The organism is Winogradskyella undariae, from assembly GCF_013285155.1.
GTDB lineage: Bacteria > Bacteroidota > Bacteroidia > Flavobacteriales > Flavobacteriaceae > Winogradskyella > Winogradskyella undariae.
In genome coordinates this window covers 1-115,343 of the sequence record NZ_JABTEL010000006.1, presented here as the reverse complement: position 1 = coordinate 115,343, position 115,343 = coordinate 1, and the positions used below count along the sequence as shown (strand labels likewise).

The 115,343-nt window shown below is 31.4% G+C and carries 92 protein-coding genes and 1 pseudogene (1 of these 93 running past the window's edge); 65 read left to right on the top strand and 28 right to left on the bottom strand.

The window, feature by feature from the left end:
• From HSX10_RS10175 to HSX10_RS10155, 5 genes are all read right to left on the bottom strand, one after another.
• Positions 1 to 492: the 5' portion of a mechanosensitive ion channel family protein gene (locus HSX10_RS10175; RefSeq protein WP_173588111.1), read on the bottom strand. The gene continues 444 nt to the left of window position 1, outside the view; 492 of the gene's 936 nt are visible here — the first part of the coding sequence; the start codon lies at positions 490 to 492; its stop codon lies off the left edge, out of view.
• A 226-nt stretch (positions 493 to 718) separates the two neighbouring features.
• A complete protein-coding gene (locus tag HSX10_RS10170; RefSeq protein ID WP_173588110.1) occupies positions 719 to 1,774 on the bottom strand; it encodes a type I restriction endonuclease in 1,056 nt (351 codons plus the stop codon).
• Positions 1,775 to 1,946: 172 nt separating this feature from the next.
• Entirely contained in the window at positions 1,947 to 3,041 is a 1,095-nt protein-coding gene (locus tag HSX10_RS10165) for a type I phosphomannose isomerase catalytic subunit (RefSeq protein ID WP_173588109.1), read from the bottom strand.
• 28 nt (positions 3,042 to 3,069) lie between these two features.
• Entirely contained in the window at positions 3,070 to 4,320 is a 1,251-nt protein-coding gene (locus HSX10_RS10160) for an NRAMP family divalent metal transporter (protein ID WP_173588108.1), read from the bottom strand.
• Positions 4,321 to 4,551: 231 nt separating this feature from the next.
• Positions 4,552 to 5,562 (bottom strand): 3-oxoacyl-ACP synthase III family protein, encoded by a 1,011-nt coding sequence (locus tag HSX10_RS10155; RefSeq protein WP_173588107.1) that lies wholly within the window; start codon positions 5,560 to 5,562, stop codon positions 4,552 to 4,554.
• A 260-nt stretch (positions 5,563 to 5,822) separates the two neighbouring features.
• On the opposite strand from HSX10_RS10155, the gene htpG reads away from it, so the two are divergent.
• From htpG to HSX10_RS10115, 8 genes are all read left to right on the top strand, one after another.
• Complete coding sequence (gene htpG / locus HSX10_RS10150) at positions 5,823 to 7,733, top strand: molecular chaperone HtpG (RefSeq protein WP_173588106.1); 1,911 nt, start codon at positions 5,823 to 5,825, stop codon at positions 7,731 to 7,733.
• A gap of 125 nt (positions 7,734 to 7,858) precedes the next feature.
• Positions 7,859 to 10,189 (top strand): virginiamycin B lyase family protein, encoded by a 2,331-nt coding sequence (locus tag HSX10_RS10145; protein WP_173588105.1) that lies wholly within the window; start codon positions 7,859 to 7,861, stop codon positions 10,187 to 10,189.
• 237 nt (positions 10,190 to 10,426) lie between these two features.
• Entirely contained in the window at positions 10,427 to 11,104 is a 678-nt protein-coding gene (locus HSX10_RS10140; RefSeq protein ID WP_173588104.1) for a carboxypeptidase-like regulatory domain-containing protein, read from the top strand.
• Positions 11,105 to 11,123: 19 nt separating this feature from the next.
• Positions 11,124 to 11,789, top strand: coding sequence for a transglutaminase domain-containing protein (locus tag HSX10_RS10135; protein WP_173588103.1), 666 nt, complete (start codon positions 11,124 to 11,126; stop codon positions 11,787 to 11,789).
• Complete coding sequence (locus tag HSX10_RS10130; RefSeq protein ID WP_173588102.1) at positions 11,743 to 12,147, top strand: hypothetical protein; 405 nt, start codon at positions 11,743 to 11,745, stop codon at positions 12,145 to 12,147. The genes HSX10_RS10135 and HSX10_RS10130 overlap by 47 nt, the downstream gene beginning before the upstream one ends.
• 178 nt (positions 12,148 to 12,325) lie before the next feature.
• On the top strand, positions 12,326 to 13,003 hold the full coding sequence (locus HSX10_RS10125; protein ID WP_173588101.1) for a DUF4377 domain-containing protein: 678 nt from the start codon (positions 12,326 to 12,328) through the stop codon (positions 13,001 to 13,003).
• A 102-nt stretch (positions 13,004 to 13,105) separates the two neighbouring features.
• Positions 13,106 to 14,062, top strand: coding sequence for a 23S rRNA (adenine(1618)-N(6))-methyltransferase RlmF (gene rlmF / locus HSX10_RS10120; RefSeq protein WP_173588100.1), 957 nt, complete (start codon positions 13,106 to 13,108; stop codon positions 14,060 to 14,062).
• A gap of 234 nt (positions 14,063 to 14,296) precedes the next feature.
• Complete coding sequence (locus HSX10_RS10115; protein WP_173588099.1) at positions 14,297 to 15,532, top strand: DEAD/DEAH box helicase; 1,236 nt, start codon at positions 14,297 to 14,299, stop codon at positions 15,530 to 15,532.
• Positions 15,533 to 15,995: 463 nt separating this feature from the next.
• Here HSX10_RS10115 and HSX10_RS10110 read toward each other — a convergent pair whose 3' ends face one another.
• The 4 genes from HSX10_RS10110 to HSX10_RS10095 are packed head-to-tail and all read right to left on the bottom strand — an operon-like array spanning position 15,996 to position 18,850.
• On the bottom strand, positions 15,996 to 16,634 hold the full coding sequence (locus HSX10_RS10110; RefSeq protein ID WP_173588098.1) for a hypothetical protein: 639 nt from the start codon (positions 16,632 to 16,634) through the stop codon (positions 15,996 to 15,998).
• 12 nt (positions 16,635 to 16,646) lie between these two features.
• Positions 16,647 to 17,816, bottom strand: coding sequence for a hypothetical protein (locus tag HSX10_RS10105; RefSeq protein ID WP_173588097.1), 1,170 nt, complete (start codon positions 17,814 to 17,816; stop codon positions 16,647 to 16,649).
• Positions 17,800 to 18,321, bottom strand: coding sequence for a hypothetical protein (locus HSX10_RS10100; protein WP_173588096.1), 522 nt, complete (start codon positions 18,319 to 18,321; stop codon positions 17,800 to 17,802). Before HSX10_RS10100 ends, HSX10_RS10105 begins: the two co-directional genes overlap by 17 nt.
• Entirely contained in the window at positions 18,305 to 18,850 is a 546-nt protein-coding gene (locus tag HSX10_RS10095) for an RNA polymerase sigma factor (RefSeq protein WP_173588095.1), read from the bottom strand. The genes HSX10_RS10100 and HSX10_RS10095 overlap by 17 nt, the downstream gene beginning before the upstream one ends.
• Positions 18,851 to 18,979: 129 nt before the next feature.
• On the opposite strand from HSX10_RS10095, the gene HSX10_RS10090 reads away from it, so the two are divergent.
• Genes HSX10_RS10090 through HSX10_RS10075 form a run of 4 tightly spaced genes read left to right on the top strand, consistent with a single transcriptional unit; the run spans position 18,980 to position 22,850 of the window.
• The gene (locus HSX10_RS10090) at positions 18,980 to 20,296 is read left to right on the top strand and encodes a hypothetical protein (protein WP_173588094.1); all 1,317 of its coding nucleotides are present in this window, start codon (positions 18,980 to 18,982) and stop codon (positions 20,294 to 20,296) included.
• 44 nt (positions 20,297 to 20,340) lie between these two features.
• Positions 20,341 to 21,318, top strand: a complete 978-nt coding sequence (locus HSX10_RS10085; RefSeq protein WP_173588093.1) for a hypothetical protein — start codon at positions 20,341 to 20,343, stop codon at positions 21,316 to 21,318.
• On the top strand, positions 21,311 to 21,667 hold the full coding sequence (locus HSX10_RS10080; RefSeq protein WP_173588092.1) for a DoxX family protein: 357 nt from the start codon (positions 21,311 to 21,313) through the stop codon (positions 21,665 to 21,667). The genes HSX10_RS10085 and HSX10_RS10080 overlap by 8 nt, the downstream gene beginning before the upstream one ends.
• A gap of 7 nt (positions 21,668 to 21,674) precedes the next feature.
• Positions 21,675 to 22,850, top strand: a complete 1,176-nt coding sequence (locus HSX10_RS10075; RefSeq protein ID WP_173588091.1) for an MFS transporter — start codon at positions 21,675 to 21,677, stop codon at positions 22,848 to 22,850.
• A 1-nt stretch (position 22,851) separates the two neighbouring features.
• On the opposite strand, the gene HSX10_RS10070 is transcribed toward HSX10_RS10075, so the two are convergent.
• From HSX10_RS10070 to hemN, 3 genes are all read right to left on the bottom strand, one after another.
• On the bottom strand, positions 22,852 to 23,529 hold the full coding sequence (locus tag HSX10_RS10070) for a M15 family metallopeptidase (RefSeq protein WP_173588090.1): 678 nt from the start codon (positions 23,527 to 23,529) through the stop codon (positions 22,852 to 22,854).
• A gap of 158 nt (positions 23,530 to 23,687) precedes the next feature.
• The gene (locus HSX10_RS10065) at positions 23,688 to 24,521 is read right to left on the bottom strand and encodes a universal stress protein (protein WP_173588089.1); all 834 of its coding nucleotides are present in this window, start codon (positions 24,519 to 24,521) and stop codon (positions 23,688 to 23,690) included.
• A 12-nt stretch (positions 24,522 to 24,533) separates the two neighbouring features.
• Complete coding sequence (gene hemN, locus HSX10_RS10060) at positions 24,534 to 25,898, bottom strand: oxygen-independent coproporphyrinogen III oxidase (RefSeq protein ID WP_173588088.1); 1,365 nt, start codon at positions 25,896 to 25,898, stop codon at positions 24,534 to 24,536.
• 152 nt (positions 25,899 to 26,050) lie between these two features.
• Between hemN and HSX10_RS10055 the strand changes: the two genes are divergently transcribed.
• The 8 genes from HSX10_RS10055 to HSX10_RS10020 all read left to right on the top strand — a co-directional run bounded on the left by HSX10_RS10055 (position 26,051) and on the right by HSX10_RS10020 (position 34,202).
• The gene (locus HSX10_RS10055) at positions 26,051 to 26,680 is read left to right on the top strand and encodes a YceI family protein (protein WP_173588087.1); all 630 of its coding nucleotides are present in this window, start codon (positions 26,051 to 26,053) and stop codon (positions 26,678 to 26,680) included.
• Positions 26,681 to 26,891: 211 nt separating this feature from the next.
• Positions 26,892 to 27,467, top strand: a complete 576-nt coding sequence (locus tag HSX10_RS10050; RefSeq protein ID WP_173588086.1) for a superoxide dismutase family protein — start codon at positions 26,892 to 26,894, stop codon at positions 27,465 to 27,467.
• Positions 27,468 to 27,570: 103 nt separating this feature from the next.
• Positions 27,571 to 28,098, top strand: coding sequence for an RNA polymerase sigma factor (locus HSX10_RS10045; protein ID WP_173588085.1), 528 nt, complete (start codon positions 27,571 to 27,573; stop codon positions 28,096 to 28,098).
• A gap of 1 nt (position 28,099) precedes the next feature.
• Positions 28,100 to 28,897 carry an anti-sigma factor gene (locus HSX10_RS10040; RefSeq protein ID WP_173588084.1) on the top strand — a complete coding sequence of 266 codons (798 nt, stop codon included), beginning with the start codon at positions 28,100 to 28,102 and terminating at the stop codon, positions 28,895 to 28,897.
• Between the two features lie 333 nt (positions 28,898 to 29,230).
• Positions 29,231 to 29,884, top strand: coding sequence for a DUF4331 family protein (locus tag HSX10_RS10035; RefSeq protein WP_173588083.1), 654 nt, complete (start codon positions 29,231 to 29,233; stop codon positions 29,882 to 29,884).
• 124 nt (positions 29,885 to 30,008) lie between these two features.
• Complete coding sequence (locus HSX10_RS10030; RefSeq protein WP_173588082.1) at positions 30,009 to 30,584, top strand: DUF4331 family protein; 576 nt, start codon at positions 30,009 to 30,011, stop codon at positions 30,582 to 30,584.
• A gap of 99 nt (positions 30,585 to 30,683) precedes the next feature.
• Entirely contained in the window at positions 30,684 to 31,961 is a 1,278-nt protein-coding gene (locus HSX10_RS10025; RefSeq protein WP_173588081.1) for a tetratricopeptide repeat protein, read from the top strand.
• Positions 31,962 to 31,982: 21 nt separating this feature from the next.
• Positions 31,983 to 34,202, top strand: coding sequence for a TonB-dependent receptor (locus HSX10_RS10020; protein WP_173588080.1), 2,220 nt, complete (start codon positions 31,983 to 31,985; stop codon positions 34,200 to 34,202).
• Between the two features lie 279 nt (positions 34,203 to 34,481).
• On the opposite strand, the gene HSX10_RS10015 is transcribed toward HSX10_RS10020, so the two are convergent.
• Together HSX10_RS10015 and HSX10_RS10010 are read right to left on the bottom strand one after the other, a co-directional pair.
• Positions 34,482 to 34,901, bottom strand: a complete 420-nt coding sequence (locus HSX10_RS10015) for a nucleoside-diphosphate kinase (RefSeq protein WP_173588079.1) — start codon at positions 34,899 to 34,901, stop codon at positions 34,482 to 34,484.
• A 55-nt stretch (positions 34,902 to 34,956) separates the two neighbouring features.
• A complete protein-coding gene (locus HSX10_RS10010; protein WP_173588078.1) occupies positions 34,957 to 36,003 on the bottom strand; it encodes an alkaline phosphatase D family protein in 1,047 nt (348 codons plus the stop codon).
• Between the two features lie 84 nt (positions 36,004 to 36,087).
• Between HSX10_RS10010 and HSX10_RS10005 the strand changes: the two genes are divergently transcribed.
• The 3 genes from HSX10_RS10005 to HSX10_RS09995 are packed head-to-tail and all read left to right on the top strand — an operon-like array spanning position 36,088 to position 38,886.
• Complete coding sequence (locus HSX10_RS10005; RefSeq protein WP_173588077.1) at positions 36,088 to 37,107, top strand: DHH family phosphoesterase; 1,020 nt, start codon at positions 36,088 to 36,090, stop codon at positions 37,105 to 37,107.
• 35 nt (positions 37,108 to 37,142) lie between these two features.
• On the top strand, positions 37,143 to 37,676 hold the full coding sequence (gene gldI, locus HSX10_RS10000; RefSeq protein WP_173588076.1) for a gliding motility-associated peptidyl-prolyl isomerase GldI: 534 nt from the start codon (positions 37,143 to 37,145) through the stop codon (positions 37,674 to 37,676).
• Entirely contained in the window at positions 37,669 to 38,886 is a 1,218-nt protein-coding gene (locus tag HSX10_RS09995; RefSeq protein ID WP_173588075.1) for a peptidylprolyl isomerase, read from the top strand. The genes gldI and HSX10_RS09995 overlap by 8 nt, the downstream gene beginning before the upstream one ends.
• 94 nt (positions 38,887 to 38,980) lie before the next feature.
• Here the strand turns inward: HSX10_RS09995 and HSX10_RS09990 are convergent, their stop codons facing one another.
• Positions 38,981 to 40,444 carry an aminoacyl-histidine dipeptidase gene (locus HSX10_RS09990; RefSeq protein WP_173588074.1) on the bottom strand — a complete coding sequence of 488 codons (1,464 nt, stop codon included), beginning with the start codon at positions 40,442 to 40,444 and terminating at the stop codon, positions 38,981 to 38,983.
• 119 nt (positions 40,445 to 40,563) lie between these two features.
• On the opposite strand from HSX10_RS09990, the gene HSX10_RS09985 reads away from it, so the two are divergent.
• The 3 genes from HSX10_RS09985 to HSX10_RS09975 all read left to right on the top strand — a co-directional run bounded on the left by HSX10_RS09985 (position 40,564) and on the right by HSX10_RS09975 (position 46,050).
• Positions 40,564 to 41,631, top strand: coding sequence for a DUF3810 domain-containing protein (locus HSX10_RS09985; RefSeq protein WP_173588073.1), 1,068 nt, complete (start codon positions 40,564 to 40,566; stop codon positions 41,629 to 41,631).
• A gap of 123 nt (positions 41,632 to 41,754) precedes the next feature.
• On the top strand, positions 41,755 to 44,727 hold the full coding sequence (locus tag HSX10_RS09980; RefSeq protein ID WP_254453227.1) for an amidohydrolase family protein: 2,973 nt from the start codon (positions 41,755 to 41,757) through the stop codon (positions 44,725 to 44,727).
• Between the two features lie 12 nt (positions 44,728 to 44,739).
• Positions 44,740 to 46,050: an amidohydrolase family protein gene (locus HSX10_RS09975; RefSeq protein WP_173588072.1), complete on the top strand. Its 1,311-nt coding sequence runs from the start codon at positions 44,740 to 44,742 to the stop codon at positions 46,048 to 46,050.
• A gap of 57 nt (positions 46,051 to 46,107) precedes the next feature.
• Here HSX10_RS09975 and HSX10_RS09970 read toward each other — a convergent pair whose 3' ends face one another.
• The 3 genes from HSX10_RS09970 to HSX10_RS09960 all read right to left on the bottom strand — a co-directional run bounded on the left by HSX10_RS09970 (position 46,108) and on the right by HSX10_RS09960 (position 52,895).
• Positions 46,108 to 46,914, bottom strand: a complete 807-nt coding sequence (locus HSX10_RS09970; RefSeq protein ID WP_173588071.1) for a DUF6503 family protein — start codon at positions 46,912 to 46,914, stop codon at positions 46,108 to 46,110.
• A gap of 107 nt (positions 46,915 to 47,021) precedes the next feature.
• The gene (locus HSX10_RS09965; protein WP_173588070.1) at positions 47,022 to 51,017 is read right to left on the bottom strand and encodes a T9SS type A sorting domain-containing protein; all 3,996 of its coding nucleotides are present in this window, start codon (positions 51,015 to 51,017) and stop codon (positions 47,022 to 47,024) included.
• A gap of 108 nt (positions 51,018 to 51,125) precedes the next feature.
• Positions 51,126 to 52,895: a T9SS type A sorting domain-containing protein gene (locus HSX10_RS09960; RefSeq protein ID WP_173588069.1), complete on the bottom strand. Its 1,770-nt coding sequence runs from the start codon at positions 52,893 to 52,895 to the stop codon at positions 51,126 to 51,128.
• A gap of 47 nt (positions 52,896 to 52,942) precedes the next feature.
• Between HSX10_RS09960 and HSX10_RS09955 the strand changes: the two genes are divergently transcribed.
• The 16 genes from HSX10_RS09955 (at position 52,943) to HSX10_RS09880 (ending at position 71,720) form a co-directional block, all read left to right on the top strand.
• Entirely contained in the window at positions 52,943 to 53,740 is a 798-nt protein-coding gene (locus HSX10_RS09955; RefSeq protein WP_173588068.1) for a TrmH family RNA methyltransferase, read from the top strand.
• A 139-nt stretch (positions 53,741 to 53,879) separates the two neighbouring features.
• Positions 53,880 to 55,112, top strand: a complete 1,233-nt coding sequence (locus HSX10_RS09950; RefSeq protein ID WP_173588067.1) for a M48 family metallopeptidase — start codon at positions 53,880 to 53,882, stop codon at positions 55,110 to 55,112.
• 30 nt (positions 55,113 to 55,142) lie between these two features.
• Positions 55,143 to 55,592, top strand: a complete 450-nt coding sequence (locus HSX10_RS09945; RefSeq protein ID WP_254453226.1) for an SET domain-containing protein-lysine N-methyltransferase — start codon at positions 55,143 to 55,145, stop codon at positions 55,590 to 55,592.
• Positions 55,593 to 55,795: 203 nt separating this feature from the next.
• Positions 55,796 to 56,515, top strand: coding sequence for a 3-ketoacyl-ACP reductase (locus HSX10_RS09940; protein ID WP_173588066.1), 720 nt, complete (start codon positions 55,796 to 55,798; stop codon positions 56,513 to 56,515).
• 133 nt (positions 56,516 to 56,648) lie between these two features.
• The gene (locus HSX10_RS09935; RefSeq protein ID WP_173588065.1) at positions 56,649 to 57,002 is read left to right on the top strand and encodes an SdpI family protein; all 354 of its coding nucleotides are present in this window, start codon (positions 56,649 to 56,651) and stop codon (positions 57,000 to 57,002) included.
• Positions 57,003 to 57,071: 69 nt separating this feature from the next.
• Positions 57,072 to 59,279: a RelA/SpoT family protein gene (locus tag HSX10_RS09930; protein ID WP_173588064.1), complete on the top strand. Its 2,208-nt coding sequence runs from the start codon at positions 57,072 to 57,074 to the stop codon at positions 59,277 to 59,279.
• 104 nt (positions 59,280 to 59,383) lie between these two features.
• Complete coding sequence (locus HSX10_RS09925) at positions 59,384 to 59,836, top strand: Fur family transcriptional regulator (protein ID WP_173588063.1); 453 nt, start codon at positions 59,384 to 59,386, stop codon at positions 59,834 to 59,836.
• 12 nt (positions 59,837 to 59,848) lie between these two features.
• Positions 59,849 to 61,129: an adenylosuccinate synthase gene (locus tag HSX10_RS09920; RefSeq protein WP_173588062.1), complete on the top strand. Its 1,281-nt coding sequence runs from the start codon at positions 59,849 to 59,851 to the stop codon at positions 61,127 to 61,129.
• 196 nt (positions 61,130 to 61,325) lie between these two features.
• Positions 61,326 to 63,086, top strand: coding sequence for an OstA-like protein (locus HSX10_RS09915; RefSeq protein WP_173588061.1), 1,761 nt, complete (start codon positions 61,326 to 61,328; stop codon positions 63,084 to 63,086).
• Positions 63,087 to 63,121: 35 nt separating this feature from the next.
• Entirely contained in the window at positions 63,122 to 64,297 is a 1,176-nt protein-coding gene (locus tag HSX10_RS09910; protein WP_173588060.1) for an aspartate aminotransferase family protein, read from the top strand.
• Positions 64,298 to 64,456: 159 nt separating this feature from the next.
• On the top strand, positions 64,457 to 65,863 hold the full coding sequence (locus tag HSX10_RS09905) for a tetratricopeptide repeat protein (RefSeq protein ID WP_173588059.1): 1,407 nt from the start codon (positions 64,457 to 64,459) through the stop codon (positions 65,861 to 65,863).
• Positions 65,864 to 65,905: 42 nt separating this feature from the next.
• Positions 65,906 to 66,874, top strand: a complete 969-nt coding sequence (locus tag HSX10_RS09900) for a DUF368 domain-containing protein (RefSeq protein WP_173588058.1) — start codon at positions 65,906 to 65,908, stop codon at positions 66,872 to 66,874.
• A complete protein-coding gene (locus HSX10_RS09895) occupies positions 66,874 to 67,896 on the top strand; it encodes a DUF368 domain-containing protein (RefSeq protein ID WP_173588057.1) in 1,023 nt (340 codons plus the stop codon). The genes HSX10_RS09900 and HSX10_RS09895 overlap by 1 nt, the downstream gene beginning before the upstream one ends.
• Complete coding sequence (locus HSX10_RS09890) at positions 67,862 to 68,626, top strand: shikimate dehydrogenase family protein (protein ID WP_173588056.1); 765 nt, start codon at positions 67,862 to 67,864, stop codon at positions 68,624 to 68,626. Before HSX10_RS09895 ends, HSX10_RS09890 begins: the two co-directional genes overlap by 35 nt.
• An 82-nt stretch (positions 68,627 to 68,708) precedes the next feature.
• Positions 68,709 to 70,694, top strand: a complete 1,986-nt coding sequence (locus HSX10_RS09885) for a DUF349 domain-containing protein (protein ID WP_173588055.1) — start codon at positions 68,709 to 68,711, stop codon at positions 70,692 to 70,694.
• Between the two features lie 150 nt (positions 70,695 to 70,844).
• Positions 70,845 to 71,720 (top strand): T9SS type A sorting domain-containing protein, encoded by an 876-nt coding sequence (locus HSX10_RS09880; protein WP_173588054.1) that lies wholly within the window; start codon positions 70,845 to 70,847, stop codon positions 71,718 to 71,720.
• A gap of 359 nt (positions 71,721 to 72,079) precedes the next feature.
• Here HSX10_RS09880 and mazG read toward each other — a convergent pair whose 3' ends face one another.
• The 4 genes from mazG to ruvX all read right to left on the bottom strand — a co-directional run bounded on the left by mazG (position 72,080) and on the right by ruvX (position 74,453).
• Entirely contained in the window at positions 72,080 to 72,853 is a 774-nt protein-coding gene (gene mazG, locus HSX10_RS09875; protein ID WP_173588053.1) for a nucleoside triphosphate pyrophosphohydrolase, read from the bottom strand.
• Positions 72,854 to 72,855: 2 nt separating this feature from the next.
• On the bottom strand, positions 72,856 to 73,284 hold the full coding sequence (locus HSX10_RS09870) for a DUF5606 family protein (RefSeq protein ID WP_173588052.1): 429 nt from the start codon (positions 73,282 to 73,284) through the stop codon (positions 72,856 to 72,858).
• Between the two features lie 10 nt (positions 73,285 to 73,294).
• Positions 73,295 to 73,885 carry a peptide deformylase gene (def, locus tag HSX10_RS09865; RefSeq protein ID WP_173588051.1) on the bottom strand — a complete coding sequence of 197 codons (591 nt, stop codon included), beginning with the start codon at positions 73,883 to 73,885 and terminating at the stop codon, positions 73,295 to 73,297.
• 154 nt (positions 73,886 to 74,039) lie between these two features.
• The gene (ruvX, locus tag HSX10_RS09860; RefSeq protein ID WP_173588050.1) at positions 74,040 to 74,453 is read right to left on the bottom strand and encodes a Holliday junction resolvase RuvX; all 414 of its coding nucleotides are present in this window, start codon (positions 74,451 to 74,453) and stop codon (positions 74,040 to 74,042) included.
• A gap of 227 nt (positions 74,454 to 74,680) precedes the next feature.
• Between ruvX and HSX10_RS09855 the strand changes: the two genes are divergently transcribed.
• Both HSX10_RS09855 and HSX10_RS09850 read left to right on the top strand, forming a co-directional pair.
• Positions 74,681 to 75,496 carry a 2,3,4,5-tetrahydropyridine-2,6-dicarboxylate N-succinyltransferase gene (locus HSX10_RS09855; protein ID WP_173588049.1) on the top strand — a complete coding sequence of 272 codons (816 nt, stop codon included), beginning with the start codon at positions 74,681 to 74,683 and terminating at the stop codon, positions 75,494 to 75,496.
• Between the two features lie 84 nt (positions 75,497 to 75,580).
• Positions 75,581 to 76,648, top strand: coding sequence for a glycosyltransferase family 9 protein (locus tag HSX10_RS09850; protein ID WP_173588048.1), 1,068 nt, complete (start codon positions 75,581 to 75,583; stop codon positions 76,646 to 76,648).
• Here the strand turns inward: HSX10_RS09850 and HSX10_RS09845 are convergent.
• Positions 76,645 to 77,466 (bottom strand): glycosyltransferase family 2 protein, encoded by an 822-nt coding sequence (locus HSX10_RS09845; RefSeq protein ID WP_173588047.1) that lies wholly within the window; start codon positions 77,464 to 77,466, stop codon positions 76,645 to 76,647. The two genes, HSX10_RS09850 and HSX10_RS09845, sit on opposite strands and share 4 nt — an antisense overlap.
• Positions 77,467 to 77,469: 3 nt before the next feature.
• The gene (locus tag HSX10_RS09840) at positions 77,470 to 78,294 is read right to left on the bottom strand and encodes a glycosyltransferase family 2 protein (protein WP_173588046.1); all 825 of its coding nucleotides are present in this window, start codon (positions 78,292 to 78,294) and stop codon (positions 77,470 to 77,472) included.
• Positions 78,295 to 78,334: 40 nt separating this feature from the next.
• On the opposite strand from HSX10_RS09840, the gene HSX10_RS09835 reads away from it, so the two are divergent.
• The gene (locus HSX10_RS09835; protein WP_173588045.1) at positions 78,335 to 79,093 is read left to right on the top strand and encodes a glycosyltransferase family 2 protein; all 759 of its coding nucleotides are present in this window, start codon (positions 78,335 to 78,337) and stop codon (positions 79,091 to 79,093) included.
• On the opposite strand, the gene HSX10_RS09830 is transcribed toward HSX10_RS09835, so the two are convergent.
• Positions 79,090 to 79,893: a lipopolysaccharide kinase InaA family protein gene (locus tag HSX10_RS09830; protein WP_254453225.1), complete on the bottom strand. Its 804-nt coding sequence runs from the start codon at positions 79,891 to 79,893 to the stop codon at positions 79,090 to 79,092. The genes HSX10_RS09835 and HSX10_RS09830 overlap by 4 nt on opposite strands.
• A gap of 104 nt (positions 79,894 to 79,997) precedes the next feature.
• On the opposite strand from HSX10_RS09830, the gene HSX10_RS09825 reads away from it, so the two are divergent.
• From HSX10_RS09825 to HSX10_RS09805, 5 genes are all read left to right on the top strand, one after another.
• Positions 79,998 to 80,849, top strand: a complete 852-nt coding sequence (locus HSX10_RS09825) for a glycosyltransferase (RefSeq protein WP_173588044.1) — start codon at positions 79,998 to 80,000, stop codon at positions 80,847 to 80,849.
• A gap of 55 nt (positions 80,850 to 80,904) precedes the next feature.
• Positions 80,905 to 82,011: a glycosyltransferase family 4 protein gene (locus HSX10_RS09820; protein WP_173588043.1), complete on the top strand. Its 1,107-nt coding sequence runs from the start codon at positions 80,905 to 80,907 to the stop codon at positions 82,009 to 82,011.
• Positions 82,012 to 82,014: 3 nt separating this feature from the next.
• Positions 82,015 to 83,190: a glycosyltransferase family 4 protein gene (locus HSX10_RS09815; RefSeq protein WP_173588042.1), complete on the top strand. Its 1,176-nt coding sequence runs from the start codon at positions 82,015 to 82,017 to the stop codon at positions 83,188 to 83,190.
• Positions 83,191 to 83,485: 295 nt separating this feature from the next.
• Positions 83,486 to 83,644, top strand: coding sequence for a hypothetical protein (locus HSX10_RS09810; protein ID WP_173588041.1), 159 nt, complete (start codon positions 83,486 to 83,488; stop codon positions 83,642 to 83,644).
• A 23-nt stretch (positions 83,645 to 83,667) separates the two neighbouring features.
• Entirely contained in the window at positions 83,668 to 83,901 is a 234-nt protein-coding gene (locus HSX10_RS09805; protein WP_173588212.1) for a glycosyltransferase, read from the top strand.
• Here HSX10_RS09805 and HSX10_RS09800 read toward each other — a convergent pair.
• On the bottom strand, positions 83,885 to 84,775 hold the full coding sequence (locus HSX10_RS09800; protein WP_173588040.1) for an ATP-grasp fold amidoligase family protein: 891 nt from the start codon (positions 84,773 to 84,775) through the stop codon (positions 83,885 to 83,887). The genes HSX10_RS09805 and HSX10_RS09800 overlap by 17 nt on opposite strands.
• Positions 84,776 to 85,128: 353 nt before the next feature.
• On the opposite strand from HSX10_RS09800, the gene HSX10_RS09795 reads away from it, so the two are divergent.
• The 7 genes and pseudogenes from HSX10_RS09795 (at position 85,129) to HSX10_RS09765 (ending at position 91,751) form a co-directional block, all read left to right on the top strand.
• The gene (locus HSX10_RS09795; protein WP_173588039.1) at positions 85,129 to 86,220 is read left to right on the top strand and encodes a glycosyltransferase family 4 protein; all 1,092 of its coding nucleotides are present in this window, start codon (positions 85,129 to 85,131) and stop codon (positions 86,218 to 86,220) included.
• Positions 86,221 to 86,237: 17 nt separating this feature from the next.
• Positions 86,238 to 87,455 carry a UDP-N-acetylglucosamine 4,6-dehydratase gene (locus HSX10_RS09790; protein WP_173588038.1) on the top strand — a complete coding sequence of 406 codons (1,218 nt, stop codon included), beginning with the start codon at positions 86,238 to 86,240 and terminating at the stop codon, positions 87,453 to 87,455.
• A gap of 3 nt (positions 87,456 to 87,458) precedes the next feature.
• On the top strand, positions 87,459 to 88,163 hold the full coding sequence (locus HSX10_RS09785) for a nucleotidyltransferase family protein (protein WP_173588037.1): 705 nt from the start codon (positions 87,459 to 87,461) through the stop codon (positions 88,161 to 88,163).
• 175 nt (positions 88,164 to 88,338) lie between these two features.
• The gene (locus HSX10_RS09780) at positions 88,339 to 89,775 is read left to right on the top strand and encodes a CCA tRNA nucleotidyltransferase (RefSeq protein WP_173588036.1); all 1,437 of its coding nucleotides are present in this window, start codon (positions 88,339 to 88,341) and stop codon (positions 89,773 to 89,775) included.
• 13 nt (positions 89,776 to 89,788) lie between these two features.
• Positions 89,789 to 90,150, top strand: a pseudogene (locus HSX10_RS09775) (four helix bundle protein).
• A gap of 35 nt (positions 90,151 to 90,185) precedes the next feature.
• Positions 90,186 to 91,208: a COX15/CtaA family protein gene (locus HSX10_RS09770; protein WP_173588035.1), complete on the top strand. Its 1,023-nt coding sequence runs from the start codon at positions 90,186 to 90,188 to the stop codon at positions 91,206 to 91,208.
• Between the two features lie 24 nt (positions 91,209 to 91,232).
• The gene (locus HSX10_RS09765; RefSeq protein WP_173588034.1) at positions 91,233 to 91,751 is read left to right on the top strand and encodes an IS1096 element passenger TnpR family protein; all 519 of its coding nucleotides are present in this window, start codon (positions 91,233 to 91,235) and stop codon (positions 91,749 to 91,751) included.
• A gap of 6 nt (positions 91,752 to 91,757) precedes the next feature.
• Here the strand turns inward: HSX10_RS09765 and HSX10_RS09760 are convergent, their stop codons facing one another.
• On the bottom strand, positions 91,758 to 92,819 hold the full coding sequence (locus HSX10_RS09760; protein WP_173588033.1) for a hypothetical protein: 1,062 nt from the start codon (positions 92,817 to 92,819) through the stop codon (positions 91,758 to 91,760).
• A gap of 99 nt (positions 92,820 to 92,918) precedes the next feature.
• Between HSX10_RS09760 and HSX10_RS09755 the strand changes: the two genes are divergently transcribed.
• The 6 genes from HSX10_RS09755 to HSX10_RS09730 all read left to right on the top strand — a co-directional run bounded on the left by HSX10_RS09755 (position 92,919) and on the right by HSX10_RS09730 (position 107,800).
• The gene (locus tag HSX10_RS09755) at positions 92,919 to 93,815 is read left to right on the top strand and encodes an ABC transporter ATP-binding protein (RefSeq protein ID WP_173588032.1); all 897 of its coding nucleotides are present in this window, start codon (positions 92,919 to 92,921) and stop codon (positions 93,813 to 93,815) included.
• 59 nt (positions 93,816 to 93,874) lie between these two features.
• The gene (locus HSX10_RS09750; protein WP_173588031.1) at positions 93,875 to 94,699 is read left to right on the top strand and encodes an ABC transporter permease; all 825 of its coding nucleotides are present in this window, start codon (positions 93,875 to 93,877) and stop codon (positions 94,697 to 94,699) included.
• Positions 94,700 to 94,807: 108 nt separating this feature from the next.
• Complete coding sequence (locus HSX10_RS09745; RefSeq protein ID WP_173588030.1) at positions 94,808 to 98,239, top strand: T9SS type B sorting domain-containing protein; 3,432 nt, start codon at positions 94,808 to 94,810, stop codon at positions 98,237 to 98,239.
• Positions 98,236 to 100,695: a T9SS type B sorting domain-containing protein gene (locus HSX10_RS09740; RefSeq protein ID WP_173588029.1), complete on the top strand. Its 2,460-nt coding sequence runs from the start codon at positions 98,236 to 98,238 to the stop codon at positions 100,693 to 100,695. The genes HSX10_RS09745 and HSX10_RS09740 overlap by 4 nt, the downstream gene beginning before the upstream one ends.
• A 40-nt stretch (positions 100,696 to 100,735) precedes the next feature.
• Positions 100,736 to 102,517 (top strand): T9SS type B sorting domain-containing protein, encoded by a 1,782-nt coding sequence (locus HSX10_RS09735; protein WP_173588028.1) that lies wholly within the window; start codon positions 100,736 to 100,738, stop codon positions 102,515 to 102,517.
• Between the two features lie 438 nt (positions 102,518 to 102,955).
• A complete protein-coding gene (locus HSX10_RS09730; protein ID WP_173588027.1) occupies positions 102,956 to 107,800 on the top strand; it encodes a T9SS type B sorting domain-containing protein in 4,845 nt (1,614 codons plus the stop codon).
• 303 nt (positions 107,801 to 108,103) lie between these two features.
• Here the strand turns inward: HSX10_RS09730 and HSX10_RS09725 are convergent, their stop codons facing one another.
• Positions 108,104 to 110,464: a T9SS type B sorting domain-containing protein gene (locus HSX10_RS09725; RefSeq protein WP_173588026.1), complete on the bottom strand. Its 2,361-nt coding sequence runs from the start codon at positions 110,462 to 110,464 to the stop codon at positions 108,104 to 108,106.
• 262 nt (positions 110,465 to 110,726) lie between these two features.
• Here HSX10_RS09725 and HSX10_RS18730 point away from each other — a divergent pair, with 262 nt between their 5' ends.
• Together HSX10_RS18730 and HSX10_RS09715 are read left to right on the top strand one after the other, a co-directional pair.
• Positions 110,727 to 114,050, top strand: coding sequence for a T9SS type B sorting domain-containing protein (locus HSX10_RS18730; RefSeq protein ID WP_254453224.1), 3,324 nt, complete (start codon positions 110,727 to 110,729; stop codon positions 114,048 to 114,050).
• 34 nt (positions 114,051 to 114,084) lie between these two features.
• The coding region (locus HSX10_RS09715; protein ID WP_173588025.1) for an IPT/TIG domain-containing protein at positions 114,085 to 115,343 on the top strand (1,259 nt) is incomplete at its 3' end.

The following is a 115,343-nucleotide window of genomic DNA, read 5'->3' as shown; positions in this document are numbered from 1 at the left end:
TACAACAACAGCATCATCAATTCTAAAAGGTTGCGTAAATGCGATTTGAATTCCTGCTAATAATGCACCAACAACTTTTTGCGCTGATAAACCAATTATAATTCCGGCTAAACCTGCAGATGCAAAGATTCCGTAACCAATTTTCTTTATACTATCAAAAGAGAGTAAAATAAAACCTACTGCAAATAAGATGATAACGAAAATGATAATTTTCTCTAACAAGCTGATTTGCGTATACATCTTCCTGGCTTCAAGATTATCTTCAGCCGAAATATCGTAATGCTTTAAAAAACTTCTTTTTCCTTTTCTTAAAAATATAATAAGAAGCCATGCAAAACAAAAAATTAAAAAGTTTTGCCTTTGGGAAACCAATAATGAATTATCAAAATTTTCAAGTCCCAAAACAGAACTGCTAAAATTTAATAGGGTTTCAATATAAAAAAAGATTAAAATAAGTATGATACAAGTAATAAGTTTAATGTGTTTTCTCATTTAAAACGCGCTTTAAGGGTTTCTTCCTAAGTTATTTGTTTAGTTGTAGAATCACAAGTAAAATACTGTTAAAACATACTTAAACATTCATAATTATCGTATTTTAAAATTAAAACCTTCTTATTGAAAATGTCATAATTATAGAAAGTCAAATAAACTGATTTTATTGATTTTTTATATAACTCCACACTAAACTCTTCTGAAAACTTATACTTTATTGAAAATTTTATTCATTATCATAACACCCTATAGTCTGTAACAATTGTTTTTCAAAATTATAAATAGCATCTATAGACTCAATTTTTTCTTTTGTTTCATTTTTAGATTCATCAAACAAACTGATATATTTTATACCACCATTTAAGTGAAGTCTACAAATTGGTTTTCTATTGTTGTCATCTAATAAAATACCGAAATACGATTGTGTATCTCGTTGTACAATTCTTTCTTTTGCTATTTTTCGACGTAAAATAGCCACAACAATTTGATAAGCTTCTATTTCTTCATCTGTTGTTATCACTTTACTTTTAGGTTGTTCTTCTACTTTTTCTTCTTCCAATTGTTTTTCTTGCTCTTTATTTAAAGCAGAGTTCAATCGGTCGTTTACTCTTTCACTAATAATTTGATTAAAAGCTTTATTTACAATTTCTGTGAATTCATCTACCACCTTAGCTGTTAAGCGACCATTATATGCTTTGTTGGCAAACAGCTTTACAAAATCTTGAGAAGGTTCTGCAAGTTCTTCACCTATTAACGATTTAATTTCTCGTGTATATTTTAAATGACTCGCATTATCGACAATAAGTGATACGTCAAATTTTGACTTATGAAATTTCTCTACCTCTTTAGCTGTACTTTCTTTTAGCTTGGTAATATCAAATTCTAAAAAAGGCTTTTCATCCATTTTATTAGTTTCCTCTAAATCTGTATAAAATCGATATTGAATACCATTAGTCAACAGAGCAAAGCGTGTTTTTGTAACATGAAAATATCTAAAAAGCTGAGAATTATGAATATTTAAATTCTGTTTCCAATGTTTGCACTCTACAATTAAAATAGGTTGGTCATTTTGAAATATTGCGTAATCTACTTTTTCACCTTTCTTTAAACCTAAATCAGCTGTAAACTCTGGTACAACCTCTGTAGGATTAAAAGTATCATAGCCTAAAATATTAATAAAAGGCAATGTAAAAGCATGCTTAGTAGATTCTTCAGTTTCAATTCTATCTTTCAGTTGTTCTACTTTATCTGCAAGACTTTTAAGTTGATTATATAATTCCATAGTTACAGTGTTATTATCTATCGTTAAATTTCTAAAATAAAAACATATCATCCTTACGGAATTCCGTAATCACCTTATTTTCATAAATCTAAAACCCCCAAGCCATAGCTCGGGGGTTTTATTATAACAGACATAAACAGTCTATTTATTTCATCTTATAATCAAAATATATTTAGTTTGGAGGATAACAAAGTAAAATTTTAGAAGCACTTTTAGATTTAAAAGTCATTTCTGAAATCGCTGCAGAAATAAATATTTCATCTCCTTGTGTATATTCATATTCTTTTCCGTTACACTCAATTACTCCGTCACCAGAATAAATAACTGCGACATAGAAACATAAATTTCCTTTAATTGTATGTCTTCCGTCTAAAAGCAATTCACTTAACCCAAAACAACTAGTATGTTTTTTATTAAATAACGTTTTAAACGTATACTCATCTGTATGTTCTAAAACTTCTGGTGTTATTTTCCATTCATTTAAGGCTTCTTCTATGGTAAAAGTATCGTAATGAAAACATTCTAACATTTTTTCTTCACCTACACCTTGATGAATTAATTCTGGACCAATTTTTAAACCTGCAGGTGTTGTTTTTTCAACACGCATGGTATAATCTGTTGGCTCTTGCACTTCCATTAAAAAACAGCCTGCACCAATAGCATGTGGCACACCTCCATAAATCATAAAAGCATCACCTGGTTTTACCTCGATTTTATGTAAACAATCTAACATTCCTTCAATGTTTTGATTCTCAAAATGAGTCTTCCAAATTTCTTTAGTTACATGTTTTTTAAACCCCATGTAAACCACTGGCTTTTCACCATTTATTTCTCGTGTATTTAAAACATACCAAGATTCTGTTTTTCCAAATTCTGAATTAAAAACAGTTTTCGCATAATCTTTATCTGGGTGTACTTGAACTGTTAAACGCTCCATAGAGTCTAACATTTTAATTAGCACACCTGTTGTTCCATATTTATTAGCAAGATCTTTACCTAAATATAATTCTAGATCCGAATTGATTAAATCCTTTAGAGAAAAAATGCCATCTTCAGTTTCTATTAAAGAAAGTCCTTCGTCTTCAGGCCTACCATTTCCACGTGCCGTAATTGTAGACATAATCCACTGTTCTGGCATTTGCCCATCTACTTCAGGTGTCATTTTTTTCCATCTATCAATTAAGGCACCTCCTTCATAAGTTCTCCAAACTCTATTAGATTTTTGTTTTAAAGGTATGTGTGCATATTTCTGTAAGTCCTCACTCATGGTTATTGTATTATTTCTTAAACTATTATTATACAAAATCTATAAATCCTATTATCGCTACGTATAGCATGTAACAATTAAAAATAAAAGTAGCACCTAAAGCCATATTCATCCATAAAGAAGTTTTATGCGACTTCATTACTTCAGATTTGTTTATCAAAATTATTAAAAACAGCGTTATTAATGGCATTACAAATGGACTAAATGCTTGAGAAGCTATTAAAATCCAAACGGGTTTTCCTCCTAAAAAAGGGATAATTAATCCAGACAATGCTACCAAGACTACTATAACTTTAAATAGTGGTCTTTTCATGTTTCGAGGTGTATCTGTATAATCTGCAATTAACCAAGGAAATAGAAGAAGGTTTGGAAAAATTGATGATAAACCTGCACCAACAATACCTAAAGTAAATAACGTTAAAGCAAAATCACCTGCCCATGGCCCCAAAGCGGTCATTAAGTCTGTAGCATCATTTACGGGTATTCCTTTAAAATAGAGTGTTCCTGTTGCACTAATCATAATGGCTAGACTGATTAAAAAAGTCATAACCATTGCAGACATTGCATCTTTATTTTCTTTTTTTAAATCGTTTAAGCCCCATTTTTCTTCATGTACTAAAATACTACGAGATGCCAAACAAACCCCTGCCATTGTAGTCCCAACAATTCCGGCTATTATTAAACCTGTATTATCACCTGTTGGTAAATCTGGAAAAAACTCAATGATAGATTTCCCTGATTCTTTTAAAACCATAAAACTTGTAAAAATAAAAGCGAGCGCCATAAAGCCAACCATAAGACTCATGGCTTTTATAAAATTCTCATGCTTTCCTGTCCAGAAAAGAGCAATTAATAAAGCAATAAAAAAAGTTGCAATTACAGGTTTATTTAAAAATGAAATAGATGTCTTCACAGAGATCCATTCCATACAAACTTCAGCAACAACGCCCATAACACCAATAACAGAAGAGATAATGGAAACCGCTAAAGCTGTTATAATAAATAGTGTAATAGGCTTACCAAATGTTTTTTTGAATAGTAACATAAGCGTATTACCTGTAACGATGGTAAGTTTACTAATTGAAATTAATAAAAAGTAAGTAAAAAAACAGGATAACAGAAGAGCCCAAGACAAGCTTAATCCAAATTTAGCACCAGAAACCACCATTGAGGTCACACTTCCGGTACCGACGACATAGCCAATAATAAAAAAGGCTGGTCCAAAATCTTTAATCTTTTTTTTGAATTTAGCGGCAAAAGTAGGGCTGCTTGTTTCCATAGTTTAGTTGTTTTAGTTTATATGTCAAAGCCATGGAAAATAAAATCAATTTATAATTGAAATGTAGAGTTATCCCCCTTGTCTTTATGAAATTTAAGACCTCAAGATATGAAATAAGAATATAAGAGATGACTAATATTACCTATAAAATAAAAGAACCTAATCTGTAATTACAAATTAGGTTCTTAAAAAAATTACACTTTATTAAATGCGTATTATAAAAGCGATTTATTACCACTTGATAACCACACTTCCCCACGTAAATCCACTACCAAAAGCGGCTAAAACAAGCGTATCTCCTTCTTTTATTTTTCCTTCTTCCCATGCTTCTGTTAAAGCAATAGGAATAGAAGCTGCAGTTGTATTTCCGTATTTCTGAATATTATTAAATACTTGGTCGTCACTCAACTTAAATTTACGCTGTATAAACTGTGAGATACGTAAGTTGGCTTGGTGAGGAATTAACATATCAATATCATCAACCTGTAAATTGTTATTCGTTAAACCTTCCATAATTACTTCACTAAAACGAACCACTGCATTTTTAAATACAAACTGCCCATTCATATGTGGAAAATAACTTACATCATCAGGGTCATTATCTGCTATAATATCACTTACCCAACGTTGTCCCATTCCTGGTGCAACTAAAACTAATTCTTCTGCATGCTGACCTTCAGAATGTAAATGTGTAGATAAAATTCCTTTTGTATTATCTTCTTCTCTTGTAAGAATTGCTGCTCCTGCTCCATCACCAAAAATCACAGATACACCTCTACCACGTGTAGTTTTGTCTAAACCAAAAGAATGTAATTCACTACCAATCACCAAAATATTTTTATACATCCCAGTTTTAATAAAATTATCAGCGACAGACAAAGCATATACAAAACCAGAACATTGGTTACGTATATCTAGTGCTCCAACAGTTTTAATATCTAAAGCATGTTGTACTTGTACTCCTGCACCTGGAAAATACATATCTGGACTTAGCGTCGCAAAAATGATAAAATCAATATCATCTTTATCTAAACCAGAACGTTCAATAGCAACCTTAGCTGCTTTTACACCCATAGTTGCTGTAGTATCACCACTACCCTTTTCTACCCAGCGACGTTCTTTTATCCCTGTTCTTTCTTGTATCCATGCGTCATTAGTATCCATCAATTTCGACAAATCGTCATTAGTAACAACGTTATCAGGTACATATTTACCTAAGCCAATTATTTTTGAATTGTACATCTAAAAATTTATTTTTAATTCTGTGATATTGGAAATCTAAACTCTTTGTTTTATTAATAACAAAGCTAATCTTTTAAAAGGTAGAATATATTTAGTAAGCTAAAATTAATTATGCACGCATAACATACTCATCTATTTATAGAGAGAAATTGATCCGTTTTACACAAATCAGCATATGCCATCTTGTCACAAATATTTTCTTGGTATTTTATTTGCCTATAACTAAGTATTCAAATTAATAATACAAAAAACTATATATCATGACAAAAGGAAGTATTAATGTATCGGTAGAGAATATCTTTCCGTTAATTAAAAAGTTCTTATACTCTGATCACGAAATCTTTTTACGTGAGCTTATTAGTAATGGTACAGATGCCACACTAAAATTAAAACACCTTACAAGTATAGGTGAATCTAAATCTGAATACGGAAATCCTATCATTGAAGTTAAGATTGATAAAGAAGGTAAAAAACTTCACATCATTGATCAAGGTTTAGGAATGTCTGCTGAAGAAGTTGAAAAATACATTAACCAAGTTGCCTTTTCTGGTGCTGAAGAATTCTTGGATAAATATAAAGATTCTGCAAAAGATTCAGGAATTATTGGTCATTTTGGTCTTGGTTTCTACTCTGCTTTTATGGTTGCAGAGAAAGTTGAAATTATTACTAAGTCGCATACTGGTGCTGATGCTGCACATTGGACTTGTGATGGTTCTCCTGAATTTACATTAGAGCCTTCTGATAAAGAAACTAGAGGAACAGAAATCATTCTTCATATTGCTGAAGATTCTACTGAATTTTTAGAAGAAGCAAGAATCAGTGCATTACTTAATAAGTATAACAAGTTTATGCCTATTCCAATTAAATTTGGAACTAATGAAATAAACGATCCTGAATTTACACCAGCAACAACTACAGATGCTGAAGGTAAAGAAACTACAGAGCCACATAAACAGATTACTGTAGATAACATTATTAATAACCCTAATCCGGCTTGGACAAAACAACCCACTGAATTAGAAGCCGAAGATTACAAAGGATTCTACAGAGAATTGTACCCAATGCAATTTGAAGAGCCTCTATTTCATATCCATTTAAATGTAGATTATCCTTTTAACTTAACAGGTATCTTGTATTTCCCTAAAATGGGTAATGACATGAACATGCAAAAGGATAAGATTCAATTATACCAAAACCAAGTTTATGTAACGGATAATGTTGAAGGGATTGTACCTGAATTCTTAACCATGTTACGTGGTGTTATTGATTCTCCAGATATTCCATTAAACGTATCGCGTTCTTATTTACAAGCTGATGGTGCTGTGAAGAAAATTTCATCTTACATCACTCGTAAAGTCGCTGATAAGTTAAAATCATTATTCAACTCAAACCGTGAGGATTTTGAATCTAAATGGGATGATATAAAACTTGTTATTGAATACGGAATGCTTTCTGAAGACAAATTCTTCGAAAAAGCAGATGCATTTGCATTGTACCCAACAGTAGATGGTAAATATTACACATACGAAGAGCTTTTCAATAAAACAAAAGCAACTCAAACTGATAAAGATGGTAAATTAGTATTGCTTTATGCTTCTAACAAAGACCAACAGCACAGTTATATTGAAGCTGCAAAAGCTAAAGGTTACGAAGTATTAATGTTAGATTCTCCTATTGTATCTCACTTAATTCAGAAATTAGAATCTACGAAAGAAAATATTTCTTTTGCACGTGTAGATGGTGATCATATTGATAATTTAATCAAGAAAGATGAAACTACTATTTCTAAATTATCTGAAGAGCAACAAGCAGAATTAGATACACTTTTAAAAGAAGTTGTTCCTTCTGAAAAGTTTGCTGTACAGCTAGAAGCTATGGATAGTGATGCTTCACCGTTTATTATTACACAACCAGAATTTATGCGCAGAATGAAAGAGATGCAGCAGACTGGTGGTGGCGGAATGAATATGTTTGGTAATATGCCAGAGATGTACAATCTTATCGTCAATACAAACTCTCCATTAGTTGGTGAAATTTTAGAAACTAAAGAAAAGGAAAACCAAGAACGTTTAATTACGCAAAGTTTAGATTTAGCACGTTTATCTCAAGGCCTATTAAAAGGAGAAGAATTAACAAACTTTATTAAGCGCAGTTACGAGATGATTAAGTAATCTAATTACTGATTTTCAGAGGAATCTCTTTAATAATTCAAAAACCACTTTGTTCATTCAAAGTGGTTTTTTTTATGTTTAATACAATATATTTGTCTGAATTTTCAACCAAATCAAAAACATTCATGCTTAAAAAACTACACTTAATCGTTTTTATTGGCTTTTTCTCATTGTTATTAAAAGCCCAAACAATCACAGAGTTCTCAACCGGTTACACTTCACCAGAAGGTATTGCTGTAGACTCAAACAATACTGTTTTTGTCACAGAACTTTACACTGGTAATATCTACCAATTAGATGCTAACGGAACACAAACCTTATTCGCTACTACTAATTCTAGAGCACATGATATCGTTTTTGATAATAATGACCTTTTGTACGTAGCAGAACCTTTTTATAGTAAAATAATGACTGTAGATGCTGCTGGAGTTGCTACAGATTATTTATCTATGCCAAATGCTTCTCCTTACGGACTTGCTATTAAGGATGGTTTATTATACTTCGCTTCAGAAAACAGTGGTAACGTCGTTAAAATAAATGCAGATTTATCAACATCTAATTACGCCACTGGTTTATTTACACCAGAAGGTATAGCCTTTGACTCTAATGGCAATTTATTTGTAGCTGACAGAAATGACAGAAAACTATTTAAAATAACACCAACAGGTACAGTAACAACTATTACAAGTAACATAGAAAACATAAGAGGTGTTGCTATTGCTCCAAATGACGATGTTTACTTTACAAAATACAAAACGTTTCCAGAAGAGCATAAAATCTTAAAATATGACGCTGTAACAGGTACAATTAGTGATTTTGTAACAACACTATTAGAACAACCTAGATCTATTACTATTGACAATTTAGGAAATATGTATGTTACTAATTTAGGTAGTGGTAAAGTGATAAAAATTTATGATGATTCTTTATTACCAAGCTCAACGCCTCAAATAGTAAATATTCCTGATGCTAATTTTAAAGCAGAGCTCGTTAATAACACTACCATAAATACAAATGCAGATACTGAAATACAAATAACAGAAGCAGAGGCATATAATGATTTACTGTACTTAGTAAATAAAAATATATCTAGTTTAACAGGTATAGAAGCATTTACGCAATTAAAATATTTATTTTGTAGCGATAACGCCTTAACAACATTAGATGTTTCAGCAAATACTAACCTACTAAATTTATCATGTAATAATAATCAGCTTACCGCTTTAGATATTTCAACAAATACAAATTTGATTAGTTTATCCTGTAGCAATAATCAAATTACGAGTCTAGATGCTTCAGCAAGCTTAAGTTTAGAAAACTTATATTGTGAGAATAATGTACTATCATCTTTAAATGTAACAGGCCTTACAAGTTTAACAAATTTAAGTAGCTTTAATAATCAACTAACTTCTTTAGACCTTTCTGGGCTTACAAGTTTAACCAATTTAAGAACTTCAAATAATCAATTAACTAGCCTAACGCTTACTGGTGCAACAAATTTAATTGAGATAGAATGTCAACAAAACCAAATTGCAACATTAGATGTTTCTGGGTTTTCAAGCTTAACTAAGCTAAGAAGTGAATTTAATCAATTAACCAATGTGACTCTTTCTGGTACAACAAGTTTAGAAAATTTATCAACTTTCAATAACCTTTTAACAACTTTAGATGTTTCACAAAATACGAACTTAATGAATTTAAGTTGTTACGATAACCAAATAACAACTTTAGATCTTTCTGCAAACACTAGTTTAGAGTATTTATCTTGTCATGATAATCAATTAACATCTATCAATGTTTCTACAAATACTGATTTATATTTTTTGCATTGTTATAATAATCAATTACCAATATTAGATGTAACTGCGCTTACAAGTTTAACAGATTTAGCATGTAGAAATAATCAGTTGTCTAATTTAAATTTGTCTTCAAATATTAATTTAATAAACTTAATCTGTAGTAATAATACATTTTCAAGTTTAGACTTAAGTAATAATGTAAATTTAACGAGCTTAACTTGTCATGTAAATGACCAATTAACAACCCTTGATTTAAGAAATGGAAATAATACAATATTAACAAGTTTTAATATGCATACAGTGCCAAATCTAACTTGTATTTTTGTTGATGATGAAGATTATAGCATTGCCAACTGGACCAACCCAAACCCAGAAACAACTAACTTTATAGAAACAAATGCTGAATGTTCTATCTTATCTGTAGACTTATTTGATATTAATCGTTTTAGAATATTTCCTAACCCAGCTTCAACACAATTAAACATTGAAACTGATGTGTCTTTTAGCAAGTTAACTATTTATAATTTACAAGGCAAAAAGCTATTAGAATCAGCACATGCTTCAGTAAACATCGAAGGTTTATCTAAAGGAATCTATCTTATTAAAGTTGAAGGAGAAAACAATAAAATTGTTACTGAGCGCTTTATAAAAGAATAAATAATTTATTGTTCTTAGAAAGGTTCCCCCCTTTCTTACTTAAACCATCAAGTTTTACTTGATGGTTTTTTTGCTTCTTATCCTTATAAACAACTTGATAAAAATTTGTTTTTGCTTTTTACAAACTAATCAAAAGTTATGCTTCACTCATTAAAAAGCATGGTTAACTAAATATTCATTTTCTATACCACAATAGAAGTATAGGTTTGATATGTACTAACATAAAAATCTTATATCATGAAAAACCAATTTAACTTAAACATTAAAACACCATGCTCAGAAAAATTTGATCAATTTTCACCAACTTCCAATGGAGGTTTTTGTGGCTCTTGCAAAAAAGAAGTTATAGACTTTACAAAAATGAACACACAAGAAATTATTACATTCTTTAAAAACAAAGAGACTCAAAATACCTGTGGACGTTTTAACAACAATCAATTAAAAATTTACAATCAAAAAACTCCCGAAAACCATAAACTTAACTTTCTAAGTGGTATTGCAATAGCTTGTTTAGCACTTTTCTCCAGCATTACAGCACAGGCACAAGAAGTAAAAAAAACAATGACCTCAACAGATGGCGCCTCTAAAATTGAAGCTAATAAATCTGAAAAAAATATAATTGTAAAAGGTAATGTATCAGAAAACAACCAACCGCTTCCTGGTGCAAATGTAATTTTACAGGGTTCTACAATAGGCATTGCTACAGATTTTGATGGCAATTTTGAATTCCCTGAAAAACTAAAAAAAGGAGATGTTTTAATTATTAGCTATATCGGCTTTGAAGCTCAAAAAGTAGTAATTGAAAATAATAAATCTGCCGCAGAAATTGATTTAAAAATTGATATGGAAATGACTTCTTGTGTTATTATGGGAGAAGTTGCAGTAACAAAAGTGTATCAATCAAAAAGGAATTAAAAACCCAAATAAAAAGTTTATGAAAAATATACTGGTCTTCATTTTTGCCTTCTTTGTAAATACTGCTTTTACTCAGGTCTCCGATTTTAAACACATCGATTTTACCAAAGCAGATCATATTGCCAAATTAAATGAAGACAGTAGTTTAGAAAACTTACCATTACTAGTACATAACTTAACATATAAACTAACAACTGATGTAGAAAAGTTTAGAGCTATTTACATTTGGGTTTGTAAAAATGTTAGCGGAGATGCTAATCAACACCATAAAGTACTCCAAAAACGAGAAAAATTTAAAAAGGATAGTTTAGGTTATATCGTATGGAATAACGAATACAAAAAAATTGCTTTCAAAAAATTACTAAAACAAAAAAAAACTATGTGCACAGGCTATGCCTACCTCATTAAAGAGTTATGTTTTATCGCTAATATTGAAAGTGAAATTATTGATGGATATGCCAGATCAGTAGATTGTAATGTTGAAAAACTAGAATCTCCAAACCATTCCTGGAATGCTGTAAAACTAGACAACAAATGGTATTTATGTGATGCTACTTGGTCTAGTGGTTATATGATTAATGGCCATTTTTTTGTTCCAGATTATAATGATGGCTACTTTTTAACAGATCCAATATTATTTGCAAAAAATCATTATCCAATACAAAAAAAAATGGTTTCTAAATAACAGTTTAATACAGTCCATATTTATACCTGAACCAATTGTTTATGGTGAAACGTTTAAACAACAAATAATCCCTATTAGTCCAAAAAAACTAAATACTACAATAAAAAGAAATGAAGAAATTAACTTTAGTTTTAAATCTCTAAACACTATTTCAATAGATAAAATTTCTCTAATTCAAATATCAGGAACTAACATTAAATCTTTTGAAATTTATGAGCTTAAAAACAAAAACGGATTAATCACCTTTAAATACCGCTTTAAACACAAAGGATTTTATGACGTGCATCTAAAAATAGAAAACGATATTGTTGCAACTTACAGCATTAGAGTTATTAAAGATAGAAATCATAATGATTAAGTAATTGTAATAAGATAAAACAAGACGATTACACCACAATTAAATAGCAATTAATAACCTATACATTTTCGTTTTCTCTAAACTTAAGACTTCAATCACAATAACGTTCTTTTAACATTTTACACTAAAAATTGGCAAGGCTTTTGAAAATTGAATGCCATAACCAACAACAACATTCATGACTTTACTAAAAACATTTCCTATTTTAATATTAAGCATCATGCTATCTTCTTGTGGCACATCAAAAAACGTTACTTCAATCTATTGGGTAAATAGTACTAAAACAGATTGCGATGCTGGTGCAGGAAAAACGACTTGCTTACAAGTTTCAAAAGCCGATAATTATAAAAATGCCGAATGGTCTAATTTTTATACAACAATAAATGGGTTTAATTTTGAACCTGGTTATTTGCAAAAAATTGAAGTTTCAAAAACAGCTTTAGACACTAAAAACACACCTGAAGATGCTTCCTCTATAAAATATGAATTAGTTAAAGTACTTGAGAAAAAGCAAGATCCTAAATTAGCAATTCATGATATTTGGGTAACGACTCATATTAATGCTGAAGAAATAGAAAAAACCAATGCACCAAGTCTTGAAGTAAACACTACTGAAATGCGTGTTTTGGGGACTAATGGTTGTAATAATTATAGCGGACAAATTAAAACGATAACTTCTAATACTATAGCGTTTAGTGCTATAGCATCCACTCGAAAAATGTGTATGGATATGGCTATTCCAGATCGTTTTGATAAAGCAATGAATAGCATTTCAATTTATAAAAAAGAAGGCATAACTTTATTCTTTTATAATGCAAATGGCAATGAGGTTCTACGGTTTAAAAAAGTAGATTAATCACAATATCATTATTTATTTAATTTATTGGGTTATTTAGGCTTAGGTCTTAATAACCCAATTTGTTTTCCATTACCTTTGTCCCTATTAAATTATTAAGAATTGGAAAAGAAAAAACAGCATCCTGAAGTAAAATCAGAACTTCACCCAAGAAATCAACATAGATCACGCTATAATTTTGATGCCCTTATAAGAAGTTCACCAAAATTAAGTCCTTATGTTGCACCTAATAAATACGGTGACGATTCTATCGATTTTTTTAACCCTGCAGCTGTAAAAGCATTAAACAAAGCTTTATTAATTCACCATTACGGATTAGACTACTGGGATATTCCTGAGCACTATTTATGCCCACCAATTCCAGGAAGAGCAGATTACATTCATAATATTGCAGACCTTTTAAAGGGTGAAGGCAGTGTTATTCCTAAAGGAAATCATATTAAAGGTATCGATATTGGTGTTGGTGCCAATTGTATTTACCCTATTATTGGTCATCATGAATATGGTTGGTCTTTTATAGGAAGTGATACCGATGAAGCCGCTATTATATCTGCGAAAGAAATTGAGCAGAAAAATTATGACTTAAGATCTACTTTAGAAATTAGACGTCAAGAAAAAGCGAACAACTTTTTTTATGACATTTTAAAACCCGAAGAAAAAGTAGATTTCTCTATTTGTAATCCACCTTTTCATGCTTCAGCAGAAGATGCTCAAAAAGCAAGCTTAAAAAAACAAAGGAATCTTAAAGGGAAAAGACCTAATAAATCGCTTTTAAATTTTGGCGGACAACATAACGAATTATGGACCAAAGGTGGTGAAGCTCGTTTTGTAAAAGACATGATTTATGAGAGTAAGCATTTTGGCAAACAATGCTTTTGGTTTACAAGTTTAATTTCGAAAGAAGTAACTCTAAAACCAACTTATAAAGTTCTAGAAAAAGTAAATGCGACAGTTGTAAAAACTATTGAAATGGGACAAGGTCATAAAATCAGTAGATTTATAGCTTGGACTTTTTTAACAGAAGAAGAACAAAACGACTGGATGAAGGAACGTTGGTAGAACCGTTTTCTTCATTTTAAGTATTCCACTTTTTGTCGGAATTTATTGAGATGTCATTGAATCTGTATCGTTCTCGATACTATTTGCTCATATTTCACAAATCACTCGAACTGACGTGGTTTGCAAATTTTATATTTTTATATCAAAGTTTGAATTAACAAATATTCTAACTTTGTTACCTTATTTGTTATTCCTGCCTTCGCAGGAATGACAAACTTAATAAACACAATACCTATGTCATTTAAAGACTTACATCTTATAAAACCCATTCAAAAAGCTGTTGCAGCTTCTGGTTATAATGAACCTACTTTGGTACAACAACGTTCTATTCCACCAATTTTGGAAGGTAAAGATGTTATTGTATCTGCACAAACAGGTACAGGAAAAACAGCTGCTTTTGCCTTACCTATTTTGCAAAAATTGTACGATAAACAAGATGCGCCTAAAAAAGGTAAAAAAATAAGAGCGCTGATAATAAGTCCTACACGAGAATTAGCGATACAAATTCAAAAGAATTTTAAAACTTATGCTGAGTTTACCAATCTAACATCATTAGTCGTTTTTGGTGGTGCATCTATAGAACCACAAATAGATACGTTAAAAAAAGGCGTTGATATTTTAGTGGCAACACCTGGTCGTTTACTCGATTTACATAAACAAGATTATATTAATCTCGATTTTATTGAAACTTTAGTTTTAGATGAGGCCGATTTAATGTTGGCAATGGGCTTTATTGATGACGTAAAAAAGATTGAACGTCTTTGTCCTGAAGACAAACAAACCTTATTATTCTCGGCAACGATTCCTTATAAAATTGAAGACTTAGCCAATACCTTGCTTAAAGATCCTGAACGTATCGATGTTACACCAACAAAATCTGTAGCAAAAGATGTAAGTCAGCTGTTGTATTATGTCCCTAAGCAAAATAAAATTGAACTGTGTTTACATTTAATGCGCAATACTATTGAAGGTAACGTTCTTATTTTTAGACGTACTAGAAATGGTGTGGATAAGCTTGAAGAAACCTTATTAAAAAATGGGTTCTCTGTAAATAGTATTCATGGTGATAAACCTCAAAGCGAAAGACAAACCGCTTTAAATAAATTTAAAAACGGCTACGTTAAAATTCTTATTGCAACTGATGTTGCAGCACGTGGTATTGATATTAACGAGCTAGATAACGTTCTTAATTTTGACATGCCAGGCATACCCGAAACTTATGTCCATAGAATTGGTCGGACTGGTAGAGCCGGACATACAGGTAATGCGTATTCCCTATGTTCTGCTGATGAGAAAAATTATGTAAAAAAGATAGAACAAGCTATTAATGTTCAGATTCCTGTGGAAACCGAACATCCTTATCCCTTAGATCCTAAAGCAGAACCTGTTGTACATAAAAGACAAGGTAGTAAGTATAAAAAAGGTCGTAAGAGTGAAGCTTCTAAGAAGAAGAAAAAACGTTGGTATTAGAATAGATATTAGCTAAAAATAATAAATAATTTAGACCTCAAAGATTTTTAAAAATCTTTGAGGTCTTTTTTTGTTCAGAAGCAGCTGAGCCGTTGTTGGTGTTTTTCAACAACAACTTGTGGATTTGAATTTGCAATGGATCACCGTTGGTGAAAACACCAACATTGGCAAGAACACTTAGTGGACCTAGGTACTTTTTGTATTTGTTTTAAAATGAATTATTTAATCGAATCTTTGTATGAATAAATAATACCATTGACAATATCAAAGAAAATAAGCCCCGAAGATTTCTCTGAGCCGTTGTTGGTGTTTTTCACCAATAACTTGTGGATTTGAATTTGCAATAGATCACCGTTGGTGAAAACACCAACATTGGCAAGAGAGATTTTAGACGTTAGATATTAGATTATAGACAAAAGCACTTAGTGAATTTAAGTGCTTTTTTATTTCTTTAAAGAATGAACTACTCAAACTTCATTTCGAAAAGTAAATAATGTTTAATCCCAAATTGCTTTCCCCATTTTTCAATTTCAGCGCCTGCAGTTCCAACATCACACCAAGACAATAAACCATCTTCTCTTTCGTAAGGTAAAATATAAGCTAACAGATAAAACGACTTGTTATAGCTTATTTCTAAATTGCTTTCTTCTACTAAATTTCTTAGACTATAGTTTTCAGAATCTGTAGCTTCATAATTTTTAGTGATACTAAATCTTGGAAACTTAAAGGTCATTTTCAGTTGGTTATCATCGGTATGTTTTGAAATTACTTTCATTTTAAAAACCGTATCACTTAACGTTTCAAATTGTTTAACACCAATACTTCTGCTATCCATAACAATGGTATCAGATACGATTTTCCCATCCCAAATTTCCTTTACCGTGAGTTTGTAACTTTTTCCTTTAAGTTGCTCACCTGAAAATTTCAACTTCATATAATCAATCCCTTCAAAACTTAAAAGATCACTTACCTCTTCAATATCTGAAGAATACTCACTTTCCATTTTTAAACTTGAAATTGTTTTAGAATCCGTTTCTTTTTGTTGTGCTAGTAATCCACTGAAGCACGTTAATGCGACAGTAATAATCAGAAATATTTTCATAAATTAATTGTTTTATTTTTTGATTGAATCGTTATACGTATAAATAATACCATGAATAATATCGAAGTAAATTTCACCAGAAAAATTTCCTTTGCCACTTGGTTTTCTTTCCATCATACTATACTTCTCACCTTTGCTCGTGGGTTGCATTTCTATTTTATAATTGCCCACAAAATTCTTAGTATTGTTACCAATGGCCTTAAAACTGAAATCTAAATCAGGATAGAAAAAATGGATTTTAGAATATTCAGAATACAGATTAAAGCGTTTAAAATCTTTAGCCCAATTATAAAAATAGTACTCACTATTAAAGTCTGATATTGTTGTATTTTTTCGAATTTCTCCAATTTCAACTTTAGAAAACTCTGAGGTAATTTTTGTGTTTTGTACACTTCCTATTTTCCCATTTTTCACATTTTTAAACTTATACTCTCCTCCTAGAATAGCATCAGCTTCAAAATTAACATCATCAATCCTGATATTATTAAAACTGTTATAAAGTGCTTTTGCTTTTAAAGTTCCTGATTTCAGTTTAATGGAAATTTCATTTTGTAAATCATTTCTAAAATGTATACCCGAATTTTTCCCATTAATATTTAGCTTTAAATAAGGTGGAATTTTTATTACAAAAATGCTTCGCATGATATCTATATTCTTACTTTCAAACTTAGATAAGTTACCATCTTTATCAATTTTTTTTAATCTGTTATTTATATACTTTAAAGGATTATTCGTTCGATCTCCTGCGTTATTCAATCTAATCTCTGCTAACAAAGAATCTTTCGATTTACGTATTATTGTATCCTTTTTTTTATTAAAAAATTCATCATTATTTAATATAATTCCTGACTCTACATTATACTTATACAACTCAAATGTTATTTGATTTTTACTATTAACATTCAGTGTAATATGATTATCAAAACTTGATACTTCAGTAGTTATTTCTTCAATTTTTTCCTTAATCTCTTTTTTTGAATACCCTTCAAACTCCATTAAAAAATCAAAGTGAACTTTATCATCTGTAGATTCTTCAATAGCGACATAAATATTTGCGAAATTTAATACAATTGATGTGCTTTTATCTACCGAAAAACTTTCTTTAAGTATCTGATGACTTTGACTATGACTTAATACTGATGTGATGAGCATCAATACTAAAAGTTTAAATTGATTTTTCATATTGTTTGTTTGCTTGATTTAATATCTTGATGTGGTTTTGAATGTCTTTTAAAATCTGTAATCGCGTTTGAAGATTTTCAACCAATGCTTCAATGACTAAAATGTTATTAGCATCATCTTTGAACTGCAATGAAATATCTTGATAATCGTTATCTAAATCTTCTAAGTTTTTTTTGAATCGCTCTACCAAAACGGCATCATCTGCGATAGCTATAAAACTTTGCCATTCGGTTTCAATATTAGCTAGGTATTCAGCTTCAACAGCTTCTACTTGTGCTATAATTGGCGACGATTGCTTAAGTTCTGGTTTAGATTTCATTTCCATAGCATTAAAGCCAATGGTTAATGCAATAATTAAAATTGCAGCTGCACTTAACCATGCATAAGGATTTTGTTTTGGTTTGGATTGTTTTTTAAGTTTTTCAGCAAACTCAATTCTATGATTTTCAGGAAGCGTTTTTAAATCGTCTTCCTCGTTAAATAGGTTTCTAATATCTTGCTTCATTATACTTTTGTTTTAAAAGGTCTTGTAATTTTAATTTCCCACGTCTTAGATGTGTTCGAGATGTTTTTACGGGGATTTCTAATATGTCTGAAATTTCTTCGTGATCGTAGCCTTCCAACAAATAGAGCTTCACGACTATTTTATGTTTTTCATTGAGTTCGTTAACAGCTAACAGAATTTCTTCCTTCGTAATACTGCTATCAAAATGCCAATCGTCTTCGTTTATAATCTGTAATTCGGTAACCTCTACAGCACTAAACTCTAACTTATTTTTCTTTAAAACATCTAAACATTGATTGATAATAATTCGTTTTAACCAAACACCAAACGTAGCTTTAGGCTGATATTTTTCAATATTTGTAAAGGCTTTTAAAAATCCTTCTTGCATGGCATCCTTTGCATCTTCTTCATCATTGAGATAACGACAAGCAATGGTAAACATCGCTTGCGCATAGGTATCATAAACTTGCATTTGTGCAACTTCATTTCTTTTTTTACAAAGCTTAATAAGTTGAGTGTCTTTGTGCATTGGGTTGGTTAGCTATTCTATAATTAAAAACGATGGAATTTGGAAAGAGTTTCAAAATAGGATAAAAAAGATTGATTTTAATTCAATATGATTAATTTTAACCTGAATTTCAATCTACCCAATATAAAGATGAGCGACGATTACAAGAAACCTGCGTTTAAAAAATTATTAGATCGATTACAAGAAGAGAGCTGGCAATTAGAATTGCTGATTTCTGGTTTTTCTATTTTTGGATTATTCTCAGCCTATCCTGCTTTAGAAATGAAAATGGCCTATCACCAGTCTCAAAACGATAATAATCTGTTTTTTACGCTAATTTTAATTCTTGCACTTTCTGCATGTTCCATATTAATTTTTAACTTACTTCTCCATGTGCTTTTACGAGGCTTATGGATTGGTGCCTTAGGATTACGGTATGTTTCTGGAGACATTGAATACGACACCTTAAATTACACCAAACGATTTAGCAATTATCTAAAATTAAAAGTAGGTTCTTTTGATAGGTACATTGCAAGATTAGAAGACTACTGTAGCATCATTTTCGCAATCACGTTTTTGCTCATCTTTTATTTGCTCGCTCTTGTTCTAATCATAGGATCAATTGCTACAATATTTTCAGTATTTCTAAATGGCAATTCGTTTAGAGATTTTTCTACGTACGTTGGTATTATCCTTTTAGCATTTGTAGTTATTGGTATGCTACTAACTTTTATCGACTTTATTACTCTCGGTTATTTAAAAAAGAAAAAATGGCTTAGCAAAGTATATTTTCCTTTCTACTGGGGTTTTAGCATTATCACACTTTCCTTTTTATACCGACCATTAATTTATAACTTTCTAGATAATAAATTTGGAAAACGCCTGAGTCTCTTTTTAGTTCCTATTTATATTTTATTGGTATGGATGACTTCTTTATATTACAATCAATCTAACTATTTTAATTTTATTGAGGACTCGAGTACTAACATTTCTAATTCTGCAAATTACGAAAATATGTTAGTTAAGGAATCTGATTTTATTAAAAACATTGCTATCAATAGTAAAGTTATAAGCGATCCGTACGTCAAAGTATTTATAGCTTTTGATAAATATATAGAGGATGAAATTTACCTCTTCAACCCAAGTTTAAAAGTTGATGAAGATGCTAGAGGTATTACATCAGAAATCAGCACAATCAATTATGACTCCAATACTAATGCATTAAAAAACGACTATTTAGCTACATTCAATTCACTTTATTCTGTTGAAATTGATTCCACATTATATAAAACCGAATTTTTACTCGGTAGAACTATAAAAAAACAAAACGGGTTTGAAACTTATATAGGTATTAAAAACATAGAAGAAGGTAAACACATGCTTTATGTAAAACGAAGAGAACTAAAAGAATCGGATACCATATCTAAAATTGAAGCTTCTATACCATTTTGGTATTATCCAAATTAGCATACAGTATAAATAATGTATCTTTAAAATCTATACACTTAACCATGCATAAAATTTTATTTATTCTCTTGTTTATTGGGCAAATTACATTTGCGCAAACAACCATTAAAGACAATATCACATCCTATCCTGTAAGTTACGCCACCATATCTTTTGGCAATGGTAATGGGCTTTTTGCTGATGATGAAGGTCAATTTATATTTACCGAAAAATTATATCCAGATATCGACTCTCTTTTTATATCCGCACTTGGGTTTAAAGATTTAAATGTAGCGACCAAAGATTTACCTGCACAATTATTAATGCAACCAGAAGCGCATTTATTAGACGCTGTTATAATTAACAATAAGATAGATCGAAAATTTAAAGAGGAAAAATTAAAACCTTATTTAGACGACGATTATTATAAATGTTGGCTACCAACGATAGAGTCTGAGATTGCTGTGTATTTCCCAAAAACGACTTCTCAAGATCAAAAACTTTCAGAAGTCTTATTTCCTATTGCATTAGAATCTAAAGATTGGAGTAAGCGAAATAAATCTAATAGTGAAAAGAAAAAGTTCTCTACTTTATTTAAAGTAAAATTTTACGACAATGATAATGGAAAACCTGGTAAGGTTTTAACTTACGAAACGACTGTATTTAGAGCAACGGAAAAGGATGGAGATTTTCATGTATTAAATGTTGATGATTATGATATACTTATTCCTGAAAATGGTTTTTTTGTGTCATTACAAGTTTTAGGCTACACAAATAAGGATGGCAAATTACTTCCCAATAAAAAATATAAAGAAATCGTTTCTAAATCTGAAGGTATTATAAAAATACCAACCAGCTTTAGACCCTTGTTACCCTTTACAGATAAAATTGAAACAAAGAACACTTTTGTAAAACGCGTGTTTATTAGCGGAAATAATTGGGTGAAATTTGATAACGAAAATCAATTTACATCTAGTTTATTAGATAAAAATCTATTTAACTATGGCATTGGTTTAACCTATAAAACATATAAAGATGAATGAACCTATAGGACTATACATCATGGCTGTTCTGTATTTTATTGCAGGAATAATGCATTTTATAAAGCCAAAAACCTACATGCGTATTATGCCAAATTACTTACCTAGCCACAAAGCTTTGGTTTACTTAAGTGGTTTGGCTGAAATTGTTTTAGGAATTGGCTTGTGTATACCAATGCTTAAAAATATTTCAATTTATGGTATTATAGCCATGTTAGTCGTATTTCTATTGGTGCATTTCTATATGCTTTCTAGTAAAAAAGCATCTGCAGGCATCCCTAAATGGGTTTTAATTTTACGTTTACCTCTACAATTTGGGTTAATGTATTGGGCATGGATTTATTTTAACTAGTTTACTTTTGAAAGCTAAAACAAGCACAACTAAATGGGTTTTACCCATAATTATCTTTTCTCAATTTTGTTGTACATCGTTGTGGTTTGCCGGGAATTCTATTATAGACGATTTAGTTTTATTTTTTAATCTGAGTGCAGAATCACTCGGATATATTAGTTCTTCCGTACAATTTGGATTTATCATTGGTACTTTTGTTTTTGCGATTCTTACACTAAGCGATCGCTTTTCTCCATCAAAAGTATTTTTCATTTGCGCCGTTTTTGGAGCTGTTTTTAACTTAGGCATACTCTATCCCAACAATACGATAACTACAATACTTTTTTTTAGATTTTTAACCGGATTTAGTTTAGCAGGAATTTATCCTGTAGGAATGAAAATCGCAGCAGATCATTTTGAAAAAGGATTAGGTAAATCACTTAGTTTTTTAATTGCGGCCTTAGTATTGGGTACTGCCTTCCCTTATTTAATTCAATCTTTTGGATTTAATATTAAATGGGAGGCTGTAATTTTTACCACATCAATCTTAGCATTGATTGGAGGATTTCTTGTTTTAATTTTCGTTCCTAATGGACCTTATCAAAAACTGGCTGATAAGTTTGATGTTTCTAAAATTTTAGATGTTTTTAAAAAATCGAGTTTTCGCTCTGCAGCATTCGGTTATTTTGGACACATGTGGGAATTGTATGCCTTCTGGACATTTGTACCTATATTACTAATGATGCATCAAGAATTTCATGGTGTAACCTTAAATATTCCTTTATTTTCATTTATCATCATAGCCTCAGGAAGTATATCTTGTATTTTAGGTGGTTTTATATCTAACAGATTCGGTGTTAAAAGAACAGCTATTTGGGCCTTAACTATTTCTGGAGTATGCTGCTTTTTGTCGCCTATTTTCTTTTTAGTTAGCGCTACACCACTCTTTATTATTTTTCTTATAATTTGGGGAATGGCAGTAATTGCAGATTCACCTTTATTTTCTACTATGGTTGCACAAAATTGCGAAGTACAATCTATCGGCACAGCATTAACTATTGTAAATTGTATAGGCTATAGTTTAACTATTGTAAGCATTCAATTGTTAAATTATTTAATAACATATGATACTATTGCGCCCTATGCATTTGTAGTTTTAGCAATAGGACCGATTACAGGATTAATCTATTTGAAAAAAAATTAGATTATTCTATTTCAAAATCAAAATAAGTTTTAGGAAAAGGTTCCCAACGCAACGTAAAATGCCACCATTCTTTAGAGTAGTTTCTAAAGTTATGTTTCAACATTACAGTTTGTAATAATTGACGGTTTTGTTTTTGTAAATCCGTTAAAGGTTCGTGAGCGATCCAAGATTCTTTTCCAAAATAATCAAATGGACTTCCCATATCTAAAGGTACTCCTGTTTGCCCATCAATAATAGTTAAATCTATAGTACTTCCTCTACTATGCCCAGAGCGTGAAGCAATGTAACCAGCTTGAAATAAGTTGCGTTTTTCTGCTTCAGGATAAAACTGAGATTTTTTAATCGTGTCATTTAAATCACGAGCCCAAGTAATAAAATTATTTACAGCACGTTGCGGACGATAGCCGTCATAAACTTTAAGACAAAGGTTTTGTTCTTGCAATTCATCCTGTACCAATTTTAACTTTTCAGCTGTCGCTTTTGTTAAAATTAAACGATTTGCTTCATAACCATCTATAGTATCTCCAACAAAATTATTCGTCGTAAAATAACGCAATTCAACATCTAAATCTGGAATTATAGATTTTACGTACACAAATCCCTCTGGTAACGTTTGTTGTTGAATTGTAAACGAAAGAAGAAAAAAGCTTCCGATGTATAAAAGTGTTTTGTAATTCATACTGAAGTATTAATTATTCAAAAATAAAACTAAGAATCTATTTTTAGAAGATATATAGCTTTTAAATTATTTCTTTATAAAACACAAAAAGCGCCAAAGAAAAAATCTTCAGCGCCTTCTTCAGATGTTAATAACACTAACTAAAAACACCCCTCTAATTATAATTTAAAAGTCATAACAGGTAATGTTGAATGGTTTGCTATGTCTTCAGAAACACTTCCTTCAAAAAAGTGAGATAAACCTTTTCTACCGTGTGTAGCTACAGCAATAAGATCTGCACCTATTACATTTGCAAAATGAAGAATTCCTTTTTCTATGGTATAATCTGAAACAATATTTATCTGATTTAGTTTTTTTAAATCCCCTTCTGCTTTTTCTAAAAACTTAGATACACGCTTATCAATTTCAACAGAACTATTAAAGTTTCCATCAGGTGAATTGACGTATACCAAATGCATATTTATACCAAGACTTTCAAAAGTTTGCTTTGCATTTAAGTAAGGTTTTATTGCGTCTTCAGAAAAATCACATGCAAAAACACCATTTTCAAAATCCATTAAAATAGGATTGTGCTTAATGACCAATACAGGAATTTCTGAATGTCGTACTACTTTTTCAGTATTAGAACCCACAAATACTTCTTTAATACCACTAGTTCCTTGAGATCCCATAACAATAATACTAGCATCATATTCTTTCACCACATCATTAACCTCACTCCACACTTTAAAGTGTTTAATTATTTTGGTGACTTTAATATCTTTTAAATATGGCTTCTTTAAAAATATTTCAAATTTTTGCTCTGCTAGTTTTATAAAGTAAAGCGCCTCTTGGTTTAATGCTTCACTTGCAGACGATATTATGGTATTAGATAACTCTAACATGTGTAAGACTAAGAGTTCTGAACCATACTTTTGAGCTAAACTTGCTGCAGCTTCCAAGGCAAACTCTGATTGTTCCGAAAAATCAACTGGTACAATAATTTTATCCATCGTTTTTTTGTTTTAGATTGTCATTGAAAACAACTGAGCATCAGGCTTTTTTCTTTGTAATAACAAATCAAAAGCCATACATATATTTCTAATAAAAGGTTTCCCTTTTTCTGTTACATTTATTTTTTTTACTTCAAACTGAAGTAATCCATCTAATTCAAATTCCTTTAATTTAATAAGTATATCAGGCAACTCTTCAAATACTAATGCGTCATCTTTCCAATTGGTTTCAAAATTACACATCAAATTAAGAATATGCTTTCTAATTACTAAATCTTCTGTGTTAAGAATATGACCTTTAAATACAGGAATAATATCTTTATCTAACAAGCTATAATATTCTTCATTAGACTTTACGTTTTGAGCAAAGCCATACCAACTATCACTAATAGATGACACTCCTAACCCAATCATGGCTAATGTTTTTGAAGCTGTATACCCCATAAAATTACGATGCAGCTTTTTGTTTTTTAAAGCCTTGTAAAGTGAATCGCTTTTTAACGCAAAATGATCCATCCCAATTTCTACATAACCTGCATTTTCAAAACATTGTTTTCCTGTTTCGTATTGTTGACGCTTAGATTCTGGCGTAGGTAAATCATTATCACTAAAACCACGTTGCCCGTTTCCTTTTATCCAAGGTACATGCGCATAACTATAAAATGCAATACGATCTGGCATTAATGCTCTCGTTTTATTGATGGTTTCAATAACATCTGCTTCAGTTTGAAACGGCAATCCAAAAATAATATCGTGACCTACTGAAGTATACCCAATTTCACGAGCCAAATCTGTAGCACGTTTTACGTTTTCGAAAGGTTGTACGCGATTAATTGCTTTTTGAATACTAAGATTATAATCCTGAACCCCATAACTAACACGTCTAAATCCTAAATCGTATAAGGTTTGAAGATGTTCTTCTGTGGTGTTGTTAGGGTGACCTTCAAAACTAAATTCATAATTCTCTGCTAAATCTGCATTAACTAAAAGTTCTGATATTAAAAATTTAAGATGCTCTGGTGAGAAAAATGTTGGTGTACCACCTCCTAAATGCAATTCTTTAATTCTTGGTTTACTTCCTAATAACTTAAGATATAAACTCCACTCTTTTAAAACAGCTTTAATATAAGGCGACTCTACTTCATGTCGCTTAGTGATGCGTTTATGGCAACCACAAAAGGTGCATAAACTTTCACAAAAAGGTAAATGAATATATAAACTTAAGCCTTCAGAATTATTACTTTCTTCAAAAGAACGTTTTAAAGAATCTTTCCATTTAGCTAAAGAAAAAGTACCCGAATCCCAATAAGGAACTGTTGGATAGCTTGTATAACGTGGACCTGCAACATTATACTTATTAATTAACGATTGGCTCATTTTACTCAAAAATTTATGAAGCAAAATTAGATATTTAATTGCTTAGAAATTATGATAATTATCATGATAGAGAAAACATAACACCAAGAATCCTTATAGTTCTTGCTTTACTGCTTATAACTACTTAACTTTACTAGAAATAAAAATTAGTCATGAAAAATACAAAATTATTTTCGTTATTATTTATTCTTACTTTAGGATTAACATCATGTAAAGAAGAAAAAAAAGAAGCTAAAACGGAGCCTACTGAAACGGTAGAAAACGCTGTTAAGTATGTCATTAAACCTACAGGAACTTCTGTAAAATGGACTGCTTATAAAACAACAGATAAGTTACCTGTTGGAGGAGAATTTGCTACTTTAAATTTTGATGCTAAAGAGGGGGCGACACCAGAAGAAGCTTTAAATAATTTAGAATTTTCAATTCCTATTAGTAATTTACTAACCAAAGATGCATCTAGAGATGCAAAAATTAAAGCATCTTTCTTTGGAGCTATGTTAGACACTGAATTTATCAAAGGAACTATAAAATATGTAGATAATGCTTATGTAGCATCTATTACTATGAATGGTGTTACTGCAGATTTACCTTTAGACGTTAGCATTACAGATGAAAGACGAGTGAGCTTAAAAGGAACAATGCAATTGAAAAATTGGGATGCTTTAGGAGCGTTAGAATCATTAAACAAAGTATGTTTTGACCTTCATAAAGGTGCTGATGGTGTTAGTAAAACTTGGGAAGATGTTGCTATTGAAGTCAATACTTTTTTAAGAGAGAACTAAAACTCATTGACTCACCTACGTTTTTAAAAACGTATGCTTAACTCTATCAAATGAATTAATATTATTTTTGATTGAGTTCTAAAAACATTTTTTACTTCATTAATTTGGGCTTGCTGTTAAATTATATTTAATATCAAGCCCAAATTTTTTGTATTAAATATATGTAATGCAGTTATAATATTTATTAACGCAACATAAAATCAGAACTATCATGAAAAATTTAAAATTCATTACACTCGCACTTACCATTCTATTTGCAACCGCTTGTAAAGACAAACCAAAAAACACCGATAAGGTTACTAAAACAGAAGCAGCAAAAGAGACTTCAATTTCCCAAAAAAGTTTATCCATAGCATTAGACCCTAAAAGCGGTAGTAATGTTGAAGGAACTATTAAATTTTCTGAAGAAAACGGAACAGTTAGCATGGTTGGGACCATTACAGGTTTAGAAGAAGGTAAACACGCTATTCATATTCACGAGAAAGCAGATTGCTCTGCCAATGACGGAACATCATCTGGAGGTCACTGGAATCCTACAGCACAACCACACGGCGCTTGGGGAGATGAAGCTGGTTATCACAAAGGAGACATAGGTAATCTTACTGCTAATTCTGACGGAAAAGCTACCATAACCAAAACTACAGATGAGTGGTGTATTGGTTGTGAAGACGACACAAAAAACATATTAGGAAAAGCTGTTATAGTACACATTGGTGTAGATGATTTAAAATCACAACCATCAGGTGATGCAGGCACACGTATTGGTTGTGCTGGAATTATAAAATAATTGTATTACATTTACAATAGCTAAATAACAACTCATTGTTAGAACAATTGCGGTGTACTCTTCCCCTTCTGCAAAAATTTCTAAGTAAAAATCCACTTATTAAATGGAATTAGAATTACTGGTAAAACAGTTTCAAAATAAAAACCACTTGGCTTTCGAAAAGCTATATGGCATGTATAGCAAAAGTATACATGGTGTCGTTTATAATATTATAAAGGATACGGCTATTGCAGATGAAATTATGCAAGATGTATTTATAAAAGCATGGAATAAATCAGAGACATACTCTTCTAAAAAGGGACGTTTTTTTACGTGGATACTCAATATTGCTCGTAATGCTGCTATAGATAAAACACGCTCTAAAGCTTTTAAACAAAAGAAACAAAACCTTAGTGCGGATTATTTCGTAGATATCATAGCCAGCCATGATAACTTAGACAACAGTACGGATGCCATTGGTATTAAAAAATTTGTAACGGAATTAGGTGACAAATGTAAAGCAGTCATAGAACTACTTTACTTTAAAGGATTCACTCAAAAAGAAGCTTCGGAAGAATTACAAATGCCAATTGGTACTATTAAAACAAGAAACCGGAACTGTATTCAACAATTAAGAGATATGGTATTGTAATATGGATATAAAAGCATACATAGAATCAGGTATTTTGGAGCTATACGTAGCCGGTAAATTATCTGAAGACGAAAATCTAGAGATCAATAAACTCTTGCAACAACACCCAAAGTTGTTACAAGAAGTTTTAGAAATAGAAAGTGCTGTTATAAAATTAACAGCCGCTGCATCACCTAATGCAAAAGGATTTGAGGATATAAAAAATAGAATTACTGCTAACGAAACTAAAGTTGTAGAGCTACAGCCAAGAAAAACCAATTGGATTTCTTACACAGGTTGGGCAGCATCTATTTTATTAGCAACAGGTTTATTCTGGTCACTTAATCAGAAAACAGAATTAGAGCAAGAAATACAAACCGTAGATATAGAAAATCGTTATTTAGAAATACAAATAGAAGCTGCTAAAACAGATTTAGCTACAACTAAAAACTTACTAGATGTAATTAGAGATAAAGATATTATATCAGTACCACTTGGTGGTCAAGGTAATTTTGCTTCTAGTTTCGCAAAAGTTTATTGGAACAAATCTAATAATACAATTTATTTAGATGCTGAAGGATTACCTGAAGCACCTGAAGGAAAAGTATGGCAAGTATGGTCATTAACATTAAATCCGTTAACGCCAACGAGCTTAGGAACTATTGATGATTTTAATACCGATGATAATAAAATCTTCACCATCATAAACGCTAACGAAAGTCAAGCTTTTGGTATTACATTAGAACCTGAAGGAGGAAGTGAATCTCCTACAATGGAGCAATTACACACTCTTGGTGTTGTAGATGTAAGTCCGTCGTAAACATATTTTAAAATTATAAATTAATTAAAACCACCTTGTGAAAACTTGGTGGTTTTTTTATTGATTAATTATAAGGTCACAATTAGAAAAAAAGAATACTGTTATGCATCCAAGTACACTTTTCTTCTAATTTTCAAGCTATTTCTTAAGTTGAAATCATCTATTTAAAAACTATCCTAATTTAATACCATAAAAAACCAACACACAAACCATTGATAAATAGATAATTAATAAATTATTATTCAATTAATTAAATTTTAACAAAACCACTATTCTTATTTTTTCGTAGGTAGAGCAGAGACAAAATAAATAATTAACTAAATCTCAAAAATTATGAAAAAAACAAAAATTTTAATCGCAACAGCAGTATTAGGTTTTGCCACATTCGTTGCCATTGCAGCAGATCATATAGATGCACCTGCAGTACAAGGAGGCACAAGTGACATTACAGATTTTTATGCCTTTAGAGGTGAAGATCAATCTAACTTAGTTTTAGTAGCTAACGTACAAGGGCTATTAACACCTGGAGCAACAAGTAGTGCTTCTTTTGATGAAAACGTTTTATTAGAATTTAATATTGATACTGATGGCGATAACGTTGAAGATTTAGTTATACAAGCAACTCCAAGAGATGGTAAAATGTATTTCTTTGGACCAACGGCTCCATCACAAACAGGTTTAAACAGTTCTATTATGTCAACATCGGCTAATGCAGGTATCGTTGATATTACAAATTATGGTGAAACAGCAATTATTGAAGAATTTGCAGGAATGAAATACTTTGCAGGACCAAGAGATGATCCTTTCTTTTTCGATTTCAACAAGTATACTGAAATTATTGCTGGTGATGCTTCTGGTTTTGATAATCCTGGTGACGATACATTTGCAGGAAGTAATGTATTATCTGTAGTTGTTGAAGTACCAAAATCTATGATAGGAACCTCTGGCACTATTAATACATGGGTAGAATCTAAGAGAAAGCAATAAATCTAAAATAGATTTAACGCATAACATTAAAACAATATTAATTAAAAAAAATAGTCACATTATAACATCTGTATAGAAATTAAACATGTTATAATTGATTGAAATAACCTTAAAAAATAACAAGATGAAAATCAATAATATAAAATTATTTGCTGTTGCAATTTTAGCGTCTATGACGGCTTTTAACTGTAGCAATGACGATGACAATACAACCGAACCAGAAGGACTTAACTTTACAGGAACATATGTACAAGAAGACCAAATGGGGCGACCTGCAATTAACACGGTATTTGTAAACGATGGTATGAAAGATACTTTTAACACCACAATCCCTTCAGATATGAATGCTGCTTTTCAAAGCGCATTTCAAACTAAATTAGAAACTTTAAGTCCTGCTTACGATCCTGCATCTCCAGATGATGCTAATGCTTTAGGGTTTACTGCTGCACAATTTACAAGTGTATTAGCTACAGATGTACTTACGGTATCATTAGATGCACCAACAACATTTTTTGACGGAACTAACATATTAACTGGTAGAAATTTAACAGATGATGTTATCGATGTAGAATTAATACTAATCTTTGGTGGAGAAGAAGGACTAACTAATCCAGAATTCCCAAGTTTAACAAGCGATAATGTAGCTTCTAACGACAAAGACTTTTTAACTTCTTTCCCTTACCTAGCGTCTCCTTGGTAAATAAATTTTTAGTAGACTAAAATGAGATTAATGACATCTCATTTTAGTTTATTTGCAAATGCATAACACACAATAATAAAATCTCAAAAACAAATTATTATGCACATTAAAAACATCCTTCCCCTATTTTTATTGGCAACAATGCTGAGTTGCAATACTAAAACAGTTACAAAAGCATCAGATTACAGCCAATACCTATCTACTAACATTAATACTCCTGATCTATTAGAAGACGTTAACTTTTGGACCAATAAAATTGAAAATAGCTCAAGCTCTTACTCTTATTTAATAAGTAGAGCGAATGCCAACACAAAAGTATTTAATATCACAGGAGAAATCAACTATTTAATTGAAGCTGAAAAAGATTTACTTGTCGCTAATACCATTGTTAAAGATACTGATGCTGGACTTCTAAAAAACCTAGCAGGTAATTATATTTCACAACACCGCTTTAAAGAAGCCTTAGCTTTGTTAAAAAAGGCAGAAGCTAATGGTAAAAAATTGAATGGCACAAAAAAGATGCTGTTCGATGTTCATTTAGAATTAGGAAACTACATCTATGCAGAAGCTTATTTAAATGAAATAAAAAACAATTCAAACTTTGATTACCTCATCCGTTTATCAAAATTAGAGGATCATAAAGGTAATCTTGATGGAGCTATTGAAAACATGGAAAAAGCCATGGCAATAGCAGAATCATCAAATACTAAAGGAATGAAACTTTGGTCTTATACTAATATTGCAGATTTTTATGGTCATGCAGGTGAAATAGAAAAATCATACACTTACTATTTAAAATCTTTAGAGCTAGATCCTAATAATGCCTATGCAAAAAAAGGAATTGCTTGGATCGTTTATTCTTATGAAAACAACCCAAAACAAGCTTTAAACATTTTAAACCATATTACTACTTATCATAATTCACCAGATTATGATTTACTAAAGGCAGAAATTGCTGAATATAAAAATGATGATACTTTAAAATCACAATCATTAGAAAGTTATTTAACCGCGACGGATAACAAATTGTACGGAGAAATGTATAACAAGTATAGCGTTATGCTTTTTACTGATGATTTAGAAATGCCAGATCGTGCATTAGAAATAGCAAAAAAAGAAATCGAAAATAGAGCAACACCGCAATCTTATGACTTATTAGCATGGAGCTATTTTAAGAAAGGTGATATAGCTAAAGCAAACGACATAATTGAAGAGTTTGTAATCGGTAAAACATTTGAACCTTCTGTTTTATACCATGTAGCAGAGATTTATAAAGCTGCGGGTAAAACAGAGAAAATTCAACCTATAAAAGAAGAATTATTAGCGAGCCTTTATGAATTAGGCCCATTAATGGAACAAAAAATAAACCAATTATAAACCAACCTTTACCTATCAATTATGAAACAAATCTTAACATTAACTATTTTATGCTGCTTCTCATTAGTCACGAGGGCACAAAATTTAAAAGGAATAGTACAAAACGAACTCAACCAGCCCTTAGAAGCTGCATACATATACAACCAGAGTACAGAAAGTCACGCCCACTCTACAGAAAATGGAGTGTTTTTAATAAAAGACACCAAAGTAGGAGATTCTTTAAGAATTGGGTTATTAGGTTATAAAACAAGAATTATTAGATTAGAATCTTCTGAGAATTTTAAAATTACACTTGAAGAAAAAGCGTTTCAATTAGATGAAATGATGATTACGGAAGAATTAAATACCGTAAGTACAATTTCTAGATTAGATCTAAATATTACACCTGTAAATTCTACTCAAGAAGTTTTAAGAAAAGTACCAGGTTTATTTATTGGTCAGCATGCCGGAGGCGGAAAAGCAGAACAATTATTTTTACGTGGTTTTGATATCGATCACGGAACCGATGTTTCTATTTCTGTAGATGGAATGCCTGTAAATATGGTTTCTCATGCACACGGTCAAGGTTATAGTGACTTACACTTTGTAATCCCAGAAACTGTAAATAAAATTGATTTCGGAAAAGGTGCTTATTATGCACAAGAAGGAGATTTCAATACTGCAGGTTATGTTAACTTTAAAACGAAAGACTATTTAAAAGAAAGTGAAATTTCTTTTACAGTAGGTCAATTCAACACCATGAGAACTGTAGGTTTATTTGATCTTTTAGAAAGCTCTAAAAATCAAAATGCTTATGTCGCTTTAGAATATATAAACACTGATGGCCCTTTTGAATCGCCTCAGAATTTTAACAGACTTAACCTATTTGGTAAATACGTTGTATTTTCTCCAGAAAATGACAAATTAACTTTAACAGCTTCTCATTTTACGAGTCGTTGGGATGCTTCAGGTCAAATTCCACAGCGTGAAGTTGACAACGGAAACATTACACGTTTTGGTGCTATTGATGATACTGAAGGAGGACAAACACAACGTACCAATCTTAATGTAACTTACGATAAATATATTGATGATAATACCAAGTTAAGCACTAATGCTTTTTACTCTCATTATGCTTTTGAATTGTATTCAAACTTTACCTTCTTTTTAGAAGACCCAATTAATGGAGATCAAATTTTTCAAAAAGAAGATCGAAATATTTTTGGTGTCAATACAACAATTACACACAATACTAATTTTGGTGATACTGAACTAACATTAACGTCTGGTATTGGCTTAAGACATGATATTTCTGATGATGTAGAATTATCTAGAACCCTAAACAGAAGTACAACTTTAGAGAATATTCAATTAGGAGATATTAACCAAACTAACATTGATGCTTATGTAAATGCTGAATTCGAATTCGGAAAATTTAAAGTAGCACCAGCGTTACGTGTAGACTATTTTAAGTTTATGTACAACGATGCTCTTCAAACTAATTATGCAACCTTATCTGAGACTAAAACAATTTTAAGTCCTAAGTTAAATTTCTTCTATAACGCTCAAGATAATTTACAATTATATCTTAAATCAGGATTAGGTTTTCACTCTAACGATACAAGAGTTGTTGTAGCCAATGGAGGTGAAGATATTTTACCACGTTCTTACGGAGCTGATTTAGGAACCGTATGGAAACCATTCCCTAAGTTAGTAGTAAACTCTGCACTTTGGTATTTATTTTTAGAACAAGAATTTGTTTACGTAGGTGATGCTGGTATTGTAGAACCAAGCGGCAAAACAAGACGTTTCGGATTAGATTTAGGTTTACGTTACCAGCTAACAGACTGGTTATTTTTAGATACAGATGCAACACTTACCAATGCAAGAAGTATTGATGAAGCAGATGGTCAGGATTACATTCCTTTAGCACCAGATTTCACTTTAGTAGGTGGTTTATCTGTAGATGATCTTAATGGTTTTTCAGGAGGCTTACGCTTTAGATATTTAGATGATAGAGCTGCTAATGAAGATAATTCTATTGTCGCTGAAGGTTATATGGTAACAGATTTTAATGTGAATTACAGTTTTAATAAAGTTACACTAGGACTTGCTATAGAAAATCTTTTTGATGTAGAATGGAATGAAACACAATTCGCTACAGAATCTCGTTTACAAGGCGAAGCACAATCTGTTGAAGAAATACATTTTACTCCTGGTACACCTTTCTTTATAAAAGGAACAGTTAGCTACCGATTTTAAAAACTTTCAACGCTTAATTTGTGGGGAAGCAGATTAAGTATTGTTGATTGATAGCTAACAAAAAAGATTGATCTGTGTTTGAGATTGATCAAATCATGAAGTTTTCATGATGTTTTTGAGTTTTTTTGTTGGTGAAACACCTGCTCGAAAGAGTGGGTGTTTTTTTTATTATTATTTCTAATTTGAATAGCAATGAACGCTTATAGAACCTTTGAGTTTATTCCAAAAAAAAAGACCATCCGTAAAGATGGTCTTTTAAATATTATATAATGTTTTAGCTTAAAACATATCTCTACCTGAAAAATGGAAAGCACCTTCAATGGCTGCATTTTCATCACTATCACTTCCGTGAGCTGCATTTTCTCCAATAGAAGCTGCATATAACTTACGGATCGTACCTTCAGCTGCATCATCAGGATTTGTAGCACCAATTAAAGTTCTAAAATCTTCAACTGCGTTATCTTTTTCTAAGATAGCTGCAACGATAGGACCACGAGTCATATATTCAACTAACTCTCCAAAAAATGGACGTTCGTTATGTATTGCGTAAAATTCCTCAGCATCAGCTTTAGTCATTTGCGTTAATTTCATCGCTACGATTCTAAAACCTGAAGCTGTAATTTTTTCTAATATTGCGCCAATGTGTCCTTTTTCAACAGCATCAGGCTTTAACATTGTAAATGTTCTGTTAGTTGCCATGTATCTTTTTTTTAATATGGTGCAAAAGTAATGTAATTTACAGAATAAGCAAGCATCAATACTTCTGCGATAATTCGTTAAGTTTTATATTATTTTCGCCTCTCATTTCCATTTCAATTTCTTTAGTTTCAAAATTAAAATGTAAAACTCCAAAGCTAATTTCAGAAATAACACTCCCTATTCTGTAAGCATTTGATTCGCCTGAAAATTTACTGTAAGCATGAGTTAAACCACTTGATGTAAAATCTACCAAAGGATACGCTAATCCTTCTACATCTGTACTAGAAAATTCTGAAATATGACGGTCTCCAGATAATATTAATACACCTTTAGCTTTAGAGTCTACTATTAAAGATTCTAAACGAGCGACTTCATGTGGAAAATTTCCCCAAGTTTCAAATCCATGTTCATTAGACAAAAGTTGAATACTGCTTACTATAATATTAAAATCGGCATCAGAAGTTTTTAATTCATCTTCTAACCATTTCCATTGTGCAGTTCCTAAGACCGTACCTTTACCGTACTCATTAGGTTTATAGCGTTTTTCTGAAGCCTTATCCTCTGTTAATTCTGATCTAAAGTAACGTGTATCTAACACTATAATCTTAATACTTCCTTTATCTAGATTTATAGTTTCAGAATCATAAACCCCTTCCCTATTTCTACGAGCATCTGTTTTAGAAACTCCCATAAAATCTAAAAATTCTTCTTGACTTTCTTTTTTCTTATAAAACGCTTCTCCTCCATCACTTAAACCATAATCATGATCGTCCCAAGTTCCTAATATTTTAGCTGAAGCTATTAATTTCTGATAGTTTGGATCAGATAATTGCTTATCATAATCGGCTTTTAATTTCACCATATTATCAGTATCAGAATACACATTATCTCCGCCCCAAATCCATACACTTGGTTGGTGTTCTAAGATAGGAGCCCATAATAAATTGGTTACATTTTGCTTGTTACAAGAACCAAACGCAATTGTATAATCGGCATTATAAGTTACAACATTAGCCGTTGGCATCGTTTTTATATCTGATGACTTACAACCAACAAATAACAGAACAATAATGACACTTAAAAGACGCATAAAATGATTCATAATAATGTTAATTTTCAACAAAGTTAATTTAAAATAAAGCAAGGTCTTTATACAATATGTTATTAAATTGTATCTTCGCATTCTATGATCACAAACCAAATTCCAGAAATAAAAGCCTTATTAAGTACACCTAAAAACATCGTTATTGTACCGCATAGAAATCCTGATGGAGATGCTATGGGTTCTACTTTAGCTTTGTGTCATTACTTAAAATTATATAACCATAATGCTGTAATTATTGCACCTAATGATTATCCTGATTTTTTAAAATGGTTGCCAGGTGACGATTCTGTTTTAAAATTTGAAACGCAACAACAAGAAAGCAATAAGCTTATAAATGCTGCCGAGTTGATTTTTACATTAGATTTTAATGCTTTTCATCGTGCTGGAAATCTTATGGCTGAAGCTTTAGAAAAAGCGACTGCAACAATGATTATGATAGATCACCATCAACAGCCAGATAATTATGCTAAATACACGTATTCAGATGTAAGCATGTCTTCAACTTGTGAAATGGTTTATAATTTTATTGAAATGCTTGGAGATGCTGAAAAAATTAATGCCGATATAGCAACGTGTCTATACGTTGGTATTATGACAGATACAGGCTCTTTTCGTTTTCCTGCAACCACGAGCAGAACTCACGAAGTTATTGGAAGCTTAATTGCAAAAGGAGCTGATAATTCTCAAATCCATAATAATACATTCGACACCAATAGTTATAGTCGCTTACAGTTATTAGGAAGAGCACTTCAAAATTTAAAAGTGATTCCAGAATTACGTACAGCTTACATTACATTATCTCAGGCAGAACTGGACGAATTCAACTTTAAAAAAGGAGATACAGAAGGGTTTGTAAATTATGCCTTATCATTAAAAGGTATTATTTTTGCCGCTATTTTTATAGAAAGCCATCAAGATAAAATCATAAAAATATCATTGCGTAGTAAAGGTGAGTTTTCTGTGAACGAATTTTCTAGAGTACATTTCCATGGTGGTGGTCATACCAACGCAGCAGGAGGACGTAGTGATGATGATATGCAAACTACTATAAGTAAATTTATTAGTATATTACCGCAGTATAAAAACGATTTAGCCCAATAAATCCACCTAATTAATTGCAAATAAAATGTTTTAACATGAAAAATCTACATATAATAGCTATCCTAACTCTATTATGTTTCAGTTGCAAATCTCCAGAAGCTAGATTGCCAGAATCTGTACAATCGGGTTCATTTTTAAAAGCCTCTGTAGAACGAAACAAAAAGCTTAATGAGCTAGAACACAAACAAATTTCAGATATTATAAAGAGTAATCCAGACAAAGAATATTTCTCTTCAGAAAGTGGTTTTTGGTATCATTACAATACTAAAATTGAAAAAGACACCATACAACCAGAATTTGGAGATCTTATCCATTTTTCTTTTAATGTATCTACTATTGAAGGAGACCAAATTTACGCCAACAGTTCTAGAACATATGTAATGGATAAAGAAGAATTGTTTACAGGTTTGCGCGAAGGTTTAAAATTATTAAAACCTACTGAAACAGCAACTTTTATATTTCCTTCCCAAAAAGCTTTTGGGTATTACGGAGATGAAAATAAAATAGGAACTAACGTTCCTCTAATTTGTGAAGTAACTTTAAACACTATAACTCAAAAAAATGATTAAAAAAGCACTTACTGTATTTGTTGTATTAATAGTATTGGTAAATATTTCTTGCCAAGAACGCTATTCGGATTTAGGAGACGGAATTTATGCCGAATTTATAACCTCTAAAGACACAATGGTTGCAAAACTATTTTATGATCAAGCACCTGTAACGGTTGCTAATTTTGTTGCATTGGCAGAAGGAGATCACCCTTTATTAGGAGATGAATTTAAAGGAAAGCCTTATTATGATGGATTAACATTTCACCGTGTTATGAATGATTTTATGATTCAAGGTGGAGATCCTACAGGAACAGGTTCTGGAGATCCGGGATACAAGTTTGAAGATGAACTTGTAGACAGTTTAAGACATGACAAACCTGGTATGCTATCTATGGCTAACTCTGGCGCTAACTCTAACGGAAGTCAATTTTTCATTACAGAAAAAGCAACACCATGGTTAGATGGTTTTGATGCTAGCGGAAATTTAAAAGATTGTTCTAATCCAAGAGTATCATGTCATGCTGTATTTGGAGAATTAGTAAAAGGTTTAAACGTATTAGATACAATTTCGAATGTAAAAGTTCAGCCTGGATCTAACAAACCATTAGAAGATGTGGTGATTACAAAATTAAATATTATTAGAATTGGTACTGCAGCAAAAAAGTTTGATGCACCTAAAGTATTTACAGAAGAATTACCTAAAATTAAGGAAAGAGCTGCAGCTGCAAAACTTGAAGCTGAGAAAAAAGCTGAAGAAGCTAAATTAGCTGCTAAAGCTAAAGCTGAAGTTGCAAAAACTGAATTCTTAAAAAAGAACGAAGAATTAAAAGGTAGAAAAATTGAATCTCCTACAGGAATGGCTATGATCTTTACTCACGAAGCAGATGGTGTAAAACCAGCTTCTACAGATCGTGTAAACATTGATTGTGCTGGGTATTTAGAAAATGGAGATCTTTTCTGGACGACTTTAAAAGAAGTTGCTGAGAAAAACGGCAAATATGACGAAAGACAAGATAAAGCTGGTCGTTATGTTCCTTTTGATATGCAATACAACGAAACTGCTACTTTAATTGCTGGTTTTAAAGAAGCAATGCTTAACATGAAAATTGGAGATAAAGCAAGAGTATTTATTCCTTACTATTTAGGTTATGGAGAAAGAGGAAATCCTCCAGTGATTCCTGCTAGTGCCAACCTTATTTTTGATATTGAATTGGTAAGCATTAAATAATACTTACTATAACATAAAAAAGCAGCTATAATTTATAGCTGCTTTTTTTATGAAATAAAATCAATAAGAAAATTATCTTATTAATTTATAAAACTTAGGCTTTAGGAATATGTTCTAATATCTCTAAAACAAATTTCCAATATTTCTGTGCTGAAGAAATCTGAGCACGTTCATCAGGAGAATGCGCTCCTTTAATATTAGGACCAAAACTAATCATATCCATTTCTGGATAATTAGTTCCTAAAATCCCACATTCTAAACCTGCGTGACAAGCTGCAACGTGAGGTTTCTCTCCATTATTTAAACGCTCGTAAATTGGCACCATTTCTTTTAAAATAGCAGAATCCATATTTGGAGCCCAACCCGGATAATCGCCAGAAAGTTCTACTTCACAACCTGTTAATTCAAAAGTTGCACGTAACATATTAGCTAAATCATCTTTAGTACTTTCTACAGAACTACGTGTTAAACAACCAATTTTAATAGCGCCATCTTTCACTATAACTCTTGCAATGTTATTAGACGTTTCTACCAAACCTTCAATATCCGGGCTCATACGGTAAACACCATTATGCGCAGCATATATCGCTCTAGTTAAACCTTCTTGCACTCCTAAATCCATGATTTTTTCTGGAGTTTCTGTTTTAGAAACAACAACCTCTAAATCAGGTTCCATTGTTTTAAATTCAAACTTAAGCATTTCGGCTTTCGCTTTCATTTCGGCTTCAAAAGCATCTTCATGTACAGAATCTACCGCTACAATTGCATTACTTTCTCTTGGAATAGCATTTCTTAAACTACCACCATCAATTTCAGAAATACGAAGTCCATAATCTTCAAAACCATCAAACAGTAAACGGTTCATTAATTTATTAGCATTTCCTAAACCTTCATGAATTTGCATTCCTGAATGTCCTCCTTGCAACCCTTTTACGGTTATTGTATACCCAATTTTAAACTCTGGAGTTTCTTCTTCATTATACTCGCGTGTTGCCGTAACATCTATTCCTCCTGCACAACCAACTCCTATTTCGTCATCTTCTTCTGTATCTAAGTTTAAAAGAATTTCACCTTTAAGTAAACCTCCTTTTAAACCTTGAGCGCCTGTCATTCCTGTTTCTTCATCAATAGTAAACAAAGCTTCTAATGCAGGATGCGCAATAGTATCACTTTCTAAGATAGCCATAATCGTTGCAACTCCTAAACCGTTATCTGCACCAAGTGTTGTTCCTTTTGCTTTTACCCAGTCTCCATCAACAAACATTTCAATACCTTGCTCATCAAAATTAAAAACGGTATCGTTATTCTTTTGGTGTACCATATCTAAATGCGATTGCATTACTATCGCCTTACGGTCTTCCATTCCTTTAGATGCAGGCTTACGGATAATTACATTTCCAACCTCATCGACTAACGTTTCCAAACCTAAACTCTCACCAAAATCCTTCATAAATTTAATGACACGCTCTTCCTTTTTAGAAGGTCTTGGCACCGCATTTAAATCTGCGAATTTATTCCATAATACTTTTGGCTCTAAGGCTCTTATTTCTGAACTCATAAATCTTATTTTTAGATATACAAAGGTACAAAATACGTTTATCTCTTTATTGAGATTCTAAACTTGTTTCTCTCATATAAAATAATTAGTCAGTCCATTCTTTTTCCTATTTTTGATACATGCGAAAAAACATAAAACTTATCCTTGTTATTTTCTTCGGAATTCAATTGTTATTCTTATCGCAATTGAAGCATTATCCCGAATTTATTGAACAATTTTACAGCAACGGACTTTATGTGTTTTTATCAAAATTATCACGTTATATTTCTGGATGGATTCCTTTTTCTGTTGGTGATCTATTTTACACTTTTGGAGGCATTTACATTATAAAATGGTTAATTTCAAACCGAAAACGCATTATTAAAGACACAAAAAACTGGCTTTTAGATGTTGGTTCTACTTTATCTATTGCCTATTTTGCCTTTCACATACTTTGGGCTTTTAATTATTACCGTCAACCGCTCTACAAATCTTTAAATCTTGAAGCTGAATATTCAACCGAGCAATTAATATCCTTTACAAAACGTTTAATTGAAAAGTCGAATCAATTACAATTTCAATTGGTTAAAAATGATACTTTAAAAGTTGAATCTCCATATACTAAACCTGAAATTTTTAATAAAGTAGAAAATGGCTATAAATCGTTAGCTAAAGTTTATCCACATCTTGAATATAACCCCGTAAGTATTAAAAAATCAATTTACAGTTTACCTTTAACCTACATGGGATTTTCGGGATATATAAACCCATTTACAAATGAAGCTCAAGTCAACGGATTAATTTCCACTTATAAATATCCAACAACATCTTGCCACGAAGTAGCACATCAATTAGGTTACGCAGCAGAAAACGAAGCTAATTTTATTGGTAGTTTAGCGGCTATACATAATGATGATTTATATTTTAAATATTCGGGGTATACCTTTGCGCTTCGGTATTGTTTAGGCGAAATTTTTAGACGCGATCCTGAAGTTTATGCTACAATTTTGCCATCTATAAACAAAGGTATTCTTATAAATTACCAAGAGTCTCAAGATTTTTGGAAATCTTACGAAAACCCTATCGAGCCTATTTTTGAAAAAACATTCGATAATTTCTTAAAAGCGAATAATCAATCTGCAGGCATGAAAAGTTATAGCTATGTTGTTGCACTTTTAGTGAATTATTATGAAGATAAAAGCTTATAAATAATAAAACTGAGTGTTTTTAAACAAATTAAGCAAAGTTCTAAAAATGTTAAAACCTTTAGATTACAAGAACTGAAACGCTTAAATTCCTATATTTAAAATTCTAACAAAACCAGCCACAATATGATTAAAGTACATTTACGGCTGCTCATTTTCATGTGCAGTTTTTCATTATTTGCACAAGATTACTTTCCTAGTAATACTGGAGTAATAGCCAAAAACACTAACTATACGGCTTTTACTAATGCAACAATTCACGTATCACCAACCGAAACTATTGACAACGCTACACTTCTTATTAAAGATGGAAAAGTAGTTAGCGTAGGGAAATCAGTAAATATTCCTAAAAACACAACTAAAATAGATCTTTCAGGAAAAACGATTTACCCTTCTTTTATTGATTTACATACCACATTTGGTGTCGAAAAACCCAAACGAGGTGGTAACGGACCACAATATGGCCCGAGCAGAAGTGGTTTTTATTGGAATGACCACATTATGCCAGAACAAGACGTAATGACGAGTTTTAAATACGATGAAAAAACAGCAACCGAATTACAAAAATTAGGTTTTGGAGTGGTAAATACACATATGCCAGATGGTGTTGTTCGTGGTACAGGAGCTTTAATTGCTCTGAATAATAATGCCGATAATTCTATGCGAATTATAGATAGCAAAGCATCGCAGCATTTATCATTCAGCAAAAGTGTGAAGTCACAACAACGTTATCCTTCTTCTATTATGGGAAGTATGGCCTTATTACGCCAGATGTATAGTGATGCCAAATGGTACGAAGCAGGCCACATTGACACTAAAGATTTATCTCTAGAAGCTTTAAACACCCATAAAAACTTACTTCAAATTTTTGAAGCAGGCAGCAGAGCAAACTTAATGCGAGCTGACAAAGTGGGTGATGCATTTAATATTCAATACACTATTCTTGGTGGTGGTGATGAATATGAACGTATTGATGAAGTTAAGGGCACAAATGCTACAATTATTTTACCCATCAATTTTAAACTCGCTTATGATGTTGACGATCCATTTTTAGCAAGCACATTAACGTTAAGTGATATGCGTGCTTGGAATCAGGAACCACACAATCCAGGATTATTAGCAGAAAACGGAATTAAATTTGCTTTAACAACACACGGATTAAAATCTACTAAATCATTTTCTTCTAACTTAATAAAAGCGATTGAAAGTGGACTTTCTAAACAAAAAGCACTTGAAGCATTAACTACAGTTCCTGCTGCATTATTAGGGAAATCTGACCTCTTAGGAACTTTAAAAACAGGAAGTTACGCTAATTTTTTAATTACAGATGGTGATATTTTTGAAAAGAAAACAAAGCTTTATGAAAATTGGGTACAAGGAGAAGCAAATATTCTTGAAGATATAAATACTAAAGATATTGATGGAGATTACACCTTTAAACTTGCAGGAAGTGATTTTAAGCTATCCATCTCTGGAAGTACAAGTAAGCCTAAAGCTAAACTAGAAAGCAATGACAAAAATTTAGGCACAAAAATCAATTATTCAGACGATTGGCTAAATCTTATATTTAAAACAACTGATAGTACTAAAAATGAATATACTAGAGTTGTCGCTAAAATTACGAATCTAAAAACCTTAAGCGGAAAAGCAATATTACCAGATGGTAATGAAATTTCTTTTGTTGCCCTTAAAAAAGATAAAGAAGCAGCAGACAAAAAAGGGGCTAAAGCAAAGAAGGATGAAACTGTTAACAAAGCTTCAATGTACCCTATAACCTATCCTAATTTAGCTTATGGATTTACAGAACAACCAAAATCTGAAACTTTACTATTTAAAAACGCGACCGTTTGGACCAATGAAAAAGAGGGGGTTTTAGAAAATACAGATGTTTTAATTAAAGACGGAAAGATTTCAAAAATAGGTAAAGATCTTTCTAGTAGAAATGCAAAAGTTATTGATGCTACAGGAAAACACATTACCGCAGGTATCATTGACGAGCACTCGCATATTGCAACTTCATCTATAAACGAAGGTGGTCAGAATTCTTCTGCAGAAGTAACGATTGAAGATGTTTTAGACGAAAAAGACATTAATATTTATCGCAATTTAGCAGGTGGCGTAACTTCTATTCAAGTTTTACATGGTTCAGCAAATCCTATTGGAGGTCGCTCTGCTATTATTAAATTAAAATGGGGAGAAACAGCAAATGGTTTAATTTATGATGATTCCCCTAAGTTTATAAAATTTGCTTTAGGAGAAAACGTAAAACAATCTCGATATAGCACCAATGCACGTTTTCCTCAATCTCGTATGGGTGTAGAACAAGTTTTTATTGATTATTTTACACGAGCCAAAGCTTATGATGCATTAAAGAAAAGTGGCAAACCTTATAGATACGATGCAGAAATGGAAACACTTGCTGAAATTTTAAATGGTGAGCGTTTTATTTCATGTCATTCTTACGTACAAAGTGAAATTAATATGTTGATGAAAGTTGCAGATCAATTCGATTTTAAAATCAATACTTTCACACACATTCTTGAAGGTTATAAAGTAGCAGATAAAATGAAAGCTCATGGCGCAGGCGGATCTACATTTAGTGATTGGTGGGCTTATAAATACGAAGTAAATGATGCTATTCCGTACAATGCTGCCATTATGCATAACGCAGGGATTACAGTAGCAATTAATAGTGATGATCCTGAAATGTCTCGCCGATTAAACCAAGAAGCTGCTAAATCTGTAAAATACGGTGGCGTTAGTGAAGAAGAGGCTTGGAAATTTGTGACTTTAAATCCGGCAAAACTTTTACATCTTGATAACAGAGTTGGTAGTCTTAAAGTAGGAAAAGATGCTGATGTGGTTTTATGGACAGACCACCCATTATCTATCTATGCTAAAGCTGAAAAAACAATTATTGAAGGTGTTACCTATTTTGATTTAGAAAAAGATATGCAAATGCGAGACGCTATTAAAAAAGAAAAAAGTGAGCTTATTAATTTGATGCTTCAAGATAAAAACAAAGGCATAAAAACGCAACCTATTAAGAAAAAAGAGCATCACGATTTACATTGTGACTCTATGGATTCTCACAACTAAAACTATTTAAAAATGAAAAACTTAAATAAAATAAACACCTTATTGTTTTTGTTGTGTATCTCATTAGGATTCGCACAACAAACACCAGCACCAAAGCAAACTAAAGATTTTGCTATTGTTGGAGCCACAGCTCATATAGGAAATGGTACGGTTATAGAAAATAGCATTATTGTAGTCAGTAATGGTAAAATTATAACCATAGGACCTGAGGCTTCTACGCCACTCACCAGACAAGCTATGGATATTATTGACGGAAAAGGTAAACATATTTACCCAGGCTTTATTGTTGCTAATGGAACCTTAGGATTAGTAGAAGTAGATGCCGTAAAAGCCTCTAATGACTTATCTGAAATGGGAACTTTTAATCCACATATAAGGAGTATTATTGCCTATAATACGGAATCTAAAGTCACAGAATCTATGCGACCAAATGGTGTATTGCTTGGGCAAGTTGTACCGAGAGGTGGACGAATTTCAGGAACCTCATCTGTAGTGCAATATGATGCTTGGAACTGGGAAGATGCAGCTATTAAATTAGATGATGGTATTCACATTAATTGGCCAAGTACATTTAGACGTGGCCGCAGATGGTTAGGAGAAGATCCAGGTTTAAAACCGAATGACGATTACGCCAAACAAGTTAAAGAACTAAACGATTACTTTAACGAATCTAAAAGCTATAACAACGGTAGTAAAGCCGAACGTCATTTACCTTATGAAGCTATGGCTGGTTTGTTTGATGGTTCTAAACATCTATACATCAATGCCAATGATGAAAAAGCCATTACAGATGCTGTAAACTTTGCAAAATCTCAAAATGTGGCTCATATCACTATTGTTGGTGCTTATCAATCTGGAAATTTAGCTGAGTTTTTAAAACAAAATGAGGTATCTGTATTTTTAAGACGTGTACACTCTAGACCTGAATTAGAAGATGACGATTATGACTTACCTTACAAATTGGCAAAAAAATTAGTTGACGCTGGTGTTTTAGTCGCTTTAGAACCGAGCGGACAAATGGAACGTATGAATTCTCGAAATCTTCCGTTTTATGCAGGTACAACGGTTGCTCATGGCTTAACTAAGGCACAAGCCTTGCAACTCATTACAGAAAACCCTGCAAAAATTATGGGTATTGATGATATGTATGGAACTTTAGAAGTTGGAAAAAGTGCTACTCTTTTTATAAGTGAAGGTGACGCTTTAGACATGCGAACCAATATTTTAACCAAAGCATTTATAGATGGTAGAGAGCTAAGTTTAGAAACACACCAAACGGAACTTTGGAAACGCTATTCTGAGAAACCTAGTCAAGTAGATTAATAAAAAAAAGCGGGCCAAATGGCTCGCTTTTTTTATGCTTTATAAATATTAATATTACTAATCTATAACCTTAGCACTTTCTGGTTTTGAAAATATTGATTTATCTAATGTTTTTTCAGAAAGCATTACATCTGTAAACTCAACTGTATTTCTTTTTTCAGTTGGCAAGTTGTTTTCAACGTTATACCAATCTATACTTTTAGGTATTACTAAACCATTAACCGTTTGCCAATTATTATATCTGATAAAATGAAAATCTGGATTTCCTTCTGCTTTTCCAAAAGTAACCGTATAAGCCAACCATTGCATTTGGCCTGTTTCTGCATCATAAAAAATCTTGTACTGATCGTCTGAAGACTCTCCTACTCCAGCTTCAAAAGAAATTAGAATTCCTGGATATGTTTTTCCTTCAAAAACTAATGGCTCCGTTTCTTTATAAGACACTCCATCATCACCAAAAACGAAAGGCATTCCATAGAAATAAAACATCAAGCCTTTATAAAACTGAGGTTTTCCTTTATATTCATTTCCATCTTTTTCATTAATCCAAAGGGTTTCACCATCAAATCCTTGTGTATAGGTTGGTGTATCAATTAATTCGGCTCTGGTTTTCAAATTTTTAGTCGTCTTTTCTATTCCTGTAGGTTTTGTAATAGAAAAAGAAAGCGTTTCCATTTTATTCCAAGTATCAATACCACCATGTGCATCAAAAACTTTAGTTATAGATTCTGGATAGATACTTGTGCTTACATCTTCTGTTGTCATTTCTTCAACTTCAACAGACTTTGTTGCTTCTTGTTTTGTTTCATTTTTGCAAGCCATTGCAAATACAGCCAAAAGGAATACGTAAATTGTTTTTTTCATAATAGAGTTTTAAGTTGACGTCTTTGACGAAATTTATTTTAAAGCATTACAAAAAAAGCCTCAAGAATTACTTGAAGCTTTTCATTTAAAATAAGTTTTCAACCTAATTAATCCACAATTAACTTTTGAATCATTACAGAATTCTCAACAGTCAACGTTACAAAGTACAAGCCACTTTCTAAACTAGAAATATCTAAAATCGAAGAATTTCCTTCAAAATTAACAGGTTTCAAAATTGCTTTTCCTTGAATGTTGTAAATATTTACGCTTCCAGTTTCAAAATTAGACGATGCCAATTGAATGGTGACGTTTTCTTTTGCTGGATTAGGAAAGAGACTAAAACTATTACTATCAAAACCATTTACAGATAAGGTTTCTACAAATTCAGTTTGAAACGTATTGGTGATAATAGGTTCATTAAAATCGAAATAAATAGCTGCTGTATTTTCAATGACATCACCAATAGCATAACCTGTATTTGGTTTTATTTTAAAATACACATAACCATTACTGCCTGCTTCATCATCTTGTTCGGCTGGTAAGTTGATGTTATCAAAATTCCATTCTAGATTACGATCTGTTCTCGTAACCACATAGTTATGACTTGAACGTAACATATGAAAAGTCGATTCATCTAATTGTGTATCTAAAACATCTTCAATTCTAACGGTAATCGCTTCAGCCGTTCCCACATTTTGAAAACGAATGGTGTAATATAAATATTCATCTGAAGTTACAAAATCATCATAGAGAATGTCTTTTCCATGGGATTCCATTTTATCGTTAGGATCGTAAGAACCGATAATTTCTTCGGTAACAGAAGATTCATTGTTCTCTGAAACTATATCGTTCGAAGACGTTGTATACGTTGCCGTAGTGGTAACTAAATCACCAAGGTTCGCAGAGGTTGCTGTTTGTAAATTTACATTCACAATTATCGTTTGTTGAGGTAATAAATTAACAAAATCGAGACTAAAACCATCGGCATTTAGTGTCGTTGTATAATTACTGTTTGTACTTATATTACTGATACTAAGGTTTGAATCTAAGCTATAATTAATAGTACCTGAAGTTGGTGTTAAACCTAAGTTTTGAATTATTAAATAGTTAGTATGTCCAAAACCTGGTCTTGGAGATTGTTCATTTATAAGATACACCGAAATATCTTCACAACTTTGCTCGTCTACAATTGGAAATTCTACAGCTATATCTTCTCCATTTAACACAGTGATATCTTGAAATGATGCTATAGAAACATCATAACAATCACTATATTCATCATAGAAATAATAATTGATATCAATAGTATCGGTGTCGTCATAACTCGCAATAGTAAAGTTTCCTGTAGAAGATGCTACTGCATTAATTATACCATCGTTATTGGCTTCATACGTAAAATAACCATTTGCATAATGGGTTTCATTTGAATCGAAAACAGTATTCTCGTTATCATCATAAAAAGCAGACACATTGATTAAGCCCACATCGTCACAGTTATTAAATGTTATGATAATGTCATCGGTAGAACTTGAGGAACATAAGTCATTATTTACAACAACACTATATGTGCCACTTTCCGTAACCGTCAGTCTAGCATTAGTTTCCTCCGGAATTAAAAAACCGTCAGAATACCATTGATAACTATTACCAAATTGTGTTGTTGCATCTAATTGATAAGCGTTTACACCGCATAAATTTTGATCAGTCCCTAAATCGATTTCAAAATCTGCCTTTAAAGATCCCGAATCAGGTTGACCAAAATTAGTTTGACTAATATATGTAGTCCCTTCCTGGTCGGAATAATTAGTGGTTAGAAGAATATAAATTTCATCTGATAATGCATTAGTAATCGTGAAGTTTTCTACTGAAGATACTGAATAACTACAATCGATAATATTTTGACATGAAGTACAACCTTCAACTATTTCGTCGCATGCATAATCTACCGAGTCAAAAGGCCCAAACAATACAAAATCAACATCTAAATTAGTGCCTTCAGTGCTTAACTGACTAATTTCAATTTCAATAGCTCCGTCATCATCAATTTGAAGAATATTCCAAGATGGGTTTGGTGCTGAAGCTAAACAAGACATACTATAAGAACTCGGTACTCCTGTAATATTAGGTGTTGTAATTTCATTACCATTAGAGCAAAATGCTACTGCACTTTCACATACAGTATTTGCAACGGCCTCTTTTATACACAATTCAAAAGTAGAGGTTTCGGACACCATATCTGCCGAGAAAACTCTTACATAATATGTGTTTCCAATAATTAAATTTTGAGCAACAATAGATGTACTTTCAGAACAACTTAATTCTGTCAATGCTCCACAAGTTCCCTCGAATAGTGTTAGGTTTAAATTATAGGTCCCTCCTGCTATATTTTGGATTAAAATATTTTGTATTTCAGATAAAGCTGTAAAAGAAAACCAGACATCGTCGTTTGGTACTCCAGGACAATTGTAATTTGAAACACCAGAATCCGTAGCTAAATTTATAGTACCAGAAGTTAAAACATCACAAGATATTCCACTATTAACAGGTACAACAATCGCCGCATCACATTCGTCATTAGAAGGAGGGCAACCTAAAACTTGAATGATTGAGCTATTGACACTACAAGTTTCATCTTGGTCATTGTCCACGGTAACAATTACATCAACTAAAAAAGGAAAAGGACCTATTTGATACACTCCTGTTGCTGTTACAGACGTTGTTTCTTCATTATTATTATTTGAAATTGTTAGTGAAGTGGCATCACCCAAACTCGTCACATCTACATCGATTAAAAATTGATCCCCATTTTCACAATCATTAACCACTTCAAATGTCACTGCTGGATTAATACATGTAGCACAAGAAACCGTATAATTAATACCTTGTGACACACTAGAATTACTACTTTGGCAACTCCAAGAAGCATCCGAATTAATATAAAATGAAATGGAATCTCCTGTAGATTGAAAGGTAAGTCCACCGATATCACCTCCGTTTCCGTAATTTTCATCTTCTGCGGCATAACCTGGAAATGGTACACCATTAGAATCTAATACCACTAACTCATCCCATGCAGTTTCTACACTACCAGAATTAAAGGTTAAATTAAGTGGCGTACCATCTGCACTTGTGTAAGTAAGTATGATTGGATCTGTTGCCCCACCATCACCGTAACAGTAGTCTTGAGTAAGTGAACCATCCCCAACACAATCAATATCAAAATTAGTTTGAAGTGCTGTTGCGAATGTAAACGGTCCTGCAAAGTTTGAATTTTCTTCGCCACATACCGATTGTACATAATAATCGTATTCAGTATTATTAGTTAAGTCTGTTACACTATAAAATGTTTCAGTAAGCCCATTAATCATGGTTCCTGTTCCTAGTGTAAAGCCTGCAACGCCATATTCTATATTCCACGAGGTTGCTGTTCCTTGTTCTTCCCAGCTTATATCTGCCGAAGTAAAGTTTAAATTATTAGCATTAAGCGCTATGGGCTCAAAACAAGTAATCAAATTTCTCACTCTAAAATTATCGACAAATACTTCTACATCTTCAATATCATCGATTTCGCCTTCTGAAGCTAATATTCCAAATTGAACAGTTTCGCCACTATAGGCCGTTAAATCAATAATAGGATGTTCACCTTCAACAGATACCTCTGAGTTTTCATCATAAGTTAATAGCGGTATCCATGTTGTACCACCATCATTGGTTAATAACAATTGAACCGTATCATCAGATCCCAACGTACCTGCAGTGGTACTACTATCCCATGCCATGATGCCAAAATCAAAATCCACTTGAAAAGGACCACCTGACAAATCAAACTCTGGAGATAAAAGCCAATCACTTTTATTAGCTAAGTATAGGTTTATTCGGTAAGCACCACTAAGCCCATTATTTAAGAAACCCTCTGAGCCCCATGATCCAGATCCTATATCCATAGGTCCAGATTCAGCATCTCCACTATCTGCTTCTTCCCAACATTCATTAGGTATTACAGAAAAGTCTTCATAATAATTTGGGGTAACGATATCACATTGCGCTGAAGCAATCATCGTAAAAAATATTGTAATAAAAAATAAAAGTAGTTTTTGTTTCATAATAAAGTTATTTGGGGTGGTTAAAGATATAAGAAAAATCAATTTCATATTCTAATAAAAAAGCTTCAGAATATATCTGAAGCTTTATTTATAAAATTTGTTTTCAACTTAATTCACAATTAGTTTTTGAACGGTTGCAGTATTTCCTATAGTTAATTCTACAAAATATAAGCCGCTTTCTAAACTTGAAATATCTAGAATCGAAGAATTCCCTTCAAACTTAATGTGTTTCAGAATTGCTTTTCCTTGAATGTTGTAAATATTTACGCTTCCAGTTTCAAAATAAGACGATGCCAATTGAATGGTTACGTTTTCTTTTGCTGGATTTGGGAACATGTTAAAGCGAGTGACATTAAATTCATTTAAACTTAAAGCTACTGAACTTTCAAGATAATCTGGAATCGTGTTGCTATTTGTATCATCATCCGTTGGATCTCCGTTATCATTATAATCTTCGTCTATCGTTAAAATGCCATCACCATCATCGTCGTCATCTAAATAATTCTCTATATCATCTTCATCTGTATCCACAAATTGGTGTATTGTGTTATTAGATCGTCCTAAAACAATATTAATTTCATCTATAGTTGCAACGTTATCTCCGTCATCATCACTGTCTAAATAATTCGGAATGTCATCACCATCGGTATCATCATCTTCTAGATTATCATTGCCATTTATATCTTCATCACTATCAATGACGCCATCGCCATCACTATCTGTACAACTAACTTCCTCTACAATTATAAAAGTACTGCTAGAACACCCAAAATCTGAAGAATACAACAAAACGTCATATTCACCAGGTTCTGTTACCGTAAGTGAAGGTAGGTTTTCGCCTTGTATAGTATTCCCATTAAAATCCCATTCAAAATAATAATCAAAAACAGACAATCCTGTTTCCAATACCAAAGTGCTGCCTGTGCAAAAGCTATAACTACTTTCTAAATATATTTCGGGTAATGGGTTAACAGAAATAACAAAATCAGTAAGCGCGAAGCAGCCACTTGATCCTTCAACTCTAACATAAATAGTTTGTGGATTACTTACGTTTGTAAAATTAGTTGGATCTAATGGAGCAAAATTACCCAAGGCATCAGCTTCATTTATAAAATAAGATAGCGTAAAGGGCTCTCCTGACGGATTTATTTCACCCTCGTTTAGTGTTAGATCAAAATCGGTAATTCCATCATTATCATCATCACAAAGCATAATATCACTTGGATTTCCCATAGCACCAGAAGGGTTTGGTAAAACACGTATGGTTAATGGAGTTATACCTACACAACCCGTATTGGTATCCGTAACTGCTGCAAATAATGTCTGCGGATTTGAGGTATTTGTATAAGCTATTGAATTAGATATCATATTCATCTGAGCCTGAGCATCCGATTGCGTTTCATAATACGCTACCGTCCAATCAGTATTAACTTGTGTGATTTCTAAATTGTTTACTGTTAAATCAAATACAGCAATCTCATCGGCATTGTCGTCACATAACTCTAAAGACGTTGATGCCGTAACTATAGGTGTTGGATTTACAACCAATGATAATTCAGTAGTATCATAACTTCCTGTATTATTAACTTCTAATCGCACATATATAATTTGTAACCAATCAGTATTATTGACATAAAGATAATAAAGCGCATTAATTCCATTAATGGCATCACTCTGCGTTTCGTGATATGTTATCGTATAATCTTCGGCACTTTGACTCCCTAAAACTTGTACATCTAGATAAGTTAAATCGAATAAAGCAAAACCATCATTGTCATCATCGCAAACCACGTAATCATTTGGTTGATTAGCCACCTGAGCAAATGAAGTTATACTGATTATTAAGAATAGAAATAGGTTAAGTAGTTTTTGTTTCATAATAGGTTAAATTTGTATTTCTCAAATATAGATTAAATAATATAATAATGTATAAATCAATATCTAGCGTTCAAAATCCACTTATAAAACAACTTGTTTTACTTAAAGAAAAATCGAGACAACGTAAAAAAACAGGACAGTTTTTAATTGAAGGAAAGCGCGAATTATCTCTTGCTATTAAAGGCAATTATAAAATTGATACCTTATTGTTTTATCCTGAATTATTTTCAGAAAGCGAAGCCAATGCGCTATCACAACATGAAATAGATTGTATTGAAATTTCAAAAGAGGTTTTTCAAAAATTAGCACACAGAGACACTACTGAAGGTGTTATCGCTGTAGTAAAAACTAAAGACCATACACTTGAAGCTTTAAAACTTCAAAACAAAAATCCATTAATATTAGTAGCCGAAGCACCTGAAAAACCAGGAAATATTGGTGCAATATTACGTACGGCAGATGCTGCCAATGTAGATGCCGTTATTATTGCGAATCCGAAATCAGATTTATACAATCCTAATATCATTCGCTCTAGTGTGGGTTGTGTATTTACCACCGAAATTGCTATGGGAAGTAGCGAAGACGCTATTGCTTTTCTAAAAAAATATAATTTCAATATTTTTTCTGCTATTTTACAGGAATCGGAACCGTATCATACCCAAGATTATACTTTACCAACCGCAATTGTAGTAGGTACAGAAGCAACAGGTTTAACCGAAGAATGGCGACAAGCAGCTACCAAAAACATTAGCATCCCTATGCAAGGCGAAATTGACTCTATGAATGTCTCTGTAGCAGCAGGAATTCTTATTTTTGAAGCTAAGCGACAACGCGATTTTAAATAATTATAAACGTCAGTTCGAATGATTTTCGAAGTATAAGAAAATTGTATCGAGAACCATTATTACTAGAAAGCTTCTCTATACAAAATTCCTAAAAAAGGAATTTAACTTGAAGTGACAGAAACACACATAAAACATCATAATGACAGCACAAATACTTTTCTACATCATTATAGCCATTATCATCATCAATTTTATAAAAGATAAAGTCCTCGATGCTATAAATGCCAAACATTACAGTGACCCAATTCCTGAAACACTAAATGATGTTTACGATACCGAAGAATACAAAAAATCGCAAGCTTACAAAACCGTTAATTACAAATTTGGAATTTGGACATCATTGTTTTCATTTGCCTTAACGTTAAGTTTTTTACTTTTAGATGGTTTTGAATACGTCGATAATATGGCCAGAAGTTATACCGAAAACCCAATTCTTATCGCTTTAATTTTCTTCGGAATTATTATGATTGCTAGCGATATTATTACCACACCATTTTCATATTATAAAACTTTTGTGATTGAAGAGAAATTTGGGTTTAATAAAACAACAAAAAAACTCTTCATCTTAGATAAGTTGAAAGGTTTAGTTATGATGGCTATTATAGGTGGTGGTATTATTTCATTAATCATTTGGTTTTATCAACTTACAGGAAATCAATTTTGGTTATACGCTTGGGGAATTATAACCGTATTTACTGTCTTTATGAATATGTTTTATTCTAAACTTATTGTGCCACTATTCAATAAACAAACACCTTTAGAAGATGGCGACTTACGAAACAAAATTTCAGCTTATGCCGAATCGGTTGGTTTTAATCTCGACAAAATATTTATCATTGATGGTTCTAAACGAAGCACTAAAGCCAATGCTTACTTTTCAGGTTTTGGAAACGAAAAACGGGTAACGCTTTATGACACATTAGTAAATGATTTAGATGACGAAGAAATCGTTGCCGTTTTAGCGCATGAAGTTGGTCATTATAAAAAGAAACACATCATTTTTAATTTGGTGACCTCTATCCTACTCACCGGATTCACACTTTTTATCTTATCTATCTTTATTTCTAACCCCTTATTATCAAATGCTATTGGTGTAGAGGTTCCAAGTTTTCATGTAGGACTAATTGCTTTTGGGTTACTCTACTCACCTATTTCTGAACTTACAAGTTTGATAATGAATTACGCCTCTCGTGTTTTTGAATACCAAGCTGATGATTATGCAAAAAATACTTATAAAGCAGAACCTCTAATTACATCTTTAAAGAAATTATCTAAAAATAGCTTGAGTAATTTAACACCTCATAAAGCTTATGTTTTTATGCATTATTCGCATCCTACCCTTTTAGAACGTGTTGAAAATTTGAAGAAGTAAAATACTTGTAAATCATCAAAATTAAAAATATTGAATAATACAGACATAGAAGATTCTTATGTAAACACAAATGCTATTGAAGCACCTGAGTCTGATTATTTATATATTCAACCTTCACAAATTAAAAATGCAGGTAATGGTTTATTTACTGCTATGGAAATCTATGAAGATGAAATCATTTCGTTATTTAAAGGTGAAATTATAAACAATGACGAAGCTAAATTAAGAGCCGAACTGAATAACGATAAGTATTTCATCAACTTATTAGATGACACTATTATGGATAGCATGCATACGGACTGTTATGCAAAATATGCTAATGACGCTGAAGGTTTACCGGCATCTAACAAATTCAAAAATAATACAATAATAACTTTAGATGAGGATCATAATGTTTGCATAAAAGCTTCCAGAAACATAGAACCAGGAGAAGAGCTGTTTTGTGGTTATGGAGAATCGTATTGGAAAAAACATAGTTAATCACCATTTAAATTCTAAAGAATTATTTACATCAACAAAAATCACTCTAACACTTCGTCTCAAATAAAACCTATAACCATAAGCAACATCCTTTTTCTACACTCTTAAAACAAGTTAACAATTTATTAAAGTAAATCTATCTAATTTCACTTTATAAACAATCCATTTTCCTTAACTTTGTTAAGGATTTAAAACATTAAATAATGACTGATTTAAGAAATAAAAAAGCACTAATTACAGGAGGCGGAAGAGGCCTAGGAAAAGCAACCGCCTTAGCTTTTGCAAAAGAAGGAATAGACGTTGCCATTACAGGTAGAAATGAAGCGGTTTTAAAAGAAACAGTTTCAGAAATAAAAGCTTTAGGTGTAAATGCAATTTATTCTGTATTTGATGTAACCAATTATGAAGACGTACAAAAAAGTATTAAAACTATCGTTGAAACACTTGGATCTATAGATATTTTAGTTAACAACGCAGGTATCGCTGCTTTTGGAACTTTAAATGATATGCCTGCTGATCAATGGAGTCAAATTATACAAACCAACGTTATGGGTATGTATTATGTCACTAAAGAAGTTCTTCCTTATTTAATAGAAAAGAACGAAGGTGAAATTATAAACGTTTCTTCTACAGCTGGTTTAAACGGAAATGCAACAACTTCTGCATATTCTGCATCAAAATTTGCAGTAATCGGAATGTCTCAATCATTGATGAAAGAGGTCCGTAAAAATAATATTAGAGTTTGCACTTTAACACCAAGTACAATCGCTTCAGATATGTCTATAGAATTAGGTATAGCGAGTAAAGGTACTGAAGACAGTGTTTTACAACCTGAAGATTTTGCTGAACTTATTGTAGCTGGTTTAAAATTACCAAAAAGAGCTATGTTGGCAAATGCATCATTATGGTCTACTAACCCATAATTTATTTTCGCATATTAAAAACAATAAAACCTGCATCTTATGTAGGTTTTGTTGTTTTTATAAATCATATAATTTTAACTACCTTAGAGTTCTTAAATCATAATAATTGTCATTATAATTTTAAATAAAATAAATGCTACCAGAAAACCCTTTATTTCTAATTCCTTTTTCTTCAGGTGTTATTTTTATAATTGTGGGCTTTATTATGCTCAAATTTCCACCAAAAGCAATTAATAGCATTTACGGCTACAGAACTAATGCTTCAATGAAAAATCAAGAACGATGGGATTTTGCACAAATCTATTCCTCTAAGAAAATGATAAAAATTGGCACCTTACTATCTATTATCGCTTTGACTGGATGGATTTATCAACCATCAGAAAATATTGCTACCATATTAGGCTTCTGCATATTACTTTCTGCTATAATATTTTTAATATCTATGGTTGAAAAAAAATTAAAATCAAAATTCTCAAAAGATTTATAACATTTAATTATTCTCATTATCCTCAAAAAAATTATTGCCAATTAACAACAGATTCACTACATTAGATATATGACAGAGGAAGCTATAGAAAAAGAAAATAAAGCCATTGCTAAGGCTTACAAAGATTTACTAAAAGTAAGTTACCAAACTTTAACTGATGAGGATAAAAAATTAATCCGACATGCATTTGACGTTGCTGTAGACGCACACAAAGACCAACGAAGAAAATCTGGTGAGGCGTATATTTTTCACCCTATTGCTGTTGCAAGAATCGTAGCTAAAGAAATTGGTATGGATGCGACTTCTATAGCTGCAGCTTTACTTCACGATGTTGTAGAGGATAATCCTAACTACACCATTGATGATATGGAGCAGTTATTTGGGGAAACTGTAGCGAGAATTGTTGATGGACTTACCAAGATATCTTCGCTAAAAAAAGACATGGATGTGTCTTTACAAGCTGAGAATTTCCGAAAAATGTTGTTAACGCTAAATGATGATGTTAGAGTTATCATTATAAAGATTGCAGATCGTTTGCATAACATGCAAACTATGGATTCTATGCGACCAGACAAACAGGTTAAAATCGCCTCTGAAACCTTATATATTTATGCCCCTTTAGCCCACAGAATCGGACTCTATAATATTAAAACAGAATTAGAAGATTTAGGTTTAAAATATACAGAACCAGAAGTCTACAATGATATCCTAAGTAAAATTCAAGATAGTAAAGAAGACCAAGACGCTTATATTAAAGCTTTTTCAAAAGTTCTTGAAGACTCTTTAAATACAGAAGGTTTAAATTATGAAATAAAAGGACGTCCAAAATCAATCTTTAGTATTCGAAGAAAAATGCTAAAACAAGGGGTTTCTTTTGATGAAGTCTATGATAAATTTGCTGTTCGAATTATTTATAACTCCGATACAGCTAACGAGAAATTCTTAGCTTGGAAAATATATTCGATCGTTACAGATCACTTTACGCCTAATCCTATTAGACTTAGAGATTGGATTTCTTCGCCTAAATCAACAGGATATGAAGCCTTACACATTACCGTTGTTGGACCAAAAAGTCGTTGGGTAGAAGTTCAAATCCGTAGTATGCGTATGAACGAAATTGCTGAAAAAGGCTATGCAGCACACTACAAATACAAAAATGCAGATGCTAAAGAAGATAATTTAGACCTTTGGATTAATCGCTTGCAAGAAGCTTTAGAAAGCAACGAAGCAGATGCTGTAGATTTTGTAGAACAGTTTAAACTTAACTTATATTCTAAAGAAATATTTGTCTTTTCGCCTAAAGGAGATTTAAAATCATTGCCTAAAGGAGCCACACCATTAGATTTTGCCTTTGGAATACATACCGAAGTTGGATTAAAAACACGAGGTGCAAAAGTAAATGGTAAATTAGTTCCTTTGAGTCACGTATTGCAAAGTGGTGATCGTGTAGAGATCATGACTTCTGAGAATGCAAAACCAAATACAAACTGGTTAGATTATGCAACCACAGCTAGAGCACGAACTAAAATTAAATCGGCTTTAAACGAAGACACAAAATTAATTGCAGAAGAAGGAAAAGAGATTTTAAGACGAAAATTAAAGCAACTTAAGATTACATTAAACGAAAGTTCAATAAATCAACTTGTAAGTCACTTTAAACTCAACACCTCTTTAGATTTATTTTACAGAGTTGGTATTGGTACTATAGACAATACTAAATTAAAAGCATTTGCATCGTCTAGAAGTAATGCATTTGTAAGCTATTTTAAAAATAAAATATATAAACCTAGCGTCCCGAAAGATATTCATAAAGAAGAAATAACTTCTAAATATGATATGTTAGTTTTTGGTAAAGAAGAAGAAAAACTAAACTATACATTGTCCAATTGTTGTAACCCAATTCCTGGAGATAAAGTATTTGGCTTTTTAACTATTAATGATGGGTTAAAAGTTCATAAAATGAATTGTCCTAATGCGTTAAGCCTACAATCTAATTATGCTTACAGAATTATGCAAGCAAAATGGATAGACTCATCACAACAAGTTTATACCTCACAGATTATTTTATCTGGTATAGATAATATGGGATTAGTAAACGAAATCACTAGACTTATTTCAGAAAACATGCATGTTAACATGAAAAGCATAAGTTTCTCTAGTGACGATGGTATTTTTACAGGAAAAATAACCGTTCAAGTTAAAAATCAAGACATGCTTAAAAAGCTAATTAAACACCTTAAAAAAATAAATGGAATTGACAAAGTAACTAGGGTATAAATTGTTATTAACTATTAATTTAAAACTTGTTCATTTCTTTCATTTTTTATCCTACTTTTTATAATTCATATCCTATAAAATTTGCTTAAATTTGCCGCTTAATTATGAATGCAACCACAGAAGAGAGTAATCAGGAAATTGTAAAGCGCGTATTTACACAATTCCTTGAAGATAAAGGTCATAGAAAAACACCTGAGCGTTACGCTATACTTCAAGAAATTTACGATAACAAAGAACATTTTGATATTGAATCTTTATATCTCAAAATGAAAAACAAAAATTATCGTGTAAGTAGGGCTACACTTTACAATACAATTGAGCTACTTTTAGAATGCGCCTTGGTTCGCAAACACCAGTTTGGACAAAGTCAGGCACACTATGAAAAATCGTATTTCGATAAAAATCACGATCATGTGATACTTACAGATACAGGTGAAGTCATAGAATTTTGTGATCCTCGTATTCAATCCATAAAAAAAACCATAGAAGAGGTTTTTGATATTCAGATAACTAATCATTCATTATATTTTTACGGTAATCGTAAAAAGGACGACTAACTCAATTTAAAAATGGCAGTAGATTTACTACTTGGATTACAATGGGGAGATGAAGGCAAAGGAAAGATTGTCGATGTATTTACCTCTAATTACGACATTATTGCACGCTTTCAAGGTGGACCAAACGCAGGACACACCCTAGTATTTAACGGCAAAAAACATGTATTACATACCATCCCATCTGGTATTTTTCATGAAGACAAAGTTAATCTAGTCGGTAACGGAGTTGTTATTGACCCTGTTATTTTCAAAAAAGAACTAGATAAGCTTGAAGAGCAAGATGTGAATTACACAAAATCATTATGTATTTCACGTAAAGCTCACATTATTTTACCTACGCATCGTTTATTAGATGCTGCAAGTGAAGCTTCAAAAGGAAAAGCAAAAATCGGATCTACATTAAAAGGTATTGGCCCAACTTATATGGACAAAACTGGTAGAAATGGTATACGTGTTGGTGATATTGAATTAGAAGATTTCAAAGACAAATACAGAGCTTTAGCAGATAAGCACGAAGCAATGATTGAATTCTACAATGCAGATATTGAATATGATCTTAAAGAATTAGAAGCTGATTTCTTTGATGCAATAGAAACTTTAAAGTCTTTAAAATTTATAGACTCTGAAGAATACATTTATCAAGCACAACAATCTGGTAAAACAATTTTAGCTGAAGGAGCTCAAGGTTCTTTATTAGATATTGATTTTGGTACTTATCCTTACGTAACATCATCTAATACAACTGCCGCTGGTGCTTGTACAGGTTTAGGTGTTGCTCCGAGTCAAATTGGCGAAGTATTTGGAATTTTTAAAGCTTACACTACGCGTGTTGGTTCTGGACCATTCCCTACTGAATTATTTGATGAAGACGGAGAAACTATGGGTCGTGTTGGTCAAGAATTTGGAGCAACAACAGGAAGATCTAGACGTTGTGGTTGGTTAGATTTAGTAGCTTTACGTTACGCTTGTCAAGTTAATGGTGTTACACAATTAATTATGATGAAAGGTGATGTACTTTCTGGTTTTGAAACCTTAAAAGTATGTACTGCATATAACTATAAAGGTGAAACAATTACACATTTACCTTATAATATTGAAGAAGAAAATGTATCTCCAATATATACAGAAATAAAAGGATGGGCTGCTGATTTAACAGGAATGACTGAAGCATCAGAGTTACCAGAAAACTTAAATGGATATATTGAATTCTTAGAAAAAGAATTAAACCTTCCTATTACTATAGTATCTGTTGGACCAGACCGTAAACAAACAATTACGAGAAAAACAGTTTAATTAGAACACTATAAATTAATTGGTTTTTTTGTAAAATATAGAGTAAAGATCTTAGGTCTTATCTTGAATATTTTATAAAAAAACCTTTTTTTTTGTTTACAATAATCTTTAAAATAAGCTCTTTTCTGTTAAAAAAAACCTTAACAGATGCTAAAGCAATTCTAATAAGTGTTATTTTGTGAAAAATGTATGCCTCTTGAAACAATTTAAAAATCTATTAGTTCTTATTTTCTTCACCATTGCTTGCTTTAGCTTTGCTCAAGAAAAAGAAAATATCACCATAGAATATGCTGGTCAATTATTTACAGACCAAAATATTGAAGAAGGTGCTAAAGTATTTGTTAGAGATAAATCTAAACAAGTTCATTTTGTCCACAAAGGAATAAACATGTGGTGCGATAAAGCTGTTTATTACGAAGATCAAGATTTTATTGAAGCTTACAGTAATGTGGTAATGAAACAAGGAGATACCATAAATATGGTTGCCAAATACGTTGAGTATAGCGGCATATCTCAACTTGCATTTGCTAGTGGAGATGTTGTTTTAACAGAACCACAATCTACACTTAAAACAGATACACTTCATTTTGATAGAATAAAACAACAAGCATATTACAATACGGGAGGTACTGTTGTTAGAGATTCATCTGGAACAATTACAAGTCAGATTGGTCGTTATTATATGAATGATAGCAAATATCAATTTGTTAATGATGTAGAATTAGTAAATCCTGAATATACATTAAACACTGAACGCTTAGATTTCTTTACCGAAAACGGACATGCTTATCTTTTTGGGCCATCTACTATTGTTGGAGAAACAAGTACTATTTATTGTGAACGTGGTTTTTATGATACCAATAATGATGTTGGTAATTTTCAACGAAATGCTAAAATAGATTACGACAATAGAACCGTTGAAGGAGATAGCCTATTTTTTGATCGTGCTAAAAGTTTCGCCTCTGCTACAAATAATATCACCGTTACAGACACTATAAATAAAAGTCTTGCAAAAGGCCATTATGCAGAAGTTTGGCGAGAAAAAGATTCTATGTTTATTACCAAACGAGCATTAGTAATCACAGTTCAAGAAAGAGATTCTATTTTCATGCATGCAGATACCTTAATGGTTACAGGTAAACCTGAAAATAGAATTACACGTGCTTATTATAATGCACGACTTTATAAAAGTGATTTAGCAGGAAAATCAGATTCTATACATGTTGATCATAAATTAGGCATAACTCAAATGATTAATCTTAGTAGGTTTAGCTCTAATGACGCCTTTGCACTTCAACGAAAACCCGTACTATGGAATATTGGTAATCAAATGACCGGAGATACCATTCATTTAATTTCGAATCCAATAACAGAACAACTCGATTCTTTAAAAGTATTTGATAATGCTTTCTTAATTAGTAAAGACACAATCGATGTTAATGCGTTCAATCAAATTAAAGGACAACGCTTAATTGGCTTATTCAAAGACAATGAAATTTATAATATTGATATCATTAAAAACGCAGAAACAATTCGTTATTTAAGAAATGATGACACGCAATTAATAGGAATTCAAAAATCAAAATCAGGAAGTATTAATGTTAAAATTATCGATCAAGTTATTGACGAAGTTCGCTTCATAAATCAGATTGATGGTAATATTTTCCCAGATTCAAATTTCCCTAAAAGCGGAAGAAAATTTAGAGGTTTCGACTGGCGAGGTGAAGAACAACCATTATCAGTTGAAGATTTATTTAAAGACGATCCCCCTTTAGATTTACCTATAATTGAAGGCTTAAAAGAATATGTTCCGTCTGAAAATTTTATAGATGATGCAACTAATGAGCGTATTGAAGAGGCAGGAAAGAAAACACCAGAAAAAGCAAATAAGGCTGCTCGAAATCTTCCTGAAAAGAAAACAACGACACCTTTAAAAACAATGCCTCAAAAAGAATAAAACCTTAAAAAGTAACGAGACTAAAGAGCAAAAAATTGAAACAAGACTTTTTTAAATATCAAGCTCAAACGACACCACATCCATTAGCTATGGAAATTAGTCGTGCAAAAGGATCTTATATATATGATACTAATGGCAAAGCTTATCTCGATTTTGTAGCCGGTGTATCAGCATGTAGTTTAGGACATTGTAATCCCAAAGTTGTCAATGCCATTAAGGAACAAGCAGATCAATATCTTCATGTCATGGTTTATGGTGAATATATTCAGACACCTGCTGTAGAATTATCTAAACTAATAGCAAAATATTTACCCGAACCTTTAGAAGCAACTTATTTAGTAAACTCTGGTACAGAAGCTATTGAAGGAAGTTTAAAATTAGCGAGACGCTTTACGGGACGTTCAGAAATTATAGCGGCAAATAAAGCTTATCATGGTAATACAATGGGTTCACTTAGTCTTATGGATTATGAAGAACGCAAAAAACCTTTTTTACCTCTAATACCAGATATTAAACATATTGAATTTAATTCTGAAAGTGATTTAAATAAAATAACGGAACAAACAGCTGCTGTTATTCTCGAAACTATTCAAGGAGGAGCTGGCTTTATAGAACCAAAAGATAATTATCTAACAAAAGTACAAGAACGCTGCAATGCCGTAGGTGCACTTTTAATATTAGATGAAATACAACCAGGAATAGGGAGAACAGGTAAATTATTTGGTTTTGAAAATTACAACTGCCAACCCGATATTGTTGTAACCGGCAAAGGTTTAGGAGGCGGATTACCTATCGGTGCTTTTACAGCTTCAAAAGAAATGATGGATTCGCTAAGCGATAATCCTAAATTAGGACATATAACAACCTTTGGAGGAAATCCTTTGATTGCTTCTGCAGCACTAGCAACATTAAAGGAAATTACGGAATCTAATTTAATGGTTGAAGCCTTAGAAAAGGAAAAATTAATTAGAAAACACCTTCAACACAAACACATTAAAGAAATTAGAGGTCGAGGATTGATGTTAGCCGCATTAACTGAAAATGAAAATATTACAAATGACGTTATTTTACGTGCCCAAGATGAAGGATTAATTCTGTTTTGGTTACTTTTTGAAACCAAAGCAATCCGAATTACGCCTCCACTCACTATTTCAAATAACGAAATAATAGAAGGATGTAACATCATAAAATCTATTCTAGATTCAATATAACCACTAATTAGTCACATTACACAGCTAAAAACAATACTTTAACTCACTATACATCAAGTGTTTTTACAATGTTAATTATTTTGTTAAGAACATTCGTTAAAAAAATGATGTAACTTAAAGTATAACTGTATTTTTATTACAGCGAATTATTAAATATTTATGCAATACAGTCAAGAAGACGAAAACTTTTCACTTACTCGATTTGAATCGATGTTAAAGACAAATAATATTTTGTTCTTTGACTCGAATGAGTTCGAAAACATCATACATCATTACCTAGAAAACGGTAAGATTGCATTGGCTAAACGCGCTATAAAATTAGGTTTAGAACAACACCCAAGCTCTGTTAATCTTAAATTATTTAAAGTTGAAATTTATATTTTAGAAAATAAATTTCAGCAAGCTGATGATCTTTTAGATGGGCTACATAATTTAGAACCTAACAACGAAGAAATTTTTATTCAAAAGGCTAACGTTTTATCTAAACAAGATCAACATCAAAAAGCCATTAACACTTTACTTATTGCTATAGATCTTTCTAATTCACCAGAAGATGATGCTGATTTATATGCATTAGTTGGTATGGAATATTTGTTTTTAGAACAATTTGAAAATGCCATAGTCTTTTTTCAAAAATGTTTAGAAAGTGATACTACAGATTATGCTGCGCTTCATAATATTGTGTATTGTTATGATTTCTTAGACCAGAATTCTGAAGCTATAGAATATTTAAATTCATATTTAGATATAAACCCTTATTGCGAAGTTGCATGGCATCAATTAGGAAGACAATATTTTACAATAAAAGAATACGCTAAAGCTAATTCTGCTTTTGATTTTGCAATTATATCAGACGATACTTTTGTAGGTGCATATATTGAAAAAGGAAAGGTTTTAGAAAAGCTAAAAAAGTATGAAGAAGCTATTGAAAATTACAAAATAACATTAGCCTTAGACGACCCTACCTCTTTTGCCTTATTACGCATTGGTCATTGTTATGCGAAACTTAAACATGAAGAATTTGCGATACAGTTCTTTAAGAAAACAATAAGTGAAGACGTTTTACTAGACAAAGGTTGGATTGCTATTACTAAATTTTACATGAAGCAACTCAATTATCAAAAAGCTTTATATTACATTAATAAAGCGGTAATAATTGATGGAGAAAATGTAATTTTCTGGAAACTATATGCAACTGTAAATAAACGTTTAAATTTTCTTGAAGAAGCAGAACGCGGCTATAAAAAAGCGTTAGATTTAGGAAATTTTGAACTTGATACATGGCTAAATAGATCTGATGTTTTAACGACTTTGGGTGAATACGAAGCCGCTATTTTTAATTTAATTCAAGCGTCTGAATTCTACCCAGAAAATGCTGAAGTAGAATACCGTTTAGCTGGATTATATTTTTCAACTCACCAATCAGAAGAAGGACGTTTCCACCTAAAAAATGCAACACGTCTTAATATTGATTATAACTTTATTATTTCTGAATTATTTCCACAACTTACAGAAAAGCCTCTTATCAAAGCAATAATTACAGAAGCTAAAAAGACTTCTAACTAAAAGAAAATAATCTTACCTTAGCATCTGATATTTTATAACCGAATGCAAAGAAGATTTTTAGATTATTTAGCCATTACTTTAAAAGGTATTGCCATGGGAGCTGCCGATGTTGTTCCAGGTGTTTCAGGAGGAACAATAGCTTTTATCTCTGGTATTTACGAAGAACTTATTGAAAGTATTGACAAAGTAAATTTTAGTGTTCTAAAAATCTGGAAGAAAGAAGGATTTAAAACCGCATGGAATTCTTTTAATGGTAATTTCTTAATCGCTCTTTTTTCTGGTATTGCAATCAGTATTTTATCCTTAGCGAAACTAATAAAATGGTTACTACATAACGAACCAATATTACTTTGGTCCTTCTTTTTTGGACTTGTATTAGCCAGTATTCTATACATTGCAAAACAAATAAAAGGTTGGTCTATTAAGTTAGTAATAGCTATAATAATAACCTCTATTCTTTCTTTTTATATAACGTTAGCAGAACCCTTTGCTTCACCAGATAGTCCTTTTTATCTTTTATTCTGTGGTTTTATAGCTATTATAGCAATGATATTACCTGGAGTTTCAGGAGCTTTTATTCTATTAATTTTAGGTGCTTACCAAACAGCTATTGATACCATTAATAATTTAAGAGATGGATTATTAACGGGTAATATGGAACTTTTTAAAGATGCATTTTTAAACTTTTTACTTTTAGCAATCGGAGCTATTTTTGGACTTAAAATATTCTCAAAAGCTTTAAACTGGATGTTTAAACATCATAAGAATCTAACTTTAGCAATATTAACCGGATTTATGATAGGGTCTTTAAATAAAATTTGGCCCTGGAAAGAAGTCTTAAAAACAAGAATTAACTCTGAAGGAGAAGTCGTTACCTTATTAGATAGAAGTATATTACCAACATCTTATTCTGGAGAAAACGAACTTTTAATGGCTGCTGTTTTTATTGTTATTGGTTTTGCTGTAATTCTTATCTTAGAAAGTTTAGGAAAACAAAAAAATAACGTGTAATGCAAAGTACAAGAACCCTTATAGATCGCATATTTTTGGTCATTAAAGGTTTGGCCATGGGTGCTGCAAATAAAGTCCCTGGTGTTTCTGGCGGAGTTGTTGCTTTTGTTGCAGGTTTCTACGAAGAGTTCATTTACTCATTACAACGTGTAAATAAAAATGCTTTATTACTTTTAATAAATCTTAGATTTAAAAGTTTCTATCAATATATAAATGGTAAATTTTTAAGCTTACTCTTCTTAGGAATGATTGTAAGCTATTTTAGTGTTTCTAAACTACTAGATTACCTTATTGCACATTACGAACTGTATGTTTGGAGTACTTTTTTTGGAATGATCTTAGGTTCAATATACTATTTAAGTAAAGATTTTAAAGAGTGGAACAAAACAACAATACTATCCCTAACACTTGGTGTTATAGCAGGAGTAAGTGTTAGTTTTTTAGATCCCGCAACAGAAAATGACAATCTCTTTTTTGTGTTTTTCTGTGGTATTATAAGCGTATCAGGTATGACTTTACCTGGTTTTTCAGGTTCATTTATATTAATTCTTTTAGGAAATTATGTTTTATTATTAGTGGATTCTGTAAATGCACTTTACGATACGATGTTCGATATTTTTAGATGGAATTTTGAATTTGTAAATGATGTTGTCCGCATAAGAATGTTAAAAGTTTTAGCGGTATTTACATTAGGTTCTGTTGTAGGCTTAGTCACTTTTTCTCATATATTAAATTACATTTTAAAACATTATAAATTTATTACGCTTGCAACCATAATGGGTTTCATAATAGGATCTCTTGGTGTTGTTTGGCCTTGGAAAGAAACAATTTACAAAACACAAATTGACGGATCTCTAGTCTTAGATTCTGCTGGAAGACACATCATTACTAATTACCATCGCTTTTTACCTGAATTCAACAGTCAAACTTATATAGCAATTGCTTATATTGCCTTAGGAATCTTTATAGTTTTAGGATTAGAATGGTATGGGAAAAACACAAGACAACAACGTAAAGCATAAATTTGGTCTTTTAGGGCGAGATATTTCATACTCATTTTCGAGAGGATATTTTGCTAAAAAATTTGAAAAAGAAAAATTACCACACACTTATGTCAACTTCGATTTACAAAAAATCGAAGAACTTAATGATATTCTTAAAGACACATCAAATATAAAAGGGATCAACGTTACCATTCCCTATAAGGAAGAAGTAATCCCAATGCTTGATAGTCTAAACAAACGTGCAAGAAAAATTGGAGCTGTAAACACAATTAAAATCACAGGTAAAAATAAATTAGTTGGTTATAACACCGATTATTATGGTTTTAAAAATTCTTTAAAACCACATCTAAAAAAACATCATAAACGAGCACTTATTTTAGGTACAGGTGGTGCATCTAAAGCTATAGCTTATGCGCTAAAAAAATTAAAAATCAAATATGATTATGTCTCTCGTTCTAAAAAAGAAGGTGTTACTTATACGTATTCTGATCTAAATGATGCCGTTATAGCTAAGCATACGATTATAATTAATTGTACACCCATTGGTACTTTCCCTAATATTAATGACTCTCCAAACATTCCTTACGACGCTATTACTAAAAAACATATTTTATATGATCTTATATATAATCCGGTGCAAACCAAATTTTTAGCTCATGGAAAATCAAAAAATGCAATCACTATAAATGGGGCTGAAATGCTAAGGTTACAAGCAGAAAAATCTTGGGAAATCTGGAATAAATCATAAAATATAACCAACTAGGCATTTCCTTTGTAATTAGGCTACTAGTTAGTATCTTTAACAACTTATATATTAAATAATTTGACACATGTCTGAGAATGATAACCTGCAAGAAGCAGATGGAAAAAAAGAAGTAGAATCAACTGAATCTACGCCAAAAGTACAAACTGAAATAAAAACAGAAGTCTTTTCTGAAACTGAAAAAACAGAAGTTATAGATACTGCTGAAGTTATCAATGAAGAAGTCGAAGCAGAAACTACTCCTGAAGTTATTAAGGATGACTCAGTTGATGAAATAGAAGCTTCAAATGCCGAAGATGCCGAAGACGAATCTAATGCAGAGCGTCATGAAGTTGAAGAAAAAGATTATCATGCCATGTCAATGGATGAACTAGTCGCTGAGACTAGCAGACTGTTAGAAAAACATAAAGTTCAGACGATATCTAAACATATCAATGAAATAAAAAGTGAGTTTAATTCTAAATTCAGTGAACTTCTAGAAGAGAAAAAAGAAGAATTTATTGAAGAAGGTGGAAACGAAATAGACTTCTACTATACAAACGACACTAAAAAGCAATTTAATACGCTATACAAAGATTATAAGCAAGCTATTAATTCTTATTACAAGGAACGCGAGCAAAATCTTCAACAAAACCTTGACAATAGACTACAAATTATTGAAGATATTAAAGGTTTACTTAGTGTTGAAGAAAATATGGGTACTACCTATAAAAACTTCAAAGAACTTCAAGAAAAATGGAGAACAGCAGGACCAATTCCTAGAGATAAATACAATAATGCCTGGAATACTTATCACCATCACGTAGAACGTTTTTACGACTTTTTACACCTCAATAATGATTTGAGAGATATGGATTTTAAGCATAACTATGATCAGAAATTAAAAATCATAGAACGTGCTGAAGAATTAGCTGAAGACGAAAATACGAATCGTTCTTTTAGAGAATTACAAGTATTACACAAGCTTTGGAAAGAAGAACTTGGACCAGTAGGAAAAGAGCATAGAGAAGAAATTTGGGAGCGTTTTAGTAAAGCTACTAAAGCCATACACGATAAGCGTCAGGCTTATTTTGTAGACATGGATAAAGCTCATGAAAAAAATCTTGAGCACAAAGAAGAAATCATTGCTAAAATAAATGCCATTGCAGAAAAGAAAGTTAATTCTCATAGCGCATGGCAAAGTAATATTAAAGAAATCGAAGCTTTAAGAGATGATTTCTTTAAAGCAGGAAAAGTGCCTTTAAAAGTTAATGAAAGTACATGGTCTAAATTTAAAGGAGCTGTAAGAACTTTTAATAGAGGTAAAAATAGTTTCTATAAAGATTTAAAGAAAGATCAATTTGATAATCTTAAAAAGAAGAAAGCTTTAATTCAAATTGCAGAAGACAATAAAGATAATGACGATTTTGCAACTGTAACTCCATTGATGAAGAAAATTCAAGATGAATGGAAAACAATAGGACATGTTCCTAGACGTGACAGTGATAAAATATGGAAACAGTTTAAAAAAGCTTGTAACCATTATTTTGATAAAATGCATACAGAGCGTAAAGCAAAAGATCAACATTTATTTGATGCATTTGATAAAAAAGTAAAACTTTTAGATCAACTAAAAACATTAGAACCAACTGAAGATCCTAAAGCAGATATTAAAGCATTACAAGAAAAAATTGCTGAGTGGAAAGAGGTTGGATATGTACCACAAAACAAACGCTATATTGATGGTAAATTTTACAAAGCCATAGATGATGCTTTTGATAAAGTGAAGATGGAAAAATCTAAAGTTGAAATGATTAAGTTTGAAAGCAAACTTGAAAATTTAGCTGATCCTGAAGATACTAGGTTATTAGATAACGAATATAACTTTATTAAAAAGCGTATTGACGAAATCAAATCTGAAATTAATCAATTAGAAAATAACTTACAGTTTTTCTCTAATGTAAAATCAGATAACCCTTTAGTTAAAGACGTTCATAAGAATATAGAAAAGCATAAAACTGAACTAGAAACTTGGAAAGCAAAACTGACTAAAGTTCGCGGAATGTATAATTAAAATTTCTATAAAACTCTACAAGAGATTCATGCTTATGACAACTCCTTTTGTCATAAGCATGAATCTCTTGTGCTAAACAATAAATCAATCAGCTCCTTTTTATTTACATAATAACATGTAGCCTATAATCAATTTAAACATCTATATATTATGAGGAAAATTTTACCCTTTTTACTATTATGCCTACCTACTATCGTAGTTTCACAAGTTATCTTAGATCAAGTTGATGACTTTGAAGATTATACTATGAGCAATTGGACTAAAACAAATTCAATTCCAAATGAAAATATTTATAACGGAGGTCCATCTGGAGAAGAAGATAATTTTTTAAGAATTACTTCTAGTGGTTCTGGAGAAGATCTTGAATTAATGACTAAAAACAATGCGCAATGGAAAGGTGATTACTACCAAGGTAATCTTTCTGATCGTATCAAATATATATCGATGGATGTAAGAAATTCTGGTAGTACAGTTATCTTTTTAAGGCTAGCTTTTCAAACCGATTATGGCCTTACTTATAGATGCAGTACTACTAATGCCATAGCTGTTTTACCAAACGAAGGATGGAAACGAATTTCCTTTTCTATACTTGAAGATAACATTACAGCACTTTCAGACCCCTTTAATTATGCAGTTACATTTGGTAGTGGTAGTCAAGGAGTAGAAGAAATGAGAATATTACATAATGATGTCCCAGCCTGGGAATCTGACCCTATTGATGCTATATTAGATATAGATAATATTATGGCTGATAGTGAAACGCTAAGCACAAAAGATATAGCGATTAGCTCTGAATTAAAACTATATCCAAACCCTAGTAATAATACCATTACAGTAATTAGTAATGAAAACGTAACTGAAGCAATTTCATACAACATTATAGATGCTTTAGGAAGAACTGTAAAAACAGGGGACTCAAAATTAAATCAAGAAATACATATTCAAGATCTCACGAATGGCAATTATATTGTTGAAATCAAAAATGATAACGGAAATATCTTAAGAAAAAAAATTATAAAAAATTAGTAGCTATTACCTATGCTGCTATCTTTTTAGCGATAGATGAAAACCCGTATACTAAGATGTCAAATATCAAAACCCATCTGATTCAACAGATGGGTTTTGCCCTAACTAAACTAAATTTTAATCTTAATTATAACCGCTAAATAATAATTAAGACTTCCTACTAAGAATACAAAAACAGGTTATGTTTTTATATATAGTAATTACGGTCAGCAAATACTTTTGGATGTTTCGTTTTTCGCTTTATGATAACTTTAACAAATCAACAAAAAACAGTAATTAACTACATCTAAATTATAAGTGATTCTAGATATATATTAAAGCAAGTATACTCCTTTATCAAGAATGATAAAAATAAATTATTAAAGTAATTTTGCCTCTTCCCAAAACACATCCATTTCAGAAAGTGTCATATCTTTTAAAGATTTATCTAGAGACTTCGCTTTAGTTTCAAGATATTTAAAGCGTTTTATAAATTTTTTATTTGTGCGTTCTAAAGCGTTTTCAGGACTAATATTAAGGAAGCGTGCATAATTAATCATAGAGAACATAACGTCACCAAACTCGCTTTCAATAGCGTCTTGATCACCTTTTTCTACTTCAACTTTTAACTCTTCAAGCTCCTCCTCTACTTTAGCATAAACTTGTTCAGTTTCTTCCCAATCAAAGCCAACACCCGCAACTTTTTCTTGTATACGACTTGCTTTTACCATTGCTGGTAAACTTCTTGGCACACCTTCTAAAACACTAGTTTTTCCTTCTTTTAACTTCAGTTGTTCCCAATTACGCTTTACTTCAGCTTCATCTTTAACAACAACATCGCCATAAATATGTGGATGGCGACTTATAAGTTTATCGCAGATGCTATTACAAACATCTGCGATATTAAAAGTATTTGTTTCACTTCCTATTTTAGAATAAAAAACAATATGTAGTAAAACATCTCCCAATTCCTTTTTAACCTCTTCTAAATCATTATCTAAAATAGCGTCACCAAGTTCGTAAACTTCTTCAATAGTAAGATGACGTAAGGTTTCCATCGTTTGTTTTTTATCCCACGGACATTGCTCACGCAACTCATCCATGATAATTAACAAACGTTCAAAGGCTTTTAATTGGGCTGTTTTGTCAGACATTTTTATTCTTCTTCTGAAGTATCTTTTTCTTTTTTCTCTTCTTCAAGTGCTCCTAAAAGCTCATTTTTTTGAAGTAAATTATACCATTGAATAACCTTCTTAATATCTGAAGGATATACACGGTCTTCATCATAATCTGGTAAAACTTCAAAGAAAAATTCTTCTAAAGCATCTTTACCATCTTTATGACTAATAGAAGTTGGCTCACCATTTTCTTTTTCCTTAATTTTTTTAAGGACTTCTCTTAATGGCACTTCTTCTGCTAATGTATAAATAGCGATTTCGCTAAGAATACTAATATTACTGTGCGCACCAACTGTGATACGTTTTTTATCTACTAAAGATTCTACAATGGCACCAGATCTTGTCTGTGCTACAATTTGGTATAAACCAGGTTTACCTGATATTGATAAAATTTTGTCTAAGCTCATATATATTTTATTAGCGTTTTTTACTCATAGCAGGAAAACGCATTCTGTAATCTATTTTAATCTTACCTTTTGAAATATTGGTAAGCTTTCCTTTTATTAATCGTTTTTTAAATGAAGATAATTTATCTGTAAACAGAATACCTTCAATATGGTCATATTCATGCTGAATTACACGAGCAATTAAACCATCATATTCTTCAACATGAGTTTCAAAGTTCTCATCTTGATATTGAATTTTAATTTTCGGCTTTCTAAAAACATCTTCTCTTACATCCGGAATACTTAAACAACCTTCATTAAAAGCCCATTCATCACCTTCTTCTTCTAAAATTTGAGCGTTAATAAATGTTTTTTTGAAGTTTTTCATTTGTTCACTCTCTTTTTCAGAAAGATCCTCATCATCGGCAAAAGGACTTGCGTCTATTACAAATAAACGAATTGCTAAACCTATTTGAGGTGCAGCTAAACCAACACCATATGCACCATACATTGTTTCGTACATATTTTCGATTAGTCCATGTACTTTTGGATAATCTTTATCAATTTCTTTAGCCTCTTTCTTTAAAACAGCATCGCCGTAGGCTACGATAGGTAAAATCATAATTCTATTATTTTCGGGTGCAAAAGTACCAAATTCTGTGATAATATTCGAAATTTCAAAAACTAAATTCTAAAGCTTTTCATGTAAAAAGCTAAAATTTAAAGCTCTATGTTTTAAATCGTAATTTATAAATTAAAAAATATCAGTTCTATAATTACTGAACACTAGAAAGATAACTTTGTAAAATAAGTGTTGCACTAATCTCATCAACCAAAGCTTTATTTTTTCGTTGTTTTTTCTTTAATCCACTATCAATCATCGTCTGAAAAGCCATTTTTGAAGTAAAGCGTTCATCAACACGATCTACGGGGATTTGAGGAATTTCTTTTAATAAAAGTTTTAAGAATTTTTTAATATAAACTTCACTTTCTGAAGCTGTATTATCCATTTGTTTTGGTAAGCCTACAACAATCTTTTCAACATTTTCAGTTGAAACATATTTTTTTAAATACTCTAGCAATTGCTTTGTATCTACTGTAGTAAGGCCAGATGCAATAATTTGCATTTCATCTGTAACAGCTAATCCCGTTCGTTTTGTACCATAATCTATGGCTAATATTCTTCCCATAATACAAAGATAAGATAATAAAAAACGCTTCCTTATATTAAAGAAGCGTTTTTAAACAATCAATTTAACTGAATTAATGTAATGATTTTATCCCTCTAAAAATAAATCATATCCATAACCTATTATTAAGACACTGCATTTTCTGACAAGTCACATTTTTTTCTTAAAGAATTTTAGCTTCAGTTATTATAAAAGTATCTTTGGTTCCTAAAAAAAATTGAAAACTTATGAAACAACTACAAACTATAATAGAAAATGCTTGGGACGATCGTTCTCTTTTAACAAATGAAGAAACTATTAACGCTATTAGAAGTGTTGTAGATTTAGTTGATGCTGGTACTTTACGTGTTGCAGAACCTACTGAAGATGGTTGGCAAGTTAATGAATGGGTAAAAAAAGCCGTAGTATTATATTTCCCAATTCAGAAAATGGAAACTTTTGAAGTTGGTATTTTTGAATATCACGATAAAATTCCTCTAAAAACTGGTTATGCAGAAAAAGGAATTAGAGTTGTACCAAATGCAGTAGCAAGACATGGTGCTTACATTTCTGCTGGTACTATTTTAATGCCAAGTTATGTAAATATTGGTGCTTATGTAGATGAAGGAACTATGGTAGATACATGGGCAACCGTTGGTAGTTGTGCACAAATTGGTAAAAACGTACATCTTTCTGGAGGTGTTGGTATTGGTGGTGTTTTAGAACCATTACAAGCTGCTCCTGTAATTATTGAAGATGGTGCATTTATTGGTTCTCGTTGTATTGTTGTTGAAGGCGTACGCGTAGAAAAAGAAGCTGTTTTAGGTGCTAATGTTGTTTTAACAATGAGTACTAAAATTATAGATGTTACAGGAGACAAACCTGTAGAAACTAAAGGTGTTGTACCTGCACGTTCTGTAGTGATCCCTGGTAGTTATACTAAAAAGTTTGCCGCAGGCGAATTTCAAGTACCTTGTGCACTAATTATAGGTAAACGTAAAGAAAGTACGAATAAAAAAACCTCTTTAAACGATGCTTTACGTGAATATGATGTAGCTGTATAATACGTTACTTTCTATAAATTGAAAAAATATAATAATCCAACTGTGACAAATTGATTTACAGTTGGATTTTTTTTAACTTTAAGTATGAAAATTTTAGTTATTCAACAGAAAATGATTGGTGATGTTTTGGCGACAAGTATTTTGTTTGAAGCCATTAAACAGAAATATCCAAATTCAGAATTACATTATGTGATTAATTCACATACATTTCCTGTAGTTGAAAATAATCCCTTTGTTGATTACTTTCATTTTTTTACTCCAGAGCATGAAAAGAGTAAATTAAAACTTTTCAAATTTGCTAAAGATTTAAACAAAGAAAGTTTTGATGTTGTTATTGATGTTTACATCAAATTATCGAGTAAACTAATCACTTTTTTATCTAAAGCTAAAACTAAAATATCAATTGATAAAGGTCAAAAATCCTTAATCTACAATCACACTTTTAAACATAAATTAAAAGCTGACACCAATGCGGGTTTAGCGATTGAAAATCGTTTACAACTACTAACCCCTCTAGATATTGATCCTTTAAAAATTGTAAGGCCAAAAATATATCTTACAGAGAATGAAAAAAATGAGGCTAAACTATTTTTAGAATCTAATAATATAGATTTAGAGAAGCCATTATTTATGATTGGCGTTTTAGGTAGCGGAAGTAACAAAACTTACCCTTTTGAATACATGGCAAAAGTGATAGATCAGATTGTTTTAGAGCAACCTGATAGTCAAATTTTATTTAATTACATTCCTAAACAAGAAGCTGATGCTAAAGCCATTTTAGATTTATGCACAGCAGAAACTAAAAAGAAAGTTTATTTTAAAGTTTTCGGAAAAAGTTTAAGAAGCTTTTTAGCAATTACATCTTACTGCGATGCTTTAATAGGAAATGAAGGTGGCGCAATTAATATGGCAAAAGCATTATATATACCAACATTTACTATATTTTCTCCTTGGATTAAAAAAGAAGCTTGGAATATGTTTGATGATGGGCAAAAACATGTTTCTGCCCATCTTAAAGATTTTAATAAAGCGCCTTATCAAAATATTAAACACCCAAAAATTTTAAAATCAAAAGCTTCAGAATTATATTTAGATTTTAAACCTTCTTATTTTGAAAGTGATTTAAAAGAATTTTTAAAACTATTGAATTAGGCTTTCTTAATTCCAAACTCTGTCCATTTTAAGTTTTCTTTTTTCACTTTAGCTCTAATCGCTAAGTTTCTATCTAAAGATTCTTGAGTTTTATAACCTCTTGCGTGGTCTAAATGTAAAACGATTGCCTTATAACGAATTTGCTTCGTCTTCATTCCAAAATTAACTAAGCGTTCTCCTAATTCTCTATCTGGCCCACCATATTGCATACGCTCATCGTAACCATTAATAGCAATTAAATCTGCTTTCCATGCAGAAGAATTACAGTTATTAAACGTTGCTCCTGTTGGTGTAACGACATCTAAAAAACTAGCTAAACCATCTTTTACAGATAATTTTAACGTGTTTTTACTTCCTAATTCTCCTTTAGATTTTAACCATTTTACATCAAAACAATTGTGAGATGTAATATCATCTTCAGAAATAGTTTCACTTAAATCCATATTAAGTTTACAATACCCGCCAGATAAGAAATAACCTTTTTCTGCAAACTTAGCATGTGTTTCTACAAAATCTTCACGCGGAATGCAATCACCATCTGTAAACAAAATATATTCATTTTCAGCCATAACAATGGTTTCGTTCAATATTTTTTGACGTCTATATCCTTTATCTTCATGCCAAGCATGTGTAATATTTACAGGGTAATTTTCTTTAAATTTATCAATAAGAACTTTGGTTTCATTGGTAGAACCATCGTCTGCAATAATAATATCAAAATCTTTATAAGTCTGTACACTATAACCGTATAGAACTTTCTCTAACCAATCTATTTTATTATAGGTTGCAATAATCACTGTTATTTTAGGTAGTGCCATTGTCTATGCTTTTATTATACCAAAATTGGTATAGGTTGCTTTATTCTGTTTTGTTTCTTTCCTTATTTGCTGATTTAAAGCTAAAGCTTTCTCATTTTTATAAGGTCTATCGTGATGCAAATGTACGCAAATACAACTATAACGTACTTGTTTGAATTTAACACCATTGTTCATCATGCGCTCTCCTACTTCCCTATCTAATCCGCCATATTCCATTCGTTCATCAAAACCATTCACCTTTAAAATATCGGTTTTGTAACAAGACGTATTCATACCATCAAAAGTGGCTTTTGTTGGTGTAATTGTATTTAAAAAAATAGCTTTTTGATTTGATTTGGTTAGCTTATTAAGCTTAAAACTTTTGGGCTGACCGACTTTTAGAAGCCAAGACTTATTAAAACAATCCTGCTTAGAAATAACGCTTTTAGTCATCAATTCTGTAACACTTTCTACCAACTTAAAATAACCACCAGAAAGTGCTCTGTTTTTTTTACGTAAACGCAAATGTGTTTCTACAAAATCTTGTCTTGCAATACAATCGCCATCAGTAAAAATGAGATAATCTGAATTTGAAGCCATAATAGCTTTATTCAGAATTTTAGTTTTCTGAAAACCTTCGTCTTTATGCCAAACATGAATCACTTTTAATTCTGTTTCTGAAGAAAATTGGTCAATTATGGTTTTAGTTCTTTCATCTGATCCATCATCTGCAATAACAATTTCGAAATTATTTACCGTTTGTAGACTGTAACTATGAAGCACCATTGCTAACCAATTTGGTTTATTGTACGTACTTATAATTACAGAGGCTTTAGTATTAGATTGCATAGCGCAAAAATACTATTTTTACAACTGTAAAAACACAAGTATGCTTAAACTATCTGGAGTTATAATTACATTTAACGAAGAATTAAATATTGAAAAATGTTTAAAATCTCTGGCTAATGTTGTTGATGAAATAATAGTTGTAGATTCTTTTTCTACCGATAAAACAAAAAGTATTTGCGAAAAGTATAATGTCACTTTTATTGAGCAAAAATTTTTAGGCTATACAGAACAAAAGAATTTTGCCTTATCACAAACAACATATAATCACGTGGTAGCTTTAGATGGAGATGAGGCCTTATCAGAAATGCTTCAGAAATCGATTATAAACCTTAAAACGAATTGGAAATTTGATGGCTATTACGCCAATCGTTTTAATAATTTTTGTGGACAATGGATTAAGCACACCACTTGGTATCCTGAAAAAAAATTACGTGTTTTTGATAAAACAAAAGCGTCTTGGTCTGGTCATAAAATACATGAGACGGTTAACCTAAACTCTAAAGATTCGAAAGTCGGAAAATTAAAAGGCGATATTTTACATCGTAATTATCAGTCGTATTCTGAGCACAATCAACAAATTGAAAAATTCACATCCATTTCTGCTCAAGCTTATTACGATAAAGGAAAAAAATCATCACTTTTTAAAATTATTGTAAATCCGACTTGGGCCTTTTTTCAATCTTATGTAATAAAACTAGGCTTTTTAGATGGCTTTAATGGTTTCTATATTTCTGTACAAACTGCTCATATTCGCTTTTTGAAGTATGCAAAATTACGCGAGTTGAATAAAAAATCTTAATGTTTTTTCTTTCTCCAGAAAAAATACTTTCTCTTAAAAGCTTCTTTCTTTTTAAAGCTTAGTGAAAATTTTTGAGAGAAAAACAACATGCGTTCTTTAACTTCATCGTGAGGTTTACCAATAAGTTTGGCATATTCATCACTTAAAACTTCAAGCATATAATCTTTAGGTGATAAACGTGCAAAATTAGCTAAACGCTCATCATAACTTAAAGTTTTAAAATCCATTCGGTTAAGATCTACCAAATAAAATTTATAATCATCACCTTCTTTTTTAATTAGCGTATTACCTGGCGAATGGTCTAAGAAATGAATTCCGTTTTCATGCAAGCTATAAGTAAACTGTGTAAACTTTCTTAGAATATTATCGTAATCATCACATGTTGGATCATCTACAAGCTTTCTAATTGTAAAATCGTATTCTAACTGTTTGCTAATATAATAACTACTCCCAAAGGTAAAAGCAGACTTGTACTCTACAAAAGCCTCTGGCGTTGGTGTTAAAATCCCTGCCTTAAGTAAGCGTTTTGCGTATAAAAAAGAACGTTCGGCTTTACTTTTTCTAAAAAAACGATAAACAATTTTATTTACCAAGTTAGGCACCTTAAACTCCTTAATATTATAACGTTCACCGCCAATTGTCAATATTTTTATGACATTTCGGTAACCATTACCAATCATTTCACCTTGTTGGTCAAAGTTTTCAATGGCATGCATTAACTGCTCTTTCGTTAATGTTGAATTATCTTGAATTTTTACGGTTACAGACATATAATAAATAATAGTAATCTTAGGCTGCAAAAGTAGGTATTTAATTCTTTGGACGAAAGATTAAAAGCCGCTTCAATTATAGCTGAAACACTTACAAATATTTCTGTAAATTTGTCCACACTTAATAATTCTCAATGTTTAAACACTACCTCATCACTCGTTTTAATCTCAAAAATAAAAATTGGGATTTCACAAAAAATAACGAAACGTTATTAACACGTGAGTGGATGACGCATAGAATTGGATTATTTAGTAATTTTTGTCTTCCTTCAGTTGCTAGTCAAACCAATACCAATTTTAAATGGTTACTTTTTTTTGACGCCACAACAGATGCTGATTTTAAGACTGAAATTGAAGCACTTTTAAAACCTTATCCACATTTTAAGGCTTTTTATATTGACGGAATGGATGCTTTTCATTCGTCTATAAAATCATATATAACCGACGACAGTAAAAATACTCCTTATATTATTACATCTCGAATTGATAATGACGACTGTATTCACAAGGATTATATCTCAACCATTCAACAGCAGTTTAAATCACAAGATTTTATGGCTATTGACATATTAAAAGGTTATTCTCTTCAAGTTTCACCAGACATCATGTTAGGTAAGAAAGAACATATTTTTAACCCTTTTATTAGTCTGATTGAAAAAAATGAGACACCAAAAACCGTTTGGTTCAGTGACCATAACATGTGGAAAAAAGAATCGAGACGTATAGAAATTGCAAATCAACGTTTATGGATGTCTATTATTCACGAAAAAAATAAAGTGAACGAATTTGATGGTTACGATAATGTAAGTTGGAATGATATAAAAACCGACTTTATTGTTTCTGATGAAATTAACACAAAAGTTTCAGAAAACATTATTCCTCATAAAGAATGGCGCTACTTAAGTTTTAAAAACAAGCTTTACGTTAATTACGTCTTAATGAGTAAGAAATTAAAAAAAGCAGTAGGCTTATATAAGATTAAGTAAGCTTATAATCCTTATTTTTACAGTAATCAATTACTACAATCAAACCTTATCTTTAATGCGATTAATACAATTTACAGCCTCTAATGGTTGGCGTGGACACGAACAAAAAATCATCTATTTATATGAAGCTTTTAAAGCTGAAGGACATGTAGAAGATCAATGGATTGTTTGTCCTATCGATTCTGAATTATATCGTATTGCAACTGAGAAAGGAATGCAAGTTATTCCGTTTGAATATAAATCGGAATACAGTTTGTCTTATGCTAAAGAATTTAAAAAATTAGCAAAAGAAAAAAGAGCAACTGTAGTATTTATTCATAGTAGCAAGGCACATACGTTAGCTGTACTTTCTCATTTTATCTACGGTATGAAAGTACCTTTAGTCCTTTGTCGTACACTTATAAAACGTGTAGACACTAACTTTTTTAGAAAATGGAAATACAATTACAAAGGCATTAAAAAAATTATTTGCGTATCTCAGCCTGTTGTAGAATCCTTAAAATTTGCAGTTAAAGATCATAGCAGACTGTCTGTTATTGGTAGTGTTACTGATATTAATAAGTTTCAGAAACAAGCACCTACGGGAATGTTACATAAGGAATTTAATATTCCTGAAGATTATAAATTAATTGGAAACATTGCTGAATTCACAGGTTTTAAAGATCACTATACTTGGGTTGATACTGTTGAAATTTTAGTAAAAGAAAATAACTTTAAAGCTAAATACATCTTAGTTGGAAAAGGGAGTATGGAACAAGACATCAAAAATTATGTTGAAGAAAAAGGCTTAACAGAGCACATTATCTTTACTGGTTTTAGGCGCGATGTTCCTGAAATTTTACCTGAATTAGATTTATTTCTATTCACTTCTAATAATGAACCTACAGGTGGTGTATTATTAGAATCTTATGCTTGTAAAGTTCCTATTGTTGCTGCTGATGCAGGAGGCATATCTGAAGTTATTGTAGATGGTGAAACCGGTCTTTTAGCAAAAGTTGGTACCCCTAAAGATTTTGCTTCTAAAGTAACCTTATTAATGAATGATAAAGCACTTCAAGAGAAGTTAACAACCAATGGTTACCAATATCTTTTAGATAATTTTACCAAATCCGTTATTGCTAAAAAGATGTTTTATGAGTTAACAAAACATGAGATAAAATAAAACATGCGTATCCTTTTTTTTACAAATGAATATTCTCACCCCAAATTACCGCCAAATGGTGGTGTTGGCACATTTTTTAAAACTGTATCTCATGAATTGATTGCAAATGGACATGAGGTATATATTTATGGGTTTTCTAAAAAAAAACATAATATTAATGATAACGGTATAAAGATTAAATTTTTTAAACAATATTTTAAGGCCAATCCTTTAGCCGAACTTATACGTTCTTTAAGTTCACGATTAGGATTTCCTCAAATTACTGAATACTGGTTAGCGAAAGAGCGTAAATACTTGGCTAAAAAGTTAAAATTTTATGCTTTAAAAAATAATATTGACATCATTCAGTCCTTTACATTTAATGGTTATACAGCTTATTGGGATAATAGTATTCCATTAGTAACGCGATTTCATGGTTCAAGAGGGTTTTGGCATCATTATCTAAACAAAGGTAAAGAAGAATTAAAAATTACCATGGAAAAAAAAGCACTTTTAGCAACACCATACATCGTTGCAAACAGCCATTTTTCAAAGGAATTTATAAAAAATTATTATGATGTGGATGTGGATATCGTTATTCCTAATGGCGTCAATACAACTATATTTTCACCTGATGCAACAGTAAAAAAAATTCCGAAATCGATATTTTATATTGGTACATTATCTGAAGCAAAAGGAGTAAAAGATTTAGTAGAGGTTTTCAATTCAGTAATCATAGATGAACCTAAAGCTAAATTACACCTTATAGGTAGAGGTGAAAAATACTGGGAATTTTTAAAAACAGAAGTGTTTTCAGAACAAGCATTAAAAAACACCACATATTTCAACCATATTTCTTTTTCTAAAATTCCAAAAAAAATATCTGAAGCTTCAATTATTGCTGTTCCATCTAAAGGAGAAACTTTTGGTTTTACAATTGTAGAAGCTATGGCTTTAGAAAAAGTAACCATTGTATCCAATATTCCTGTTGCTGCAGAAATTATAAATGATGGCATAGATGGCTTTATTGCGAAAAATAATGAAGATTTTAAAAATCTAATTTTAAAAGTATTTAAAAATCCTGAAGATTATAGAACTTTAGAAAAACAAGCACGTAAAAAAGTGCTTACTCATTTCACTCAAGATAAAATGACAAGTGATACATTAGCTTATTATAAAAAAATTATTAGAAAACAATAAATCTAATTCTAAAATATTGATTATAAATGACGTCAACTTTATTCTATCTTTATAGCCTTAACGAATAAAGACGACCATTACCGTTTTCTACATTGTATAAACGCATGTATTATTTTAGCTTTAAATGAACGAGAATCAAATAAAAAATAACGTTTTAAATCTTATAGATAAAATAAATTATTTGAGTACGATTTAAAGAACTACGGCAATAAATTAAACACTATCGTTTCATCTTCAAGATTTCTAGTTCTTGGTGGCGCAGAAACTATAGGACAAGCTAGTTGGAAAAGGGAGTATGGAACAAGATATCAAAAATTATGTTGAAGAAAAAGGCTTAACAGATCACATTATCTTTACGGGTTTTAGGCGCGATGTTCCTGAAATTTCACCTGAATTAGATCTATTTCTGTTCACTTCTAATAATGAACCTACAGGTGAGGTGGTGTATTATTAGAATCTTATGCTTGTAAAGTTCCTATTGTTGCTGCTGATGCAGGAGGAATATCTGAAGTTATTGTAGATGGTGAAACCGGTCTTTTAGCAAAAGTTGGTAACCCTAAAGATTTTGCTTCTAAAGTAACGTTATTAATGAATGATAAAGCACTTCAAGAGAAGTTAACAACCAATGGTTACCAATATCTTTTAGATAATTTTACCAAATCGGTTATTGCTAAAAAGATGTTTAATGAGTTATCTAAACACCAACTTTAATAGGTAATTGTATTAAGTCTCCAAGCTCTTTGTTTAATTTTTCTACTGACAAACGTTTTAAAGCTCCTGTTGGAAAAAAAGTAAGTTCTCCAAAATAGATTTTACCACTAATTGAATATAAATCGACTCTAACAAAAATAAATTCTTCAGCTAACTTTTTTGCTATAGTAACAAGTTCTTCAAAATTATCAGGCTTGGGTAAATCTTTACAAAAAAAACCTTTAGATTCTTTTGTGTTTTCTAATTTATTCCAATTTAAATCATAAACACATTTCTTATACCCATCACTTGTTAAGGTTCTAACTAATATATATTTCGGATCTCCGTGAATACAATAAAATTTATAATCAATTATATTTTCACTATCGGTTTGATCTAAATAATGTTCAGCTAAAATTCTTGGTTTAACTTTTTTATAGATACGCTCTTTATACTTATTGTAGTAATTAGATTGCATATATTTTTTCAATCTACATTTCACCTCATTAACATTAATAGTACTCTTATCACTTACAATAACATTATAGCCCGAACCATGAGTTCCTTTTAACGCGAATTGATTTGGTAAAGCATCAAAATCAATAGCTTCAACAGTATCAAAGACGTCAATAAAATCGACTAAAAAGCCTTTACCTATTTTCTGCTCAACATATTTTCTTACTTCATATTTATCTACAAAATCCTTATAATCTTCATTATATAAATTCTGATTTAGCCATTGTAACTTCTCCACAAACTCAGTTGGATTATCTAAATCTAAACGTTTTTCGTTTTTTAGATAATATTGTGCTTTTATATACGAAATATCAGAATTAGGTTTATTCTTTAAATATTTCGAAAATAATTGATAATATTTCCGCTTGATGAAGTTCATATAACAAATAATTAATCGTGTAAATGTATCAATTAAAGCTTTTAATCCGATTTTTTTACACAAAAAAACTTAACAAAATAAAAAAAAATATTGCTAGCTCGTTTCATAAATAATTATTTTTCTAATATGATATAACTTTTGATTATGATTTGTGAAGCAAAAAATAGAACTGAAGCATAATTCACAGAAGTCATAATTTGCAATAACCATATTAAATTTTAACCCAAATAAAAATATGGCACTATTTAAAGATATAAAGCTCAATCTATAATATATTTTCTAAATTTATATCCTAAAAAGTTCTGATAAACATTAGTAAAAACACCTATTGAGATACCTAATTTACAAAAGTAATGAGTAATAAAATATTTTTAGATTTACATCACATAAGAAACACAAAAAAAGGATTTGGGCAATATGCTCTTAATCTTGCTAAAGGTATTTTACAGAATGACACAGATGGATTAAATCTTTATTATTATGTTCCTCTAAAATGGTATAAACGACTTAGTAATTCAATAAACTATAAAATATATTTAGGCTTACATAGAAGGAGAAACAACTTCAAAAATTATGATGTATGGCACAGTTTAACACACCTTAGTAAAGTAGAACCTCAAGATCTTGAGAAAACTAAAATTATATATACTGTTCACGATGCTATTTTTACAATCATAAATATTTCCGAAGAAAAAAGACAACCTTCAATAAAAAAACTACAAAGACAAATAGATAAAAGCAGTTGTCTTGTCTTTATTTCTAAATTTACTCAAGATTGTATTCGTGAAAATTTCACCATAAATGATAACATTCAGCAGTATGTAATTTATAACGGTAACCCAATGGAAGGTGTTAAGCCTATAATTAGCACCTCTAATGACCAGCCTTATTTACTCTGTGTTGGCGAATATAGAAAATACAAAAACCATGCTGCTCTAATCCCTATGCTCTCTCACTTAAAAGAGAACATTAATCTTGTTTTTATGGGTAAATATTCTAAAGAAAATCAAGAAAAAATACTATCTCTAGCAAAAGAACACAAGGTTGAAAATCGCATTATTTTTAAAGCTTCTGTGAGCGAAAGAAAAAAGATCGAATTGTATAGCAATGCCGAAGGTTTAGTTCACCCCTCATTAGCCGAAGGTTTTGGGTTCCCTGTTGTTGAAGCGATGTCTTTAGGTATTCCTGTATTTATTTCAAATAATACAGCACTTCCTGAAGTTGGTGGTACTGCAGCACATTATTGGGATCATTACGAACCTGAGTATATGGCAAAAATAGTAACTGAAGGTTTAGAAGATTTTAGAAAAAATAAAGAAACTAGAAAACAAGAATTATTGCTTCAAGCTTCAAAATTTTCATGGAAAAATATTTCTAAACAGTACTTAGAAGTTTATAAAGCGGTTTTAAATAATACACCTGCCTCAATCAATAAACTGAATTAGTTTTATGATAAACTCCTATGAAGAATAAAAAACAAACTTTAGAAGAAAGTGTATTAAATATAATCGGTAGAAAAACCGAATTATTCATTAGTGATATCAATAAATATCACAACGAATTAAACACTGTTGTTTCATCTTCAAAATTTCTAGTTCTTGGTGGCGCAGGAACTATAGGACAAGCTGTGGTTAAAGAAATATTTAAGCATAACCCTGTTAAATTGCATGTTGTAGATATTAGCGAAAATAATCTAGTGGAATTAGTTAGAGATATTAGAAGTTCTTACGGTTATACCAATGGTGATTTTAAAACCTTTGCTTTAGATATTGGTTCTATTGCGTATGATGCATTTATCAAATCTGATGGGAAATATGATTACGTCCTTAACCTTTCTGCTTTAAAACATGTTCGAAGTGAAGAAGATCCTTTCACCTTAATGCGAATGATTGATGTAAATATTTTTAATACCGAAAAAACCATTCAACAATCCATAGAAAATGGTGTAAAAAAATACTTCTGCGTTTCTACAGATAAAGCGAGTGACCCTGTAAATATGATGGGAGCTTCAAAACGAATTATGGAACTTTTTTTATTCCAAAAAAGTAAAGAAATTAATATTTCTACAGCTCGTTTTGCAAATGTTGCTTTTTCAGATGGTTCTTTATTACATGGTTTTGAACAACGCATTAAAAAGCAACAACCTATTGTAGCGCCAAACGATGTAAAGCGTTATTTTATAAGTCTCGAAGAATCTGGTCAACTTTGTTTAATGTCTTGTTTATTTGGAAATAACAACGACATTTTCTTTCCTAAATTGAATGAAAATTTTAAACTATCTAGCTTCTCTGATATAGCTATAAACTTTATTAAAAACTTAGATTACGAACCTTATTTATGTAAAGATGAAGATGAAGCAAGAGCCTTGGCTAAAACATTACCGCTCTCTGGTAAATGGCCGTATTTATTAACAAAAAGTGACACCACTGGCGAAAAAGAAATAGAACTATTTTTTACAGAGAATGAAACTTTAGACTTAAATCGTTTTAATTCTATAGGGATTATTAAGCCCAATTCTGAACTGAATTTCAATGATAAAACAGCATCATTTACCAAGTCTATAAATCATTTAAAAGCAGAAAAAAGTTGGACAAAGGAAGATTTAATCACTTTATTCCATAAAATATTACCGAACTTTACCCACAAAGAAACAGGTAAATATTTAGACCATAAAATGTAACGGATGCATCATAAAATAGAAGTTGTAATTATGGCTGGTGGTAAAGGAGAGCGTTTAATGCCTTTAACCGCAAACACACCAAAACCACTCTTAAAGATTGGAGACAAACCTATAATTGAATACTGCACCGACCGTTTAGCTTCATACGGAATTAAACATATAAACATAACAGTCAATTATTTAAGCAACCAAATAATTACCTATTTTAAAGAGAACAATAAACATCAAATTAATTTTAATTACATTAAAGAACCTAAGTCTTTAGGTACAATTGGCGCTTTAAAATTAATTAAAAATTTCAGTAAAGATTACCTCTTGGTAATGAATGCAGATTTACTTACCAATGTAAATTTCAACTCTATTTTTAAAGATTTTATTTCAAAAGGAAGTGATGCATTAATCGCAACTGTTCCTTACAACGTAGTTATTCCACATGATTTGGTTGAAATAAAAAAAGGATTAGTTACTAATTTTAAAAAGAAACATTCTTACTCATATAACTTAAACGCAGGTATTTATATCTTTAAAAAAGACTGTTTAGATTTTATTCCAGAAAACACTTTTTTTGACGCTACAGATCTCATTGAAACCTTATTAGAGAAGGGTAAAAAAATCAGCAATTACCAAATTTCAGATTACTGGTTAGATATTGGTAAACACGACGATTTTAAAAAAGCACAAGAAGACATAAAGCGTCTAAAACTTTAGCCTTTTTACAGGTGTTTTTAAGAATTATTAAAATATTTTAATTCTAATTTATTCTTCTATGTTAAAAAGGGTAATATTCATTTTAAAAAATTGGCCTTGTGTCGTATCTTTGCGCAGCTAAAAAATACAGTTCCTTTTTAATTCATTTTAGAGCCTCTGTACTTTCAATTATCCTATGAATCACAAACAAGCATTAAAGCACAGCATATTTAAATACATCACTCAATCTGCAGAAGAATTGCAAGTAGAAAGCTACGTCATTGGCGGCTTTGTACGCGACTATCTTTTAGAACGAGGTGATGCAAAAGATATTGATGTGGTTGCTGTAGGTAGCGGTATTGAATTAGCTAAACAAGTCGCTAAAAATTTACCAAACCATCCTAAAGTTCAGGTTTTTAAAACTTACGGAACAGCAATGTTACGTTATGATGATATTGAAATTGAATTTGTAGGTGCGCGTAAAGAAAGCTATAACGAAAATAGTAGAAACCCTGTTGTTGAAAATGGCACGCTTAAAGATGACCAAAACCGACGTGATTTTACGATTAACGCTTTAGCTTTAAGCTTAAATGAAAACAATTTTGGAGAACTTTTAGATCCTTTTGATGGCCTTAGTGATTTAGACAAAGGGATTATTCGTACACCTTTAAATCCTGATATTACTTACAGTGACGATCCGTTACGCATGATGCGCGCAATTCGTTTTGCTACACAACTCAATTTTAAAATTGAAGAGACATCGCTAAAAGCCATTGCTGATAATAAAGATCGCATTACAATTATTACCAAAGAGCGTATTGTTGTTGAACTCCATAAAATTTTAGAAAGTAAAACACCTTCTATTGGTTTTATTCATTTAGAACAAACAGGACTTCTTCAATATATTTTACCTGAATTAACAGCGCTTAAAGGTATTGATGAAATTGAAGGCCAACGCCATAAAGATAATTTTTATCACACTTTAGAAGTTGTAGATAATATTGCTAAAACTACCGATAACCTTTGGTTACGTTGGGCTGCATTATTACATGACATAGGAAAAGCACCAACTAAAAAATTCCATAAAAAAATTGGTTGGACTTTCCATGCACACGAATTTGTAGGTTCTAAGATGGTTTACAAACTCTTTAAGCGTTTAAAAATGCCATTGAATGACAAAATGAAATTTGTTCAGAAAATGGTTTTTATGAGTTCTCGACCTATTGTTTTAGCTTCAGAAGTTACCGATTCTGCCGTACGACGTTTGGTTTTTGATGCAGGAGATCATGTAGAAGATTTAATGACGCTTTGTGAAGCAGACATAACAACTAAGAACCCAAAGAAATTTAAAAAATATCATAATAACTTTCAGAAAGTTAGAGATAAAATTGTTGAAGTTGAAGAACGCGATCAAGTTCGAAATTTTCAACCACCTGTTTCAGGTGAAGAAATTATGGAAACCTTTAATTTAAAACCTTCAAGAGAAATTGGGTTAATTAAAGAAACGATAAAAGAAGCTATTTTAGAAGGTGAAATCCCTAATGAACATGCAGCCGCTTTTGAGTTGATGTTGAAACGAGGGAAGGATTTGGGTTTAACTGTTGCGTTAAAAAGTAACAAAGACACAAAGTAGCAAAGACACAAAGATGAAAAACGACCATACATATCGTAAACTTTTAGTTTGGCAAAAGTCAATGACTTTAGTAACTGAAATTTATACTGAAGTGAAAGTTTTTCCATCTGATGAATTATATGCTTTAACATCTCAAATTAAAAGATCAGCAACTTCAATACCTAGCAATATTGCAGAAGGATATGGTAGAGATGGAAAAAAGATTATTTAAGATTTTTAAATATTGCTCTTAGTTCGTTATTTGAGTTACAAACACAATTAGAAATTTCCTATAATTTGAAATTTTTAAACGAAGTTAGTTTTAATAAACTTTATAACGATACAAGAGAAATTGAACGAATGTTAACTAGTTTCATAAGAAAAATTAAAGGTTAAACTTTGATGCTTTGAAACATTAAAACTTTGAAACTTTGAAAAAAAACAAAGAAAATAAGGCAGTTATTTACTGGTTATTGACAGGTTGTGCTTTAATTTTCATTATGGTTATTGTCGGTGGTATCACTAGACTAACACATTCTGGCTTATCAATCTCCAATTACAAATTAATTTCAGGGACGATTCCCCCAATGAATGAAGTAGAATGGAATGAAGCCTTCGAACTTTACAAGCAGTATCCTGAATATCAAAAATTACATAATCACTTCAACTTAGAAGAATTTAAAGATATTTATTTCTGGGAATGGATTCATAGAGTGATTGGTCGTTTTATCGGTATGGTTTTTATCATTCCTTTTATTTATTTCTTAATTAAAAAACGACTATCTAAATCTACTATCAAGAAATCTGTTATTCTACTTATTTTAGGAGGTTTTCAAGGTTTTTTAGGTTGGTATATGGTAAAATCGGGTTTAGTAGATAAACCTAATGTGAGTCATTTTAGACTAGCAGCACACTTAACGACAGCATTTTTAACCTTTGCTTACACATTTTGGGTTGCTTTAGATTTAATGCTTCCTGAGAAAAAAGTGATTGACAAAAAATTAAGAAACTTTATAAGAATTGGTTTAGGCGTTCTTATTGTTCAAATTATTTATGGCGCTTTTGTGGCTGGTTTAGATGCCGGATGGATTCATAATCATTGGCCATTAATGAGTGACGGTAAATGGATACACGAAACTGTATTTATTGAATACAGCCCTGTTTACCTTAATTTTTTTGAAGGTAAAAGTGGCGTTCAGTTTGTACACAGAACGATGGCTTATGTTGTGGTAATTTTTATCCTAGCAATTTGGTATAAGGCAAAACGAACTAAATTAACAGCTTTACAAACTAAAGGGATCAACTTGCTTTTAATAATGGTTGGTGTTCAGTTTTTATTAGGGGTTTTAACCTTAGTTCTTGCAGTTCCGGTTATGTTAGGTGTTCTACATCAAGTTGGTGCTTTTATTTTATTAAGTGCAATGACTTTTACCCTACATCGCTTTACTAAATAATTAAAAAATATTTAACTTTGCAGCATGATTTACAGATTTAGAATTATACTAGACAACGATACAGAAGAAGATGTATTCCGCGATATAGAAATCCGCGAAAGCGATACCATGGAAGACCTACATAATACTATTACTCAATCTTTTGGGTTTGATGGTATGCAAATGGCCTCGTTTTATGTTAGTGATGACCAATGGAATCAAGGTGAAGAAATCGCTATGATGGACATGAGTGAAGCTGGAAATGAAGTAAAAATGATGAACGAAACCATCATTAATTCTTTGATTCACGAAGCTGCAACACGTTTAATATACGTTTACGATTTTATGAACATGTGGACATTCTACGTAGAATTAGGTGAAATTGTAGAAGAAGCCGAAGGTACCGATTATCCAAATTTAATGTTTGTACACGGTCAAATTCCTGATGAAGCTCCAGAAAAAACTTTTGAAGCTGAAGAGGATGAAGACGAATACAATGAGTTTGACGACGATTTAGATCTTGACGATTACGATAATTTAAATTTTGATGAAAATTGGAATTAAAATAAACTAAAGAAAATTTTTCATATTAATGCCTTGGTAATTTCGTTTCACGAAATCTAAGGCATTTTTTAGTATACTGCCCATACCTTCACTTCGTCTAAACTCTAAATCGTGAGTAAAATTATAAATTTCTTCTCGTAACATTTCAATATGTTCTTGCGTAGAAAGCGTATCATTCATCATACAATCTAACAGCAAATTTATTCTACTATTAAAACTAATCATACGTCTTGCAACAATAGAGCGTTCTTCAATTTTATATTGATCTACTGACTCTTTCTGAATTTTACGTCTCACCAACTTAACCATGTCGTGATTCTCTTTAAAAAACTGAGGTCTATAAATATTAAGCTTCCCCTCGTAACTTTGCTGATCAAAATCTATGGCTCTAATTTTATAAACAACATGATCAAAATCGTGTGTTGGCACAATGACATAATTGTAAGAACGCATATCTCCTAAAAGTCTAATTAAGCAACGTTCATTAAACTTTACAAATTCTTTAGCTATTTGAGACTGCTCTACCGGAGTACATTTTGGCAGCATATCTTTCATAAAAACATCTCCAGGAATCCCTGCAATATGTTCCTCTACCAAAGTATCTTTATAAACTAAAAAGTTAAGATAATGAGGAGACAACATGTGTTCTAATTCTAAACCATAAACTCTAGAAGCATCAGCTTTTTTTACATAGAAATTAGTGTAATTATCATTCAAAATATTTCGAACCTTAATTCTAAAAGGCTGAGAATTACCGAAGGTGCAAAAATCAATTGAATCTACATTTAGGTACTTAAAGATATATTCATTTCCATCAGAAATCAAGTTAGAATAAACCCGTTTTAATGCAAAATCTATTTCTTCTCTTTCCGAGTCACTATAATAGACTCTAACCCATAATGTATCCTCATCATCTTCATCATAAACCACAACAGAACCCTGAAAACGCAATAAATCGTCATAAACAATAGGCGAACGCATATTTCTATCATATCTTTCCAAATAAGATTGCAGCTTATCATTTATTGGATATGATGGTTTCTTTTTTGAAATTTTTAAATCTTCCATAACATTAAATTCAGAACTAAATTAATACTTTCTATTTTTATGCTGTAACAATATAACCATTAGTTCGTCTTATTTTATAACTAATCAATCTTTATCAATTTGGAACCAATACTTACGATCAGTAATCTTACAAAGAAATTCGGCTATCTAACGGCTGTTAAAAACCTAACTTTCACCATTAACAAAGGCAATGTTTATGGTATTTTAGGACCTAATGGAAGTGGTAAATCTACAACATTAGGTATCGTTTTAAATGTTGTAAATAAAACTCAAGGTGATTTTCATTGGTTTGATGGCAATATTACAACTCACGATGCACTTAAAAAAGTTGGTGCTATTATAGAAAGACCAAATTTTTACTCTTATATGACAGCAGAACAAAACTTAAAACTTGTTTGCCGCATAAAAGGTGTTGACCATAGTAAAATTGAAGAAAAACTAGATATTGTTGGTCTATTAGACAGAAAAACACACAAATTCAGAACTTTTTCTTTAGGTATGAAGCAGCGTTTAGCCATTGCTTCTGCTCTACTTAATGATCCTGAAATTTTAATTTTAGATGAACCTACTAACGGATTAGACCCACAGGGAATTCATCAAATACGTCAAATTATAAAAGATATTGCTGCCAATGGCACAACCATACTTTTAGCCTCTCACCTTTTAGACGAAGTAGAAAAAGTATGTACACATGTTGTGGTCTTACGTAAAGGAGAAAAACTATATTCTGGTCGTGTAGATGAAATGATTAATAGTCATGGTTTCTTTGAGTTAAAAGCTAAAAAGCATGATGAATTATTAGGGGCCTTAGAACTACATGATAATTTTGGAAAAATAAAAGTTGAAGGTGAATTAATTACCGCTTTTTTAAATGAACCAATGTCGGCTTCCGATTTTAATCAATTAATGTTTGATCGAGGTATTCTACTTTCTCATCTTGTAAAACGAAAAGAAAGTTTAGAAGAACAATTTTTACAATTGACAGACAACAAATAAAATCAATCCAAAAACAACAGCATTCCTTTAGCTTTAGGGATATGTAAAACTCATCATATATGTTACGTCTAATACAACTAGAATTACAAAAACTTTGGCTTAATAAAGCCAGTAGAGTATTAATTATAATATCATTTATTTTACCATTTACCGTTTTAATCCTTTCATCAATAAAAATTAATTTCTTTGGTTTTTTCACTTTAGAACTTGGTGAATTAGGGATTTTTAACTTCCCAATCATCTGGCATATTACCACCTTTTTTGCGGCTCAATTTAAATTTTTCTTTGCCATAGTAGTAGTGAGTATGATTGGTAATGAATATAGCAACAAAACGCTAAAACAAAACCTTATTGATGGATTGAGTAAAAAGGAATTTATACTTTCAAAATTTTATACCATTGTATTCTTCTCTTTATGCGCAACCCTTTTAATTGGTTTAGCAACATTTGCAATTGGAATGTATTATTCAAGTTACACAGAAGCTTCAATAATATTTAGAGAGGTTGACTTCTTACTTGCCTATTTTGTAAAGCTTGTAGGTTTCTTTAGTTTGTGTCTATTTTTAGGCGTACTTGTAAAAAGATCTGCATTTGCTTTAGGTTTTCTTTTCATATTATTCATTGCAGAATCTATTATTTACGGAATAATGAAATGGAAAATCAATGGAGATATTGCCGATAAGATTCATGATTTATTCCCTTTACAATCAATGTGGAATCTAATTGAACAGCCAATTCAAAGAATTATAATGACTAAATTTCCAGATAATACGGATATGGTTTATGATTTTGCCGTGCATTGGTACGAGATTTTTATTGTCTTAGGATGGACCGCTATTTTTGTCTTCTTTTCTTTCTTCTTATTAAAAAAGAGAGACCTATAATTTATTAGAGTAACTACCTAAATTCTATAAGCTTATAATAACTAGAAGTATTAAAAAATCTAGTTATTATATTGCTTATTTTATGTGTAATTTACACCTTTGGGATTTATGAAAAAATTACTCTTATTTTTACTCTTTTTATCTACTAGTATACAGTTATTTGCACAAAATGAAGCTTCCTTTTGGTATTTTGGAAACAATGCTGGTTTACAATTTAATGCACAAGCAGGTACTGTTACAGCCATAACAGACGGTCAAATAAACACTTTAGAAGGCTGCACTTCTATTTCAGATAGTGAAGGGAATTTACTTTTTTATTCTGATGGACAAACCGTTTGGAATCAGGATCATCAAAAAATGGCTAATGGTGATTATTTTGCTGGCACAGGTCTTTATGGAGATCCTTCAAGTACATCTTCAGGTCTTATAGTTCCTAAACCAGAAGACCCTGACAAATATTATATTTTTACGGTAGATGAACCTCATCAGGATAATGCTAACGCTTACCCTAACCAATTTACAGGCACATATGCAGAAGGAGGATCAGTTCCTTATCAAGATGATGGTTTTAACAACGGCTTCAACTATACTTTGATAGATATGACACTTAATGGAGGATTAGGTGATGTTGATATCAATCAAAAAAATATACATTTAGTAACTTACGATACATCTATCCCCATAGAAAACCAATATAAATGCTCAGAAAAAATTACAGCTGTACGTGCTGAAGATTGTTCTTCTTTTTGGGTTATTACACACTTCGGAAATAAATTTTACGCTTTTAAAATTGATGAAAACGGAGTAGAATCAACACCTGTAATTTCAGAAATTGGTCCATATGTTCCTATTGAAGGTTACAGACGAAATTCTTTAGGTTATATTAAAACCTCTCCTGATGCTTCAAAATTAATTGCAGCCAATTACGGAGAAGCAACAATTACAGGCGAAAATGCTAGTGGTAATATCTTTTTATATGATTTTAATAATGAAACCGGTATCATTTCTAATCCACTAGAAATCTATAGTGCAGAAAATGGTAACAGCCCTTATGGTGTAGAATTTTCAGCAGAAAGCAAAAAAGTTTATGCTACCGTAAGTGAAGGTGCTTCTGGCTCTGGTACTAGTTATGTATTACAATGGGATTTAGAAAGTAGTGATATTCCTAATTCGCAACAAACAGTACATACTTCAAATTCTATTAGTTCTGGTGCTTTACAATTAGGTATTGATAAGCGCATATATAGAGCACAATTAAGTTACAACGGACATCCTACAATTTCAAAATACCTCGGTGTTATTACCAATCCTGAAGCTGATGGATTAGATGTAAATTATAACGAAGAAGGTGTGCTTTTAGATATTAATGGTTCTAATCAAAACACTAGTCTCATAGGTTTACCGCCATTTATTCAATCTTTATTTAATTCGGAAATTGATATTATTCAAAATGGAATAAGTACTACAGAATTAAAATTATGTACTAACGATACTTACACTTTACAAGCTATTGATATTACCGGAGCAGATTATGTATGGTCCTTAGATGGTGTTCCTCTAGCTGAAACATCTTCACAATTATTGATTGACACACCTGGATTTTACGAAGTATATATTGAACCAAATAATGGAGAATGCCCTATTGAAGGTAATGCTGTTGTTGGTGTTTTTGATATTCCTGTTGCCTACCCGCTAGCAGATGTTAAAACTTGTTTTGATACAAATACAGAATTTTACAGTTTCAATTTTACAAATAAAAATTCTGAAGCCTTATTAACTCAAGATCCTTTATTTTATAATGTGCGTTATTTTGAAACAGAGGAAGATGCTAATGCAAATACTGATGAAATTACATTTCCATATTTCAACACAAGTAATCCTCAAACCATTTTTGTTAGAGTAGATAATAACGAAAACAGCAATTGCTATGCTATTAATTCTTTTAATCTTGAAATTTTTACCATACCACAAATAGCTGAATTAAATACTATTGAAATTTGTGATAATTATGGCGATTTTATGGACGGTATTTCTGTAATTGATTTAAATCCTTTAGTTCCTACAATTAGAGGTGAACAAGATGAAAATGAAACCACAATTACGTTTCATGAATCTCAAAATGATGCAGAAAATAAATTTAATCCATTAAGCTTAACTTACACTAACACAACGGCTTTTAACGACACTATTTATATTAGAATTGAAAATACTTTAAATACAAATTGTTTCAGTACAGAAAGTTTCAATATTATAATTAACCCAATACCTGTTGCTAATACTATTTCTATTTTGCAATGTGATGAAGATGGTATACCTGAAGGATTTACCACCTTTAATATTAATGATAGATTTAGTGATATTACAGACAACACAAGCAATACTATTGAATTCTATTTATCTTCTACAGATGCCGAAAACCAAGAAAATGAAATAGACGGTAATGCTTTTAATAACTTCTTTAATCCACAAATTATTTACACTAGAGTCACTAATTCTGCTACAGGTTGTATTAATTTTAGTGAAATATCTTTAGAAGTCAGTACAACTTCATCTAACAATACAAGTTTAAAACTCTGTGATACTGATGATACGGAAGATGGTTTTATGCAATTTAATCTATCAAATGCTGATGCTAATATTTTGGCAGGCTTATCCACAGGATTAGATTTAAATTACTACGAAACTTATGAAGACGCCTTATTAGAGACCAATCCACTAGGCACTACTTTTACAAACACGACTGCTTACCACCAGATCATTTATGGAAGAGTAGAAAATGCGAATGCATGTTACGGTATAAGTGAAATAGAACTTATTGTTTTAGAATTACCACAAGTAGAAACCGAATTTGAAACTCAATATTGCATCAACTTGTTTCCTGAAACTATGACCATTGATGGAGGTATTATTAATGACTCACCTAATAATTACTATTATTTATGGTCTACAGGTGAAGATACTTCGACCATTCAAATTGATACTCCAGGAACTTATACAGTAAGAGTCACTAATACTAATGGTTGTTTTAAAGATAGAACGGTTACTGTTTTACCTTCTAATATTGCTACCATAACTAATATTGAAGTTGTAGATGCGACTCAGAATAATTCCATATCTATTTTAGTAAGTGGTGAAGGAGATTATGAATATGCACTTGATGATGAAAATGGACCATACCAAGATTCCAATACATTTAACAATGTACTGCCTGGTTTATATGCTATTTTTGTGAGAAACAAAAATAATTGTGGTGTTACAGAGAGTCTAGTGTCCGTAATAGGATTCCCTAAGTTTTTCACCCCTAACGACGATAATGTTAATGATTATTGGCAGGTTAAAGGCATCACAGAACAGTTTCAACCAAATTCAACGATATATATATTTGATAGATACGGTAAATTAATAAAAGAACTTAACCCCTTAAGTCCTGGCTGGGATGGCACTTTTAGTGGTAAAAAAATGCCAACTAGCGATTATTGGTTTAAAGTAACCTTAGAAGATGGACGCACATACACAAATCATTTCACATTAAAACGATGACAAAAACCCCTACTATTTTTTTTAAGTTTATAATTTTTATTTCTTGCCTTTTATGCCATTTCCCTTTAATAGCACAACAACCTAGTGATTGCCAGTATGCCGTAACCGTTTGTGGAAGTTCTAGTTTTAGCTTAGATGTAAACGGAGCAGGAACACAAGAGCTTAATGGGTCTAACACCTGTGCGAGTCAAGAAAACAACAGTATTTGGTTAGAAGTTAATATCGCGGACGCAGGAACACTTGCCTTTACCTTAACCCCTAGCAGTTCAAGCATCACTGAAGATTATGATTTTTTTATTTTTGGACCTAATGTGAGTTGTGGAAATATTGGACAAGCCATAAGATGTTCTACAACAAACCCTGCTGCTGCAAATCAAGGAAATAACTTAACAGGACTTAGCTCCGCATCTACCGAAACCTCTGAAGGTCCTGGTGCTGCTGGAGATAGTTTTGTAAGCGCTATTGATGCCAATGCTGGTGACAGTTATTTTATTGTTATAGATAGACCTGTAGGCAATAGCCCTTTCTCTATAGAATGGACAGGTACTGCAACTTTTCCTGATGCTCCATCAAATCCTTTAACAAATACCACATCAACAAGCTTACCTAGTATTGATGCCTGTGATGATTTAACGCCTTTTAATGATAATATTAGACAATTTGATTTCACTCAAATGACTCAAGATATTATTAATGGAGAATCAGATATTTCTGTTACCTATCATAGTTCTGAAAGTGATGCCAATATAAACATCAACCCTTTAGGTGAAGTTTTTAATAATACTGCTAGTACAGAAACAATTTATATCAGAATAGAAAATACAACTACAGGTTGTTATATTCTTAATGATGTAAATATTAATGTTTCAGCACTCACAAATTTTAATACTCCTTCAGATTATGAGTTATGTGATGATGATTTAGATGGAGATGATCAAAATGGTATGGTAACTTTTGATTTTGATATTAAAACACAAGAAATCATAGATGGAATTACTAGTGCTAATTACGATATCGGTTATTACTTGACTCAAAACAATGCAGAGGCAGACACTAACCGTTTACCAACAAATTATACAAATACAGCATCTACTCCAACAGAAATATTTGTTAGAATTCAAGATCTAGATAATGGTTGCATAGGTGTTACTTCTTTTAATATTAACGTAATTCCTAAACCTATTGCTAACAATGTATCTCTTTTACAATGTGATGAAGATGGTCTTTCTGATGGGTTTACAACCTTTAATATTACTGAGATAACTAATGAAGTTACAGGAGGAAATACAGATTCTACGATTTCGTATTACCTTTCTCAAGTTGATGCTGAGAATGAAGAAAATGAAATAGATGCTAGTGCTTTTAATAATTTCTTTAATCCACAAATCATTTATACTAGAGTCACAAATTCCACTACAAATTGCGTGAATTTCAGTGAAATATCTTTAGAAGTCAGTACAACCTCATCTAACAATACAAGTTTAGAAGTTTGCGATACGGACGGCACAGAAGATGGTTTTATGGAATTTAACCTTACAGATGCTGATACTAGTATTTTGGCCGGTTTAACCACAGGATTAGATTTAAACTACTACGAAACTTATGAAGATGCCTTATTAGAAACCAATACTCTAGGCACCACTTATACAAATACAATTGCTTACAATCAAATCATTTACGGAAGAGTAGAAAATGCGAATGCATGCTATGGTATAAGTGAAATAGAACTTACTGTTTTTGAATTACCACAAATAGAAACCGAATTCGAAACTCAATATTGCACCAACTTATTTCCAGAAACTATGACCATTGACGGAGGTATAATTAACGACTTACCTAATAACTATTATTATTTATGGTCTACAGGTGAAGATACTTCGACCATTCAAATTGATGCTCCAGGAACTTATACCGTAAGAGTCACCAATACAAATGGGTGTTTTAAAGATAGAACAATTACTGTTTTACCTTCAAATATTGCGACCATAACGGATATTGAAGTTGTAGATGCAACACAGAATAATTCAATCTCTATTTTGGTAAGTGGTGAAGGTGATTATGAATATGCCCTTGATGATGAAAATGGAATATACCAAGACAGTAATACCTTTAACAATATAGAACCTGGTTTATATACAGTATATATCAGAGATAAAAATAACTGTGGAACTACAGATGCTTTAGTATCCGTTATTGGTTTCCCTAAGTTTTTTACACCTAATGATGATGATGTTAATGATTATTGGCAGGTTAAAGGAATTTCTGCACTCTTTCAATCTAATTCTTCGGTATTAATATTTGATAGATATGGAAAATTACTAAAAGAGCTCGATCCTTTAAGCCCTGGTTGGGATGGCTCATTTAATGGAAAAATAATGCCTACTAGCGATTATTGGTTTAAAGTTAAACTTCAAGATGGACGCACATTTACCAATCATTTTACTTTAAAGTTATAATTTAAAATTGTTATTTTAGTACTTTAATTAAGCTAACGTATTGAAAAACAAATACTACATATTATACTTCTTTTTATTTGGCATCATAATCCCAATACATGCCCAAGACGTTTCTTTATACCAACAATTTAACGGTAGATACGATTATACAGCTATTGGTAACACGATGAATACAGTTGAAAATGGTACTTCAGGGCCTTGTACTATTTTAACCTCATCATCTGCAGACTTAACACTTAACAGTGATCAAAATGTCGTTGCAGCTTATTTATATTGGGCAGGCTCTGGTAATGGTGATTTAGACATTTCTTTAAACAATATAAATATCACAGCAGAGCGCACCTTTAGTTACGCCTTAGACACGCAACGTGTTTTCTTTGCTGCTTTTGCTGATGTAACAACAATTATTTTAGATCAAGGAAGTAACAATTATACACTTTCTAATTTTGATCTCACCAATGTAATTGCACCCTATTGTTCAACAGGAACAAATTTTGGTGGTTGGGCCATAACCGTAATTTATGAAGATACTAATCTTCCACTCAATCAACTTAATGTTTATGACGGCTTACAAGCTGTACCCGATTTCTTAAATATTACATTAGATAACTTAAATGTATTAGATAACGAAAATGCTAAAATAGGTTTTGTAGCATGGGAAGGAGATAGTTCTATTGCCGTAAACGAGCAACTCACCATTAATGGAAATATAATTAGTAATGCCCCATTAAATCCTGCTAACAATGCTTTTAATGGTACTAACTCATTTACAGGAGATACAGACTTACATAATATGGATATTGATGTTTATAATATTCAAGATAATATAAACATAGGAGATTCATCTGCAACTATTACGCTAACTTCAGGACAAGATTTAGTAATGATAAATAATATTATTACGGTTTTAAACAGTCAATTACCAGATGCAACTATTGAGATTGATAATTATATAGTGAATTGTGGCGATAATAATATCGAAGTCTTTTATACTGTAAATAACTTTAATAGTACTGATGTTTTACCTGCTAATACGCCTATCGCTTTTTATAGTAATGGAATTTTTATTGCACAAAGTGAAACCATAAATGACATCGCTATAAATGCAGTAGAAAGTAATTCTATTATCATTAATCTCCCTGAAGATATTGATCCTAACGTAAATATTTTAGCCATAGCAGATGATGACGGAACATTAAATGGTATTGTTACAGAAACTAACGAAAACAACAACAGTACTTTTATTGACATAGAATTACTTGTCGTTCCCGAAATAATAACACTCCCTAATCTTATAGGTTGTAACCAAGGTTTTGAAACCTCTACCTATAATTTATTTGAAGCACTTGAATCTATAGATTATAATACCGAAGCGGTTAGCTTTTACCGATCTCTCGATGATTTAGAATCTGAAGTTAATGCTATAAACATCCCTACAGATTATAACAACATTTTAAATCCTGAACCCCTATATATTAGAATTCAACAATCCCCATGTTACGAAATCTATAAGTTTAAATTAATTATTGAAAATTGCCCTCCACGTATTCCTGAAGGGTTTTCTCCAAATAATGACACTAAAAATGACTGGTTCAATATTCAAGGTTTATATGATATCTTCACAAACCACCAATTACAAATTTATAACCGTTATGGAGAACTAATATTTGAAGGTAATAATGACAAACCTTGGTTAGGAAAAACAAATAGAGGTCTTAACAATATAGGGAATAGAGTTCCTGTTGGCACTTACTATTATATTTTGAATTTAAATGACTCTAATTACAAACCTTTTGTCGGTTGGGTTTATGTAAACTACTAAAAAGTCAAAATTTTAATCCATTCCTCTTATTTTTTTGAAATAATATTCAACGTACTCTAAGTATCAGAAAATTTATCCTATTATTTTACTCTAAAAACTTTAAGAATCCACTTCTACTCTATTCTAAAAATAATGACTTTATAAACTTGTTATTTTCAAAATAAACCAAAATTATCACCTCTTTAAACCAAAAAGCAGTAATATTCCATACACTAAATAAGAAAACTTACTGATTTTCAACACATAAAACACCTTACTTTTCTCTATATTTCACTAGTTCAACAACTCTTTTAGTGTTTTTATGTTAACATTTAGTGTATTTCATCGTATTTTATTGTACTTTGTCTTAATATAATCTATTTTTGAACCTGATTACAGAATGTGTTTGTGCTGACCCCAAATCTACCCTTCACTAAAAACTTAATCCTAAACTAAAGAATGACCTATTTAAAATACTCCCTCAGTTTATTTATTGGCCTAATTTGTAGTATAACTTTTGCACAACAAGTTACCGTAGATAATACCCTTTCTCCTCAAGATTTAATTCAGAATACACTTATAAAAGGTTGTGTAGAAGTTTCAAATATTTCATCTCCTTCAAATGGATCTTCAATTGGTATTGGCAGTTTTGGTTATTTTGAACGTGCAGCTTCTAATTTTCCATTTGAAAATGGAATTGTACTTTCTACAGGAAATGCAAATTCAGCAGGAAACGGACAAAATAATGATATTTTAAATGAAGGCGATACAACTTGGTTAACAGATACAGATTTAGAATCTACTTTAGGAATTTCAAGTACCGTAAATGCAACATCTATAGAATTCGAATTTATTTCAATATCTAATCAAATACAATTTAATTATATTCTAGCTTCAGAAGAATACTATGGAAATTTCCCCTGTGAATACTCTGATGGTTTTGCTTTTCTTATTAGAGAAGTTGGAACTGGAGCTCCTTATAGTAATATAGCTTTAGTACCTGGAACTACAATTCCTGTGAATACAAATACAGTTCACGATGAAATTTCAGGATTTTGTGCAGCTTCAAATGAAGACTATTTTGAAGGATACAATCTTGGTGACACAAATTATAACGGAAGAACAAGCGTACTTTCTGCTACAGCAACAATTCAACCTAATGTTCAATATCAAATAAAGCTTGTTATAGCGGATCAAAATGATCAAAATTATGATTCTGCTGTATTTATAGAGGGAAATAGTTTTGATGCTTCTGTAGACTTAGGTGAAGATTATTCGACTTGTACTGCTAGTGTGGAATTAGATGGAAACATTGCCAATACTAATGCAACTTACATGTGGTTTTTTAATGACACTTTAATGCCATCAGAAAACCAAGCTACAATTACCGCTTCACAATCTGGAAATTATCGTGTAGAAATTCAATTACCTCTGGCTGATGGCTCTTGTATTATTGAAGATGAAATTAACGTTACTTTAAACACCACAGAAATATCAGATCCTATTTCTGATTACTTATTATGTGATGATCCAAGTAATGATGGTATTGAAACCTTTGATTTATCTACTAAAGATTCGGAAATCTTAGCTTCCGTGCCTTCTTCTAGTTATACAATCACTTATCATTATTCAGATACCGATGCTATTAACAATAGTAATGCCATCACAACTGCTATTCAAAATACAGAAAACCCACAACCTATTTATGTGAGAATCGAAGATACTGTTAATGGTTGTTTAACTTTTTCAACTTTCAACTTAATAGTAAATACATCACCTACAATTTCAGCCCCAACACCTTTAGAAGTTTGTGATAGCGATAATACAGCTGATGGTATGACCGCTATGGATCTTAATTTACTTATAGATGACGAAATCATACTTTCTCAACCGAATCTTGTTGTAAGCTATCATAGTTCTGCCGCAGATGCAACTGCGGGTGTAAATGCTTTACCAATGCCTTATACAAATACAAATCTTACAGAACAAATATTTGTAAGTGTTAAGAATATTGAAACAGGCTGTATTAGTACTACAACTCTAGATCTTAGCGTTATTGAGAGTCCTGCAATTAATAACGAAAGACATTATATAGATGCTTGTGATACGGATTTAGATGGTTATGCTAATTTTGATTTAACGTCTATTATTCCTGAAGTTTTAGATGGATTAACAGGGGTTACGGTTTCCTTTCACACCACAGAAGAAGATGCGATCTCTGGATTAAATCCTATTATTGATGAAACCAACTACGCTAATGTAGGTTTTCAAGAACAAATTATATACATTAGAGTAGAAAGCACTAGCTCTAGCTGTGCTTCTGTTACTCCAATTGAATTACATACCAATCTCTTATTAACCGCTACAAACATTAGAGATATAAGCGCTTGTGATATTGGTGATGATGGTACTGAAGATTTTATTTTTGATGATATTTCGGTAGGTATTATTAACTTATTACCAGATGTTGAGATTACATACTATGAAAGTGAAAATGATAGAGACAACGGAATTAACCCTATTGATGCTTCTGTATCCTATAGTTCTACAAGTGATCCGCAAACTATATACATCACATTAGAAAATTTAACATGTTCTGAAGTTGCACAATTTGATTTAATCTTATACCCAATTATTCAATTTGAATCTGTAATTAACCTAACAATTTGTGATGAAGACCAAGACGGATTTACAACAACAGATTTATCCGTTTTAAGTGGAGACGTTACAAATGATGAAGAAGGTTATGAAGTCACTTATTTCTTAACAGAACAAGATGCTATAAATAATACAAATGTGTTACCTAATTCTTACACAAACATTACTAATCCTTTCACCTTATTTCCTAGAATTACATTTTCTGAAACAGGCTGTTATGATTATAATTCTTTTGAAGTTACAGTTTTACCAGCTCCTGAGAGTGAAAAACCAGCTGATATTATAATATGTGATGCTGATAGAGATGGAATATCTCAAATTAATTTAAATAATAGTATTCCTAATTCAGTTCTAACAACCCCAAACCGTAATACAAGTTTTTACAATAACCTATTAGATGCACAATCTGGCACAAACGAAATAACTAACATTGCGAATTATGATGCACAAACAGAAATAGTTTTTATGCGTGTAGAAAACGCAAGTACGGGATGTTTTACTATTGAAGAATTAGATATTATAGTAAATACATTACCTTATATTGGCGATTTATCTAACTATATTGAAGATTATATTTACTGTGAAAATGCATCAGATGGTATAGGAGAATTTATTTTTGAAAATAAAGATGCAGAAGCTCTAGATACACAAATAGGAAAAGACGTGAGTTATTACCTAAACCCAACTGATGCAAACAACAAAACCAATGCTATAGATAAAACAAGTATTTATCAAAATATTAGTAACCCGCAAAACATCTATGTTAGGGTTGATAATCTAACTGATGAATCTTGTTACACAACCGCTTCTTTCTCTATTGAAGTTGGAACAAACCCAATATATAACGAACCAACAGATTGGCTTGTGTGTGATGATGTTTCAAATAATGGATCTTCAGTTTTTGATTTTTCTATTAAAGCTGAAGAAATATCTGCAGGTATTCCAGATATAGAAAACGTAACATTCTATACTTCTGAAAATGATGCTATAAATAACACGAATGCATTACCTATGGAATATGAGAACATTGTTAATCCTCAACAAATCTATGTAAATATAGATAATGGTTCTCTTTGTCAATCTATAACGTCATTTGTAATTAACGTATTTTCTGTTCCTGATGTTAGTACTGTAGACCCAATCATAGAATGTGATAATGATACTGACGGTATTCTTCCTTTTGATTTAACTGTTGCTGAGGCTAATGTTTTAGATGTAAGACAACAAAATATTGTTATTGCTTATTATGCTAATTTTGAAGATTCTGAAACTGAAAGTAATCCTATTACTGATCCTAATAATTATTCAAACGTATCAAACCCACAGACGGTTTATATGAGAGTTTCAAATTCAATCTCTAACTGTTATGTTGCGCTTCCAATAGAGTTAATTGTAAACCAACCTCCTATTATTAATGATTTCCAAAACTATACAGCCTGTGCAAATGATACTAATACTGTTGATTTAACTGAAATTAATCCAATAGCAACAGATGTTACATACAACGTATTATTTAGTTATTTTTCTAACGAAACAGATGCCAAAGCAAATACAAATGCTTTAGACACTAATTACACCTACCAAACCAATAATGACACCTTGTTTGTAAGAGCAGAATACAGCACTACACATTGTACAATGTATTATGAATTTAATTTAAAAATTGTGCCATTGCCAATAGCAAATCAACCAAACAATTTAATAGCATGTGATGATGACTTTGATGGTCTTTTAGATTTCGATTTAACTCAACAAAACTCAAGTATTTTAGGTGGTCAAAACCCTAATTTATTTACCGTTACTTATCACAATACAGAACTTCAAGCAAACGAAAATAATTCGGAATTAGATACAGATTACATAGCTTATGATAGTGAAATTATCTACGCTCGTATAACAAATAACACAACAGGATGTTATAGTATTACTTCATTCTCTGTAACTATAAATCCTTTACCTATAATCGATCTTGATAACCAAGTTATTTGTATCGATAATCTGCCTTTATTAGTATCTGCAAATACTAATTACTCAACAGATTCGTACCTGTGGTCTACAGGAGAAACAACACCTGAGATAGACATTACAGTTATTGGTAATTATTGGGTAACAGTCACAACGCAATCAGGTTGTGAAAGCACAAAATATTTTGGAGTTACCGAGTCTGAAACAGCAACCATAGAAACAACAGAGGTTCTCGATTTTTCAGACCCAAATAATATTACTGTTACTGTAAGTGGAATAGGAAATTACCTTTATCAATTAGATGATTTAGAACCTCAAGAATCAAACTTTTTCAACAATGTAGCTATGGGATACCATACCGTTACCATTATAGATTTAAATGGGTGTGCTAATATTACTAAAGACGTTTTAGTAGTCGATATCCCTAAGTTCTTTACGCCAAATGCAGATGGTGATTTTGACACTTGGCATATTATAGGTATTGAAACAATACCGGGAACTATAATTAATATTTTTGACCGTTATGGAAAACGCATGAAGCAATTAACTTCTACATCACCGGGTTGGGATGGCTATTACAACGGACAAAGAATGCCAACTAGTGACTATTGGTATATTGCTGAAATAAAAAGAGGATCAATTGCTTTTGAAGTTAAAGGACATTTTACATTGAAGCATTAGATAATCAAATTTGATTATCAATCATAAAAAATATAAACTTCAATACTCCAATATTTTCGATAATATCATTGTTAACGATACATAAACTAATGTTTGTTCAAAGTCATAAAGCTTTCTTATAAGGCTTTATGACTTTGAATAATAGTAAAAACAATTCTTATATCAATTAAATTTAGAGTCTCCCTTTTAAAATTACAGACTAACTCTTGAAGTCATTCTCGTTCAGAATATAAATAACAATTTCAAATTAATATTTATCTCTGTATTAAAATGAGCACTTAGATTATAAAATAGCAGTATTATCTATCGCTTTAAAGCAAAGTGACCTGTATACTGCTTACCATCTAATAATCGGGTTACAAACCAATAATCATCACTCGGTAAGTCTGTACCATTTAGTGTACCATCCCATGCAAGATTGCTCGGATTTAGCACCGTAATTAGCTTTCCGTAGCGATTAAATATTTGAACAGTTTCTACCAAACTAAATTGAGGATTCTCACCAATAACAGTCCAAATATCATAATCTCCATCTGCATTTGGTGTAAAGAATTTTGGGAATCCTAAAACTGAAATTTCTTGTTCAAGAATTTCACACCCATTATTATCTTTAACATAAACGGTATAAAAACCTTCATTAAGATTGGTAAACACATTACTCTGCTGGTAATCACCATTAACATCATCTAAAGCAAACTCATAATCACCATCACCAGAAACATTAATCGTTACCGTGTTGTTAGGCGCCGCTCCTTCAACCGAAATATTTTCTATAATTGCACTGCTTGATGGACTCACGGTAATTATTCTACTAGACGAACATCCATTAGGATCAGTTACAATCACAGTATAATCTCCTATTTCATTAACTTCATTAAATGTTGTATTTACTGATGTAGATTGACCATTAAACAACCATTCATAATAATAATTATTAGGTAAATCATTAAGCACACCTCCTAAAATTCTAACGGTTTCCGGATATAAATTTGTGCAATAATATACTGTTTCATCAGCTTCTAAAAGCGGGGTATAAACCACACTTAAGTTTACAGTTGAAATACTAAAACATTGATTTCCATTTTTAACCTTCACATATATAGTTTGAAAATCTACCGTTGTATTTTCATAAGTATTTGGCAACGCATTACTTTCATTAAATGCATCATCTTCCGTTTCATAAAAATCCAAGGAAGCTCCCAAGGGGATTTGATTTTGAATAGCAACTTCTATATCACTTAAATTAAAATCCGAAAATCCATCGACAATATCTCCATCACAACCTAATAAATCTGGAATGATCAACATATTATTAGAGGTTTGAAGTTCTACCTCTGCAATTTCATAACAATTAGCATCATTAATGACAAATGCATAAACGATTTGAGAAGCCACAGAATTATCAAAATTCTGAGGATTAGAAATAGGATTCGTATAACTTAAAGCTTCTGCTTCTGTTAAAAAGAAATCTCTAATATTTAAATCATTATCATTATTGGTAATATCAGCTGAAGCTTCAAATAAATTAAAGGTCGTTAATCCATCTTGATTTATATCACATTCAATTAAAACAGCGTCAGACACAACAGGTAATGGCGAATACTCTATAACAACTTCACCATAAGAAACACAGCCATTAGCCAAACCAACCTCAACAGTATAAGTTCCTTCTTCAGTTACTGTATAAGTACCACAATTAATACAACCACTAGGTTGAGAATCTACTAAAACCCCATCTTTAAACCAATCGTAAGAAGGTGTTCCAGATTCGTTTACACTTAATTCTAAAGTTTCACCTTCACATAGCGCATTTTGTGTTGCAATTAAACGATTAGGTCCCATATCTGTAGACAACTGAAAACTACCTGCTTCTAAAAAGACCACAGAATCATATCTGTAGTTTTGCTCGTCTGCAATAACAAGTTTTACATGGTATGTTTCATTAGGAACAACATTAGCTGTTGCTGTTAAAACTGCTGTTTGCCCATTAAAGTTAATAGGTGCATTTGAATCGTTATAGTTTCCAAAATATGTTTCGTTTAAAGGCGGACAACTACCAGAAACACCAGGTGTAACTGTTGTTGCTTTAACAGGCGTATTTGTATCCGGAACTAATGCTATATTTTCATACTCTATTTGACCTGTACCTGAAGTAGGACGAATTAAAAAACCAAATAAGTCAGAATACAGACAACTGTTAGAATTTCCTTCCTGGTACTCTTCCGAAGCAAAAATATATCTAAAACTAATTTGAGAGGCTACCGATGTAAAATCGAATTCTAAAATTGTAGCATTTATAGTTCCTGATTCGTTAAGTGCATTTTCTAAATCGGTATCTCCTCCCCAACCCGATGCATTATCATCGCTTATACTTGTGTTTGGACCTGGAACATTTTGAAGTCTTCCTGTACTTAAAACTAATCCACTTTCAAAAGGAAAAGCAGTACCGGTGGCATCAAAAAAACCATAACTCTGATCTGCACCACTAAAATTCCCTCCAGAAACATTAGTAACAACAACATTATCAATACAGTTACTATCGATAAGAATATCTTCAATAAGCTGTTGAGGTGTGTATAATTGACTATCTACTGAAATATTCTGTGCAGAATTCAATAACGTAAATAGAAGGGCTATTATTAGAGAAATGCTCTTTACTTTCATTTTTATTTTTAAGGGAAGGCAAATATACATATCAAAGATTTACTAAAAACGAAATAAGATGTTAAAAAAAAATTCTAAAATTCACTAAATCTATTCATTAACTTCTTTTTTTAATAGGCTTATTTTTTCATTTATTTATGTAATACATATTTTAAATACATTATTAATTCCTTTACTTTAGCCAAGCTGTTATCGTAACTATTACTTAACAAATGGGAGCTTTTAATTATATACTTTTGCCGACCATTTTTATCTATTTTTAATGAAAAAACATATCTTTTTACTATTACCTCTTGTCCTAATTTTAAACGGTTATTTTTTAACTAACACTACAAATCACAGAACTTATAATACCAAAAATGTGACTTGCCCGGCTCCAACAATAAATACAATGAGCCCTTTTAGTGGACCAGAGAACACTGAAATCACACTAAATGGAACAGATTTCACAACTGTAACAACTGTAGATTTCGATGGTATAAATGCTAATTTCACAATAATTAATGATTCTGAAATCACTATTAATGTTCCTTCTGGAGTTTCTAACAATACCAATATAACACTCACAACTAATGGAGGATGTTCTGCAACAGCACCTAATAGTTTTACTTTAATGAGTTCTGAATGTAACGTTGCCGATGAAATTTATATATCAGAAGTTTATGATGCCGTTTCTGGTGCTTACGGAGTTATAGAGATTTATAACCCAACAAACTCAACAATTAACGTAGATACTAATTACGAAATACAACGTTTTGGTGATATTGGTAATGCTGCTCCAAGTAATACAATTCCGTTAACAGGTTTAATAGCGCCACTTAGCACCTATATTATTGAAATGGGTGGTAATGGAAATTCTTGTGGTGTATTATCTACAGATGTTAGTTTTAGTACAGGAATTAATGAAGATGACGAAATTAGATTAGTTAAAAACGGTACCTCCATTGATGTTATGCATACCGCTGAAGATAGAGGTTACACCTTTATAAGAAATGCTGATGCTTCTGCACCAAGTACAACATATACACCTAGCGAATGGTTATATTTAGAAACTGAAGATTGTACTGATTTAGGAGTACACACAGCAAACAACAGTTCTACAACAACACCAAATTTAACACAACCTAATAATCAAGAAATTTGCGAAAACAATACTGCTACGTTTTCTGTTTCTGTAGATTCTGGTTCTTATAATTACCAATGGCTTGTATTAGAAAATTCAGGAAATTGGGTAAATGTTACTAATAACAGTAATTATTCTGGTGCAACAACAAATACTTTAACGGTTACAAATACCCCTGAAAGCTTTGATAATAATCAATACTATTGTATCATTACCTCATCAGATTGTAATTTAGTTTCTAATGCGGTTCAACTTTTAGTTTCTAACCCAGATGTTGACACACTATCTAATCAAACTGTGTGTTACCAATATATTTTACCAACTTTAATTGACGGTAATTATTTTACAGGAATTAACGGAACAGGGACCCCTCTTTTTGCAAATGATGCAATTGCAACTTCACAAACAATCTATATTTATAATGAAGTTGGTACGGCTCCTAATATTTGTACTAACGAAAGTAGTTTTGAAATCACTATTTCAGGAACTATAGATGTAGACACACTGCCTAACGTATCCGTTTGTTCAGAATTTACATTACCCACTTTAACAGATGGTAATTATTTTACAGGAACTAATGGAACAGGAACTCAACTGAATGCTGGAGAAACAATAACAACTTCTCAAACAATTTATATTTATAATGAAGTTGGTACAACTCCCAATATCTGTACTAACGAAAGTAGTTTTGAAATAACCATCTCAGGAACTCCAAATGTAGATACTTTTAATCCTACAAGTGGGCCAGAAAACACCTTAATCACTATTAATGGTAGCAATTTTAATGATACCAATTCTGTTTCTATTGGTGGAATTAACACTGCTTATACAATCATTAATGATTCTCAGATAACAGCAATTGTACCTATAGGAGCTGCAAATTCTTCTCAAATTTCTGTTTTTAGTAATGAAGGCTGTTCGGGAGATTCATTATCAGATTTTACGGTATTAGATTCAGATTGTAACGTTGCCTATGAAATTTATATTTCAGAAGTTTACGATGCCGTTTCTGGTGCTTACGGAGTTATAGAAATTTATAATCCAACAAACACAACAATTACCGTAGATACTAATTACGAAATACAACGTTTTGGTGATATTGGTAATGCTGCTCCTAGTAATACAATCCCCCTAACAGGTTCAATAGCTCCACTTAGTACTTATATAATTGAAATGGGTGGTACGGGAAATCCTTGTGGTGTATTATCTACAGATGTTAGTTTTAGCACAGGAATTAATGAAGATGACGAAATTAAATTAGTTAAAAACGGCACCACGATTGATGTTATGTATACGGCAGAAGACAAAGGTTACACCTTTATAAGAAATGCTGATGCCTCTGCACCAAGTACAACATATATTTCAAGTGAATGGTTATTTTTAGAAACTGAAGATTGTTCTGATTTAGGAGTTCACACAGCTGATAATAGTAGTTCTACAACACCTGAGATTACACAACCTAATAATCAAGAAATTTGCGAAAACAATACCGCTACGTTTTCTGTTTCTGTAAATTCTGGTACTAATACTTACCAATGGCTAGTATTAGATAATTCAGGAAACTGGATAAACGTTACTGACAACAGTAATTATTCTGGTGCCACAACAAATACTTTAACCATAACAGATATACCAGCAGACTTTAATGGATTGCAGTATTATTGTATCATTTCATCTGACAGTTGTAATCTTGTTTCTAATGCTGCTCAACTTCTAGTTTTAAATCCTGAAGTAAATACACTTAATGATGTATCAATTTGTTCAGAATTTATATTACCAGCTTTAACAAATGGAAACTATTACACAGGAACTAACGGAACAGGAATATTACTTAATGCAGGAGAAACAATAACAACCTCACAAACAATCTATATTTACAATGAAGTTGGTACAACTCCAAATACTTGTACTAGCGAAAGTAGTTTTAACATTACGATTTATCCTTCTGTAGATTTTACGCTTAGTGATTCAAATATTGAAATAAATGAAGACACAATCACTATAACAATGGCTGACACTTCTGTTAATTATGAATATGCTATAGATAATTCAAGCTTTCAAACAGATCATGTGATTTCTTATATTTCTGAAGGAATTCATACTTTATATGTGCAAGATTCTAATGGGTGTATAATTAAATCTCTAGATTTTGAAATCTCAACTATTGCTGAAGAATTAATTATACCTCAAGGCTTTTCACCAAATAATGATAATAAAAACGATTGGTTTAATATTCAGGGGTTATATGATGTTTATCCTAACCATAAATTAGAAGTTTACAACCGCTATGGAACTTTAATTTTTATAGGAAACAATAATAACAAATGGTACGGAAAAGCTAACAAAGGTTTAATGAAAACCGATAAAGTTCTACCCGTAGGAACTTATTTCTACGTGTTATACTTAAACGAACCTAATACGGAATCTAAACCTCTTACAGGTTGGGTTTATCTAAATAAATAACCTCTAATTATTTTCTCACTCCTAACTTAAAATAATGAAACGTATTAATTTATTAATTTGCTGCATATACGCCTTGTGTCTATTTTTTTCTACAACGGCGTATGCTACAACAGACAAAAAAGCGTTAGAAGAAAATACTCTTTGTCCGGCTCCAATAGTTAATACTTTTAATCCTACAACAGGACCAGAAAGCACATTAATTACGATTAGCGGTAGCAATTTTAATGATGCCAATACTGTTTATATTGATGGAATTGGCACCACTTTTACAATTATAGATGATTCTCAAATCACAGCAATTATACCAACGGGAGCCTCAAGCACTTCAAATATATCTATTTTAAGTAATGGTGGTTGTACAGGAAATTCGTCATCAGACTTTACTGTTTTAGAATCCGATTGTACGACTGCTGAAATTTATATTTCTGAAATTTATGATGCTTTTAGTGGAAGTTATGCAGTTATAGAACTTTACAATCCAACTAATTCTCCTGTTGTAATTGATGGCACTTATGTTATACTTAGATATGGAGATGTAGGCAATCCGGCTCCTAATAATACTTTCGATGAAATTACAGGAACAATTCCTCCTTTAAGCACATTTGTTATTCAAATGGGAAGCGGCTCAGAATGTTCTCCTTTAAGTGTTGATTTTTATATAACTACAGGAATTAATGATAATGACGAATTTGAACTCTTAAAAAATGGAGTTCTAATCGATGTTGTAAATTCACCCAATGAAAGAGGTTATACGGTTATAAGAAATGCAGATGCACCAATACCACAAACGACTTACGATATTAATGATTGGTCTATTAATTCAAATGAAAACTGTTCTGATTTAGGATCACATACTGCAGATCCTATTCCAGATAACACACCAATGATAACACATCCAACTTCACAAACAATTTGCGAAAATGGAACGGCTACTTTTTTAACTACAGAAGATTCTGGTACGGCTACATTTCAATGGAAAACTCTTAATATTTCAGGAAACTGGGTAAACCTCACCAATAATGGCACTTATTCAGGAACTCAAACAAATACTTTAACCGTAGCTAATAGTTCTGCAACTTTAGATGGAAGTCAATATTATTGTGAAATCACAACAACATCTTGTACTTTAATTACAGATGCTGCTCAATTAATTATTGACGCACCTGAGGTTGATACGATTGCGAATCAAACTGTATGTTCTGAGTACATTTTACCAACTTTAACTAACGGAAATTATTTCACAGCAACAAATGGTGGTGGAACTCAATTAAACCCTGGTGCTTCAATCACAAC

Bases quoted from the DNA above. Each gene is read 5' to 3' on its own strand.
- HSX10_RS10070 (WP_173588090.1), bottom strand. From the start codon at position 23,529: ATGAATTACAAAACACTTTTATACATCGGAAGCTTTTTTCTTCTTTCG.
- hemN (WP_173588088.1), bottom strand. From the start codon at position 25,898: ATGAGCCAATCGTTAATTAATAAGTATAATGTTGCAGGTCCACGTTAT.
- HSX10_RS10015 (WP_173588079.1), bottom strand. From the start codon at position 34,901: ATGGCAACTAACAGAACATTTACAATGTTAAAGCCTGATGCTGTTGAA.
- HSX10_RS09780 (WP_173588036.1), top strand. From the start codon at position 88,339: ATGAATCACAAACAAGCATTAAAGCACAGCATATTTAAATACATCACT.
- HSX10_RS10040 (WP_173588084.1), top strand. From the start codon at position 28,100: ATGGATATAAAAGCATACATAGAATCAGGTATTTTGGAGCTATACGTA.
- HSX10_RS10090 (WP_173588094.1), top strand. From the start codon at position 18,980: ATGAGCGACGATTACAAGAAACCTGCGTTTAAAAAATTATTAGATCGA.
- HSX10_RS09760 (WP_173588033.1), bottom strand. From the start codon at position 92,819: ATGGAAGATTTAAAAATTTCAAAAAAGAAACCATCATATCCAATAAAT.
- HSX10_RS09970 (WP_173588071.1), bottom strand. From the start codon at position 46,914: ATGAAAAAAACAATTTACGTATTCCTTTTGGCTGTATTTGCAATGGCT.
- HSX10_RS09785 (WP_173588037.1), top strand. From the start codon at position 87,459: ATGCATCATAAAATAGAAGTTGTAATTATGGCTGGTGGTAAAGGAGAG.
- HSX10_RS09950 (WP_173588067.1), top strand. From the start codon at position 53,880: ATGACAGCACAAATACTTTTCTACATCATTATAGCCATTATCATCATC.
- HSX10_RS10020 (WP_173588080.1), top strand. From the start codon at position 31,983: ATGAAACAAATCTTAACATTAACTATTTTATGCTGCTTCTCATTAGTC.
- HSX10_RS10055 (WP_173588087.1), top strand. From the start codon at position 26,051: ATGAAAAATACAAAATTATTTTCGTTATTATTTATTCTTACTTTAGGA.
- HSX10_RS18730 (WP_254453224.1), top strand. From the start codon at position 110,727: ATGAAAAAACATATCTTTTTACTATTACCTCTTGTCCTAATTTTAAAC.
- HSX10_RS09975 (WP_173588072.1), top strand. From the start codon at position 44,740: ATGAAAAACTTAAATAAAATAAACACCTTATTGTTTTTGTTGTGTATC.
- HSX10_RS10045 (WP_173588085.1), top strand. From the start codon at position 27,571: ATGGAATTAGAATTACTGGTAAAACAGTTTCAAAATAAAAACCACTTG.
- HSX10_RS09890 (WP_173588056.1), top strand. From the start codon at position 67,862: ATGGGAAAAACACAAGACAACAACGTAAAGCATAAATTTGGTCTTTTA.
- HSX10_RS10080 (WP_173588092.1), top strand. From the start codon at position 21,311: ATGAATGAACCTATAGGACTATACATCATGGCTGTTCTGTATTTTATT.
- HSX10_RS09740 (WP_173588029.1), top strand. From the start codon at position 98,236: ATGACAAAAACCCCTACTATTTTTTTTAAGTTTATAATTTTTATTTCT.
- HSX10_RS09815 (WP_173588042.1), top strand. From the start codon at position 82,015: ATGCGTATCCTTTTTTTTACAAATGAATATTCTCACCCCAAATTACCG.
- HSX10_RS10170 (WP_173588110.1), bottom strand. From the start codon at position 1,774: ATGGAATTATATAATCAACTTAAAAGTCTTGCAGATAAAGTAGAACAA.
- HSX10_RS09845 (WP_173588047.1), bottom strand. From the start codon at position 77,466: ATGGCACTACCTAAAATAACAGTGATTATTGCAACCTATAATAAAATA.
- ruvX (WP_173588050.1), bottom strand. From the start codon at position 74,453: ATGGGAAGAATATTAGCCATAGATTATGGTACAAAACGAACGGGATTA.
- HSX10_RS09790 (WP_173588038.1), top strand. From the start codon at position 86,238: ATGAAGAATAAAAAACAAACTTTAGAAGAAAGTGTATTAAATATAATC.
- HSX10_RS10115 (WP_173588099.1), top strand. From the start codon at position 14,297: ATGTCATTTAAAGACTTACATCTTATAAAACCCATTCAAAAAGCTGTT.
- HSX10_RS09800 (WP_173588040.1), bottom strand. From the start codon at position 84,775: ATGAACTTCATCAAGCGGAAATATTATCAATTATTTTCGAAATATTTA.
- HSX10_RS10145 (WP_173588105.1), top strand. From the start codon at position 7,859: ATGCTTAAAAAACTACACTTAATCGTTTTTATTGGCTTTTTCTCATTG.
- HSX10_RS09885 (WP_173588055.1), top strand. From the start codon at position 68,709: ATGTCTGAGAATGATAACCTGCAAGAAGCAGATGGAAAAAAAGAAGTA.
- HSX10_RS10085 (WP_173588093.1), top strand. From the start codon at position 20,341: ATGCATAAAATTTTATTTATTCTCTTGTTTATTGGGCAAATTACATTT.
- HSX10_RS09980 (WP_254453227.1), top strand. From the start codon at position 41,755: ATGATTAAAGTACATTTACGGCTGCTCATTTTCATGTGCAGTTTTTCA.
- HSX10_RS10065 (WP_173588089.1), bottom strand. From the start codon at position 24,521: ATGGATAAAATTATTGTACCAGTTGATTTTTCGGAACAATCAGAGTTT.
- mazG (WP_173588053.1), bottom strand. From the start codon at position 72,853: ATGTCTGACAAAACAGCCCAATTAAAAGCCTTTGAACGTTTGTTAATT.
- HSX10_RS10010 (WP_173588078.1), bottom strand. From the start codon at position 36,003: ATGAATCATTTTATGCGTCTTTTAAGTGTCATTATTGTTCTGTTATTT.
- HSX10_RS10095 (WP_173588095.1), bottom strand. From the start codon at position 18,850: ATGCACAAAGACACTCAACTTATTAAGCTTTGTAAAAAAAGAAATGAA.
- HSX10_RS09745 (WP_173588030.1), top strand. From the start codon at position 94,808: ATGAAAAAATTACTCTTATTTTTACTCTTTTTATCTACTAGTATACAG.
- HSX10_RS09855 (WP_173588049.1), top strand. From the start codon at position 74,681: ATGAAACAACTACAAACTATAATAGAAAATGCTTGGGACGATCGTTCT.
- gldI (WP_173588076.1), top strand. From the start codon at position 37,143: ATGAAAAATCTACATATAATAGCTATCCTAACTCTATTATGTTTCAGT.
- HSX10_RS10035 (WP_173588083.1), top strand. From the start codon at position 29,231: ATGAAAAAAACAAAAATTTTAATCGCAACAGCAGTATTAGGTTTTGCC.
- HSX10_RS09870 (WP_173588052.1), bottom strand. From the start codon at position 73,284: ATGAGCTTAGACAAAATTTTATCAATATCAGGTAAACCTGGTTTATAC.
- htpG (WP_173588106.1), top strand. From the start codon at position 5,823: ATGACAAAAGGAAGTATTAATGTATCGGTAGAGAATATCTTTCCGTTA.
- HSX10_RS09940 (WP_173588066.1), top strand. From the start codon at position 55,796: ATGACTGATTTAAGAAATAAAAAAGCACTAATTACAGGAGGCGGAAGA.
- HSX10_RS09795 (WP_173588039.1), top strand. From the start codon at position 85,129: ATGAGTAATAAAATATTTTTAGATTTACATCACATAAGAAACACAAAA.
- HSX10_RS09750 (WP_173588031.1), top strand. From the start codon at position 93,875: ATGTTACGTCTAATACAACTAGAATTACAAAAACTTTGGCTTAATAAA.
- HSX10_RS09835 (WP_173588045.1), top strand. From the start codon at position 78,335: ATGCTTAAACTATCTGGAGTTATAATTACATTTAACGAAGAATTAAAT.
- HSX10_RS10110 (WP_173588098.1), bottom strand. From the start codon at position 16,634: ATGAAAATATTTCTGATTATTACTGTCGCATTAACGTGCTTCAGTGGA.
- HSX10_RS09840 (WP_173588046.1), bottom strand. From the start codon at position 78,294: ATGCAATCTAATACTAAAGCCTCTGTAATTATAAGTACGTACAATAAA.
- HSX10_RS09965 (WP_173588070.1), bottom strand. From the start codon at position 51,017: ATGAAACAAAAACTACTTTTATTTTTTATTACAATATTTTTTACGATG.
- HSX10_RS09920 (WP_173588062.1), top strand. From the start codon at position 59,849: ATGGCAGTAGATTTACTACTTGGATTACAATGGGGAGATGAAGGCAAA.
- HSX10_RS10140 (WP_173588104.1), top strand. From the start codon at position 10,427: ATGAAAAACCAATTTAACTTAAACATTAAAACACCATGCTCAGAAAAA.
- HSX10_RS10135 (WP_173588103.1), top strand. From the start codon at position 11,124: ATGAAAAATATACTGGTCTTCATTTTTGCCTTCTTTGTAAATACTGCT.
- HSX10_RS09925 (WP_173588063.1), top strand. From the start codon at position 59,384: ATGAATGCAACCACAGAAGAGAGTAATCAGGAAATTGTAAAGCGCGTA.
- HSX10_RS10005 (WP_173588077.1), top strand. From the start codon at position 36,088: ATGATCACAAACCAAATTCCAGAAATAAAAGCCTTATTAAGTACACCT.
- HSX10_RS10125 (WP_173588101.1), top strand. From the start codon at position 12,326: ATGACTTTACTAAAAACATTTCCTATTTTAATATTAAGCATCATGCTA.
- HSX10_RS09730 (WP_173588027.1), top strand. From the start codon at position 102,956: ATGACCTATTTAAAATACTCCCTCAGTTTATTTATTGGCCTAATTTGT.
- HSX10_RS09905 (WP_173588059.1), top strand. From the start codon at position 64,457: ATGCAATACAGTCAAGAAGACGAAAACTTTTCACTTACTCGATTTGAA.
- HSX10_RS09820 (WP_173588043.1), top strand. From the start codon at position 80,905: ATGCGATTAATACAATTTACAGCCTCTAATGGTTGGCGTGGACACGAA.
- HSX10_RS09765 (WP_173588034.1), top strand. From the start codon at position 91,233: ATGATTTACAGATTTAGAATTATACTAGACAACGATACAGAAGAAGAT.
- HSX10_RS09935 (WP_173588065.1), top strand. From the start codon at position 56,649: ATGCTACCAGAAAACCCTTTATTTCTAATTCCTTTTTCTTCAGGTGTT.
- HSX10_RS10100 (WP_173588096.1), bottom strand. From the start codon at position 18,321: ATGAAGCAAGATATTAGAAACCTATTTAACGAGGAAGACGATTTAAAA.
- HSX10_RS10050 (WP_173588086.1), top strand. From the start codon at position 26,892: ATGAAAAATTTAAAATTCATTACACTCGCACTTACCATTCTATTTGCA.
- HSX10_RS09995 (WP_173588075.1), top strand. From the start codon at position 37,669: ATGATTAAAAAAGCACTTACTGTATTTGTTGTATTAATAGTATTGGTA.
- HSX10_RS09955 (WP_173588068.1), top strand. From the start codon at position 52,943: ATGTATAAATCAATATCTAGCGTTCAAAATCCACTTATAAAACAACTT.
- HSX10_RS09895 (WP_173588057.1), top strand. From the start codon at position 66,874: ATGCAAAGTACAAGAACCCTTATAGATCGCATATTTTTGGTCATTAAA.
- HSX10_RS10105 (WP_173588097.1), bottom strand. From the start codon at position 17,816: ATGAAAAATCAATTTAAACTTTTAGTATTGATGCTCATCACATCAGTA.
- HSX10_RS10030 (WP_173588082.1), top strand. From the start codon at position 30,009: ATGAAAATCAATAATATAAAATTATTTGCTGTTGCAATTTTAGCGTCT.
- HSX10_RS10165 (WP_173588109.1), bottom strand. From the start codon at position 3,041: ATGAGTGAGGACTTACAGAAATATGCACACATACCTTTAAAACAAAAA.
- def (WP_173588051.1), bottom strand. From the start codon at position 73,885: ATGATTTTACCTATCGTAGCCTACGGCGATGCTGTTTTAAAGAAAGAG.
- HSX10_RS10025 (WP_173588081.1), top strand. From the start codon at position 30,684: ATGCACATTAAAAACATCCTTCCCCTATTTTTATTGGCAACAATGCTG.
- HSX10_RS10160 (WP_173588108.1), bottom strand. From the start codon at position 4,320: ATGGAAACAAGCAGCCCTACTTTTGCCGCTAAATTCAAAAAAAAGATT.
- HSX10_RS09985 (WP_173588073.1), top strand. From the start codon at position 40,564: ATGCGAAAAAACATAAAACTTATCCTTGTTATTTTCTTCGGAATTCAA.
- HSX10_RS09960 (WP_173588069.1), bottom strand. From the start codon at position 52,895: ATGAAACAAAAACTACTTAACCTATTTCTATTCTTAATAATCAGTATA.
- HSX10_RS09725 (WP_173588026.1), bottom strand. From the start codon at position 110,464: ATGAAAGTAAAGAGCATTTCTCTAATAATAGCCCTTCTATTTACGTTA.
- HSX10_RS09810 (WP_173588041.1), top strand. From the start codon at position 83,486: ATGGAACAAGATATCAAAAATTATGTTGAAGAAAAAGGCTTAACAGAT.
- HSX10_RS09930 (WP_173588064.1), top strand. From the start codon at position 57,072: ATGACAGAGGAAGCTATAGAAAAAGAAAATAAAGCCATTGCTAAGGCT.
- HSX10_RS09825 (WP_173588044.1), top strand. From the start codon at position 79,998: ATGTTTAAACACTACCTCATCACTCGTTTTAATCTCAAAAATAAAAAT.
- HSX10_RS09880 (WP_173588054.1), top strand. From the start codon at position 70,845: ATGAGGAAAATTTTACCCTTTTTACTATTATGCCTACCTACTATCGTA.
- HSX10_RS09850 (WP_173588048.1), top strand. From the start codon at position 75,581: ATGAAAATTTTAGTTATTCAACAGAAAATGATTGGTGATGTTTTGGCG.
- HSX10_RS09900 (WP_173588058.1), top strand. From the start codon at position 65,906: ATGCAAAGAAGATTTTTAGATTATTTAGCCATTACTTTAAAAGGTATT.
- HSX10_RS09990 (WP_173588074.1), bottom strand. From the start codon at position 40,444: ATGAGTTCAGAAATAAGAGCCTTAGAGCCAAAAGTATTATGGAATAAA.
- HSX10_RS10155 (WP_173588107.1), bottom strand. From the start codon at position 5,562: ATGTACAATTCAAAAATAATTGGCTTAGGTAAATATGTACCTGATAAC.